This is a genomic window from Anaerolineales bacterium (assembly GCA_015075725.1).
Taxonomy (GTDB): domain Bacteria; phylum Chloroflexota; class Anaerolineae; order Anaerolineales; family Villigracilaceae; genus Villigracilis.
The window spans coordinates 1,785,592-1,900,934 of the sequence record JABTTV010000001.1 but is presented as its reverse complement, the minus strand read 5'-3'; the positions used below and the strand labels follow the sequence as shown (position 1 = coordinate 1,900,934).

General features: G+C 52.9%; 112 protein-coding genes (1 of these 112 running past the window's edge). 57 read left to right on the top strand and 55 right to left on the bottom strand.

All coding sequences use genetic code 11. From position 1 onward, the window contains the following. Nucleotides 1–19: 19 nt before the first annotated feature. Complete coding sequence (locus HS100_09165) at nucleotides 20–1,120, bottom strand: membrane dipeptidase (protein MBE7434077.1); 1,101 nt, start codon at nucleotides 1,118–1,120, stop codon at nucleotides 20–22. A gap of 34 nt (nucleotides 1,121–1,154) precedes the next feature. Beyond that, a complete protein-coding gene (locus tag HS100_09160) occupies nucleotides 1,155–2,435 on the bottom strand; it encodes a S1 RNA-binding domain-containing protein (protein MBE7434076.1) in 1,281 nt (426 codons plus the stop codon). A 70-nt stretch (nucleotides 2,436–2,505) separates the two neighbouring features. Between HS100_09160 and HS100_09155 the strand changes: the two genes are divergently transcribed. Both HS100_09155 and HS100_09150 read left to right on the top strand, forming a co-directional pair. Continuing rightward, entirely contained in the window at nucleotides 2,506–3,606 is a 1,101-nt protein-coding gene (locus HS100_09155) for an ATP-binding protein (GenBank protein MBE7434075.1), read from the top strand. A 53-nt stretch (nucleotides 3,607–3,659) separates the two neighbouring features. Further along, entirely contained in the window at nucleotides 3,660–4,571 is a 912-nt protein-coding gene (locus HS100_09150; protein MBE7434074.1) for a VWA domain-containing protein, read from the top strand. A 46-nt stretch (nucleotides 4,572–4,617) separates the two neighbouring features. On the opposite strand, the gene HS100_09145 is transcribed toward HS100_09150, so the two are convergent. Beyond that, complete coding sequence (locus HS100_09145) at nucleotides 4,618–6,033, bottom strand: FAD-dependent oxidoreductase (GenBank protein MBE7434073.1); 1,416 nt, start codon at nucleotides 6,031–6,033, stop codon at nucleotides 4,618–4,620. A gap of 317 nt (nucleotides 6,034–6,350) precedes the next feature. Here HS100_09145 and HS100_09140 point away from each other — a divergent pair, with 317 nt between their 5' ends. Beyond that, nucleotides 6,351–7,778 (top strand): aspartate kinase, encoded by a 1,428-nt coding sequence (locus HS100_09140; protein ID MBE7434072.1) that lies wholly within the window; start codon nucleotides 6,351–6,353, stop codon nucleotides 7,776–7,778. A gap of 78 nt (nucleotides 7,779–7,856) precedes the next feature. Then, entirely contained in the window at nucleotides 7,857–8,918 is a 1,062-nt protein-coding gene (asd, locus tag HS100_09135; protein ID MBE7434071.1) for an aspartate-semialdehyde dehydrogenase, read from the top strand. A gap of 147 nt (nucleotides 8,919–9,065) precedes the next feature. Here asd and HS100_09130 read toward each other — a convergent pair whose 3' ends face one another. The 10 genes from HS100_09130 to HS100_09085 form a co-directional block, all read right to left on the bottom strand. Further along, nucleotides 9,066–10,061: an EamA family transporter gene (locus tag HS100_09130; protein MBE7434070.1), complete on the bottom strand. Its 996-nt coding sequence runs from the start codon at nucleotides 10,059–10,061 to the stop codon at nucleotides 9,066–9,068. Between the two features lie 11 nt (nucleotides 10,062–10,072). Next, nucleotides 10,073–11,218: an NAD(P)/FAD-dependent oxidoreductase gene (locus tag HS100_09125; GenBank protein ID MBE7434069.1), complete on the bottom strand. Its 1,146-nt coding sequence runs from the start codon at nucleotides 11,216–11,218 to the stop codon at nucleotides 10,073–10,075. A gap of 156 nt (nucleotides 11,219–11,374) precedes the next feature. Continuing rightward, entirely contained in the window at nucleotides 11,375–12,232 is an 858-nt protein-coding gene (locus HS100_09120; GenBank protein MBE7434068.1) for a methyltransferase domain-containing protein, read from the bottom strand. A 16-nt stretch (nucleotides 12,233–12,248) separates the two neighbouring features. Continuing rightward, nucleotides 12,249–13,058: a class I SAM-dependent methyltransferase gene (locus HS100_09115; protein MBE7434067.1), complete on the bottom strand. Its 810-nt coding sequence runs from the start codon at nucleotides 13,056–13,058 to the stop codon at nucleotides 12,249–12,251. Nucleotides 13,059–13,354: 296 nt separating this feature from the next. Next, nucleotides 13,355–13,597 (bottom strand): hypothetical protein, encoded by a 243-nt coding sequence (locus HS100_09110; GenBank protein MBE7434066.1) that lies wholly within the window; start codon nucleotides 13,595–13,597, stop codon nucleotides 13,355–13,357. A gap of 306 nt (nucleotides 13,598–13,903) precedes the next feature. Further along, nucleotides 13,904–14,818, bottom strand: coding sequence for a hypothetical protein (locus tag HS100_09105; GenBank protein ID MBE7434065.1), 915 nt, complete (start codon nucleotides 14,816–14,818; stop codon nucleotides 13,904–13,906). A gap of 229 nt (nucleotides 14,819–15,047) precedes the next feature. Beyond that, the gene (locus tag HS100_09100) at nucleotides 15,048–15,467 is read right to left on the bottom strand and encodes a response regulator (protein MBE7434064.1); all 420 of its coding nucleotides are present in this window, start codon (nucleotides 15,465–15,467) and stop codon (nucleotides 15,048–15,050) included. 16 nt (nucleotides 15,468–15,483) lie between these two features. Further along, a complete protein-coding gene (locus HS100_09095) occupies nucleotides 15,484–15,903 on the bottom strand; it encodes a response regulator (GenBank protein MBE7434063.1) in 420 nt (139 codons plus the stop codon). Continuing rightward, nucleotides 15,900–18,137, bottom strand: a complete 2,238-nt coding sequence (locus HS100_09090) for a GAF domain-containing protein (protein MBE7434062.1) — start codon at nucleotides 18,135–18,137, stop codon at nucleotides 15,900–15,902. Before HS100_09090 ends, HS100_09095 begins: the two co-directional genes overlap by 4 nt. Nucleotides 18,138–18,193: 56 nt before the next feature. Continuing rightward, nucleotides 18,194–21,181, bottom strand: coding sequence for an AAA family ATPase (locus HS100_09085; GenBank protein ID MBE7434061.1), 2,988 nt, complete (start codon nucleotides 21,179–21,181; stop codon nucleotides 18,194–18,196). Nucleotides 21,182–21,511: 330 nt separating this feature from the next. Between HS100_09085 and HS100_09080 the strand changes: the two genes are divergently transcribed. Next, complete coding sequence (locus HS100_09080; GenBank protein ID MBE7434060.1) at nucleotides 21,512–21,952, top strand: GNAT family N-acetyltransferase; 441 nt, start codon at nucleotides 21,512–21,514, stop codon at nucleotides 21,950–21,952. 4 nt (nucleotides 21,953–21,956) lie between these two features. Here HS100_09080 and HS100_09075 read toward each other — a convergent pair whose 3' ends face one another. From HS100_09075 to HS100_09040, 8 genes are all read right to left on the bottom strand, one after another. Beyond that, nucleotides 21,957–22,523 carry a class I SAM-dependent methyltransferase gene (locus tag HS100_09075; GenBank protein ID MBE7434059.1) on the bottom strand — a complete coding sequence of 189 codons (567 nt, stop codon included), beginning with the start codon at nucleotides 22,521–22,523 and terminating at the stop codon, nucleotides 21,957–21,959. Nucleotides 22,524–22,539: 16 nt separating this feature from the next. After that, nucleotides 22,540–23,412 carry a flap endonuclease gene (locus HS100_09070; protein ID MBE7434058.1) on the bottom strand — a complete coding sequence of 291 codons (873 nt, stop codon included), beginning with the start codon at nucleotides 23,410–23,412 and terminating at the stop codon, nucleotides 22,540–22,542. 34 nt (nucleotides 23,413–23,446) lie between these two features. Beyond that, nucleotides 23,447–24,016, bottom strand: coding sequence for a dihydrofolate reductase (locus HS100_09065; GenBank protein ID MBE7434057.1), 570 nt, complete (start codon nucleotides 24,014–24,016; stop codon nucleotides 23,447–23,449). Nucleotides 24,017–24,093: 77 nt separating this feature from the next. Next, the gene (locus HS100_09060) at nucleotides 24,094–24,693 is read right to left on the bottom strand and encodes a GNAT family N-acetyltransferase (protein MBE7434056.1); all 600 of its coding nucleotides are present in this window, start codon (nucleotides 24,691–24,693) and stop codon (nucleotides 24,094–24,096) included. A 331-nt stretch (nucleotides 24,694–25,024) separates the two neighbouring features. Beyond that, nucleotides 25,025–25,555 carry a DUF1801 domain-containing protein gene (locus HS100_09055; GenBank protein MBE7434055.1) on the bottom strand — a complete coding sequence of 177 codons (531 nt, stop codon included), beginning with the start codon at nucleotides 25,553–25,555 and terminating at the stop codon, nucleotides 25,025–25,027. Nucleotides 25,556–25,564: 9 nt separating this feature from the next. Continuing rightward, on the bottom strand, nucleotides 25,565–26,887 hold the full coding sequence (locus HS100_09050) for an MFS transporter (GenBank protein ID MBE7434054.1): 1,323 nt from the start codon (nucleotides 26,885–26,887) through the stop codon (nucleotides 25,565–25,567). Between the two features lie 28 nt (nucleotides 26,888–26,915). Beyond that, on the bottom strand, nucleotides 26,916–28,295 hold the full coding sequence (locus tag HS100_09045; GenBank protein ID MBE7434053.1) for an FAD-binding oxidoreductase: 1,380 nt from the start codon (nucleotides 28,293–28,295) through the stop codon (nucleotides 26,916–26,918). 165 nt (nucleotides 28,296–28,460) lie between these two features. Beyond that, complete coding sequence (locus HS100_09040; protein ID MBE7434052.1) at nucleotides 28,461–28,928, bottom strand: hypothetical protein; 468 nt, start codon at nucleotides 28,926–28,928, stop codon at nucleotides 28,461–28,463. A gap of 107 nt (nucleotides 28,929–29,035) precedes the next feature. Between HS100_09040 and HS100_09035 the strand changes: the two genes are divergently transcribed. Next, nucleotides 29,036–29,503, top strand: a complete 468-nt coding sequence (locus HS100_09035; protein ID MBE7434051.1) for a MarR family transcriptional regulator — start codon at nucleotides 29,036–29,038, stop codon at nucleotides 29,501–29,503. A gap of 159 nt (nucleotides 29,504–29,662) precedes the next feature. Here the strand turns inward: HS100_09035 and HS100_09030 are convergent, their stop codons facing one another. From HS100_09030 to HS100_08995, 8 genes are all read right to left on the bottom strand, one after another. After that, the gene (locus HS100_09030) at nucleotides 29,663–30,172 is read right to left on the bottom strand and encodes a VOC family protein (GenBank protein ID MBE7434050.1); all 510 of its coding nucleotides are present in this window, start codon (nucleotides 30,170–30,172) and stop codon (nucleotides 29,663–29,665) included. Between the two features lies 1 nt (nucleotide 30,173). Then, the gene (locus tag HS100_09025; GenBank protein MBE7434049.1) at nucleotides 30,174–30,545 is read right to left on the bottom strand and encodes a DUF1801 domain-containing protein; all 372 of its coding nucleotides are present in this window, start codon (nucleotides 30,543–30,545) and stop codon (nucleotides 30,174–30,176) included. Further along, complete coding sequence (locus HS100_09020) at nucleotides 30,538–31,095, bottom strand: DUF1697 domain-containing protein (protein ID MBE7434048.1); 558 nt, start codon at nucleotides 31,093–31,095, stop codon at nucleotides 30,538–30,540. Before HS100_09020 ends, HS100_09025 begins: the two co-directional genes overlap by 8 nt. Nucleotides 31,096–31,098: 3 nt before the next feature. Next, entirely contained in the window at nucleotides 31,099–31,797 is a 699-nt protein-coding gene (locus HS100_09015; GenBank protein MBE7434047.1) for a DNA alkylation repair protein, read from the bottom strand. 9 nt (nucleotides 31,798–31,806) lie between these two features. After that, nucleotides 31,807–32,478 carry a DUF998 domain-containing protein gene (locus HS100_09010; protein ID MBE7434046.1) on the bottom strand — a complete coding sequence of 224 codons (672 nt, stop codon included), beginning with the start codon at nucleotides 32,476–32,478 and terminating at the stop codon, nucleotides 31,807–31,809. A 66-nt stretch (nucleotides 32,479–32,544) separates the two neighbouring features. Continuing rightward, a complete protein-coding gene (locus tag HS100_09005; GenBank protein ID MBE7434045.1) occupies nucleotides 32,545–33,033 on the bottom strand; it encodes an SRPBCC family protein in 489 nt (162 codons plus the stop codon). A gap of 1 nt (nucleotide 33,034) precedes the next feature. Continuing rightward, nucleotides 33,035–33,352 carry a winged helix-turn-helix transcriptional regulator gene (locus HS100_09000; protein ID MBE7434044.1) on the bottom strand — a complete coding sequence of 106 codons (318 nt, stop codon included), beginning with the start codon at nucleotides 33,350–33,352 and terminating at the stop codon, nucleotides 33,035–33,037. A gap of 135 nt (nucleotides 33,353–33,487) precedes the next feature. After that, on the bottom strand, nucleotides 33,488–34,732 hold the full coding sequence (locus HS100_08995) for a GAF domain-containing sensor histidine kinase (protein MBE7434043.1): 1,245 nt from the start codon (nucleotides 34,730–34,732) through the stop codon (nucleotides 33,488–33,490). A gap of 96 nt (nucleotides 34,733–34,828) precedes the next feature. Here HS100_08995 and HS100_08990 point away from each other — a divergent pair, with 96 nt between their 5' ends. The 5 genes from HS100_08990 to HS100_08970 all read left to right on the top strand — a co-directional run bounded on the left by HS100_08990 (nucleotide 34,829) and on the right by HS100_08970 (nucleotide 40,243). Then, nucleotides 34,829–35,917, top strand: a complete 1,089-nt coding sequence (locus tag HS100_08990) for an inositol-3-phosphate synthase (protein MBE7434042.1) — start codon at nucleotides 34,829–34,831, stop codon at nucleotides 35,915–35,917. Between the two features lie 77 nt (nucleotides 35,918–35,994). Continuing rightward, on the top strand, nucleotides 35,995–37,131 hold the full coding sequence (locus HS100_08985; GenBank protein ID MBE7434041.1) for a polysaccharide deacetylase family protein: 1,137 nt from the start codon (nucleotides 35,995–35,997) through the stop codon (nucleotides 37,129–37,131). Between the two features lie 102 nt (nucleotides 37,132–37,233). Further along, nucleotides 37,234–38,331, top strand: coding sequence for a hypothetical protein (locus tag HS100_08980; protein MBE7434040.1), 1,098 nt, complete (start codon nucleotides 37,234–37,236; stop codon nucleotides 38,329–38,331). A gap of 18 nt (nucleotides 38,332–38,349) precedes the next feature. After that, nucleotides 38,350–38,691, top strand: coding sequence for a histidine triad nucleotide-binding protein (locus HS100_08975; GenBank protein ID MBE7434039.1), 342 nt, complete (start codon nucleotides 38,350–38,352; stop codon nucleotides 38,689–38,691). Between the two features lie 142 nt (nucleotides 38,692–38,833). Beyond that, the gene (locus HS100_08970) at nucleotides 38,834–40,243 is read left to right on the top strand and encodes an FAD-dependent thymidylate synthase (protein ID MBE7434038.1); all 1,410 of its coding nucleotides are present in this window, start codon (nucleotides 38,834–38,836) and stop codon (nucleotides 40,241–40,243) included. A 38-nt stretch (nucleotides 40,244–40,281) separates the two neighbouring features. Here the strand turns inward: HS100_08970 and HS100_08965 are convergent, their stop codons facing one another. Continuing rightward, nucleotides 40,282–41,265, bottom strand: coding sequence for an aldo/keto reductase (locus tag HS100_08965; GenBank protein MBE7434037.1), 984 nt, complete (start codon nucleotides 41,263–41,265; stop codon nucleotides 40,282–40,284). Nucleotides 41,266–41,340: 75 nt separating this feature from the next. Between HS100_08965 and HS100_08960 the strand changes: the two genes are divergently transcribed. Further along, nucleotides 41,341–42,246, top strand: coding sequence for a LysM peptidoglycan-binding domain-containing protein (locus HS100_08960; GenBank protein ID MBE7434036.1), 906 nt, complete (start codon nucleotides 41,341–41,343; stop codon nucleotides 42,244–42,246). A 57-nt stretch (nucleotides 42,247–42,303) separates the two neighbouring features. Here the strand turns inward: HS100_08960 and HS100_08955 are convergent, their stop codons facing one another. Both HS100_08955 and HS100_08950 read right to left on the bottom strand, forming a co-directional pair. Then, nucleotides 42,304–43,899 (bottom strand): peptide ABC transporter substrate-binding protein, encoded by a 1,596-nt coding sequence (locus HS100_08955; GenBank protein ID MBE7434035.1) that lies wholly within the window; start codon nucleotides 43,897–43,899, stop codon nucleotides 42,304–42,306. Nucleotide 43,900: 1 nt separating this feature from the next. Next, nucleotides 43,901–45,259: a hypothetical protein gene (locus HS100_08950; protein MBE7434034.1), complete on the bottom strand. Its 1,359-nt coding sequence runs from the start codon at nucleotides 45,257–45,259 to the stop codon at nucleotides 43,901–43,903. A 231-nt stretch (nucleotides 45,260–45,490) separates the two neighbouring features. Between HS100_08950 and HS100_08945 the strand changes: the two genes are divergently transcribed. From HS100_08945 to HS100_08865, 17 genes are all read left to right on the top strand, one after another. Beyond that, complete coding sequence (locus HS100_08945; protein MBE7434033.1) at nucleotides 45,491–45,973, top strand: cytochrome c maturation protein CcmE; 483 nt, start codon at nucleotides 45,491–45,493, stop codon at nucleotides 45,971–45,973. Between the two features lie 95 nt (nucleotides 45,974–46,068). Continuing rightward, nucleotides 46,069–48,138, top strand: coding sequence for a heme lyase CcmF/NrfE family subunit (locus tag HS100_08940; protein ID MBE7434032.1), 2,070 nt, complete (start codon nucleotides 46,069–46,071; stop codon nucleotides 48,136–48,138). A 27-nt stretch (nucleotides 48,139–48,165) separates the two neighbouring features. Continuing rightward, complete coding sequence (locus HS100_08935; GenBank protein ID MBE7434031.1) at nucleotides 48,166–48,681, top strand: cytochrome c-type biogenesis protein CcmH; 516 nt, start codon at nucleotides 48,166–48,168, stop codon at nucleotides 48,679–48,681. Between the two features lie 52 nt (nucleotides 48,682–48,733). After that, nucleotides 48,734–49,303, top strand: a complete 570-nt coding sequence (locus HS100_08930; protein MBE7434030.1) for a TlpA family protein disulfide reductase — start codon at nucleotides 48,734–48,736, stop codon at nucleotides 49,301–49,303. A gap of 11 nt (nucleotides 49,304–49,314) precedes the next feature. Next, nucleotides 49,315–49,824, top strand: coding sequence for a zinc-ribbon domain-containing protein (locus tag HS100_08925; GenBank protein ID MBE7434029.1), 510 nt, complete (start codon nucleotides 49,315–49,317; stop codon nucleotides 49,822–49,824). A 56-nt stretch (nucleotides 49,825–49,880) separates the two neighbouring features. Next, a complete protein-coding gene (locus tag HS100_08920) occupies nucleotides 49,881–51,731 on the top strand; it encodes a c-type cytochrome (GenBank protein MBE7434028.1) in 1,851 nt (616 codons plus the stop codon). A gap of 130 nt (nucleotides 51,732–51,861) precedes the next feature. Then, nucleotides 51,862–52,560 carry a heme ABC exporter ATP-binding protein CcmA gene (ccmA, locus tag HS100_08915; protein ID MBE7434027.1) on the top strand — a complete coding sequence of 233 codons (699 nt, stop codon included), beginning with the start codon at nucleotides 51,862–51,864 and terminating at the stop codon, nucleotides 52,558–52,560. A gap of 2 nt (nucleotides 52,561–52,562) precedes the next feature. Further along, on the top strand, nucleotides 52,563–53,252 hold the full coding sequence (locus HS100_08910; GenBank protein MBE7434026.1) for a heme exporter protein CcmB: 690 nt from the start codon (nucleotides 52,563–52,565) through the stop codon (nucleotides 53,250–53,252). A 176-nt stretch (nucleotides 53,253–53,428) separates the two neighbouring features. Continuing rightward, nucleotides 53,429–54,127: a cytochrome c biogenesis protein CcsA gene (ccsA, locus tag HS100_08905; GenBank protein MBE7434025.1), complete on the top strand. Its 699-nt coding sequence runs from the start codon at nucleotides 53,429–53,431 to the stop codon at nucleotides 54,125–54,127. Between the two features lie 12 nt (nucleotides 54,128–54,139). After that, complete coding sequence (locus tag HS100_08900; GenBank protein MBE7434024.1) at nucleotides 54,140–54,295, top strand: hypothetical protein; 156 nt, start codon at nucleotides 54,140–54,142, stop codon at nucleotides 54,293–54,295. A gap of 80 nt (nucleotides 54,296–54,375) precedes the next feature. After that, nucleotides 54,376–56,022: a hypothetical protein gene (locus HS100_08895; GenBank protein MBE7434023.1), complete on the top strand. Its 1,647-nt coding sequence runs from the start codon at nucleotides 54,376–54,378 to the stop codon at nucleotides 56,020–56,022. A gap of 370 nt (nucleotides 56,023–56,392) precedes the next feature. Then, entirely contained in the window at nucleotides 56,393–56,635 is a 243-nt protein-coding gene (locus HS100_08890; protein ID MBE7434022.1) for a hypothetical protein, read from the top strand. Nucleotides 56,636–56,671: 36 nt separating this feature from the next. Beyond that, a complete protein-coding gene (locus HS100_08885) occupies nucleotides 56,672–58,009 on the top strand; it encodes a hypothetical protein (GenBank protein ID MBE7434021.1) in 1,338 nt (445 codons plus the stop codon). Nucleotides 58,010–58,021: 12 nt separating this feature from the next. After that, a complete protein-coding gene (locus HS100_08880) occupies nucleotides 58,022–59,716 on the top strand; it encodes a hypothetical protein (protein ID MBE7434020.1) in 1,695 nt (564 codons plus the stop codon). 70 nt (nucleotides 59,717–59,786) lie between these two features. Further along, entirely contained in the window at nucleotides 59,787–61,505 is a 1,719-nt protein-coding gene (locus HS100_08875) for a hypothetical protein (protein MBE7434019.1), read from the top strand. Between the two features lie 164 nt (nucleotides 61,506–61,669). Next, nucleotides 61,670–62,659: a LysR family transcriptional regulator gene (locus tag HS100_08870; GenBank protein ID MBE7434018.1), complete on the top strand. Its 990-nt coding sequence runs from the start codon at nucleotides 61,670–61,672 to the stop codon at nucleotides 62,657–62,659. Between the two features lie 146 nt (nucleotides 62,660–62,805). Further along, entirely contained in the window at nucleotides 62,806–64,791 is a 1,986-nt protein-coding gene (locus HS100_08865; protein ID MBE7434017.1) for a 4Fe-4S dicluster domain-containing protein, read from the top strand. Nucleotides 64,792–64,846: 55 nt separating this feature from the next. Here the strand turns inward: HS100_08865 and HS100_08860 are convergent, their stop codons facing one another. Next, nucleotides 64,847–65,983: a PLP-dependent aminotransferase family protein gene (locus HS100_08860; GenBank protein ID MBE7434016.1), complete on the bottom strand. Its 1,137-nt coding sequence runs from the start codon at nucleotides 65,981–65,983 to the stop codon at nucleotides 64,847–64,849. A 53-nt stretch (nucleotides 65,984–66,036) separates the two neighbouring features. On the opposite strand from HS100_08860, the gene HS100_08855 reads away from it, so the two are divergent. The 7 genes from HS100_08855 to lpdA all read left to right on the top strand — a co-directional run bounded on the left by HS100_08855 (nucleotide 66,037) and on the right by lpdA (nucleotide 73,299). Further along, complete coding sequence (locus HS100_08855; protein MBE7434015.1) at nucleotides 66,037–68,448, top strand: transketolase; 2,412 nt, start codon at nucleotides 66,037–66,039, stop codon at nucleotides 68,446–68,448. Nucleotides 68,449–68,516: 68 nt separating this feature from the next. Continuing rightward, complete coding sequence (locus HS100_08850; GenBank protein ID MBE7434014.1) at nucleotides 68,517–68,975, top strand: four helix bundle protein; 459 nt, start codon at nucleotides 68,517–68,519, stop codon at nucleotides 68,973–68,975. 49 nt (nucleotides 68,976–69,024) lie between these two features. Continuing rightward, complete coding sequence (locus HS100_08845; protein ID MBE7434013.1) at nucleotides 69,025–70,257, top strand: 2-oxo acid dehydrogenase subunit E2; 1,233 nt, start codon at nucleotides 69,025–69,027, stop codon at nucleotides 70,255–70,257. Nucleotides 70,258–70,282: 25 nt separating this feature from the next. Continuing rightward, nucleotides 70,283–70,609: a hypothetical protein gene (locus tag HS100_08840; protein MBE7434012.1), complete on the top strand. Its 327-nt coding sequence runs from the start codon at nucleotides 70,283–70,285 to the stop codon at nucleotides 70,607–70,609. Then, nucleotides 70,606–71,082: an isoprenylcysteine carboxylmethyltransferase family protein gene (locus tag HS100_08835; protein MBE7434011.1), complete on the top strand. Its 477-nt coding sequence runs from the start codon at nucleotides 70,606–70,608 to the stop codon at nucleotides 71,080–71,082. The genes HS100_08840 and HS100_08835 overlap by 4 nt, the downstream gene beginning before the upstream one ends. 82 nt (nucleotides 71,083–71,164) lie before the next feature. Then, a complete protein-coding gene (locus HS100_08830) occupies nucleotides 71,165–71,821 on the top strand; it encodes a dienelactone hydrolase family protein (protein ID MBE7434010.1) in 657 nt (218 codons plus the stop codon). Between the two features lie 89 nt (nucleotides 71,822–71,910). Beyond that, complete coding sequence (lpdA, locus tag HS100_08825) at nucleotides 71,911–73,299, top strand: dihydrolipoyl dehydrogenase (GenBank protein ID MBE7434009.1); 1,389 nt, start codon at nucleotides 71,911–71,913, stop codon at nucleotides 73,297–73,299. 44 nt (nucleotides 73,300–73,343) lie between these two features. Here lpdA and HS100_08820 read toward each other — a convergent pair whose 3' ends face one another. After that, the gene (locus tag HS100_08820; protein MBE7434008.1) at nucleotides 73,344–74,273 is read right to left on the bottom strand and encodes a hypothetical protein; all 930 of its coding nucleotides are present in this window, start codon (nucleotides 74,271–74,273) and stop codon (nucleotides 73,344–73,346) included. Between the two features lie 188 nt (nucleotides 74,274–74,461). Between HS100_08820 and HS100_08815 the strand changes: the two genes are divergently transcribed. From HS100_08815 to HS100_08805, 3 genes are all read left to right on the top strand, one after another. Next, entirely contained in the window at nucleotides 74,462–75,292 is an 831-nt protein-coding gene (locus HS100_08815; GenBank protein ID MBE7434007.1) for an MBL fold metallo-hydrolase, read from the top strand. A gap of 174 nt (nucleotides 75,293–75,466) precedes the next feature. Then, complete coding sequence (locus HS100_08810; GenBank protein MBE7434006.1) at nucleotides 75,467–76,042, top strand: hypothetical protein; 576 nt, start codon at nucleotides 75,467–75,469, stop codon at nucleotides 76,040–76,042. 65 nt (nucleotides 76,043–76,107) lie between these two features. After that, nucleotides 76,108–77,364 (top strand): amidohydrolase family protein, encoded by a 1,257-nt coding sequence (locus tag HS100_08805; protein MBE7434005.1) that lies wholly within the window; start codon nucleotides 76,108–76,110, stop codon nucleotides 77,362–77,364. Between the two features lie 74 nt (nucleotides 77,365–77,438). On the opposite strand, the gene HS100_08800 is transcribed toward HS100_08805, so the two are convergent. Together HS100_08800 and HS100_08795 are read right to left on the bottom strand one after the other, a co-directional pair. Then, nucleotides 77,439–79,163 carry a diguanylate cyclase gene (locus HS100_08800; GenBank protein ID MBE7434004.1) on the bottom strand — a complete coding sequence of 575 codons (1,725 nt, stop codon included), beginning with the start codon at nucleotides 79,161–79,163 and terminating at the stop codon, nucleotides 77,439–77,441. A 90-nt stretch (nucleotides 79,164–79,253) separates the two neighbouring features. Continuing rightward, nucleotides 79,254–79,799 carry a lysophospholipid acyltransferase family protein gene (locus HS100_08795; GenBank protein MBE7434003.1) on the bottom strand — a complete coding sequence of 182 codons (546 nt, stop codon included), beginning with the start codon at nucleotides 79,797–79,799 and terminating at the stop codon, nucleotides 79,254–79,256. A 121-nt stretch (nucleotides 79,800–79,920) separates the two neighbouring features. Between HS100_08795 and HS100_08790 the strand changes: the two genes are divergently transcribed. The 15 genes from HS100_08790 (at nucleotide 79,921) to HS100_08720 (ending at nucleotide 95,061) form a co-directional block, all read left to right on the top strand. Continuing rightward, the gene (locus HS100_08790) at nucleotides 79,921–80,766 is read left to right on the top strand and encodes a sulfotransferase domain-containing protein (GenBank protein ID MBE7434002.1); all 846 of its coding nucleotides are present in this window, start codon (nucleotides 79,921–79,923) and stop codon (nucleotides 80,764–80,766) included. Nucleotides 80,767–80,813: 47 nt separating this feature from the next. Next, nucleotides 80,814–81,758 carry a glycosyltransferase family 2 protein gene (locus tag HS100_08785; GenBank protein ID MBE7434001.1) on the top strand — a complete coding sequence of 315 codons (945 nt, stop codon included), beginning with the start codon at nucleotides 80,814–80,816 and terminating at the stop codon, nucleotides 81,756–81,758. Between the two features lie 23 nt (nucleotides 81,759–81,781). Beyond that, the gene (locus tag HS100_08780) at nucleotides 81,782–82,258 is read left to right on the top strand and encodes a four helix bundle protein (GenBank protein MBE7434000.1); all 477 of its coding nucleotides are present in this window, start codon (nucleotides 81,782–81,784) and stop codon (nucleotides 82,256–82,258) included. A gap of 31 nt (nucleotides 82,259–82,289) precedes the next feature. After that, a complete protein-coding gene (locus HS100_08775) occupies nucleotides 82,290–83,114 on the top strand; it encodes a GNAT family N-acetyltransferase (GenBank protein MBE7433999.1) in 825 nt (274 codons plus the stop codon). Nucleotides 83,115–83,348: 234 nt separating this feature from the next. Then, a complete protein-coding gene (locus HS100_08770; GenBank protein ID MBE7433998.1) occupies nucleotides 83,349–84,623 on the top strand; it encodes a hypothetical protein in 1,275 nt (424 codons plus the stop codon). A 45-nt stretch (nucleotides 84,624–84,668) separates the two neighbouring features. Continuing rightward, nucleotides 84,669–85,331: an acylneuraminate cytidylyltransferase family protein gene (locus tag HS100_08765; protein ID MBE7433997.1), complete on the top strand. Its 663-nt coding sequence runs from the start codon at nucleotides 84,669–84,671 to the stop codon at nucleotides 85,329–85,331. 110 nt (nucleotides 85,332–85,441) lie between these two features. Continuing rightward, nucleotides 85,442–87,469 (top strand): hypothetical protein, encoded by a 2,028-nt coding sequence (locus tag HS100_08760; GenBank protein ID MBE7433996.1) that lies wholly within the window; start codon nucleotides 85,442–85,444, stop codon nucleotides 87,467–87,469. Between the two features lie 48 nt (nucleotides 87,470–87,517). Beyond that, nucleotides 87,518–88,468 carry a phosphoglycerate dehydrogenase gene (locus tag HS100_08755; protein ID MBE7433995.1) on the top strand — a complete coding sequence of 317 codons (951 nt, stop codon included), beginning with the start codon at nucleotides 87,518–87,520 and terminating at the stop codon, nucleotides 88,466–88,468. Then, a complete protein-coding gene (locus tag HS100_08750; protein ID MBE7433994.1) occupies nucleotides 88,465–90,030 on the top strand; it encodes a glycosyltransferase family 39 protein in 1,566 nt (521 codons plus the stop codon). The genes HS100_08755 and HS100_08750 overlap by 4 nt, the downstream gene beginning before the upstream one ends. Nucleotides 90,031–90,178: 148 nt before the next feature. Continuing rightward, on the top strand, nucleotides 90,179–90,934 hold the full coding sequence (locus HS100_08745) for an SDR family oxidoreductase (GenBank protein MBE7433993.1): 756 nt from the start codon (nucleotides 90,179–90,181) through the stop codon (nucleotides 90,932–90,934). Between the two features lie 4 nt (nucleotides 90,935–90,938). Further along, complete coding sequence (locus tag HS100_08740; protein ID MBE7433992.1) at nucleotides 90,939–91,292, top strand: hypothetical protein; 354 nt, start codon at nucleotides 90,939–90,941, stop codon at nucleotides 91,290–91,292. 22 nt (nucleotides 91,293–91,314) lie between these two features. Next, the gene (locus HS100_08735) at nucleotides 91,315–91,692 is read left to right on the top strand and encodes a hypothetical protein (protein ID MBE7433991.1); all 378 of its coding nucleotides are present in this window, start codon (nucleotides 91,315–91,317) and stop codon (nucleotides 91,690–91,692) included. A 2-nt stretch (nucleotides 91,693–91,694) separates the two neighbouring features. Then, a complete protein-coding gene (locus tag HS100_08730; protein MBE7433990.1) occupies nucleotides 91,695–92,507 on the top strand; it encodes a DUF115 domain-containing protein in 813 nt (270 codons plus the stop codon). 69 nt (nucleotides 92,508–92,576) lie between these two features. Then, complete coding sequence (locus HS100_08725) at nucleotides 92,577–94,091, top strand: glycosyltransferase family 39 protein (protein MBE7433989.1); 1,515 nt, start codon at nucleotides 92,577–92,579, stop codon at nucleotides 94,089–94,091. A gap of 16 nt (nucleotides 94,092–94,107) precedes the next feature. Further along, complete coding sequence (locus tag HS100_08720) at nucleotides 94,108–95,061, top strand: glycosyltransferase (GenBank protein ID MBE7433988.1); 954 nt, start codon at nucleotides 94,108–94,110, stop codon at nucleotides 95,059–95,061. On the opposite strand, the gene HS100_08715 is transcribed toward HS100_08720, so the two are convergent. From HS100_08715 to HS100_08705, 3 genes are all read right to left on the bottom strand, one after another. Further along, nucleotides 95,050–95,343 (bottom strand): hypothetical protein, encoded by a 294-nt coding sequence (locus HS100_08715; protein MBE7433987.1) that lies wholly within the window; start codon nucleotides 95,341–95,343, stop codon nucleotides 95,050–95,052. The two genes, HS100_08720 and HS100_08715, sit on opposite strands and share 12 nt — an antisense overlap. Before the next feature lie 3 nt (nucleotides 95,344–95,346). Beyond that, nucleotides 95,347–96,294 (bottom strand): hypothetical protein, encoded by a 948-nt coding sequence (locus HS100_08710; GenBank protein ID MBE7433986.1) that lies wholly within the window; start codon nucleotides 96,292–96,294, stop codon nucleotides 95,347–95,349. 96 nt (nucleotides 96,295–96,390) lie between these two features. Next, nucleotides 96,391–97,299 carry a restriction endonuclease gene (locus tag HS100_08705; protein MBE7433985.1) on the bottom strand — a complete coding sequence of 303 codons (909 nt, stop codon included), beginning with the start codon at nucleotides 97,297–97,299 and terminating at the stop codon, nucleotides 96,391–96,393. A gap of 114 nt (nucleotides 97,300–97,413) precedes the next feature. Between HS100_08705 and HS100_08700 the strand changes: the two genes are divergently transcribed. Then, the gene (locus HS100_08700) at nucleotides 97,414–97,617 is read left to right on the top strand and encodes a hypothetical protein (protein MBE7433984.1); all 204 of its coding nucleotides are present in this window, start codon (nucleotides 97,414–97,416) and stop codon (nucleotides 97,615–97,617) included. A gap of 3 nt (nucleotides 97,618–97,620) precedes the next feature. On the opposite strand, the gene holA is transcribed toward HS100_08700, so the two are convergent. The 11 genes from holA to HS100_08645 all read right to left on the bottom strand — a co-directional run bounded on the left by holA (nucleotide 97,621) and on the right by HS100_08645 (nucleotide 108,950). After that, the gene (holA, locus tag HS100_08695; protein MBE7433983.1) at nucleotides 97,621–98,592 is read right to left on the bottom strand and encodes a DNA polymerase III subunit delta; all 972 of its coding nucleotides are present in this window, start codon (nucleotides 98,590–98,592) and stop codon (nucleotides 97,621–97,623) included. A 33-nt stretch (nucleotides 98,593–98,625) separates the two neighbouring features. Continuing rightward, on the bottom strand, nucleotides 98,626–99,114 hold the full coding sequence (locus HS100_08690) for a hypothetical protein (GenBank protein ID MBE7433982.1): 489 nt from the start codon (nucleotides 99,112–99,114) through the stop codon (nucleotides 98,626–98,628). Nucleotides 99,115–99,157: 43 nt separating this feature from the next. Beyond that, on the bottom strand, nucleotides 99,158–100,135 hold the full coding sequence (locus HS100_08685) for a tRNA-dihydrouridine synthase family protein (GenBank protein ID MBE7433981.1): 978 nt from the start codon (nucleotides 100,133–100,135) through the stop codon (nucleotides 99,158–99,160). A 48-nt stretch (nucleotides 100,136–100,183) separates the two neighbouring features. Next, nucleotides 100,184–101,017, bottom strand: a complete 834-nt coding sequence (locus HS100_08680; protein MBE7433980.1) for an alpha/beta hydrolase — start codon at nucleotides 101,015–101,017, stop codon at nucleotides 100,184–100,186. A 74-nt stretch (nucleotides 101,018–101,091) separates the two neighbouring features. Next, nucleotides 101,092–101,559 carry a winged helix-turn-helix transcriptional regulator gene (locus HS100_08675; protein ID MBE7433979.1) on the bottom strand — a complete coding sequence of 156 codons (468 nt, stop codon included), beginning with the start codon at nucleotides 101,557–101,559 and terminating at the stop codon, nucleotides 101,092–101,094. A 165-nt stretch (nucleotides 101,560–101,724) separates the two neighbouring features. Then, nucleotides 101,725–102,960 carry an MFS transporter gene (locus HS100_08670; protein MBE7433978.1) on the bottom strand — a complete coding sequence of 412 codons (1,236 nt, stop codon included), beginning with the start codon at nucleotides 102,958–102,960 and terminating at the stop codon, nucleotides 101,725–101,727. An 83-nt stretch (nucleotides 102,961–103,043) separates the two neighbouring features. Then, entirely contained in the window at nucleotides 103,044–103,595 is a 552-nt protein-coding gene (gene msrA / locus HS100_08665; protein ID MBE7433977.1) for a peptide-methionine (S)-S-oxide reductase MsrA, read from the bottom strand. A 119-nt stretch (nucleotides 103,596–103,714) separates the two neighbouring features. Beyond that, on the bottom strand, nucleotides 103,715–104,767 hold the full coding sequence (locus tag HS100_08660) for a hypothetical protein (protein ID MBE7433976.1): 1,053 nt from the start codon (nucleotides 104,765–104,767) through the stop codon (nucleotides 103,715–103,717). Nucleotides 104,768–104,822: 55 nt separating this feature from the next. After that, entirely contained in the window at nucleotides 104,823–107,306 is a 2,484-nt protein-coding gene (locus HS100_08655; GenBank protein MBE7433975.1) for an ATP-dependent Clp protease ATP-binding subunit, read from the bottom strand. Between the two features lie 212 nt (nucleotides 107,307–107,518). Then, on the bottom strand, nucleotides 107,519–108,325 hold the full coding sequence (locus HS100_08650) for an alpha/beta fold hydrolase (GenBank protein MBE7433974.1): 807 nt from the start codon (nucleotides 108,323–108,325) through the stop codon (nucleotides 107,519–107,521). A 52-nt stretch (nucleotides 108,326–108,377) separates the two neighbouring features. Beyond that, entirely contained in the window at nucleotides 108,378–108,950 is a 573-nt protein-coding gene (locus HS100_08645) for a TetR/AcrR family transcriptional regulator (protein MBE7433973.1), read from the bottom strand. Nucleotides 108,951–109,096: 146 nt separating this feature from the next. Between HS100_08645 and HS100_08640 the strand changes: the two genes are divergently transcribed. Further along, nucleotides 109,097–110,290 carry a pyridoxal phosphate-dependent aminotransferase gene (locus HS100_08640; GenBank protein MBE7433972.1) on the top strand — a complete coding sequence of 398 codons (1,194 nt, stop codon included), beginning with the start codon at nucleotides 109,097–109,099 and terminating at the stop codon, nucleotides 110,288–110,290. A 13-nt stretch (nucleotides 110,291–110,303) separates the two neighbouring features. Beyond that, nucleotides 110,304–111,116 (top strand): prephenate dehydratase, encoded by an 813-nt coding sequence (gene pheA, locus HS100_08635; GenBank protein MBE7433971.1) that lies wholly within the window; start codon nucleotides 110,304–110,306, stop codon nucleotides 111,114–111,116. On the opposite strand, the gene aroQ is transcribed toward pheA, so the two are convergent. The 5 genes in view from aroQ to aroA are tightly spaced (at most 41 nt apart) and all read right to left on the bottom strand, a layout consistent with a single transcriptional unit that may run on beyond the window. Next, a complete protein-coding gene (gene aroQ, locus HS100_08630) occupies nucleotides 111,106–111,540 on the bottom strand; it encodes a type II 3-dehydroquinate dehydratase (protein MBE7433970.1) in 435 nt (144 codons plus the stop codon). The two genes, pheA and aroQ, sit on opposite strands and share 11 nt — an antisense overlap. Further along, complete coding sequence (aroB, locus tag HS100_08625) at nucleotides 111,537–113,033, bottom strand: 3-dehydroquinate synthase (protein MBE7433969.1); 1,497 nt, start codon at nucleotides 113,031–113,033, stop codon at nucleotides 111,537–111,539. Before aroB ends, aroQ begins: the two co-directional genes overlap by 4 nt. A gap of 33 nt (nucleotides 113,034–113,066) precedes the next feature. Continuing rightward, nucleotides 113,067–114,239, bottom strand: a complete 1,173-nt coding sequence (gene aroC / locus HS100_08620) for a chorismate synthase (GenBank protein ID MBE7433968.1) — start codon at nucleotides 114,237–114,239, stop codon at nucleotides 113,067–113,069. 41 nt (nucleotides 114,240–114,280) lie between these two features. After that, a complete protein-coding gene (gene aroE, locus HS100_08615) occupies nucleotides 114,281–115,132 on the bottom strand; it encodes a shikimate dehydrogenase (protein ID MBE7433967.1) in 852 nt (283 codons plus the stop codon). Further along, nucleotides 115,129–115,343 carry the 3' portion of a 3-phosphoshikimate 1-carboxyvinyltransferase gene (gene aroA / locus HS100_08610; GenBank protein ID MBE7433966.1) on the bottom strand. The gene runs 1,093 nt beyond the window's last position, so the window shows 215 of its 1,308 coding nt (coding positions 1,094–1,308); the start codon falls outside the window, past its right edge; its stop codon occupies nucleotides 115,129–115,131. Before aroA ends, aroE begins: the two co-directional genes overlap by 4 nt.

The following is a 115,343-nucleotide window of genomic DNA, read 5'->3' as shown; positions in this document are numbered from 1 at the left end:
AATATTATTGATTCAATGATTATGGCAGATCGCGTTTCAAGCGGGAAATCCAGTTTCCGCCGAGGATGTTCGCGACGTCGGCGTCGGAATAGCCGCGCGCCTTCAATAAGGATACCAGTTTTTGCAGGTCTGCAATTGTATCAATTTCCGGCGGGACAGACTGCAAACCGAAGCCGCCGTCGAAGTCGGAGCCGATGCCCGCGTGCAACGAATCGCCGGCAAGTTGGCAGACGTGATCGATGTGATTGACGACGGCATCGAGTGGGACTTCTTCGCGTCTGCTTCCCTTGTCGCGAAGCCAGCCAACCTTTAAGTAAGTATTGAATGGGACGATTCCAACAACTCCGTCCCGCTCGATAACGCCTTCGATGATTCTGTCGGTAAAATGCCGGTTCGTATTCGGGTTCTGCATCAATGCCGCGCAATTGGCATGTGTGCCAACGATGGGTCCTTCATATGTATCGAGCGCTTCTACGGCGGCACGTTCATCCATGTGGCTGAGGTCGAGGGCGAAATTAAAGTCCGCCATTGCTGAGAGAAGTTTGCGTCCGTCATCGGTCAGAGGACCGGACTCCTTCCAGCCGCCGCAATAACGCGTGCCAACCCAGGCGGGACCGATCAAGCGGACTCCGCGTTCATGCCACATTTCCAATTCAGAGAGGTCGCGAATCGCCTCGGCGCCTTCCATAAGGATGACCATGCCCACGGGATGAGTCTCTTCTGGTGTGGACGAGTTCCAATGGTCAAGATGCAGTTCCAGGTCCCGTTTCGAGGCGAGGATCCGGAACTTGTCCGGCATGGAATCCTGCATTCGATGATAGACATCGAGTTGATCAGAGTAAAGCTTGTGCGCTTCGTCGAAATTTTTATACACGATCTTGTCGCCTTCCTGCGTTCGGAAACGGATCGGCGCCGCAAAGAGGGTCGAAAAAATAACGGCAATCCGTCCCCGCTGGTATTCCTGCCAGCTGATCAAGGTATCGCCGTTATCCTTTACAGTAAAGCTGCCCGATTCTAGCGCGCGGGTTTCTGAAACGGAACGGGTGTAATCGCGCCCATATCTGAGCATGTTGTAGGCAATATCCGCATGCGCGTCGACCATCAAAGGCATGAGTTCCATGAAATCAAAAAGCGCACCTTTCGGTGCGCTCTGTTTACTCCTTGTTTTCGTCCTGACCGAAGTCTTTGGTGAGCATCTTGAAGTCTTTGTCGGCGTAGGCGGCTGAGTCGACTTTTCGGAGGCTCAAGCCGATGCGATGCTGGTCGGGGTCGATGCGGATGATGCGCAGGGTCTTGACATCGCCCTCATGCAAAACTTCCTTGGGGTGTTCGACACGGTTCTCGCTCAACTCGGAGATGTGGATGAGACCCTCGATATCGCCTTCGAGTCTGGCGAATGCTCCGAACTTCGTCAGCCGTGTGATCGCGCCCTCCACGAGTTGACCGACGCTGAACTTCGACATGCGGCTCTTCCAGGGATCCTCCTGCAAGGCGCGGATGGAAAGCCCAATGCGCTTCTTGTCGCGGTCGATGTTGATGACCTTGACGTTGACCTCCTGCCCCACTTCTAGCACTTCCTTCGGATGAGTGACATGGTCCCAGGAGATTTCTGAAAGATGGACGAGACCATCTGCGCCGTTGATGTTGACAAAAGCGCCGAAGTCTGCCAGGCTGGTGACCCGGCCTGAATAGGTCTGCCCTTCCTGGAGTTCGTTGATGACGCGTTCCTTTAACTCGGAACGGGATTCCGCGCTGGCGGCGCGTTCGGATAGGATCAATCGACGGCGTTCACGATCCACTTCCACGATTCGTACGGAAATGGGCTGGCCAACCATCTTCTGATAACGTTGTTCGGGTTTGTCGCCGGTGGATTGGGCGCGGCGCGCGGCGCTGATCTGGGATGAAGGAATGAAGCCGCGCAGGTTGCCGACCGCGGCAATGAGCCCGCCCTTGTTGAAACCGATGATCTTGGTATCCAGAACGGTCTCATCGGTGATCATTTTTTCCACGTTTTCCCAAGCGATCTGCTCGAAGGCGCGCTTCAGCGAAAGGACGACATTGCCGTTCGCGTCTTCGGGAACGATGACAAAAACATCCAATTCTTGACCGACCTTGAGGGCATCGCGCTCCTCCTGGGTCAACTGCTCCAGTTCCTTGCCCGCGACAACACCCTCGGACTTCGCCCCGATACTGATCAGGATTTGGTTCGGTGAAATACTTGCTATGGTCCCTTTGCGAATCTCGCCTGCCTTGGGAAGATCAATGCTCAACGATTCAGATGCTAACAGCGCCTCCATCGATTGATTGTTGTTCTGATCTCCCTGCGCATTTGATGTCCCGCTCAGGGTTTCTTTTTGGTCAGTCACTCGTGAACTCCGGCTAATCGAAATATGAGCGGGATTATACAAGTGAAACGACAAGTTGACAACCCTCATGCACGCAAACCGTTGCGAAATTGCGCTGCTTTGATAAACAAGCGTTATAATCACGGGCTGGAGTAAATAGATGCCTGCCATTTTCCCCTTTACTGCTATTGTCGGCCAGGAGCGCATGAGGCGCGCTCTCATTCTCAACGCCGTGGATACCCGCATCGGCGGCGTGTTGATCCGCGGTGAACGCGGCACAGCCAAATCCACCGCCGCGCGTTCGCTTGCTGCACTTCTTCCCCATGTAAAAGTGGTTCAGGATTGCCGCTTCGGCTGCGATCCCGATAAACCCGGAACCTGGTGCACGGAGTGCAAGGAACGCGCCGCTTCGAGCAAAAAACTTCCCTATTCTGAACGGTCCACCCCGTTTATTAACCTGCCCGTCTCCGCCACAGAAGACCGTGTGGTCGGCACTCTGGACATCGAAAAAGCCATTCAAAAAGGCGAGCGTCACTTCGAGCCGGGCGTGCTAGCCAACGCCAACCGCGGATTGCTCTACATTGACGAAGTGAACCTGCTCGACGATCACGTGGTGGACATCCTCTTGGATTCAGCCGCCATGGGAGTAAACACAGTGGAACGGGAAGGCATCTCCTTCGCGCATCCCGCCCGCTTCATCCTCGTCGGGACGATGAATCCTGAAGAAGGGGATCTTCGTCCCCAGTTGCTGGACCGCTTCGCGCTGTCCGTCGACATCGTGGGAATCCGCGATGCGCGCGAACGCATGACGATCATGGAACGCAACATCGCCTACGAACGTGACCCTGAAGCCTTCCGCAAGCAATGGCTCCCAAAGGAAGAGGAACTTTCCAAGCAGATCGCCAACGCACGTGAATTGGTGGACCAGGTTAAATACAGCACGCGCGACCTCCTTTCCATTGCGGCGCTGACCGCTTCTCTAAACGTGGATGGCCACCGCGCAGATATGGTCATCCTCAAAGCCGCGCGAGCCGAAGCCGCCCTGGAGGGCCGCACCAAGATCAACGACCACGACATCGCCCTCGCCGCCGAACTCGCCCTGCCGCACCGCATCAAGCGCACGCCCTTCCAGCAAGCTGAGATGACCACCGAACAATTGCAGGAACGCATCGAGCAGTTGGCGGGTCAATCCATGCCGAGCGATGAGGATGAACAATCCGAAAGCGGCAAGGAAGGCGAAAAAGAGGAAAAAAAAACTTAAAACTCGAGGATGAGCAGACCGAGGAGGGGGCGCAGGAAGGCAATCCCGAACCGATGGAAAATCGGGAGGTCTTTGCGAGCACGAGCGCGAACTGGTGGGAAGGCGGACAAAAAGTCAAAGCCGGAGACACCTTCCAACCGCGCAAATTGAACACTCCGCTCGATAAACTGACTCGCAAGCAGGCGGGACGGCGCTCGCTCACCAAGACCGAGCGCAAACACGGACGTTACATTAAATCCCGCCCCGCCGGGGATAAACTGAACGACATCGCCTTCGATGCCACTTTCCGCGCCGCGGCGCCATTCCAAAAACAACGCACAGAGGAACGCAAGAAACTCGCCTTTTCGATCAAGAAGAGCGACCTGCAGCGTAAGATCCGCGTCAAGCGTGTAGCGAATCTTGTCTTATTCCTCGTAGATGCGTCCTGGTCCATGGCAGTGGCGGAGCGCATGAACGCGACGAAGGGAGCGATCCTTTCGCTTCTCACGGACGCCTATCAACGCCGTGACCGCGTCGGCTTGATCGTCTTCCAAAAGGATCGCGCCACGCTGGTGCTCTCCCCCACCAACTCCGTTCACCTGGCTCAACGCGCCTTGATGGACATTCCCGTTGGCGGGAAAACCCCTCTCTCGGCAGGGTTATTCATGGCGCATGATGTTTTGATGCACGAGAAACACATCCATCCCGATGTGGAACCGCTTCTTATCATCCTGACCGATGGGGCTGGAAATGTTTCCCTGGGCACTTTACCGCCCCAGGAAGAGGGATTCAAATTTGCAGAATTGATCGCGAATGAGAAGATCCGCTCGGTTGTCATCAACATGGAGCACGCCGCATTCGACCAGGGTCTCGCCCAGCAACTGGCAGACCACCTCGAAGCGCCGTGCTACTCGCTCAGCGAATTGAAAGCGGAAGTGTTGTACAACGCTGTTGTGGATGAAATGTCCAAGCCGGCGAAGAAGTAGAAATAAAAAGACCTCCGAGGATTCAGAAACCTCGGAGGTCTTTATTTTAAGAATCAAACCCCAACCCCAGCGCATCCAGCGTTTTCAACCATAAATTTCTTCTCCCCTGATTCCGATCCGCCTGGTCAAGCGACCATCTCGTAAAGTTGATGATCGGTGAGCGGAAGGGTTCGGGCGGGAAGGGGAATGGTTTGGTCGTCACCATTTGTAATTCGGTGAGTTCTGTTTTCCCACCGCTTAGCAAATCCAGCATCACGCGCGCGCCAAAGCGGGATGCGCCGACTCCGAGACCAGTGTAGCCCATGGCGTAGGCAAGTTTTCCGCGATAGGCTTTTCCCCAAAAGACAGCATAACGCGAACAGGTGTCGATTACGCCGCCCCAGGCGTGCGTGAAACGGAGTCCTTCCAACTGGGGGAAGGTTTGGAAGAAATGCTCAGCCAAAAGTCCGAAAGAGGCGAGGCGGTTCTCAAGGTGCGGCGCGACTCCGTTATTCCGATAATAAACGGCGTCGTATCCGCCCCACAGGATGCGCCCATCGGATGTCATTTGCGAATAATGGAATTGATTGGCGTTATCGCTCAAGCCTTGGCGTCCGTACCACCCGATTGCATCGTGCTGCGCTTTCGAAAGCGGCTCGGTCATCAAGGCATAATCGTAGACAGGCACAACGTACAAAGAAAGATGTTTTAACAGCGGGGGGAAGGCATTCGTCGCCATTGCCACATGACGCGCCTTGACCTGACCATGCGGGGTCTTTAGGAGAATCGTTTCGCGCTTCTCTTCCAACTCCGTGACCGGAGTGCCCTCAAAAATGCGGACTCCCAGCCCGAGACATGCCTTCTTCAATCCCCATGCCAGCCGCGCCGGGTTGAGCATGGCATTGGACATGTCTATCGCGCCCGCAAGAAATGACGGTGAATTGATTCGCGCGCGCATTTCATTTTGGTCGAAGAAATGAACCGGGACACCGTATTGCTTCGCCTGCTCGACTTCTTCATGCAAATCGGCGATCTGATACTCCTCCACCGCCACGCCGATCTCACCCGAACGGATGAAATCGCAGTCGATATCGAATCTCTTGATCGTGGCTTCGATGCCATCCAGATTATCCCTGCCAAGTTGAATAAGTTTGGGAAGCTCTTTTTCCCAATGGCTCAAGCCGTTATCGAGAGTGTGCGTTAGCGATGCGGCGCAAAAACCGCCGTTGCGTCCGCTGGCGCCTATGGCGACCTCCACCGCTTCGAGAAGAACAACATCCCGGTTCGGGTCAGCCTGCTTGGCTTGTAAAGCTGTCCACAAACCGGTAAATCCCCCGCCGATAACGGCAAGGTCAGTTTCGATTTGTCTTGTAAGAGGTGGGGTTAATTCAGGTTTGGCGGGATCATCCAGCCAGTAGGGTAACAATTTCACATCCGCGATCGCCCGCAAGCTCTCGGGGCGCGGTGTGGTCGAGAAAAACATAAAATCTCCGTTTTCGCGGTTCACCCGTTTCAAAGGGTGAAGTCAGAGTTTAAAGATAGTTTAATGGGAATGGCTTGAAGGAGTCAAATGCCATTTCCATCTTGACTCATTTCATCTTTCGGGTAGAATACCGCCCAACATGCATCCGGTTTTTTTCTCCACGACCACGACCACTACCTCCGGCACACCCCGCGAGGCATTTGCACATAGTGTTGGTCAGAGATAACCGTAGGAACGGAATCAAAAACACACAACGCCTCGCGGAAACGCGGGGCGTTTTTATTTTACAAAGAATTCTGAAGTCTTAGGAGAGCACCATGCAAAAAACACTTGTAATGAAATTTGGGGGAACATCCGTCGGATCGGTGGATGCGCTGAGGAACGTCACACAGATCATCCGTGACTCTAAAAAGGATTGGGAACGGGTCGTCGTCGTAACATCCGCCGTCTCCGGGGTGACGAATCTGCTTTTGGATTCAGCCGCCTCCGCTTCGCAAGGGAAAATTGATTCGCTTACCCAAGCCGAATCCACGCTGAGAGAAAAACACTTCGCTGCTGCAAGCTTGCTCATCAAGGATGAAGCGATGCTCAAGACGGTCAAAGCCGAAATCAACGAATTGATTCGCTCACTCATAGATTTATGCAAAGCGATTGCCGTCCTCGGTGAAGCCAGCCCGCGGGCGTTGGACGCGGTCGCATCGCTGGGCGAACGGATGAGCGTGCGGTTGCTGGCGGCAATCTTAAGTGATGCGGGAATGGAATCTCGATCAATCGAATCGACCGAATTCATTGTCACGAACGCTCATTTCCAAAACGCGCACCCGGACTTTAGAATCACAACTGAAAGAACAAGGGCTGTTATGAATCCAATCCTGGAAAAGGGCATTATCCCCATCGTTACCGGTTTCATCGGCGCAACTCCGGAAGGCGTCGTTACCACGCTGGGCCGCGGAGGAAGCGATTATTCCGCCGCCATCATTGGCCGAGTCCTCCCTGCCGACGAGGTTTGGATCTGGACCGATGTGGACGGCGTAATGACAACGGACCCGCGCATTGTCAAAGAGGCGCTTACACTACCGGAGATCAGCTACGGCGAAATTGCCGAGTTGGCATTTTTCGGGGCAAAGGTCCTGCATCCCAAAACGATCCGCCCCGTCGTCGATGCCGGGATCGGACTACGCATCTGCAATACATTCAACCCATCCCATTCCGGCACGCGCCTCACCAGCAATGGAGATGGCAGGGTTAAGGCGCACAAACCGGAAAAGGTTGTCAAAGCCGTGACTGCGATTCGCAAACAACGCCTCGTCACCATCGAGGGACGCGGCATGCTGGGCGTTCCGGGCGTGGCGGCGCGCGCTTTTGGAACGGTGGCATCAACGGGCACAAGTGTGCCATTGATCACCCAGGCATCATCCGAGCAGTCGATCTGTTTTGCAGTGCCGTCGGAAGTTGCGCCGACGATCGTTTCAGCGCTTGAAAAATCGTTCGCCTATGAGATCGAGGACGAAGACATCGACCGCGTATGGGCGACCGATGATGTCTCCATTGTCACCGTCGTCGGCTCGGGGATGCGCCATACACCGGGAGTGGCGGGGAGGGTTTTCAGCCAGCTCGGATTGAACAACGTCAACGTGCTCGCCATCGCGCAGGGTTCTTCAGAGGTATCCATTTCCCTCGTCGTCGATTCGGCAGACACAGAAAGCGCGGTCAAGGCGTTGCACGAGCTTATTGTTGCAAGTTGAATGTCGAAGGTTGAAAGTCAAAACTAGAAACTTTCAGCCTTCAACCTGCAGCCCAATTCTAAATAACAGGAGATCCCGATGTCCCAATCTCAAATTCCCGTAGCCGTTCTCGGCGCGACAGGCTCGGTCGGCCAGCGCTTCGTCTCCCTGCTCGATAATCATCCCTGGTTCAAAGTCGTTGCCCTTGCCGCGTCGGATAAATCTGCCGGGCAGAAATATGCCTCAGCCACGCGCTGGGTATTGGATTCTCCCATGCCAGATTACGCCAAAAACATGGTCATCGTGCCTGCATCCACGGATGCAGTGCAGGCAAGGATCGTTTTTTCGGCATTGCATACCGAAGTTGCCAATGAACTCGAACCTGCATTTGCGAAAGCCGGTGCGGCCGTCTGTTCGAATGCATCTTCGTATCGTCGGGGTGAAGATGTGCCGTTGCTCCTGCCAGAGATCAACTCCGAGCATATTCAACTCGTCAAACAGCAGCGCAAGAACAAAGGTTGGAGCGGGTGTATCGTCACCAACCCGAATTGCACCAGCACGGGTCTGACGATTGCGCTCAAAGTCCTGGATAATCAATTCGGCGTGAAGAAGGTTTTTGCCACCTCGTTACAGGCATTATCAGGCGCGGGGTATCCGGGTGTGCCATCACTCGACATCATGGATAACATCATCCCCAATGTGGGCAACGGCGGCGAGGAAGAAAAAGTGGAATGGGAACCGCGCAAGATGCTCGGCAAGTTTAACAATGGCAGGATCGATCTTGCAGGCATGGTCTTCAGTGTTCACACCAATCGCGTGGCGGTCATTGACGGTCATACCGTCTGCGCCAGTGTGCAGTTGGGAAAATCTGCGGAGCCCGCAATGGCTATCCAAGCAATGCGCGACTACGCGGCACCTCCCTCTGCGAGGGATCTGCCTTCGTCGCCGCGGCCTGTTATCGAGGTCAGGGATGAAGCGGATCGACCGCAGCCAAGACTCGACCGCATGACAGGAAAAGGCATGACGACAGTGGTCGGCCGCGTGAGGCGCGATCCCATCTTCGATCTTAAATTCGTTGTCTTATCGCACAACACGATTCGCGGTGCGGCAGGCGCGTCCATTTATAACGCGGAGTTGTTGGTGAAAGAAAATCTGCTTTAATACATGTAATTAACCACGAGATCAAAATAAAACCCTGGCGTACGTGTATAAAGGGATAATGATCCGCATCCATCCGAATCTCATTTGGCATTAAATACGGACTCACCCTCGAAAACTTAAATCCGGGGTGAGTCATATTTCTTACGATCAAGATTTCTTCACGGAATATTTCTCTGGCAATATCGACCGCTGGACATGAACTTCGATCATTTCACTCTTCGTCCCCTGTTGAGCGATCGATTTCTTTTTCTTTTCGCCGGCCTGCCTCGCCCAGTTGATAAAGATCACCGAACCGAGAATGATGGCGCTTGCGAAAATAATCCTGGCATTGAGCGGCTCGTCTGCAAACAGGACGCCAAGGATCAGCGCCACAACAGGATTTACGTACGCATACGTCGAAAAAATCGGCAGTGGCGCATTCTTCAGCAGCCATGTGTATGAACTGAAACCGATGATGGAACCGAACAAGATCAGGTAACCCATTCCGAACAGGGATCGGGTGGATACCAGGGCAGGATTCCAATTCGATAATTCGCCGCTGAGCAGGGAGGTGATCGTCAAGCCAACACTCGCCGTCACCATTTGCGCGCCGGTGTTCATCAGGGATGAGGCGGGCAGGTCCGCGGTCTTGCTATAAATGGAGCCGATGGACCAGAAGATACAGGCCGTCAGCACGACAATGACTCCCAACGGGTCAAGCCTGTCGCTGCCGGTCGAAATTTCGGAGGGACCCACCAGGACGAGAATCCCCGCAAGTCCGATCAGCAATCCGACAACGATCTGGAGATTCGGCTTTGTGCCACCGGGGCGGAGCGCCTCACCCAGCACAAGGAACATTGGGATGGAACCGATGAGCAGGGAGGCAATGCCCGAAGGTATGAATTGCTCAGCCCAGGAGACCAATCCGTTGCCGCCCAGGAGAAGCAGGTTGCCAATGATTGCAGTGGATATCCATTGTTTGCGGGTGGGCAACGCATATCCCGCCATTTTTTGCCAGATCATCAAGATCAATCCCGCTATCAGGAAACGGGCCGCGGCATGGAAGAACGGCGGAATGGTCTCGATCGCAACCTTGATGCTGAAATAGGTCGATCCCCACACAAGATATAAAGTGATCAATACAAGCCATGTTTTTGTTTTCATTTTTTCCTCTATTACTGATAATTTTTGTATACAGATATAACTTCCGGGGCTCCCTGGAACAAGCCTCGTTTCATGAGCGCAGCCTGGGTCATGGGGCGCAGGTCCGCGGCAAATGTGGTCGTACGCTGAAATGCTTTTTTACTGAAAGCCCGAATGCGTTTGTGATACCCGCTCATGGCGGCGTCCCAGGTGGAACCGTTGTTCATCCATGAATCCAATGAGTCCGCCAGCATATCAGCATGGGTCGTGGCATGGTCAATGCCCATTCCGCTCCATGGGTCCATGACCTGTTGCGCGTCGCCGGTCAATACCCAGCCAGGCCCGTAGGGCATTCGCTGGTAACTGGGTATGTTCCCGGATCCATATAGATTGGATACAAGCCTCGCATCCTTCAAGCGCGACACAAGCAGGGGCAGCGATTCCAAATGAGACATGAAATTTCTCAGGGGCGATCTCTTGAATTCAGCAAAACCCTGGATCGGCATGCTCACAGCCACCATTGTCAAATCGTAGTCGGTCGGGAAGATATATGAGATCGTATTTCCGATAAAATGATGCTCCGCCGTAGGCACATCGAATGAATCTAGATCACGGAAGTACCCATAATAGGCAAAACGCCGGACCGGAACATAGCTTTCATATGGCGGCTGGAGTAAATTGGCAAGCGTGGAATAAAATCCATCGGCTCCAACCACGACCCGTGCGGTTGCCTCGTGCTCCCTGCCCTTTTCATTCCACCGGATGCCAGCCACCCGTCCATCCTCCCAGATCAAATCTTTGACCTTTGCATTCTGGCGGACCTCGATATTCTTCTCGCGGGTCATTCGTTTGTAAAGGATCCAATCGAGGGTAATGCGGCGTTCGCTCAGGAAAAACCGCAAATGCTCCTCCGGGGCTTCCACAGGGTCCACAAGGATATGCCCATCGATATAGTTCCAGATCAATTCCATGCGCGGTGCCATGGCAGCCACCTTTCCCATCACACCCATTTTTTCGAACACCCGCAATGCGGGCGCGCGAAAGAACGAAGTGGATAAAGTATCGCTGGGTAATTGCGATTTTTCCACAACCAACACCCGGTGACCAAGCTTTCCCAACCGGGTGGCGAGAACCGCCCCTGCAACGCGTCCGCCTACAATGATTACGTCGTATTTCATAATTACCTCACTCCAATTTCAACCAATAAAATTCCTTCCGCTATTTTGCTTTTCGCAAGATATCTTTTGCGGTCTCGATCTCACCCAAATGACGATGGACATGACCCATACAGGGCCTGATCAACAGACCACAGATCGACAAACCAAATAGATCAATTATCTTTCTGGTTTCTCACCGGAGATCAAAATACCGTTTACGCTGCCGAAGAAACAGCCTTCGCGGTCTGACTCTTCGAGGCTCTTATGCCAGCGGTCCAATTCCTGTTGCGTAACCTCACCCATGGCAAGAGCCCGGCTTTCCACATAATCAAAACCGACAATGGTTCGTAGCAACTCATACCTGTCAAAGAACATTGTGTTGGCTTCAAAAACCACCCCGGTCAGTGACTTTTTCTTAAACATGCGGTACAACTGCCGCCCGGAATAACCATTGTTGACCGTGATCTCGGCCATGATGCGAACCAGTTTCCGTTCGGTCTCGACCTCGTCCGTATCGATGGTAAGAGTTCCCCAATCTGCATCCCAAACAACGATCCTGCCGCCAGGTTTTGTGACCCGCACCATTTCCTCTAACGCCCGTTCCGGGTTCTTTAAATGTTGGAAGACGCGTTCACTTCGACAAGAGTCAAAGTGGTTGGAGGGATACGGAAGTTCATCCGCCGATCCTTGCTGATGATTAACCCAACTGTTGACTCCTGCCTGCATGGCACGATAATCCGCCTCAACAATCATTTCCGGGTCATAATCCACTCCGCAAACCTGTCCGCTTGATCCAACCCACCGGGCAAGCGCCACCGTATCAGAAGCTGGGCCACAGCCGACATCCAAAACAACATGACCCGGCTGAATTTGCATCCATTCGTAACTGCGTTGTTTGAAGTCCTGAAGCAGGGCGGCGGTAGTCTGCAAATATTGTGTGTCTACGTATCCTTTTGGTTGATTCATTGCGATCCTCTTGTTGATTATTCCAAAAACTTGCCAGGAGCATCTACTTTTTTTTCGATGCTCCTTCATTCACATTTTGAATTTTCTATGCTTTTACAGCAACCACTTCAAGATACTCAGCCATTACACTTGTCGTGCCGTTCATGGCTGTGTTGAAGGTGCTCCATAATTCTTCCAACTCACTTCGCAGGGCTGCCTGTTTATCCCCTTCAAGCGCAGCAAAGGCTTTGAATGTCGGACCATAATATTGACGGAAGAATTCGACAACCTTTGCAGGGGAAAAAGGATATTTGAACGGGTACAGGTGGCGGCTGACTTTAAGATGCGAGAATTCATTCCCAAATCGTTCGCGCACGGTTGCTTCATCGCCCCATTTCACGGGTGGGGGCATTAGGGGCGAAGGTGGCACGTGTTTGCCCATGATCTTGAACATCTGCCCCACGAAACCACCGGGGGTCCAATTGCCCATGATGATCTTGCCGCCCGGTCGGGTTACACGTTTCAACTCCGCGGCGACCAGTTCAGGGCGGGGTGCGAACATGGCTCCGATCAGGCTGATCACCATATCGAACGAAGCATCGTCATAAGGAAGCATTTCCGCATCTCCCTCATCGAAGCGGGCGTCCAGCTTTTCTACCTTTGACATGGCGCGGGCTTGCTCCACCAAATTCGCGGCGAGGTCGATCCCGGTTACCTTCGCACCCGCCCGCGCCATCGGAATTGCCGTCTGCCCGGCACCGCAAGCCACATCAAGGACACGACTTCCCGGTTCGACCGTAACCCGAGAAAGGAACTCCAACGCCCCAGGCAACAGATATGTGGCAAAGTGTCCGTAATCGCCCGCTTCCCAGGTGGCTTTGAGTCGTACTTTCAGCGCCTCCATTTCAGGTGTCATTTCATCGCGCTTTTCAGAAGTTATTATGCTCATCTTTTTCTCCTAATCATTTATAAAAATTGCAGAAAGCGTCTGCATCGATGTGCCCATTAAAGCAAAACCATGCTGGATTGCCATCGTGGAAACTACTCAGGTTTCAAGAATGGAGTACCTAGTTTTTCGCTCATTAACCTCCCTGACAACAAGCTCAAGCCATCACCCATCCATTGAGACAGCAATCTCTTCCAAAAAAATCGGAAGAGATTGCTGTCTTTCATGATTCAGTCCGCTGATTGAACAGTTAACCGGTAACTTGATCAAGGGTTATAGTCCGACATGGGCGGTGTGTGGAATGTGTGATCCACAGGCTTGTAGTCCGACATGGGTGGCGTGTGGAAGGTATGATCCACAGGTTTGTAGTCTGACATGGGTGGCGTGTGGAAGGTATGATCCACCGCGGTGGGATCGCTCACCTTGGCAAAAGCATTCTGAAAAAAGATAGCAACAATTGCCAGGACCAGTCCGATAAGCAGTAATTTGAATGTACGATTTTTTAACATTTTTTTCTCCTTGGTTTATATAGCTTTGCAGCAAACTCACTGCAGCGATGCGCCCATTAAAGCAAAACCACGATGGTCTGCCATCGTGGAAACTACTTAGATTTAAGAACTTCGAATACCTAGTTTTGCATCTCAAACGATCTTACTTTTTTGTGCATTTACTTTAATGTTCAGAAGGATAGAAAAAAATAAACACCATAAGGATATATCCCATACTTACCCAAAGCAACCCTGGCAGGTAGCAAATCTCTGCCAAGGTCGCAATATATTGAGGTCATCGATCTATTATGGCAACGGTCCCCTCGGCTAAAAAGTGAAATATACGAACTGACCGGTGCAGGTTCCCTTGCGGTTGTTGTCTGTGCAGGACTCCACATACAAGAATCCCTGGGTTCCGGCTGCAGGCACCGATGAGATGATGATGGGAATGAAGGCGTTAGCGCCCGGAGCCAGAGAACCTTGTCCGTGCCCGACATCCTGGGCACAATTGGGTTCCGGCTCTGTGGCAGTGGACTCAAATGGCGAGTTGTTGATCGTACCGCCGTTTATATAAAGCCCGTTCGCCTCGACGCTGTACATCACCGACTCAATGGTTGCCGTGCCAATGTTATAGATCTTTGCACTGACCCTTGCCTGCCCGCCGCAGTACCAGACCGAATCGAAATCCACTTTGAAAAGCAGTTCGCCAGGGTTGCTGGGCTGGGTTTGAGTGGGGGTCGCCGTCGTGGTGTTATTGTTGTTATTGTGGTTATTGTTGTTGGATGGCTTGGGCGTCTTTGTATGCTTTGGCTGCGAAACCGGAATCGGCGGGGCGGCCACGACCGCCAGAGTGGTCGGGATACAGGTCGCAGTCACGATAGAGCCGGAGATCCAGCCGTATCCGTTCTCGCCGGATGCAAATTGGATATACCACCAAGTGCCATCGCTGCTCTTGCCAGCAACGGGTGCCGAAGCGCCCTGGGGAAGGTAACCAAGCTTGTCATAAACCTGGCTGGGTCCCTTGCGGACGTTTGAATCCTGAGTCGTGGTGACGGTCGGCTGGCACACCGTCGCTGTTGGCGGAATGGGTGTTGGTGATTCCTCAAAAGTGGGAATCGCTGTGAGGGTTGCCGCCAAATCAGGCGTTTCAGTGACGGGTTGCTGCGATGCCGGAAGGGTACATGCCAGCATCGAGGCTACAACGAGCGTGAATGCGATCGATAATTTATTTTTCTTATTCATGATTTTCTCCTATAAAGTAATTCATTTTTACAACCGATAAAATTTCGGTCATGTACACAAACAGTCCAGTTCAAGGTGTAAAGCGGCGTTCAACAGGACCACTTTTTATTACTCCTTTGCCCCGCATTAAAACAAAACCACGATGGGATGCCATCGTGGAAAATACCTAGTTTCAAAGGTTGAGAGTACCTAGTTTTATCAATCCATTATTTTCACGATTTGGGGTCGATCAGAGTTCGTGCCCGATCCATACCTGCTCGCCTTTCAAGACCTTCTCAAGCAAGGCGGGAAGTTCGAGGGCGTTCACCGGCTTGCCAATAAAACCGGAAAAACCCGCCTCACGTGCTTTGGGAATGAGGATCTCAGGGTCCAGGGATGTGGTGGCAATAACCTTGATATTACGCGTACGCGGCTCTTCCTTGATTTTTTCAAAAACATCAAAACCGTTCTGTCCGCGGTTTAGCATGACGTCCACCACGATCAGGTCGACAGGCAGGTTCTCCACAATATTCTTAACCGCACTGTGACCAAGGGTATCATGCAAAACCTCGGCGTTCTGTTTTGCAAGGACCTTTGTGAAGATGTGAATATTCACTAAGTCATCCTCGATCAGAAATATCCTTTTGTTTGCCAAAAAGGGTTTGATCATTCTTTTTCCTCACATTTTATGAAATATTCCATACTGATTCACCTTCCACGATCCGCTTCAACAGACTGGGAAATTTTCGATGATCGATCGGTTTGCTGATCGCGCCGTCAAAACCGGCTGCCCTCAGCTGCCTTACCTCCTCGATCATGACACTGGCGGTCAGGGCAATGATGGTCGCAGAGCGGTGTTCGGGGTCGTTCCGCAGCATCTGCAAAACTTCAAATCCATCGTGAGGCGGAACGTGGATGTCGATCAAAAAAATGGATGGTTTGAAGGTCAGGCTTTTGAGGCGCGTCATAAAATCCACGCTGTTCTCGAAGACGGCAAATGTCTTGATCCCTACCGCTCTTTCAAGAATAATGGACATCACTTTGCGGCTGGCAAAATCATCCTCAAGATAGAGGATGGAAATATCCTTCGGGGCTTCCTTGCTCACGGTGATCTCCCAACCGTTGGCAGGGCAAAGTGGAAGGCAGCCCCAGACCCGGGTTCGCTTTCGACCCACAACCTTCCGCCATGAAGCTGGGCGAGAGTCCGGGAGATGGGCAGACCCAAACCGGTGCCTTCCAATTTTATGCCATCCTCGGTTTGGGTAAACGGTTCGAAGATCAGGGATTGCGCCGCATGAGGGATGCCCGGACCGGAATCGATGACGGAAATGATGACCTCATCCCCAGACCGTTTCGCCTGCAAGGTGATGGTACCTCCATCAGTAAATTTTATGGCATTGCTCAAAAGATTCAAGACGATCTGCCGGATACGACGTTTGTCCCCAAAGATCAAGGGCAGATTCCTTTCGATTTCCATGACGATCCGAAGGGGTTTATCGAGGATCATCGCACTTGCAATGTTCAAACTGGCTTCAAGTTCATTATGAACATTTACATCATCTTCCACATACAGGGCAAGTTTCCCTGCCTGGATCTTGCTGATATCCAATAGATCGTTTATCAGGTGCAACAAGTGACGTGAACTTTTTACCGCGCCATCCAGTAATTCTTTCTGTTCAGCATTTATTTCTCCCATCATCCCATCTGACACCATGGCAACGTAATTGATGATGGCATTTAAGGGCGTCCGCAATTCATGGCTCATACTGGCAAGGAATTGATTTTTCAGGTTATCCAACCGCTTCAATTCATCCGCCACTCGCACCTGATTTTCATATAACTGGGCATTCCGTACCGCCACAGCGATCTGCTCCGCCAATGAGGTCAGGATGCGAACATCTTCCTGCGAAGAAAACTCGTTCAGTGTAGTGGACTGTAAGCCCAAAACACCCACCAATTCATCCTGGATCATCATCGGTATGGTCACAGCCGAACGAGTATCCGGCAGATAGGGGTTGGGATTGAAAGTCGTCCCGGGCTCTCTCACATCGCCAACCACCACGGCTCGACGATCACGGGCAGCCTGCGCCACCATACTTGGACGCGCCTCGATATCATACGCCTTGCCTTCTTTCTTCATCCGGTTTCCTGCCTCTCCACTTCCGGCCGCCAGAAGTAATTGACGGGATTCGAAATCGAACAAGTACACTGACGAAAAGTACAAATTAAAGCCCTGCTTCGTTTCCTCCACCAGTTTCGGAAGCAATTCTTCGAGGTTTAACACCTGGGTGATCTGCTTCGAGACCTGGGATGCCACGTTCAAATCGCGCGTACGTTCCTCCACTTGCTGCTCCAACCCATCAAGTGTCTCTCCCAGGCGGGCAATGATCTGGTTGAAGACCTTTGATAATTCTCCAAACTCATCGATGCTGGTCAAATCTGCACGAAGTTTGAGGTTGTTTTCGTTTATTCGAACGACCGTATCAGTTAATTTAGTCAGCGGGTTTGAGATCACGCGCGTAACGATCAAAAGGACAAGGGTCATACTCCCGATTAGAAAATACAGGATGAACCTGAACTCATCCATGAAATAATCAAGCGCAAAGGATGTAAGATATTTCGCAAGGATATTTTGTAAATAGAGCAAGATCACCTGGTGAAAAAAATGAAACGCTGTCAGAGACGATAATAATATCTTGTTTGGCACCGATAAACGGTAAAACTGAAGGATCAAAATGACATAAAACATGATCGTGCTCAGGATCGCCCCAGGCGTGATGGCTGCCATCAACGGCGGTATGGTTCTTTGTATATCGTCTGCAAGAAGGTATTGGAGCAATATATACAGAGACCAGACCAGGATTACAGCAATGTTCAAGGTCTGCTGTTCTTCCCGCTTCGAAAGGAGGGAAACGAACAAAATGGAGAGAACGAGCAGGGGCACATTGTAGAAATCACTAAACTCCCGAATACCGATACTCCCCAACCCGGTGGGACCGACCAGGAATAAGATCAGCATGATATACACAGCCTGCTGCGCTTTTCCGTGCCGGGCAAGCCACCAACTGACCCCCATTAAGGCGCCCCAATAGACCGAACTGATAAGCAACAGAAGAAATTGCCAGCTTTGATAAGCCGGGTACTCAAGAAATGTTTTTAAAGTTGTCGAGCCGTTGATAAAGGTAAAGACGAGAAAGATCGCGCAAAGGCTCGAAATCACCCGCGCCCGCCATGCCTCCTGCAATGCGTCGTTCAGCAACCAGTCATCGAATAACTTTTCACGTTTCGTCCGCTCTCTTTCACCCCAGTTCTGGAATGTTCGAAATAATAATTCAGTCATTTATGCTCTCCTCGATCAGGCAATATGCATCCCCCTTTCCCTGCACAGCAGGCAGCCTATACCAATCCTTTTTCGACCGCCCACACCGCAGCCTGGGCACGCGAATCAAAACCCAGCTTATTCAGGATGTTGGCGACATGATTCTCGACCGTCCGTTCGCTTAGGAACAGGGCTTCTGCGATCTCGCGATTCGATTTTCCCCGGGATAAATAACGCATCACTTCGCGCTCTCGGGCGGTCAGCCCGCCATATTTTTCAGACTCACTCTGACGTTTTGTCAACACCCTCTCTTTTGGCAGATATTCCAAAGCGCGGTTTAAAAATTGTTCACGCAAGGTTTCGTCCTGAATATTGGCTTCCAACGTGTTCAGCACCTGGCGCGCACTTCCAAATTCCATTTCACTTGCCTGAGTATTCTTCTGAGTACGGTGCAGCCAGCCTAACAGGGCATGGATCTGCCATTGCAATGGCAATGCCTCACGCTGGATCGCACCCCGCTTGGCATCTTCCAGGGATTCAACGGCTTTCTTTTCCTGCTTTAAGCGTGTCAGTGCCTGCCCTTTGAGTTTCAATAAATACGGAATGGGTTGATTAGCCGGATGCCGAGACCGCAAGGATAACAACTCCTCCACGATCTTTAACGACTCCTTCGGTTTTTCCTCTGCCAATAAAAGATGCCCCTTCGCCCATAACATCCGTTGCCTCGCAAGGGTGTAATCGCCTTTCTCGTTTTCCAACCCGGTATCGAGCAGCGCGCGGGCGCGAGGCAGGTCATTGTTCAATAAATAAGCACCTGCCAGATTGGCAGTTATCCCCCCCACCCACCAGGCAGAACCAAGTTTGTTTGCAAACGCCAGCGCCAGTTCAAACCACTGGATCGCGCTGTTGGCTTGTAACATCATCAAGTGGACATAACCCAAAGCGTTCTGGGCGCCAATGATCCACTGGCGATGACCGATCTCGGTCGCAATACGAAGCGACTCTGAAGCATGACCGATTGCCTCGTCGAACAGACCGCGCCCGCCCAGATTTAGCGCAATCGACCACTCAACGAATGCCTCTCCGGCTGTCCATCCCGTCTGGCGGCTTAATTCCAATGCTTCGATGGACATGTGATAATTTTCAAGCGGGGTTATCCCCGGTACAAAATTGGTCTCATTCCAACTGAAGGTATTGCAGGAGCCCGACAATGCGGAGATCAATCCATATTTATCATCAAGCGAGCGGAATATCTTGATGGCCTGTTGATATTCGCCAAATGAAGCGAGAAGATCGCCATGATGCATGACCGCCATGCCCATTAGATCAAAAGATTCAGCCGTTCCTTTGGGGTCTTGATTCTGCTGATAGATCTCCAATGCCTTGCGGTGCAGTCCCAACCCCTGCCCGGTCTTCCCGATATTGACATGCCAATTCCCCAATCGATTCAAACTCAAGGCTTGCAAGCGGGCATCCTGAAGGGTTTGCGAAACCGATTCTGCAACGCGGAAATATTCTCCCGTGCGTTGATAGTCCCGCCCCGTCCAAAGCTGCCCGAGGTTAAGGAGGGTCTGCCATTCGGTCATCCCATCGTGAGACTCGCGTGCAATTTTCAATGCCTGTTCGAAATCATCCAATGCCGATTTGAAATCCCCCATGGTCTCATAGGCACGTCCACGCAGGAGGAGCAGCCCGGGTTCGATCTCCTTTCCCAATTGGCGGGCTGCCACAAAGACTCGCGAGTAAAAAACGATCGCCTCACGCGGAGCGTAGAGATCGCAAGCCTGATCGCCTGCTTTAAGCGAGTAATCGAACGCCTTCCGCCATTCTTCAGCTGTATAAAAATGATAAGACAGGTCGGCAAAATGGGAGGTAAGGACCGCAATAAACATCCGCTCCATGGCTTCGCCCGCCAAACGATGCAACCCCTGTCTTTCGCGCAGCATCATGGTCGAATATGCCGCTTCACGGGTCAGGGCATGCCGAAATGCAAATACATCGGCGTTCTCTTCCACGATCAATTGCACTTTAACCAATTGCTTGAGATTTTCCAACAACTCCGGTTCGTCGACCTGCAAAATATCCCGTAGAAGGTGAAAGTTAAAGCGCCTTCCCAGAACCGAAGCCATCGTCAAGACTCGAACCGTTCGTTCGTCCAATTTTTGGGTGCGGCGTTGAACCGCGTCCTGGATCGTGCGTGGAATCCGAAGCTGGCTGATCTCTTTCCGATCCCACACGCCATTCGCAAAAAACACATCACCCTCTTCCATGAGAGATTTAAGGATCTCTTCGATAAAAAAAGGGTTGCCCTCCGTCAATGGGAATACCGCATCGAGAAATTCCTGGCTGACCGGCGTATCGAGCTCAAGGATGGCGCGCAGCATGAGATCGACATCGAAAGCTGTCAAACGCTTCAAAGAAAAATCTGTCCCGAGACGGCTGCGGTCCAGTTCTGCCAGGAAGTGGGTCAACTCTGGGTTGGTCTCGTCGCTCCGGTATGTAAGAACCAGGAAAATGGGCAATGGCGCAATCCGCCTGGCAAGCAGCAAAAGGAATTCGAGGCTGGTCGAGTCGCTCCAGTGCAAGTCTTCAATGATGACGACCAAGGGCTTGTTCCGTGCAAGCTCCATGAAGATCTGGGTTAATGATTGGAAGATACGCTGTTTTTCGATCTTGGGGTCGGGAGTTGGCGCAGGAACTATGTCTGGAAAATGGACTTCCAATTCCGGCATTAATCGAAGCAAGGAGACTGCGTGCGGACCGATTGCCCGTTTGATCTCGTCTTTGGAACGAGTTGCAAGAAAATATCGAAGCAGGTCAAGCAAAGGTGCATAAGGTTGAGCGCTTTCGGTTTGGAAACAATTTCCCCGTAGCACCAACCCCCTTTGGGCAGACCAGGTTTCGGCTTCATTTGCGAAGCGGGTTTTACCGATCCCGGCTTCGCCCGAGATCAATGCAATCTGTCCATTGCCTTCCAAGGCGTGTGCGAAAAGACCTTGCAATCGCTGCAGGTCGTTATCTCGTCCGATCGTGACTGGGCAAATTACGGATTTATCCGGGAACATCTTCAACCATTAAAATTCCGTGAGAATATAAGACCAAATTGCCTGACTGGCAAGGGGGCATGAAGTCCTATCCGCACGGGCTTGACACATTCGGATTCGCCTATATGACCGCACGAAATTAAATATTCTCTCGAGTCGAAAGAGGCGGAGAAGCCGACCCTGCGAATCCTCGCAACCAAACAGAAAGTTCAGGCTTTAATTTCGGCAAATAAAAATGACGCTGTCGTTCATGCCTGGAAGATGAAAGGATGGCATGCATCTTCCTACACTTTTAAGAAGAGACATTTTGTTTCTTCTGCTCACCCCGTACGATATTGATAAAATTCCGTAATGGCGAAGATAACCCTACGTCCAGTAATCGAAGCGGACCTGTCCATCTTGTTTCAACAGCAGCTTGACCCTGAAGCGGTTGCCTTGTCTGCCTATCCCTCCAAAGATCGCGGCGAGTTCATGCGGCATTGGGAAGGGATATTGAGAGACAAAAATGTGACCGCGCGGACCATCGTCTACAAAGAAAAGGTCGCGGGTCACATCATTTGTTGGAAAGAAAGCAAGTACGAGCAAAGAATTGGATATTGGATCGGCAGGGAATTTTGGAAAAGAGGAATCGCAAGTGCGGCGGTCGCGGAATTTTTAGTGATTGTCAGAAACCGCCCGTTATATGCTGAAGTGGCAAATCGCAATCTGGGCTCGAAGCGAGTGTTGGAGAAAAATGAGTTTAAACTGCTGGATGAAGGCGTAAAATCATCGATGTATAAATTGGGCGCATAAGAAATTAGCCTGCCTTTTTAATGAAGTATGTAGCGGGGCTTCCATCAACAGGCGGCATGACGTAAAGGAAGATCAAATCCAATTCGTCGATGAAAGTGGGTTCCCACTCCGGGAAATCTGCGGAGATTGAAACGAGCCGCGCTCGCAACTTCATTTGCGTTTTTAAATGACCTGCAAGTTTGATTGTCTCTTTTGAAGTGGCGTAGATAAAGACCACATCGGCATCTTTAAGCTCTGCCTTAAAATAATTTCCCCACTTCACACGAATCTTATCGCCATGTCCGCTGGCAAGAGCGCGCAATTTAATTAACAGACATTGGACGGGTCCGACTTCCACACCAACCGCTTTGGCATTGAATTCGTTTGCTGCGATCAACAGCACACGTCCATCCCCGGCGCCGAGATCGTAGACGGTCTCTCCGGGTTGGAGGTTTGCAAGTTGCAACGCTTTGCGGATGCGGTTCATCCGGGTAGGGATGGAGGGTGGACCAAAAAATGCAGGGACGATCATCCATAACGCGCTAAGGATGACAATAAGGAACAAGACCGTAAAAACCATCAAGTAAAGCATAATCTAAAAAGTCTTTTTACTTCCTCCACCTGGTGATACGCTCTGGAATGCTTTGGTTTCCCAGTTCCTCGCAAACCTTCTTAAACCGTGGGTAAACGCCCTGCCATTTTAGATCTGCAAGAGTTTCTTTTATAGGAACATCGGTTCGTAAGGTGGATAATTCTCTAAATAACAAGGCATCTTTATAATTCTTCTGCAAATTTTCGAGCAGGGTTGTTGCCCGCCCCAAACTCAGCGGAATTTTGTTTGGGTCTTTGGGAATGGACTCAATATGCTTGTACTTCGCCAGAACAGCTGATGTAGATTTCTCGCCCCAGCCTTGAATACCTGGGTAACCATCGGCTGAGTCACCTACGAGTGCGAGAAAATCGGGTATTGATTCAGGCGGCACGCCGAACTTTTCGATCACACCTTTTTCATTCAACGTAATTTCACGGCGGCGATCCCAGCATACGACGCGGTCGCCATCCACCATTTGCGTCAGGTCTTTATCGACGGAACAAATGACGATCTGCTCCACCGATTTAACCTTCTTGAACTTCGCCACTGCGGCAGCAATCGCATCGTCCGCCTCAAACTTGGACATGGGCCAGGTCACCATACCCAAGGCTTTTATCGACGCCTCAGCCAGCGGAAACTGATTCAGGATCACCGGGTCCACGCCTTCGCTGGATTTATAGCCTGCATACATCTTATTGCGGAACGACTCGATCACATGGTCGAACGCCACAGCGACGTGAGTCACTTCGGGGCCGGAGAGAAGCAAAAGCATGCTGCGAATCAGCCCAAGGGTTGCGCCAACTTCCTGTCCGTTGGGGGCTTTCTTAGGCGGTGCGCCGAAATGCGCGCGGAATAACTCATAAGTTCCGTCAACCAAATGGATTTTCATGCAGTCTCCTTGTATCCTCTTGCTCTTTGATTTTTTATGCGAGCTGAAAGCGTTGATACACGACACCGGTTGGAAGCGAAGAAGACTCTATCAGGTTGAGATTGACGCGCTTTCCTTCCGGGAATAAGTGTTTGCCGCCGCCAAGCGCCAACGGATAGACATGCAGGGCGATCTCATCCACCAACTCGTTTTCAATCAATGCCTGAACCAGAACGCTGCTCCCATCCATGACGATGTTCTTACCCGGCTGGCTTTTCAACTTGCGGACTTCTTCGATCACATTCCCCCGGATGATGGTTGAGTCCCGCCAGGCATCTGCGGACTTCAAGGTATTGGACACAACATATTTCTTGAAGCCGTTGAACGGGTCTTCCGCTGAGTTCGGCTCGAACGCCTCCCCATGAGTTTCCCAGGTCTTGCGCCCGAGCAGCAGGGTATCGGCGTCCGCAAAGATCTGCCCGAAGTGCGCGCCGATCTCGTCATGCCAGTAGGGAAGCGTCCAACCGCCGTGAGTGAAGCCGCCATCGGTATCTTCGGTGGGGCTGCCCGGTGCCTGAATGACACCATCCAACGTAATGAATTCATGCACAATTATTTTTCTCATGGTTTCTCCTTTTGAACAGTAAGTGTCTCCCTATGATAAAGGGAGAAGGAGGGTTCGTCTTGGAAAAAAACGACAACCTACAATGTTCCGTGACGAGCCAGCCGAAATCGGAGATTCTGTTTTACACCGGGCCACTCGGTGACCAGAATGCTGTACATGACGCTATCACGAACAGACCCGTCGCGACGCATGGCATGATGACGCAAGATGCCGTCCTTTTTAGCCCCCAAACCTTCAATCGCTTTTTGCGAATTGAAGTTGAAATTATCGGTGCGCAAGCCCACCACTTTACAACCAAGCGTATCAAAGGCATGAGCGAGAAGCAATAACTTACAAACCGTGTTGACATGACTCTTCTGCCAGCTTTTGGCATACCAGGTGTAACCGATTTCCACCCGGTCGATATTGGCAATCACATCATGATAGCGGGTGCTCCCGATGATCCTTCCCGTCGTCAACTCGCGGACCGCCCACGGCAACATATGACCGGCTTGATAACCAGCCAAAGCAGTTTCAATATACGCTTTGGTCTCTTCCGGCTGCGGCACAGAGGTAAACCAAAGATTCCACAGTTCGCCATCCGCTGCCGCCGCTGAGAGATCCGCTTCGTGTTCAAAGGTTAGCGGTTCAAGCCGAATGCCGTGACCTTCCAAGGTAATGGGAGCAATTTTGATCATTGTTGATACCATCCAAAAAGAGGAGTCTGTTTCAAAAGAATTCTACACGGCTTTGTAGATCATGGCGCAGGCTTGATGATTTCCTTTGGCATCTGACCATAATAACGCTTCAACGAATTCGTGAGATGTGCCTGATCGAAATATCCAGCCTGACAAATGGCATCGACAAATGGAAGGTCGCGTACCGAGGTCTACCATCATTAAAGGTTTTTCTGCTCACAAATAAGAGGCTTTACAACTGCTTCCAGGCAGGAGTTTACTTCTTTTTATTTTTCGAGTCCATCAACTTAATCAGGTCTTTCAAGGCTTCCTCCAGCAAGGGTCGCTTCGACTATATTTCCTTCATGTCTGTGAAATACGCCATGCGCCGATCTATGTAATCTCCCCCGAGAATTTCGCTTTTGACCTGCGGGATCAGCGGATTATGGAACACCAAATGGATTCGTTTCGTATCACGCAAATTAAACGTCACCAAATATTCACCCTTGAAATTAAAGGATGGAGCATTCCACTTAATTTCTTCGTTGATGTCTTTATTCACACCTTTGATGATGGACCGCACCGCCTCCACCTCCGCCTTGAGCGGGTGACGCAGTTCCCGAAGAAATTCCTCCACCTTATCTGTGCGGCTGATGGGCGAGCCTTTCTTCTTCAGCTTCTCCTCTGCCTGCCCTTGTTTGAAGGATAAACCTTCCGCTTTCAAGGCTTCACGGAGAATCCCCAACGCCTTTGGACCCATCCCATGCAATTGAGCGACTTCCGCTTCAGTGACTTTGGTCAACTGTTTGAGGTTTGTATATCCCGCCGCCTCCAAGGCGCGCGTGGCGGGAGCGCCAATTTTCGGGAGATTTGAATTCGCCATATCAACTCCTTATGCCAACTCGCCGTCTGGCAATGCTTCGGGCACATGGTTCATATATCGCTCGGAAAGCAATCGATAATATTTCGTGTTCATGGCAAAGATCGTAAGAGCCAGTCCGATGATCCCTGTCACCGTAAAGACCAAAGCGATGCCCCGGGCGGGTCCCGTTCCGAACCAGCTGCCAATGAGTCCCACCCCGGCACCGGTCGTCATAAACGGGATGAAAAATGCTTCGGCAATGGGACCAATCATAAACGTCGTCAGAGGCGAAGCAGATTGCTCCACGCTGTGAGCGAAGCCGAACACCCTTCCCTGCCTTTCATGCGGCACCACTTTCTGAAGAATCGTCTGTTCGGCGGCTTCGATGAATGGTACCACGCTGATGTAAATGAACATACCTACTGCGAGCAAGACAATGGAGGGTTGAACGGTAAAGACCGCCGAGATGACCCAGATGATGATGTTGGCGGCAAACATCGCCACCAGCGGATTTTTGCCCAAGCCATACTTCGAAATGAACAACCCGCCCACGATGAACCCGCAGCTGATGACGGCAAAGAGCAAGCCCCATGTTTCGACGGAGACCAGCGAGAGCCCATAGGCATCCATGAGACCCATGAACGTGCCGCCTAAAAAGTTGTTGACGGTAGTGAAAAGGATCAACGCCAGCAGCCCGGGAATCGCCTTAACCACGGCATAGGTGCCGCGCAGATCCACTTTGGGTTGGTGTTCGACATGCACGATCTCTTTTTCAGGGATCTGCAAAAACCACATGTGCAGAATCGAAAGGATCATCATGACGATTCCAAGCAGCAGCACATAGAACATGCCGCCCAGCCCAACCAAAATACCGCTGATGGCAGAGCAGATCAGGAAGGCAATGCCAAAGGCGGTGCCGACAAGTCCGTTGGCTTTGGCGCGATTCTCTTCGGGTATCAAAATGGTGACCAGGGTTGGCACGGCAATGGAGCGGATATTGCCCGCGATGACGCCAATTAAGAGAAGCACATTGAAAATCCAAAGTATGACACTGGTTGGATTTTTCCATGTTTCGGCAGGGTAGATCAGGTAAATCATGAAGCCGACGAGGTAGATGCTCAACGAGCTCAGACCTGACAGGATCATCACCTTCTGCTTCTTGTTGTGATCCACCAGACTGCCGAACCAAATCCCAAGACTAGCCGTCAAAACCAGATAAATGCCCGAAATGATCGAAGTGGCAGTGACGGATTTTGTTTCGAGATACACGAAAAAGATCAAAGCAAACCAAACCGTCATATTCGTGACGTTGGATATAACCGTATTCGCTAAAATTTGATAAAAGGTATTCACAGCATGTCCTTATCTATTTTTAAGAGCTTTACTTGGGAGGAATATTTTGATTCATATGGAACAGGTTGGTCGGGTCATATTTCTTTTTGACCTGTCTCAGTCGCTTCCAGGTCTCACCCGGGTATGCGGCGCGGACTTGTTTTTGATCCACGTCACCGAGGAAGTTGACATATGCGCCTTTGTCGCTTTGACGCAATTTCTTTTCATATTTGGTGATCCATGTTTCATGAGGTTCTTTATCATCTGGATTGTTGTACAAGGCGGCAAGGTTCGCCATGATTCTTGATTCGCGATGGGCATATGAAGTCGCATCGGCGGGGACGCGAGCATAGGCTCCGCCCAACACGCGCAGTTGAGTCACCGCCATCATCGCCGTGGACTTGGCTAAGGTATCAAGGATGAACTGAGCCACGGAACTGTCCACATAGTCAAGGAACATAGTGCGCCCCGCAGCAACGGGGTGATAGTCACCGCCTTCTTCAGGCTGGAACATTTCGGGATATGTCATCGGGCGCAGCATATCCGCATAGGGTGCGGCAATGGCGCGGAACTTGGACATGACCCGCTCCCCTGCTTCTGCGTCGCCTGCGTAGAACATCATTGCCATCAGGATCATCTTGCCATGCACTTCTTCTGAAAGGAAGGGCATGGGGGGCGAGGGCATAATGTTCAGGATGGTGGAAAGTTCATCGGGAGCTGAATCCGCTTCGGCTAAGAAAGAGGCGATAGCGTCCGCTGTGGCTGGCAGGGCTAACATCCCGCCATAGCCTTGATCCAATTTATGAAGCTTGAACTTGAAGCGCGTCGCCACGCCGAAGTTGCCGCCTCCGCCGCGGATCGCCCAGAAAAGATCGGCATGGGATTTTTCATCCACATGCAAAAGCTGCCCATCGGCTGTGACAATTTCTGCGGCGAGCAGGTTGTCGATGGTGAGACCGTATTTGCGGACGAGATAGCCAACGCCGCCGCCGAGTGTGATGCCGCCAAGACCGACCGAACCCGTATCGCCAAAGCCGGTGACAAATCCATGCGCGCCAACAGCGGCTGTATATTCGCCAGCGGTCATGCCCGCTTCGACCCAGGCGGTTTGATGCTCGTGATCGATCTCCAATTTTTTCATTGCGGAAAGGTCAAGCACAATGCCGCCTTCGCTCGTGCTGTGACCTGCATTGCTGTGACCGCCGCTGCGAACCGCAAGTTCAAAACCATGTTCACGTGCCAATGAAACCAGTCGTGACACATCGCCCGCATCTGCCACGCGGACAACGGCTGCGGGATGTTTATCAATGCCGCCGTAAAAAGGCGTACGCGCTTCTTCGTAACGCGCGTCATCGGGGGCAATGACGCGCCCGTTGAACAAGGCTCTCAATTCTGAAATAGAAGGGGGAAGTAAGGTTTGTGTCGTCATAGTATTAAAGTCTCCAAATCCACTAAAGGTCGAAATAAACTTTCAAAGGCTTGCCCGCCTTGCGCCAATCAAAACAAAACGGGTGGGTAAAAGCAAATATGCTTTAGCCCACCCGTGACAAACGAACTGAAATTTTAGAACATTTTTTCTATTTCGTCAAGACTCTTAACTTACCGATTTTTTCACGAGCGCGGTGATCGTCGCCTCTTCAGCGGATGTCAACTTGATGAGGGCGAAAGAAGCCGCCCACATATTGCCATCGTCCAGCTTCGCATCAGGCTGGAAGCCGAAGGTTGCGTACCGCACCCCAAACTTGCTCGCCGCCTGAAAAAAGCAAATGACCTTGCCGTCCTTGTCGGCATAGGCAGGCATTCCGTACCAGGTCTTTGGCATGAGTTCTGGCGCAGCAGCCGTGACAAGTTCATGGATCCGCTTCCCCATCGAACGATCGTTTGCATCCTTCATCTGTGCGATCGCTACCAACAAGGCTTTCTCACCTTCTTCTCTATTCTTACTTGCCTTCGCTTCCAACTTTAATTCCAACGCGCGTGCTTTCATCGCGGCTTTTTCGTCGGCTGTGAATCCACTGCTGGATTTCTGGGTGCTCTTTTTAGGTTCGGTCTTTGTGCTCATAAAAATCTCCTTATCTGACTTGGTCCATTTTGACACTTGCGTCAAAACCAATTTAGTTATATAATAAAGATACTTTATTGTAAAGATAATGTCAAGGGTAAATTTCTATGGCAAACACAACAAAAAACGAATTGAAAAAACGAGCTTTGATCGCAGTGAGAGATTATGGGGTGAATCTAACGCATTTTCGAAATGCTATGAGCGAGTGGGCGGGACTCAACGTCACCGATATGGAATGTCTGCGATTCCTCTTCTTCAAAGGCGTTGCCACACCTTCTGAACTTTCCAAGTCCACGGGGCTCACCTCCGGAGCGACGACTGCCATGCTGGATCGACTCGAAAAAGCCAGCTTGATCGAACGCCGCCCCAACCCCAATGACCGTCGCGGTTCTCTCATCGCTCCCGCGCCAGCAAGCTCAGAAAAAGCCGCATCATGGTTTGAATCAGCAAGGAAAGCACAAGAGGAATTGATCTCAAGCTTCTCAGAAAGCGAACTGGAGATCATAGCCGAAGCTTTTGAACGCTTTGCCAAACTATGGGACGATGAACGCAAGAAGGTACAGAAGAACCAGTAAATTATTCAAGTTATCACGTTATATATTTTGACAATGTTGTTCGAGGTTTTTTAACGCAAAGTCACCAAGTTGCTAAGATTTAAATGCTTTTTCTTTGCGCCCCTGCGCCTTTGCGTTAAATTTTTTGGCGAAATTCTTGCAAATCCAGTTTGGGATAAATCACTCTTCGTCATGCGCCTTTTGCAAATCCGCAACAATGATCTTCTTCATCTTGAGCATGGCATTCACCACCCGCATTGATTTCGCTGGGTCTGAAGTACCCATCAACTCGCCCAACTGCTTCGGCACGATCTGCCACGATAAGCCAAACTTATCCTTGCACCAGCCGCATTGCTCGGCTTCGGAAACAGCAGAAAGCTTGCTCCAGAAATAATCCACTTCCTTCTGGTCTGCACATTCCACAAAGAACGAGATCGCCTCGGTGAAATTAAAGACTGGTCCGCCATCGAGAGCCATATAGCGTTGGCCTGCCAACTCGAAGATCCCAGTAATGACCTTGCCTATCATCTGCTCTGTGCCGGGCGCTTCCATGCCTTTTTCGTAGCGGGTAATACTAACGATCTTCGACTCTTCTTTTTTGTTCGGCGCACCGTTGAACGTATCGATATAATAGTTCATCGCCTCTTCACACTGCGTATCGAACCACAAACTCGGAACAATCTTATTCATCTTAATCTCCTTTGGTTAACTTTTTATTTGCTTCTAAATGCAATTTGACGACTCTTTCAATTAACTTAAGCGGAAGCGGCTCATCGAGCGCAAACTTGACCGTTCCCTTGCCATCCACATATTTTGCAATTTGACGTTCAAACGCCTCACTCCCCGCCGGAACCGGGTACAGCGACACATGCTTTTTCCACCCCGCAAAATGGATCAAGTTCTTGCCGTTCCGCTCGAATGCCGCGATCTGATAACTGATCCTCTCCATCGCATCCGGCACCAACCTGCGGATCAATTTACGAATCTCCTGCAGATACGCCTGCGACTCTGGCGGGCATGCCGCAAAGTACTCGTCAATGGACTGGAAATTTGTCTTAGCCATCTTGTCCCTCCATAAGTGCCAGCAACTTCGTGGTCGTATTCCAATTGCGGATGGTCATATTCTGATAGACCGGCATGCCAATAATTTTTGTCAGATAGCTTTGTGAAGCGCGGCTGATGAGACGTGAAAAATAAAGCGCCTGTTTGCCTGCATGAGCAGTATCCACGCCTTCGCGGACTTTTACACTTTCCATTGCTTCCTTAGGTGTCAACGGTTCCTTCAAGAAAATGACATCGTACCGAAACTTCTTCTCATCCTTGCCAAATCCCTCCGGCGCAGACTTAACAATGCCAGCCAGTTCCTTTTGAGAGATCATCACCACCTTCGCCATAAAATTGAAGTGCTTGGAAAGTCCCTTTTCGATTTTGGTCGTCAACGCAGCCTTATCCTTATCTTCCGACTGAACCAAGACATTTCCGCTTTGAATGTAGGTCAGCACATATGAAAAGCCCATCTCTTCAAAACCGGCTTTCAAGTCAGTCATTTTAATGATGTTCTTGCCGCCAACATTGATTCCGCGCAATAAGACAAGGTATTGATTATATTTCATAGGTTATTTTTGATCCTTCAATTTCAAATAATGCTCACGTTTCTTTTTATCGAATTTTTCTATCGCATACCGCAATGTGACGGGCGGCATGGCAGCGGCGAATTTATCTAAAAACTCTAAAAGCCTATTTCGATCTTTGTCGCCTGCAAAGCGCAATGCCCAACCATTTGCCTTATGGATCAAATCCTCTTTGTCATAGAGCATGATCTCCGCCAGTTTGAAGGCATCGTCCACATCCCCCTTGCCGATGAAGAACAGTGTGCTGACGATCGCCGTCCGCCGTTCAGCTATCTTCTTTGAGTTTGCCAGCTTGTACAAAACCTTGCGCGGCTTGTCGAAGAGATAGCTCCCCACCACCCACGGCGCGGACCGGTCCACGAGATCCCAGGTGTTGATGCGGTCATGACGGCGAATGTATAGGTCAAAGAGTTCTTTTTTGCGCTCGTCAGTCGTCTTTTTACTGCGTGCCTGAAAATCCATGATGCTGACCGCACCAACACGCATTTCATGAATTGGGCTTTCGAGCATCTTCTCGACCTCATCTAACTCCATGCCCATGACTTCCTTTGCCAGCCCAAAGACTTGTCCCATGCGCACGCCTAATATGACATCATCTTTGTCCGATGCAAGATGCCCATGGGACTTGGCAACCACCGGTGAACGCAGAGCTTTCAATCGCTTGAGGAAATCATGCGCATCCATGGCGATCAATTACACTCTCGATTTAAGCGTTTGTCTGGCAGCTGTCATTACCCATGCACAATACACGATAATCAAGAAACGGTTCGCCCAGCCCACCAGCCCAATCACGCCATCGGGCAACGTCGTTACAACTTCAGCATTTGCGGGCATTTCAGCGCCGGATTGAGTGAAGGTAGCGATCATAACGCCGAATGCAATCGCCATCAAAACAATGCTAATCCAGGTCAGGTTCGCCGTCCACAAGAGCAGTTTCCTTCCGCCAGACCAAGCCGGGGTGCGGACAAGACTCGTACTGATCAACATGGCTGCAATGGAAAGGCTTGGGATTCCAATCATGGCAGAGAGTCCGTGCAGGCTGTGGTTGATATCGAACACCGCCGCCATCCCTTCGCCGATCCCTGCAGCGATGAGAAACCACAGACCAATCCTGCCGCCTGTCGTTTGAACCTGGAACCAAAGCACATACGCCAGAGCCCATGAACTGATTCCCCATGAAATGAACAGCAGCGACAGCACCCAGACATATTGTCCGTTTGCGTATTCACTGACCATGCGCCACGCCGGGTCAAACTCCGGGCTGAGTAGGTGCAAACCGGCAAGCAAAGCCAAAACAACGATTGATGCGGCGATTGCCAAACGCGCGCTGGTCAGCGAGACTCCATTTACCTTTAAAGTTTCCATTTCATTCTCCTCGTTATCAATAAAATCAGATGGGCACGATCATGTTCGAACGATTCAAACAGATATTTACCTCATCCCTGCCAGAATGTCATCCAACCTTTCATAGCCTTCGCGGACGCCTTTTTCCATGCCTGCCTTGACCATTCCGTCCCGATCCTCCACAGATTGAAACACAGATTGGATCGTGACGCGCGTGCGATTGCCCGGTAATTCCTCCAACCGCATCGTGTCAAGGATGACATGTCCGCGCTCGGGGAGACCCTCGAATTCAAAAGTCTGGATCATCAGTTCTTCGGATATTTCATGGAAGCAACCGTGGAAACCAGCTTCATTTCCATGTGTGTCTTTCTGAATGTAGCGGTATCTTCCGCCGCTGACTGGTTCGAAGGTTTCAAGAACCATCTTGTATCCATGCGGACCGAGCCATTGCACGTACAACTTCGGGTCAATGTGCGCTTTATAAACCAACTCGCGCGGCGCATCGAATTCGCGAGTGATGAACAACTCCTGTTTGCCGGGTTCGACAGTAACGATCACTTTATTTTTTGATGGCATATTATTTCTCCTTTTTCATCTGTTCCAATAAATCATCGAGGCGGTTAAACCTCGCTTCCCAGATCTGACGATATTGCTCGATCCAATCGCTCACTTCGCCCAACTTATCGAAGCGCGCTTCCACAAAACGCTCGCGCCCCTGCGGGATGACGACCACCAAGCCACATTCCTTCAAGATCCTGATGTGGCGCGAAACAGCGGGGCGGCTGATGCGAAAATTTTCGGCAACACCGTTCAAGGTCAGTCTTTGCTGTGATAGCAGCGCCAGTATGGCGCGCCGGTTGGGGTCTGCGATGGCTTGAAATACGTCTCGTCTCATATTTCACCTATGAGTAACCATTCGGTTACGTGTTGTAATAGCATTCTAGAACATATATTCTTGTTTGTCAAGGGCTGACTTTAAACAACTTTCAGAGTGGAAATTGCCCCGGGATGGGACAGAGGCAGCATGAGGTCACTCAGCGGGAGGCGGATGCGGAATTTGAATCGGCAAAATGAACGAAAAGATGCTTCCTTTCCCCTCCTCGCTATCCGCCCAAATGCGGCCGCCATGCATTTCCACCATGACCTTGGCAACCGATAGTCCAAGTCCCATTCCGCCATGCCGCCGCGTAAGGTGATCCTCAACCTGATAAAAACGGTCGAACACAAACGGCAGGTCCTTTGCCGGGATGCCAATGCCGTCATCCTTGACGGATACCTTGACATAGTCTGGATGCTGCTCCCCGCGCACAACGACCTCGCCGCCGCCGTCGGTAAAGCTGATGGCGTTCTTCAGAATATTGCTCAACACGATTGCGACCTTGCCCGCATCCACATCCACCAAAAGATCGTGACCCGGCTGTAGAACCTTTTTCAGGCTGATGTTTTTCTTCCCCGCCATGGCGTTGAAGGACATGCAAACATCCTCGATGACACGCGCAATGGAAACCTTGCGCGGGCGTACGAGCGCCACACCGGTTTGATAATTGTCCACGCTGGTCAGGCTTTCGATAATCTCTTTTAATCGCGACGCATTGCGGACGATCGAATCCATTTGCTCATCATACTCGCCCGCGAGCAGTTCCTTGAGGAATGTGGCGTGACCCAGGATCAGACCCAATGGCGTTCGCAATTCGTGCGATGTGATCGCAATGAACTCGTTCTTAAGCCGGTCGAGCTCGCGCGCCTCCTCCTGCGCCGACAGGATTCCTTTTTCGAGAAGGTCGTTTTGCATCGCCACAGCCGTCAGATCAGCCAGGGTCTCGACGATGCGCATATCCCCAACCGTGTAACGGTCCTTTTTATTGAAAACCTCGAGTGCCCCGATGGGATTGCCGCGCGAGATGACCGGCGACCCAAGCGCCGAGCGTATGGTGATGCCTGCAATTTCATCGACCTTTTTGGAGTGACGCGTATCGTTTTGGGCATCCTCCACGATGAGCGAAGCCCGATTCTGAAAAACCCAACCTGCAATGCTTCCATTCAAGGGAATCGTCGCGCTCGATTGGTCCGCTTCGCGGTTGAACCAGGGTACATATTTGAAATGAAAACTGAGCGAGGTTTCATCGTATTCCAGCAGCGATGCGGTCTCGCTGCCGGTCAATTCCGCCGCGGCGGATAGGATCGCGCGAAGGCGGGTTTCGAGATCCGCTTCGAGGGTCAGGCTGCGGGTTACATCAAGGAGGCGGGAAAGGAATTTTTCCTGATCGAATGGCATAAAAATCTTGAGTAAGATTATACTTCACGGTCGTATCCATTACGGTGGGCACGACCACCAACAAGGTATTTGCAATTCATCTCGAGGAGATATCAAATGGCAACAAAGAAAAAAGTACGAACAGCGATCATCGGGGTGGGAAATTGCGCCTCCTCCCTCGTACAAGGGGTGCAGTACTATAAAAACGCAAAAAATGAAGATGTCATTCCCGGCATCATGCATCCGCAGTTGGGCGAGTATCACATCCGCGATATCGAATTCACATTGGCAATCGACATCAACGCCACCAAGGTCGGCAGGGATTTGTCCGAGGCCATTTTCGCAGAACCGAACAACACCTACAAATTTTGTGATGTCCCCCATCTCAATGCGCCAGTCGTGCGCGGCATGACCCACGACGGCTTGGGTAAATATCTCAGCCAGGTCATCACCAAGGCGCCCGGCTCCACTGCGGACATTGTACGTTTGCTAAAAGAGACCAAAACCGAAGTTGTCATCAGCTTTCTGCCCGTCGGTTCGGAGATGGCAACCAAGTGGTATGTCGAGCAGATCATCGAAGCGGGCTGTGCTTTCGTCAACGGCATTCCCGTTTTCATCACTTCGTCTGAATATTGGGGCAAGCGTTTTGAAGATGCCGGTCTGCCCATCCTCGGTGATGATATAAAGAGTCAGGTCGGGGCGACGATCGTCCACCGCGTGCTGACCAGCCTTTTCGTCGATCGAGGCGTGAAGATCGACCGTACCTATCAACTCAACTTCGGCGGCAACACAGATTTCCTCAACATGCTGGAGCGCGAACGGCTTGAAAGCAAGAAAATCTCGAAAACGAACGCGGTCACAAGTATGATCCCCTATCAACTCGATCCGGATAATGTGCATGTCGGACCCAGCGACCATGTACCCTGGCTCACCGACCGCAAATGGTGCTACATCCGCATGGAAGGCACGACCTTTGGCGAAGTACCGCTCAACCTCGAACTCAAACTTGAAGTGTGGGACAGTCCCAATAGCGCTGGTGTGATGATCGACGCTATCCGCTGCGCCAAGATCGCGCTCGACCGTGAACTCGCCGGTCCCATTATCGGGCCATCCTCCTACTTCTTCAAAACCCCGCCCAAGCAATTCAAGGACGAGGTCGCCCGACAGAAAGTGGAGGATTTTGTTTCCGGCAAAAGCGACGAGTAAATTAGAAATTAGTGATAGTTAGCGATGGGATGTCTGTTTGCGCAGGCATCCCATTTTTTTCGATTAGAATTCGACGCATGAAATCACGCTTCATTCTGACACTCGGCCTGTTGACTACGCTTCTCGCTTCGTGCGGTCCCTCAGCTCCAACCACCGACCCAAGCATCGCGCTGACGGCCGCTTTCGAAACAGCCTTTGCCCAACTCAGCGCGCCGACTGCGACTCCGCAGATCACAGATACCCCCGTCCCGACCCCGACCGTTCCCCGCACTCCGCCTGCATTGCCGGGCACTTATCAATCCTCATTGCTGAAACCGGAGGATCTTCCGCGTACTTATGTGCAGGACACATGCCAATACTTAAAGAACAAATGGGACTCGACCAAATCCGCGCCTGGAACCATTGTGATGGTCATCATGCATCACGGCATCAACAAAGGCGCAGCGAGCGGAAATGATGTGACCGTCAGTGTGCACAAACAGATCATGAATGACCTGCACGAATCCGGTTTTACCGCGATCAACATGCAACAAATGGCGGATTTCATGTACGACAACGCCAAAATCCCCCAGCGCTCCGTCCTTTTCATCGTGGATGACCGCCACTTCGCTGAATACTTCAATGACCACTGGCGTCCCTACTTTGAACAGTGGGGCTGGTCCGTTGTCAACGGGTATATCGGCATCGATGAGCGAACCGACCTGTGGGCGGAAAACGCCGCCCTTTCCGCCGAGGGATGGGTCGATTATCAATCGCATGGTTACATTCATAACATCCCCATTTCCGAAGGCTCCACCGATGATTTCATCATCAGCGAGATGCAGGGCGCGATCAACTCGATCCAGAAATATATGAACAAGACACCCATCGGCTATATCTGGCCTGGGGGAGGATTTTCGAGGCGGGCTGTCGAGATCGGACCCACGCTTGGGTATAAACTTGCGTTCACGGTCAACCAGCGCGGACCGGTCATGTACAACTGGATTCCACAAGCGGATGCAGTCAATGCTTCGAATCCGCTTGCCATCCCTGAAACCCCCGCCGGGAATCCGCTCATGACCATTCCCCGCTATTGGAGCGCGAACGTGCGAGAGAATATAGGCAATGTGATCGCCATCGGGGATGAAGCCATCGCCTATGCCGAGCAGAACAAGGGTGTCGAACTGGAATACTACGACATCGTCTGCGCACCGGCGTACGGACCAATTCCCTGATCGACCGTGGACGATGGACATTAGGCCATTACGGCTTTGCGCCTTTCGGCGGTCCATCGCCCACGGTCCATTGTCCAAGAACTGGTTTACAATCTTCTGCGTATGCAATCCATCCGAATACCTTATAAACAACTCCTGCTTCGATTTACGATATTATTCTCCATCGTTTCCATTTTGGTATCCTGCCAGCTGAATCAACCTCAGGTGGAGGGTTCGGCTTCCACATCCCTGCCGTTGGAACCGACAGTACCGCCGCTCCCCAGCATATTTCAAACCAATCTATTGAATCCGCTCGACACGCCGCACGACTACGTCGAAGAGACCTGCCGGTATTTGAGGAGCAAGTGGAATCCATTGAACGCCGCGCCGGGAACGGTGGTGATGGTCATTCTCATCAGGAATATCAACCCGGGAACCGGCGATCTGCCGGACAGTATCAACGTAGTCAAATTCTTCGAGTTGATGGACCAGCTCCGGGCGCAGGGATTCGAGGCGATCAATACGGATCAATTAAAAGCCTTCATGGAGCGCAACGTCGAGATACCGCCGCGTTCCTTCCTTTTGATCCAGGATGGGAACCAGGGAGCGGACTATTACGACAAATATTTCCGCGAATATTTCATGATGTGGGGCTGGAGCATTACGAACGGGTGGATCAGCGAACGCGAACCGGACAGCGCTTTGGTCGCTGAAAATTTTTCGATGGAATATGAAGGTTTCGTCGACCATCAGGCGCGCGGCATTACGGAAGACGCATATCTCTCCGACGATATCTCCAAACTTGTCATCGCACGCGAACTGCAAGGCTCGCTGGAGGGATTCGCCAATCAACTTGGAAAAACGCCGACCGCCATCATCTGGCCCAACGGCGGGTTCGGCATGCGCCCCATCGAAGCGGCGCGGCAGCTTCGCTTCAAATTGGGGTTTACATTCAACACGCGGGGACCCATCATGTACAATTGGGTTCCGCTCGCCGATGCCGCCGATCCGCAACGCCCGGATTTGATCCCGGAAGGTCCCATCGACGACCCGTTGATGACTCTCCCGGTTTATTCTCCAAACCAGGCGCTCTATGAGATCGATACAGTGCGCGCCATCGGCAAAGCCGCAGCAGATGTTGCTATGTCCAACAAGGACGCCGAGTATCGATACTATGAGGTCGTTTGCGAAGAAGAATACGGCCCCATGCCCACCCCGTGATTCCCAAGGAGATTTTCCATGGCTGATTGCATCTTTTGCAAGATCGTTAAAGGCGAGATTCCCAGCACAAGTGTCTATCGCGATGAGCACGCTTACGCATTTCGCGATATACAACCCGCCGCGCCGACCCACATCCTGATCGTCCCGCAACGGCATATCGACTCGGTCAACGCCCTGAGCGGAGAAGACGAGGGAACCATCGGTCATCTTTTCATGGTCGCAAAACAGATCGCGGCGCAGGAAGGATTAAGCGAACGAGGTTATCGCCTGGTCATCAACACAAACGCCGAAGCCGGGCAGACCGTCTTTCATATCCACCTTCACCTGCTCGGCGGCAGGCAGCTGACAAAAATGGGATGAACGAAGAGCGATCAGCGCAAACCGGCTGGTCGCTTTTTTATGAAAACTTACTGTCATTGCGAGGGCAAAGCCCGAAGCAACCTCATATCATGATTTGCAAGGAGATTGCTTCGCTATCGCCCGCAATGACAATGGAGAACCCATGCCCAAACGAGATATTTATCTACTATCCCCGCGCGCGCTCAGCCCGGAAACCATTGCCGTGGCATTTGCCAAAACATCGCGTTCGCCCGAATCCTTCCGCGAGATTGCAGCAGAGTTGAGCGATGAATCATCCGCGAAATTCCATGAGAAATGGGTCGTCGGTTACGGCCACGCTTCGGTTGCCGAACACGCCGTCCTGCACATCGCGTTTGAAAATGTCTCACGTGTCGCCATCGAAGCCATAGAAGGTAACCGCCTCGCTTCGTACACCGAAAAATCCACACGCTATCAAAAATGGGGACCGGATGATTTCACGATTCCCCCCGAGCTTGATAGACATTCCTTGCGGGATGAATTTGCGGAAACGGTGCGCCTCCTCTTCTCGACCTATGCTGAATCATTGAACCCGATCAGGAATCTCATCGTCGAGCGGACTCCGCGCCGCGAAAACGAATCCGACGACGCCTACGACCGCCGCATCCGGTCGCAATACGTGGACCGCTGCCGCTTTCTCCTTCCCGCCGCCGCCAACGCCAACGTCGGCATGACCGCCAACGCGCGCGTCGTCGAAAATACGATCCGCAAAATGCTCTCCCACCCGCTCGAAGAGGTGCGTCAGATCGGCGAAACGTTGAAGGAAGTCGCCAAGGGTGAAACGCCTACATTGGTGAAGTATGCGGATGCGAATGAATATGTGATTGAAACGGTGAAGGAACTGGGAAATAGGGAATGGGGAATGGGAAATACTCCAACGGATTGGTGTTCGCTGATTGATTACGACAAGGACGGCGAAAAGAAGATCCTTGCCGCGGCCTTGTACCGTTTCGATGAAATCCCCTATGCCGACGCGCTTGCTTACGTCAAATCGCTCAGGAAAAATGGACGCGAGGCACTGGCCGAATCCCTGCTTGGCAAACTTGGCAAATACGACGTCCCCCTGCGCGAGTTGGAATACTCCGCCTATACCTTTGACCTCGTCATGGACCAGGGCGCGTATGCCGAGTTCAAACGTCACCGCATGATGACACAGACTCCGCAGCGATTGACCACAAGGCTTGGGTTCACGACTCCGCTGCTTATAACGGAAGCAGGATTCGGGTCCAAGTATGAGGCGGCAATGGAGGCGGCGCATCGGATGTACGAAAAGCTCCACGCGTTCAATCCGGATGTGGCTCAATACATCGTCCCGAACGGATTCAACCGCCGCGTGCTGGCGCAGTTCAATTTACGCGAAGCGTTCGCATTTTGTCAACTGCGAAGTGCCGCAAACGCTCATTTTTCAATCCGAAGGGTGGCGCAAAAGATTTATGAGGAGATTTCCAATGTTCACCCGTTGTTGACAAAATATATGAATCTACGGGAAGAGACCTGGCAAAGCGTGGAACAAAATTATTTTTCGAAGATATAGCAAACCTCCGAGGTCTGGGAGACCTCGGAGGTATTCCATTAATCGTCCTCTTCTTCCTTCTTTACCCCGAAGATCACATCGATCTGTTCCATCATCTCCGGCGTGATCTTTGGCGCGACATCGCCTGCTTTCATATTCTCATGTACCTGGTCGACGCGGCTCGCGCCGGTGATCACCGTACTGACGAATGGATTCTTTAAACACCACGCAAGGGATAATTGCGACAGTGTGCAATCCAATTCCTTGGCGAGCGGTTCGAGCGCCTGGACCTTTGCGATCTTATCCTTGTCGGTGGCGCTCTCCGTCATCCAATCCGATTTGAGCACGCCCGCCCGGCTGTCCTCTGGGATGCCCTGATTATATTTGCCGCTCAATACGCCCAATGCCAGCGGACTGAATGTCGTCGTCCCATATCCGTGGTCGCGATAAAACCGCACATACTCCCCGGAGAATCGTTTACGCTCGAACAGATTGTATACAGGCTGCTCGGTGACGGGTTTGTGCAGGTGATGTCTCTCCGCGATTGCGATCGCTTCCATGATCTCCGCCGCCGCCCACTCGGACGTGCCCCAATACAACGCCTTGCCCCATTCGATGATATTGTGCATCGCCCATACCGTCTCTTCGATGGGCGTGGTCTTGTCGGGACGGTGACAATAAAGAATATCCACATAATCAAGCTGCATTCGCCCCAACGATCCGTTGACCCCTTCGATCAGCCGCTTGCGATTCAACGTGTCTTTTTCGTTCACCCCGTCATGCAAACCCCAGAATAACTTGGTGGATACCAGATAACTTCCCCTGCGCCATCCCAATTTCTTCAAAGCCGCCCCCATCACCTCCTCCGATTTACCCCCGGCGTACACCTCGGCATTATCGAAAAAATTCACGCCCAGGTCGTACGCCACTTTCATGATTTCCACCGCCGAGTCCACATCCACCTGCCGATTGAATGTGATCCACGAACCCAGCGATAATTCGCTGACGCGGATCCCTGTCCTTCCAAGATGACGATAATTCATTGTGCCTCCAAATATTATCGAGCGACGTTCACTCGCAAGTGACTGCCGCATTTTTGACTCAATTATAATCACCACATGCGAAAACTCGCATCTTTACTTCTGTTTCTCTCTGCGTGCGCACCGGCAGGCTCTCAAACGGCGGATGTCCCGCTTCAACCCCATCACACATTCACGCCTGTAAAGACAACCACGCCGAACGTTCTGCCGTTCGATACCCCCATCCCCACGAACACATTGCAGGTGTATACCGTCGAAGAAGGCGATACATTGAGCGAGATCGCCGAAAAATTCAAGATTCCCCAAGCGGATCTAATCGCGGCAAACCCGGATGTGAATCCGAACGCGCTCCCCATCGGCACGACTCTTTTCATTCCGGACCCTTCCTCCACGCAAAACGCCGCTTCATTCCTTACGCCCGTGCCTGTTCCCGTTACCCAGGCCGCCTGCCACCCCACCGCGGATTCGGGCTTGTGGTGCTTTGCGCTCGTTCAAAACAATACGCCGGGTCTGATCGAGAACGTCTCCGCCCAAATAAATCTCCTGGATGAAAACAATAATGCCGTTGCAAGCCAGACCGCGTTCCTTCCATTGGATATCATTCAACCGAACGAGTCTCTGCCGGTTTATGCGTTCTTTCCGAACGCGCCACTCGATTCAACTCCGCAAATCCAAATGCTGAGTGCCATGCAAGGAAGCGGCATGGGTTATTTACCCGTCTCTCTTGAAAACACATCCGCTGAGATGGATTGGAGCGGAATGACCGCAAAAGTCAGCGGGCAGGTTTATTTGCCGGCCGAATCAAAAGCCGCAACCGTGGTTTGGGTCGCGGCTGTGGCGTATGACCGATATGGAACCGTCATTGGAGTCCGCCGCTGGGAGGGCGGAGGAATCCAGCCGGGGGGAATGATCCGCTTTGAATTTCAAGTATCGAGCGTCGGCGGGGGGATCGAGGCGGTGGAGTTTGCGGTCCAAGCCCGCTGAGGATCCTTTCCTCTTTCTTCTTTCATTCATGCCAAAGAAAGAGGCAAGAAAAAAAATTCATTTCCCATCCAGCCACATGTACCTTTCATTCGAGATCGATATCGGGGTGTAAACAAAACCCTTTACGTAAGGCTGTACCAGCAGATACGAAAGCGAATGGGTCAGGAAGAGCACGGGAGAATCATCCACGATGATGCGTTCGGCTTCCTGGTACATGCCGATGCGTCTGGTCACATCGGGTTCGATGCGCGCGGCTTCGAGAAGAGCATCCAACTCGGGGTTCGAGTAGCCGCCGTGATTCTGCGGCATATCGCTGTGAAATAAAACATCCGCAAAGTTTTCGGGGTCGGGGTAATCGGCGCACCAACCGCCATCGAAGATCTGACCGTGATTGCCCGAGAATATCTGCTGGTAATAGAAATTGAAATCGAGGTTCTCAACCCGGATCGTCACGCCGAGGTAATGCTCCCACATATCCGCCAGCGCGGCGACGTTCCCGCCGATGTAACTGCCGACGCCCGAGTTGGTGTAGATTATCTCCGGCATCCCTTCGGGACCGCCATACTTGGACTGTGCCAGCAATTCGCGCGCCTGTTCAGGATCGAAGGGCAGGCCTTTCAATCCATAGTCAAAACCGGGCATGCCGGGCGGATACAACCCGACCGCGGGCAGCGCCAGCCCTTGATACAAAACATCGATATATCGCCGGCGGTCGAACGCCATGCTGAAAGCTTTGCGCACGTTCACATCGTCGAAGGGCGGTTTTGTCACATCGAAGACGACGTAATTGGTGCAAAGATCCACGCCGGTGACGAGGTTTCCATTCATGGGTTCGTTCGGGTCGAGCATGCGTTCCACATCGTATAGACCCACGCCCGCAATATCCACATCACCGGTTTCGAAAAGACGCACATCGGAGCCCGCGTAAAGTTTATAAACAACATATGGAATGGACGGCGCGCCGAGATAGAAATCCGGGTTGGCTTCATAGATGATGTATTCGTAGGATTTCCATTCGGTCAACTTATAGGGACCCGTCCCATTCGGTGTTCGTACCCATTCCTCACCAATGGAGACATTATCCTTATCCACGATGAAGGAAGTGGGGAAGGTTAACTTCATGAGGAAGTAAGGCTTCGGCGCATCGATCGTGACCTGGAGCGTCTTCTCGTCGATGACCTTCAATCCGCTGATGGTTTTGGCTTCACCGAAATATTTCTCATGCACACCGACGATATCGCCCATATAGGTCAGGACGGTATCCGATTGAAATTCAGGGCTCGCGGCCCGCTCCCACGAAAAGACCACATCCTGCGCGGTGACATCGCGCCCGTCATGGAATTTGGCGTTCTCACGGATATGAAACGTGTAAACCGTCCCGCCGCCGGTGACTTCCCAGTTTTCGGCAAGATCCGGAACGATGTTCATGAGTGGATCGAGCGCAACCAGCCCGCTAAAGACCAATTTATCGCCAGCGCTGTATGTAGTAGCGGGGTCGTAATCACGCAAATTGGCAGATTCGCCCCCGTTATAAACCAGTGCCTGGTCCAAAGGCACGCCGATCTGCAAGGCAAGCGCGTTCGGCACACTGGCGGTGAGAGTAAATGAACCGATCATTACAAGCGCGAATAAACCGAGAATGATTCTTTTCATCTCACTCACTCCTTCTTCCTTTGGCGTTCCCGGACCGGACGAAAAAACCGAGCGCGATCACGCCGATGACGAGAAGGAAGACCAGGCAGAAACATATCAAAGCAATCGTCAGCGAAAGCGGCGGACCTGTCCGCGCGGGTTGATCTGGATTTGTGAACGATGAAGTGGGAATCGCCCCCGGTGTGGGAGTGACCGCCTGCGGAATACCGGCAATGGGAATGAAGGTCGGCACATGAGTTGGAGTCGGCTGAGCGGTCGCTTGTGCAATGACCAATGCAGGGAGCCCCAGCGATTTGCGCCACTGCGTGTCGAGCCCATCGGTATCGACGCCGTAGATTCGCACCAGGGCATCGTCGACGGGTTCCGCATCGCTCAAGGCCGTCAATAGCTGGTTCATCTTCTCCTGCCCGTACGTTTCGAGCATGTACTTTACCACGCTGTAGGATTGCCCATAGGATAGCAATGCTTTTTCGGGAATTTCGGAAAAGTTCCCGCCCAATGAGCGGATGGGGAATAACGTATTATCGCGGATGGCGATATCGAGCTGGGCCTGCATGCTCGAGTCAGGTCCGCCTTCGCTGTAGACGGCGAGACCTTCATTCAACCAGGTGGGGATGAAGCCGATGCAGGTAAACGCGTTCCGTCCCACCAGGACATGAGTCAACTCGTGGATGATGGTGCCTTTGTCGAAATTCGCGTTGCCGGAAATGCCCATGATGATGATGCTGAAGTCCGGGTAAGCCAGACCGCCAGTCCATTGCGGCTCGTAGAGAATCGCGTCGCGCATATCTTCATAGTTTGGATATACATAAATATCCACCGGAACATCGGGAGTCATGCCTGCCTGTTCCTTGTTGCGACGCAACCCTTCGAGGCCCGCATCTAGCATGGTCTGACCGAACGCCTGGTTATTGCCATAATAATGAATGCGGACGTTGTCTTTCGAGACGGTCTGCCAGTCGTGGGTGTCGTCCAGCCAGGTGGTGGTTTTGGTTTCGCTGACGAACTCGGCTCCGGACGAATCGGTATATCGCCAGCGCCACCAGATCTGCGTGCCCGGCGGGAGTGAACCGCTCTGGCGCATATCCCAGGTCCAGGAGACGTCTGCAGATTTTCCGGGTTGGAAGTCTGGGAAGGCTTTGGCGATGACCTCGCCGCAGGTAAGCTGTTCATTTCCGTATTCAAGCGTGACGGAAACGATATCAGCGTTCGATTTTATGACGGCGGAAAAGGTCACAGTGTTGGGAAAATCCAATTCCGCTGAATCCACTTCAACGCTGGTGTGAGGCGCGGCTTGGGCGTAGGTCGGGGTTATAAGGGTCAAAGTCAGGATCAGTAACAGGATGAGTTTATGGGGCATCCTTTTCCTCCATTCGTTTTGAACAATATACCATCAAAATCATCCGCGTCCGGCTCTCCCAATGGAATCCATGCTGGAGTATTGTTCGAAAATCGTCACTGCGCAAATTGGGATAAAGTCACGCCGAATAGGTGACATCCTTCCGCCGTCATACTCAGGGCGGATTAATCTCATCATGTAAAAATGGACACAGTTTGTTCAAATTAGAGATTACTCCCTTTGGAGGCATTCATGCAGAAAAACAAATTCATCATCGGCGGTGTGCTCATTCTGGCGGCTGTCGTATATCTCATCGCTTCGTCCACCCAGGCCAGCGCGGAATATTTCATGACCGTGGACGAGCTGAAAGCGGAGGGTCCGGCGGCCTTGAACAAGAGTCTGCGTCTCTCCGGGGCGGTGCTGGGCGATACGATCCAGTATGACGCGAGCACTTTGACCCTGACGTTCGAAATTGCGCATGTGCCCGGCGATAACGCCGAGATCGAGGCGCAGGGCGGTCTGGCGGTCGTCCTTCATGAAGCCGTCAGCGACCCAAGCCGCGCGCGCATCAAGGTCGTTTATGAAGGCGTCTTGCCCGACCTGCTCCGCAACGAAGCGCAGGCGATCATGACCGGCAAACTCGGCGAAGACGGTGTTTTCCATGCCGAGGAGTTGCTGCTCAAGTGCCCGACAAAATACGAAGAGGCTGTGCCGGATCAGTCGGCATCGAATTAACCAATTGACCTGATGGGTGTTGTATCCATCAGGTTTTGTTTCATTCCTTCCCTCATTCCATCCCCAGGGGTGAGGGGAAATATTAGGAAAACATTATGCTCCCAGAATTTGGATACGGCGTTTTATTGGTAAGTTTTATCGTCACGGTGTACAGCGGGTTCGCCGCCTGGTACGGAGTCCGCAACGGATCCGCCTCCCTCGTGGAGAGCGCGCGACGCGCCCAATTGCTCACTTTCCCTCTAATTTCGATTTCGGCAGCGGTTTTGATCTACCTGCTGGTGAACAATCACTTCGAGGTTTCATTCGTGTACGAAGTGACCAGCCAAAGCATGCCCACATACCTAAAAGTGACCGCCTGGTGGGGCGGACAGGCGGGTTCGCTTTTGTTCTGGGCATGGCTGCTGGCGATGTTCACTTCCGCAGTCACCATCCGCAAATGGGACCGCGACCTTGAATTCCTGCCGTGGGTGATCGTGGTTTCCTCCATCACACTTGCATTTTTTGTCGGCATGGTGGTCTTCTACGAAAATCCGTTCACGCGTTTCTGGGATGTCGGCGGGCAGGTCGTTCCAAGTTTGTTTGCTCCATCCGCCAGTGCGACCGTGTTCACCCCGCAAGACGGTCAGGGATTGAATCCGCTTCTGCGCCACCCGGGCATGGTCATTCATCCGCCCATGCTTTATCTCGGCTTTGTCTCTTTCGTCATCCCCTACGCCTTTGCGATGGCCGCGCTCATCACGGGCCGCACCGATGACCGCTGGATCCGCATCACGCGCCGCTGGACGTTGTGGGCGTGGCTCTTCCTCTCGATGGGACTCGTCCTTGGCGGGCGCTGGGCATACGATGTGCTGGGCTGGGGCGGTTATTGGGGCTGGGACCCGGTCGAGATCGCAGCATTCATGCCGTGGTTGACGGGGACCGCGTTCCTGCATTCCGTCATGATCCAGGAAAAACGCGGCCTGCTCAAACACTGGAACATGATCCTCGTCATCCTGACCTATTCGCTGGTCGTATTTGGAACATTCCTGACGCGCTCAGGCGTTCTTTCATCGGTGCATGCGTTCGCGAACAGCCCGATCGGTCCGATGTTCATGGCATTCGTTTCATTGACTCTCGTCGCTTCGGTGGCTTTGCTGATCAAACGCTGGCCTGAATTGAAAAGCGAAACGGAAATGAAATCCATGCTTTCGCGTGAGGCGTTGTTCCTTTTCAATAACCTGCTCTTCATGGGCATCCTTGTCGTCTGCTTTTGGGGCGTGATCTCGCCGCTGGCATCGGAACTTTTCACCGGAACGAAAATCACTGTTGGTCCCCCCTACTATGAACGCGCGACGGGTCCATTGTTTGCCGGCCTGCTTTTCTTGATGGCGATCGCGCCTCTTTCGGCGTGGGGACATTCCACCGTGCAGACTCTCGGCCGCGCTTTGTGGAAGTCCGCCCTCCTCGCTTCCATTTTGACCGTTGTGCTGGTTTTCACCTATACAAAAAACGTCTACGCCCTGATCGGATTCTTCCTCATCGCTTTTGTGCTGTCCGCAACGGTGCATGAATTCTGGCGCGGTGCAAACGCAAGGATGAAAGCCCAAAACGAAAACTTTTTCACCTCCCTCGGCCGCCTGATGGGACGCAACCGCCGCCGTTACGGAGGATACATCATCCACATCAGCATGGCGCTGATGGCGATCGGCATTCTGGGAATCGAGATCTTCCAGAAGGAAACGCAAGGAACGATCGCCGCGGGCGAATCCCTGGAACTGGGCGAATACCGCGTGGAATACCGCGAACTCGCCTCATGGGATGACTTTGGTGCAGGCGTGAACTACACCCGCTCCGTCGTGGATATTTACGAGAACGGAGTCTTCATCGGCCAGCTCTTCCCGCGCATCGACTATTACTACGACTCGCAACAGAATATGACCATCCCGGGTCAACACGCCACGCTGCGAGATGACCTGTATATCCTCCTTGTGGACTGGCAGCCTGTTTCCAGTCAGGGCGCGACGTTCAAGATTTACGTCAACCCGCTGGTGAACTGGCTGTGGATCGGCAGTCTCACCTTCCTGCTCGGTCTCATCTTCGCCGCCTGGCCCGATAAAGATCCAGCCGACGAACCCATCCGGCGCAAGGTGGGTGTTGTCAATCGACAGACAAGCGCGGCGGATTAAGACAATTGGTAATCGGAGATCGATGAAATGAACAATTACAAATTGCGAATTACCAATTATGGGTTTCTCGCGCTTGCGTTTGTTCTCGTGGCAACTGGTTTGTTTTACCAGACCGCCCTTGCCCAGGAACCCACCCCCACCGACGATGAGGTCAACGCGATCGCCAAGCAGTTGTATTGCCCGGTGTGCGAGAACACGCCGCTGGATGTCTGCCCGACCGAAGCATGTCGCCAGTGGCGCGAATTGATCCGCCAGCAGCTGGCGGAGGGCAGGACCGAGGAAGAGATCAAACAATATTTCGTGAACAACTACGGTGCGCGCGTGCTTTCCGAACCGCCGCGCACGGGATTCAACTGGCTTGTTTACGTCGTCCCGCCGGTTTTGTTATTAATCGGAGCAGCCGTACTCTTCAACGCGTTTCGAGCGTGGACAAAACCCAAAGTTGCAGCATCCGCTTCAGGCTCGGGCAGAGAGGCGGAGACATCCTCTGTTGATGATGAATACATAAAGCGGATGGAAGAAGAATTGAAAAAAAGAAAATAATCCAGACGTAACAGGTTTTCAGAAACCCGTCACGTCTCTTACGGAGAATGCAATGACAGAGTCATCGACCCCGACAAAACGAAGCGTGCCGATGTGGGCGCAGATCACCATTTGGGTGTTCCTTGCGGGCCTGCTTGCGCTGGTGGGATTCGGGTTGAACCGCGCCAGTAATCCCATGGCGGAGATCGGCAAGCCTGTGCCGGATTTCGACCTCGTTTATTTCGAAGGCTATGAATACAACGGCACGCCTGAAATGAAACTTTCCGACCTGCGCGGAAAAGTCGTCCTCATCAATATTTGGGCATCCTGGTGCAAACCCTGCGAACAGGAAGCGCCCGAACTCGAAGAAGCCTGGCAATTGTATAAAGACCGCGGCGATGTGGTCTTCATCGGCGTGGATTATGTGGATACGCCCGAAGGCGCTTTCGGTTATCTGAAAAAATTCGCCATCACCTTCCCCAACGCGCCGGACCTGCAATCGAACATTTCGAGCATTCTGAACCGCCAGATGGGTGTGCCGGAAACCTATTTGATCGACCGTGAAGGCGTCCTGCGGCAGATCAAGATCGGTCCCTTCGCCTCGCTGGCGGAGATCCAGGCTTTCATCGCAAACGCGGAATAGGGGAGCATCGAATGGAACTGGGTTCAATATTCCTTGTCCTGGCGGTCCTTGTGATCGCTGGCATGTACCTGTATGCGCCTTTCATGATCCGCGCGCGCAAGCTCTCGACGAACGAAATGCACGAGATCTCGGCATTGAAAGCCGAGCGCGACCGCGTCATCAACGCGCTGCAGGAACTTGACTTCGATTTCAAACTGGGAAAGATTCCCGAAGAGGATTACCCCGAGCAGCGCGCCGAATTGTTGAAGAAAGGTTCCGAGATCCTGCGCAAGCTCGACGAACTCGAGCCGATCCTTTCGTCTGCGAAGGATGCCGAAGACCGCATCGAAAAAGCCGCCGCGGCGCAGCGCGCCGACTCGTCATCCGGCGTCGCTAACATTAACGATGAAGATATCGAAGCCATGATCGCCGCGCGGCGCAAACAGCATAAGAGCAAATCCGCCGGGTTCTGTCCTTCGTGCGGCAAGCCCGTGCTTACCACCGATAACTTTTGCCCGTCGTGCGGAAAGTCTTTGAAGTAACAAGTGATGAGTGAAACGCGATTCACGGATCACTCTTCACATCCACCGAGGAATTCATGAATTTACGCCACATCATCATTTTAGCAGTGGGAACATTCCTGCTCGCCGCATGCAACGTCACGCTCGCGGCGGATGTCACGCCTCCGCCCAATTACGTCCCGCCGACGCCGGTGCCCACGCTCGGTCCGCTTTATCCCGGGCAGGCGCCAGACATTGAAAACGGAAAAGCCATCTTTGCCGAAAAATGCGCGGCTTGTCACGGCGAAAAAGGCTTGGGCGACGGACCGCAAAGCGCAGACCTGCCCGTTTCAGTCATTCCAATCGGTCTGCCCGAATTCGCGCGCGACGCGACACCCGCAAAATGGTATGCCACGGTCACGCAAGGCAACCTTGAGCGATTCATGCCGCCGTTCATGAGCCTCAGCGATCAGGAGCGTTGGGATGTGGTGGCGTATGCCCTCACTCTTCATAGCACGAACGAACAGATCGAACTCGGCAAAACTCTTTTCGAACAAAACTGCGCCGATTGTAGTGCAGCTTTCACCAATCTTCAAATGATGTCGGCTCTTTCTGAAGACGATCTCGTAAAAATGATTCGCGAAGGAAGCCATAATTTCCCCGCCTTTGGCAGTGGATTCAATGAAGATGAAGCGTATGCCGTCGCGGCTTATATCCGCACATTGACGTTCGCGCTTCCTCCCGCGCCAGTGGCTGTTTCAGCGACTGAGACCCAGGTCAACGCCGAAGCCGCGACCCCGTCAGCGGAAGGGACCGTCACGGAAGGCACGCCTCAGGCTCAAGTCACGGAAGAGGCGGGCGCAAAAATCATCCGCGGTCAGATCGATAACCGCACCGGCGAAGACCTTCCATCCGGTTTGAAGGTCACACTGCATGGATATGATCACGGCACCGATCCCAGCGCTGGACCGACTGAAATTTTGAATCAACAAGGCGATGTCAACCCCGACGGCAGTTATGCCTTTGAAGTCGAGATCGTCGAAAGCCAGATCTATCTCACCGAAGTGGATGTGAACGGCATGAAGTATCAGTCGGAGTTTGCCGTTGTTCCCGCCGGGGCCGCCGAACTCGTGATCGAGCCCATTGTCATTTTCCCAACCACAGACGATACATCTGCTTTGCAGGTGAAGGAGTTGCAGATCTTCTTCGACCTAGCCGGGCAGGACGCGCAGATCTTTGCGGTGTATTTCATTACGAACGAAGGCGAAGAAACCGTCCTCATAAAAATGGCGGACGCGCAGAATATCCCGTTCATCTCCTTCCCTGAAGGCGCAACCGGGCTCGGCTTCGAAACCACAGATAACAGCGCGCCCTTCGTCCCCACCGAAGACGGTTTTGCCATGCCGCCCAGCGAAGAGCCATATGGGTTGATCGCCTTCGCCACAATTCCAAAATCGAAGGAAACCAAGATCATTCAAACTGCGCTGCTTCCGATCGGCTCGATCACGCTCTTCCTGCCGGAAGGAGTGGAGGCAAAAGGCGCCTCCTTCATCGATGGCGGAATTCAGTCCATGCAGGGCGCGAACTTCCACGTATATACCTCGCCCGGCATCGATAAGGATTCCTCCTTTGAATTCACGCTCACAGGCGCACCGCAAAATGTTGCCGAGTCGCCGGATATCACCCAAAACCAGACTGTTCTGATCGGCGTCGGCGCCCTGGGTGTGACGCTCATCCTCGCCGGCCTTTTTATGTTTCTGCGCGACCGCAATAAAATAAACGACGATGTAGAAGGGGATGACGAGAAAGATGAACCTTATGAAGATACCGAGTCCATCATGGACGCAGTCATCGCCCTCGACGACCTGCACCGCGCCGGGAAGATATCGGACGAAGCCTACAAAAAACGCCGCGCAGAATTGACGGCTGCGATGAAGAGAAAAGGTTAATGTCGTTGCGAGAAGGAGCGAAGCGACGACGAAACAACCTCCCCGCAACAACTGGTTGCTTCGCCGCTTGGTCTCGATACGGACTTTGTCCTACTCGGCCAAAAGCGGCTCGCAATGACATAAAACAACAATGATCGAAGTCAAAAGACTCGTCAAACGTTTTGGGTTGAAGACCATCCTCAAAGGGGTGGATTTTAACGTCCAGCCGGGGGAATTCGTGGCATTGCTCGGGCCAAACGGCGCGGGCAAGACCACCTTCCTGAGGATTCTCGCCTCACTTTCCCGCCCATCATTGGGAAGCGTCAAAGTGGCGGGATACTCCCTCCCGAACGAATCTGCCAATGTTCGCGCGAGGCTGGGAGTGGTTTCGCATCTTCCTCTTTTGTATCCCGACCTGACCGCCGAAGAAAATCTGCAATTCTATGCCCGCATGTATGGGATCTCCGATCATCAATTTCGGATTTCCGAGGTTCTTCAAATGGTCGGACTCGAACCGCGCCGCAAGGATTTGGTCCGCACTTTTTCGCGCGGCATGCAGCAGCGACTCGCCATCGGCAGGGCGGTTCTCCACGACCCGGAAGTTGTCCTTTTCGACGAGCCTTATACCGGTTTGGATCAGGACGCATCGGAAATGCTTGATGAAGTCCTGCGCTCCGTCGCCGCGAAGGGGCGCACCGTCGTCATGACCTCTCACGACCTCGCCCGCGCCGAAGACCTCGCCACACGGTTCGACGTCCTTTCCCGCGGAGTTATCGCCGCCTCCGGCACGCGCGATGATTTCAAGAATTCCAACCTGCTCGATTTTTACAGGAAAGCGTTGGAAGCCTGATCATGACCCAACCCTCTCCATCCTTCTTCAAAGCCGTTTTCGCCATCGCCCGCAAAGACCTCGCTGCCGAATTCCGTTCCCGCGAGTTGCTTTCCGCCATGCTGGTCTTTTCAATGTTGGTTATTCTCATCTTCAACTTTGCGCTGGAACTGGATGTGAAAGTGCGGCAATCCGTAACAGCTGGGGTCTTGTGGACGACATTCGCCTTTGCCGGGACTCTCGGCTTGAACCGTTCCATGGCTGTGGAAAAGGACCGCGGCTGTATGGACGGACTCCTGCTCGCGCCGGTGGATAGGTCCGCGATCTTTTTCGGCAAAGCCATCAGCAACCTGGCGTTCATGCTTTTGGTCGAGGCGATCGTCGTGCCTTTGTATGCAATGCTTTACAACGAAACGCGGATCTTCCAGTGGGAATTCATCGGCGTGTTGCTGCTCGGCTCCATCGGTTACATCGCGGTCGGGACTCTGCTCTCCGCCATGTCGGTGCAGACGCGCACACGCGATGTGTTGCTTCCCATTTTGTTATTCCCTGTGGCGGTGCCAGTGCTGCTGGCGTCCGTCAAAGCCAGCGGCGGAATCGTTGCCGGGCTTCCGCTCGAAGAGATCCTTACGCCGCTCAACCTCCTGATCGTGTACGACGTGGTCTTCCTTGCCGTGTCTTATATGGTCTTCGATTTTGTGGTCGAAGAATAGTTGGCGTTCTCTATCGCCGAAAGATGCGAAAGACAATATCAGGCTGAAAGCCCGGCCTGCGAAACCAACTTTCAGGTAGGATGAGATTGATGGGCTATATCCAGCTCAACATCCAGAAAGAGCCGGAATTCTTCAATCCAAATCTGAAATCGCAATTCCTCAAAAGGAGTTTATCCATGCAACAAAAACCAATCCTTCTAACCATCCTCGATGTTTTATCGATCATCGGGCTTGGCGTCGCGACCTACTTCGCCCTGGTCTACGCCCCCACCGAAGCCGTGATGGGTAACGTCCAGCGCGTTTTCTATTTCCACGTCGGGACAGCCTGGGTCGGGCTGGTTGGCTTCGTCCTCGCGGCGGTCTCGGGAATCGTTTACCTGATTACCAAGGACATGAAATGGGATCGCTTTGAAGTCGCCGCTGTGGAAGTGAGCACGATGTTCTTTTTCATCACTATCGTGCTCGGCTCGATCTGGGCGCGCCCAGCGTGGAATACCTGGTGGACGTGGGACCCGCGCTTGACCACCGCCGCAGTGACGGAGCTGATCTACATCGCCTACTTCATGCTCCGCGCCGGAATAGAAGACCCCGAGAAACGCGCGCGGTTCGGAGCGGTGTATACATTGCTGGGCGGCATCAGCGCGCCGATCACCTTCATGGTCATCCGCCTCTTCCGCACCATTCACCCGGTTGTCATCGGCAATGCCAGTGCGGCGGCGCAAGGCGGTTTCGACATGACTCCGAACATGCTGACAGCCATGTTCATCGCCCTCGGCGCCTTTACCATCATCTTCATCGACCTGATGTGGCACCGCATCCGCATCGGCGCGTTGGAGGAGAAGGTCGAACACCTCAAACTGAAAGTTTCGATGTAACAGGAGCATCCAATGGATTCCATTCCCAATACCGACAATTACATGATCGCGGGCTTTATTGTCTCGTTCGTGGTCATGGGCGTTTACCTGCTGAGCATGTACGTCCGCAGCCGCAACCTCAAACGCGACCTCGAGACCTACGAGGCGCTGGACACGGAAAAAAAATAACGAATTTGCCATTCAACAACTCTGGCAAATTTCCCCAACCCACGGAGTTCGTTATATAATAAAGACGAGCTCCGTTTTTTATGAAGAAGAGCCAGAGGGTTAGCCGGATCCTTTTGATTTTGATCGCTGTTCTGAACATGGCGGTCAGTTCTGGATCGCTGCCCGCCTCCGGCTCCAACCCCGCGCTTGATTCTGGTTCCAATCCCCCGCCCGGTCCCGACCGGTTCTCAATCATCGCCGTCGAATACACCTCCTACCAGTGGGAACTGCTCAAATGGAAGGACAGGACCTCCGTCTGCAAGATCGTCATAGAACACGACGGGATGCCGACGCCGGACGAGGTCTATCGCGATTGCGGCACGATCATCTACCGCGAGTGGACGTCCCAGCCGATGTGCAATCTCAATAATGTAAGCAGGTGCGACGGTTACTACGCCTTATTGATCGACACGGAACCAAGGGAAAAAGAGATCGCCATGCAATTGCCTGCCGCCAGCGCATGGATCTCGCTTGAAGATTGCGAACCTGTCTTCAGCACGGGGACAAATATTTGTGAGACCCAACCCACCCTCGTCATTACCGGGCAGGAGCCCCTTCCCAACGAATCGATCAACCGAATAGAAGGCACGTACAACGGCCAATCCTTCTTCTGCGAGGATACCGGCGTATGCAAATTTCGCATCCCCGAAACGGACGACGAAGGCGCAGAAGTGACCTTTTGGGCGTATTCGACCTACGGCGACTCCAGTCTCGTGTATGGGGCGCAAATCCGCGTCAAGCAGGTGGACGAAGGCGACCCCGATCAACTCTATTGGTATGTGGACGTTCTCTCATCGCAATGGCAGGGAGGCGTCAGCGCGACCTGCTCCGAGACCTGGGGCGTCTTCCCTCCCGTTGGCGGTGCGCCTGAATGGCTGAGCACCCCCACTGAAAGCGAAGATCTGAGCAGTGGCATCCCATACACCTATCTCGCAGCGAATCTCATCCTGCAAGGCGTGGTAGATGCCCGCTCCTGCCCGGATGGCGGGCTGGCACCCGGCAACGTCGTCAACCAATGCGGGTTGGAGAAATCGCGCGACGCCGTACGCCAATGGCAGAATCAATTCGACGGCTTGATCCTCGACACATCAAAGGAAACAAGCGTACCCGCTTATTTGCTCAAGAATCTATTCGCCCGTGAGAGCCAGTTCTGGCCCGGCATATTTCAAGGCGCCGCCGATATCGGCTTCGGTCAACTCACCGAGAACGGCGCGGATACGACCCTTTTCTGGAATGGTTCCTTCTACAATCAATTCTGTCCGCTGGTGATGGACTCTGAAACCTGCGGCTTGGGCTATGCCAATTTGGATGAAGAACTTCAGGCGGAGTTGAGGCGCGCGCTGGTGGGAAGCGTCAATGCAAGTTGTGAAGAATGTCCATTGGGGCTCGACCTTTCACAGGCAGATTTTTCCATCGGCGTTTTCGCCCACACTCTCATCGCCAATTGCGAACAAGCCGGGCAGGTTGTTTACAACTACACACTCACAAGACCTGAAAGCGCCGCTTCGTACGAAGACTTGTGGAAGTTCACCCTCGTCAACTACAACGCGGGCGGAGGCTGTCTTGCCGAAGGGATCAGCGGCGGCTTTGCCGCGAACGGCCTGCCGCTCACATGGGAGACCGTCTCGCCGCATCTTGTCGGCGTCTGCTCGAGTGCGGTCGATTACGTGAACGATATCAGCCAGTAGCAATTAAAACAGGCGCAGAAGAATCATCCCGTGGGCACCTCTCGCGGGATTTTTTTACATAGGACTTCTTGCAATAGTCAAAATTTTACCTTGCTCAAGGCGGCGTCCCCGCCGCCGGGGACTTCGGCGGGAGCACTTATGCAAGAGCTCTATACATCAGTTTTTCCATGATCAACTTACAAAATAATGCTCTCGGCGGCTTGAGCGAGAAATATTTGTCGGGCAATTTTGGTCTATCCGAATCGGCTAAATGAGGTGAGTTATCAAAATCCATAAGCAAATCTGATAAGCGGAGGTTATATAAATCACTTGCAGCCATAAGGGGATGAAATAAAATTATTTGTGAAAATATACACAAATAGAGGCTGATTTGAAAAATCGAATCCCGATCCTCCTGTTGATTTTGGTCATCCTAGTGACCTCATGCAAAAGTACAGACGTACCTCAAGTCACAGAAACTCCCGGCGCGGAGGATCCATCCTCTGATTCCACCCCCATTGTCGAAGGTGTCTTCCTCAATGAATGCAGGAATTGTCATACTGACAAACAGAGATTGATCGATACCGCCAAACCGGAAGAGGTTGTCGAAAAGGAATCATCGGGAGCTGGCTGAGGGGGCGAGGTGGCTCCGTTGGAGCCATGGGAGAAAGTGCTCGTCGATACGGAAAAATTCCTCGCCGATCCGCACGGTGAACTAGCCTGCACGCGTTGCCATGCCGGTGATAACACGTCGAGCGATAAAGAAACAGCACATATCGGGTTGATAGAAGACCCGAGTTCAGCCCCGACCAAAATTTGTGATGACTGCCATTATGAGACGGCGATGACGGGCTCGGGCCTGCATGCAACTTTGGACGGATACTGGACAATCCTTGAAGCGCGGGGCGCATCCAAACCGGATTACGATGCGGCGCGGGTCGCAACCCTGATGGCGACATTCAATACGCACTGTGGTTCCTGTCACACCGACTGCCAGGATTGTCATTACTTCCCGCCCAACACGGAAGAAGGAACAGTGATCGTGAAAGAGGACGTGGTCAAGGAAAAACTTTCACGGGTCAACCACCTGGCAGAGATCGAATCAATGTACGCATCGCCAGATCAGGAAGCCATGCACAGGATGTTCGGCAATCATTGTGCGAGCTGCCATGCAAGCTGCGGTGACTGCCATATCAGTCAGCCCGATCAGGTGGGAGGCGGCTTCGTCGAGGGACATGTCGTCATGAAGACCCCGTCCATGTCGCAAAATTGCACCGCCTGTCACGGTAGCCGCGTGGGCAACGAATACCTTGGTAAACATGAAGGAATACCGGGGGATGCGCATTTCCGCCTCGAACGCATGAATTGCATGAACTGCCACAGCAGCGCGGATATGCACAACCCCGGAGCGACCTGCACACAATGCCATACGGAGGCGGAAGGCATCGAAAAAATACAGAAAAACCACCGTTATGCCGGCGAGCAAACACCTTCCTGCGAATCCTGTCACGCCCAGATGGGCGCATGGAACGATACGAACCAGAATCATCTCATCCACAAGGATAAGTTGGCGTGCCAGGTCTGTCATTCGGTTTCTTATACAAGCTGCGACGGTTGTCATGTGGCGGTGAGTGAGAAAACAGGGAATCCGTTCTATCAGACAGAGCGCGATTATCTATCCTTCTTCATCGGTAAAAATCCGGACCCCAACTATCACCGGCCGTATGAATATGTCGTATTGCGGCATGTCCCTGCCGCAGAGCACGCCTACAATTTTTACGGCGAGAATCTCCTTCCGGCTTTCGATATGAAGAATACATGGGTCTATTCCACACCTCATAATATTCAATTGGAAACGCCGCAGAATTCCTCCTGCAATGCCTGCCACGGGAACGCTGCGATTTTTCTTACCGCAGACAAAGTTTATCCCGACGAATTGCAGGCGAACCAAAGCGTGATCGTGGACCAGGTGCCGCCTCAGGTCGTTGAGCCGACGGCTGTCCCATAAATGGCTTGGGAAATGAAAAGTTCGCTTCACATCACCTTTTCCCTCCCACTGATCCTCAGCATTCTGCTGGGAGCGTGTGGTTCGTCATCAGTTGACGAGGGATTTATCCCAACCGAGACCCCTGGCATAGAAATTTCCAACCCAGCCGAAATTTCAACTGTCACCACGGATTTTCCACCCCTGCTAGTCAATTTCTGGAAATCCATCCCGGCTAATTCAAACTTTGGATTGGTCAGCGCAGCAAACTTGAGCAGGGAACTTGCAGTAGATAATTCTATCTTTCTGCTCGACGTGCGCGAACCTGCCGAGCTCAAGAACGACGGATACCTCGAAGGCGCGGTAAACATCCCACTCCGAACCTTGCTGAAAAACCTGGATAAACTGCCCGATCCCGAGGATCGAATCGTGATCTATTGCGGCTCCGAACATCGTGGCGGGTTTGCGTTGATGGCTCTCAAGATGTTGGGCTATGTCAACGTCCGTAACATGGGAGAGTGCCGTGCTGTGCAGGAAGAGGCGAAACTTCCGATCATCACGGGCGGCATGCCCGAAGCGCCTAAAGTCATCAGCGCACCAACCATTGTAGATGAAGGGCTCTTCAACGCACTCGATGATTTCCTATCTAACCTGCCGGAAGATTATCTTGCCATTGAACCAAAGGCGCTTGCTTCTGAATTAATAAACGGTTCAATTTTCCTCCTGGATGTCCGGATGGCGGCGGAACGGGAGGCAAATGGATTTATTGATGGATCTGTCTCCATTCCCTTTCCCGAATTCCTTCGGAAGCTCGATCAGCTACCCGCTGAAAAAGACGTACGAATTGTCGTCTATGGCGCTTCCGGCCATCGCAGCTCGATCGTCACAATGACCCTGCGCCTTTTGGGTTACTCCAATGCATTCAATTTGTCGGGAGGGTTGAATAAATGGAGAGCGGAAGGCAATGAAGTGACCGGGTTGGAAGATTGGGAGGCAGTACTGAGTCAGTTCATCACAGACCTTCCCTCCGAACAGGGGTATTACAGCATCACCGCCGTAAACCTCGAAGCCGCCCGCGCAGAAGCGCCGGTTTATCTCCTCGATGTCCGCAAGCCGGATGAAGTTGCATCCACCGGCCATATCAAAGGTGCGGTGAACATTCCGATCCCAGACCTCCTCGATAATCTTGACAAACTACCCGCCAGGGATCAAAGGATCGTGGTCTATTGCGAGCCATGCTACAGCGGGGCGATGGGAGCGATTGCCTTGCGGTCGCTGGGGTACACAAATGTGCTTAACCTGGATGGCGGGATCGGGAGTTGGATAAAGGCCGGATATTCGCTTGAACCGGGACTTCCCGCCCCAGCACGAATCCTGACTCCCGAGCCGGAGGTGGATCAAACCCGCCTCACCCTCCTCGACAACTATCTGACCGCCATGTCGGAAGATGTGTCCACCCTTACAACAGATGAATTACAGGCAATGATAGAAAGCGGCGAAGCACCCTTGATTTTGGATGTCCGGGACGAATCGAAAATCCCCGTGGGCGGCGCATTCGAAGGCGCGATTTCCATGCCGGTTCATGAAATCCCTGAAAACCTGAAAATACTTCCCGCTGACCCATCCTCCCCCATTGTGATCATCTGCGGGAGCGGTCACTGCGGCGCCATCGCCAAGATGTACCTGAACTTCCTTGGTTACATCGATGTGAAGATCCTGCCGGATGATTAACCACTGTCATTGAAACCACAAGCTGCTGATAAGAGCTTGTTAAAAAGAACATTCAAAAGGAGAAAATTAAATGTCAAAGAAATTCCAACTGTTTTTTGCCCTGTTTCTCGTGCTGAGCATGATCCTCGGCGCGTGCGGTACCCCGGCTGCTGAACCGGTCGTGGCACCCACGGAAGAAGTGGTGGAAGTCATCCCGGAAGCGCCTGTTGTTGAAACGACGCCGGATGTATTGGCGCTGTTCACCGACCTTGCCGCCAACCTCCCCTCCGATAAAGGATATGGATCTGTATCCGCTTCAGCGCTCAACACCGAGCTTGCAGAAAAGGAGATCTTCATCCTCGACGTGCGCGAACCTTCCGAGGTTGAGACCGACGGCTACATCGAAGGATCCGTCAACATCCCGGTACGCGAAGTGCTGAACAACCTGGATAAGCTCCCCGAACTGGATCAGCCCATTGTCGTGACTTGCGCCTCCGGCCATCGTGGCGGCATGGTCATGGCGGCTCTTCGCCTGTTGGGCTACACCGACGTCCGGAATCTCGGCGGCGGCCTCAACGCCTGGAAGAAAGCCGAACTGCCTCTCGTCTCTGGCTCCATGCCCGAAGCGCCTGCAGCCATCAGCACAGCCATCATCGAAGACCAGGCACTGTTTACGATGCTCAATGGTTACTTTGTCAACATGCCTGAAGGTTTCTATTCCGTCAAATCAGACAAGCTGGCGGAAGAACTGACCGGGTCCGACCTGCCCTTCATCATTGACGTCCGCAGCAAAGCCGAATGGGACAAGGACGGTTATATCGAAGGCTCCATCAATTTGCCGTTCAGCGAGTTCTTTGCGAATCTCGATCAAATTCCCGCGGATAAAGACAGCCGGATCATCGTCCTGTGCGCCTCCGGGCATCGCGGTGGAATCGTCACAATGGCTTTGAACTTGATGGGCTACACCGATGTCGTCAATCTTGGCGGCGGTCTCAACGGATGGAAAGCTGCAGGCCTGCCCGTGGCGGGGCTTGTCAGTGAGATGGCTTCCTTCCTCACCAACCTGCCTACCGACGCTGGTTACTACAGCATCAAGTCCGACAAACTCAACGAACTTCTTGCTGGAACCCCGCCCTTCATCGTGGATGTGCGCGAACCCTCTGAACTTGAAGCCAATGGATTCATCGCCGGTTCCATCAACATCCCGATCCGCGACCTGCTCAAGAATCTGGACAAACTTCCCGGCAAGGATGAGAAGATCGTCATCACCTGCGCATCCGGTCATCGCGGCTCCCTCGGCGTAATGGCTCTTCGCCTGCTTGGATATACCGATGTGGTCAACCTCAACGGCGGACTCAATGGATGGATCAAGGCGGAACTGCCCGTGGAAAAGGGCGCTCCCGCCGCGCCGGTGGCTGGTACCGCTCCCGAAGTGGACGAAGCCACCTTTGCCGCTCTCGACAACTACCTGAGCAACCTGCCCGAAGGATTTGGCGCGATCAAGTCCCCCGACTTTAATACTGAACTGGTCGCCGGGAATGTCCCCTTTATGCTCGACGTCCGCACTGTGGATGAATGGACCGCCAATGGATACATCGAAGGCGCCGTCAACATCCCCGTCAACGATGTACCCGCCAACCTTGCCCAACTCCCCGCCGACAAGGCTGCCCCCATCATGGTGATCTGCGCCTCCGGTCATCGCGGCGCCATGACCCAGATGTACCTGCAATTCCTGGGTTATACCAACGTCCGCAACCTGAACGGCGGTATGAATGGCTGGATCGCGGCGGAACTGCCTGTGACAAAATAGCCTACTAATGGTGTCGGTTCCGGCTTAATCAACCGCAGCTGACGATAACGAAAATACTGCCCGCGAGGAGAAACCGCCGCGGGCAGTATTTTTGGGGCAAACCACCCATTCAGGCGCCCGGAGTCATTGACAATAGGCACTAGCCGGGAAGTTGAGAGGAACTTATGATTAACAAGCAAACTCATCACCGCTACTTATCGGAAGAGACGGAGAAAAAAATGATCGAACTCTCATCCCTGCGTGTGTTCCTTGCAGCAGCGGAGGAAAAGAACTTCTCAAAAGCCGCGAGGCGCCTGCACATGTCGCAATCCGCGGTCAGCCAGCATATTCAAGCGATGGAACATGCCTACAACGTGGAACTGTTCCTGCGGCGCGGACGTTCCATCGCGTTAAGCGAGGCGGGCGAAGCCCTCCTGCCGATGGCGCGCGAGATGCTGCGTTCAGCGCGAATCATGGAAGACAGCCTGCACAACATCAACCATGAAGTAGGCGGCGAGTTGCTCATCGGCTGTTCGACCTCGGCGGGAAAGTACCTGCTGCCGGTGCTGCTTTCCATGTTCCAGGAGGAATATCCAGCCATTCATCCACGCGTCAAAGTGATGTCGCGCGATAATGTGTTCGAGCGCATCCGCGATCAGAACATACCCATGGGAGTGTCAAGCAAAATGCTCGAACACCGGGATATCGAATGCCAGCCTTTGTTCGACGACCGAATCTTTCTGATCGTTCCTGCGAACCATCCCTGGGCTTCCTACGGCCAAGCCACCCCAGACGACCTTGTGGGCCAGAAGATCATCATGCGCGAGGAATTTTCCGGTACATGTGAGACGGTCATGGGCGAGATGAAAAAATTCGGCATCACACCCGACATGCTCAATGTTGTCATGGAGTTGGGCAACCCCGAAGCCATCGAAATGGCGGTCGAACGCGGTGTAGGGATTGCCTTCGTTTCTGAAATGGTCGCGGCGCGCGGACTCGCCTTTGGTCGGGTTAAAAAAGTGGAAGTGCGTGAACTCGACCTCAAGCGGACGGTCTACATCGCGCGTCACATCCATCACCCCTTCACGCGTGCCCACTCCCTGTTTTGGGAATTTACACAGACTCATCATGATCATTTGAATACGGAGATCTGGAACAGCCTGACAAGGTTTTAACCTGCGGCGTAAATCCAACTTGTGTTAAACTTAACAAATAAATGTCATTGCGAGGAGGGTGATCATCCCGATGAAGCAATCTCCACATTCTCAGAAGATTGCTTCGCGCTTCGCGCTCGCAATGACATCGTTTTCCTGGAGGTTCCATGCTCACGCTTGCAGAAAAAATCCTCTTTGTAATCGCAACGCTCGTCTCGCTATATTTCACCTACAAAGGCGTGATGCGCATCGCCGGTCACATCGCCAGCGGTAAGGGAAAGGCGGACTGGTCGTTGATCTGGAAGCGGGTTGGAGAACTCATCCTCAAAGTGGGATTTTTCCAACCCGTTTTTCGTTTCCGCTTGTGGACCTCCATCCTTCACGCGCTCATCGGCTGGGGATTCCTCTCCTTCCTTCTCATCAACCTCGCGGATTTGATCTATGCCTACACCGGCTGGCGCCTGCTCGATAACACCGGTGCATTCGGGGATGTGTACCGCCTCATTGCGGATATTGCCAATGTCGCCATCGTCCTCGGCATCGTGGCGATGGTCATCCGCCGCTTCGTCCTTCGACCTGAGACTCTGTCCACCCGCGAGACGACTTTGCTTCACCCGAAGGCTCGATTCGGGATCATGCGCGATTCCGCGATCGTCGCCACATTCATATTCCTTCATAACTCGATGCGTTTTCTGGGAGAGTCGTTCAACCTGGCGTTGGCAGGCCACACGGACAGCTGGCAGCCAAGCATCTCGGCGGTATCCCAGCTTTGGGCGGGGGTCGAGCCGGGGGTTTTGGTCGCGGGAGAACATATCGCATTTTGGTTATCCATCGGTGCGGTGGTCGCGTTTCTTCCCTACTTCCCATATTCAAAACACATTCACTTGTTCTTTGCGCCGATCAATTTTGCGATCAAGCCCGAACGAAAATCCATTGGCGAATTAAGTTACATCAATCTCGACGACCAAAGCATCGAACAGTTCGGCGCCGCGAAGATGAAAGACCTTGGCTGGGAACAGATCATGGACAGCTATGCCTGCATCATGTGCTTCCGCTGTCAGGAAGTTTGCCCGGCATATAACACTGGGAAATTATTGTCGCCTGCCGCGTTGGAGATCAACAAACGGTATCACTTCAATGGCGGCGGGACGACCGATGTGGCGATGACCGAACTCATCTCGGAAGAGGCGGTTTGGGCGTGTACAAGTTGCGGCGCGTGCGTGGACATCTGCCCCGTCGGCAACGAACCGATGCGCGATATTCTCGACATCCGCAGAAATCTTTCCATGATGGAAAGCGCATTCCCGAAACAGCTGGAGACGGCACTCAAAGGCATGGAGCGGAATCAAAATCCATGGAACGTTTCACAAGCCGACCGAATGAAATGGGCGGAAGGTTTGAATGTGCCAACCATCGAACAAAACGCCGAGCCTGAGATTTTATGGTGGGTTGGCTGTGCGCCTGCGACAGATTCGCGCGCGCAAAAGACCGCGCAAGCTTTCGCAAAAATTCTGAACACCGCTGGAGTGAACTACGCCGTGCTTGGCAAGAACGAAGCCTGCACCGGCGACTCGGCTCGCCGTGCCGGACGCGAGGATATTTTCTTTGGGCTGGCTTCACAAAACGTGGAAATTTTGAACGAGGTCGCCCCAAAAAGAATCGTGACGACCTGCCCGCATTGTTTGCATACGATCAGGAATGAATACCCGGCTTTTGGCGGGAATTATCAGGTCATTCACCACACTCAATTAATTAATGAGTTGGTAGGAGCAGGGAAGATCAGTTTGGAAGTGAGCAGTCAACAGTATTCAGTGACCTTCCATGACCCGTGTTATTTGGGACGGCATAACAAGGAAGTGGACTCTCCGCGCGATGCGCTGAATTCGGCAGGCGCTCTGACCATTGAAATGCCGCGCAACGGAGCCAAGTCCTTCTGCTGCGGCGCGGGCGGCGCGCAAATGTGGAAGGAAGAGGAAGCAGGTTCCGCGCGCGTGAACGAGGCGAGATTTGCAGAGGCAAAGGCAACAGGAGCAAACACCGTTGCAGTGGGATGTCCCTTCTGTCTGACGATGATGACCGATGCGGCAAAGGGGGAATCAAGCGAAATTCAGGTGAAGGATGTGGCGGAGATCGTGGCGGAAAGGATGAAGTAGTTTAGTGATAGTAAATAGTGAATAGTGATTTATGGCGGACAGAGATGTCCGCCTTTTATTTTTCGTCAATACACTTCTTCAATCTTATTATCCCTTGCTCGATTTCGTTCACATCGTAAAAGGAAATGCTCAAGCGGAAAAAATCGCTCAATCCATTCTGGCTGGAGAAAAGCAACCCCTGCCGCAAGCCGATCCGATACTCCCGGGCTTTCTCCCTTAATTCACCGGCATTTACTCCAGGCAGGCGCACCCAGAAAAAATATCCGCCATTCGGGGTGGAGAATTCAGCTGCGCGGAGATGGGTCCTCAATGATCTTTCTGCCGACTGCATCCGCTTGCTGTACGTATCAACCAGATGCGCGATGTTTTTATCCAAATCCCCTTTTTCGATGAGACTGCGAACGACGGCAGATGTGAAGGGATTCATCCCTCCTCCGCTGTCGAGAAGTCCGCAGGAAGCGAGTCTACTGATGATGGAGGGATGGGTTTGCAGCCATCCCAGCCGCAAGCCGGGGGCGAGAATCTTAGAGAATGAGCCGAGCGAAACAACATTTCCCGAGCCGATGTATGTGCCGAAGGATGTCGGCGGGATTTGGGTATAGCTCAAGAATTGATAGACTTCATCAGCAAGAATAATAAAATCGTATTTCTTCGAAAGTTCAACCAGTTCCTCGCGCCGTTCCTGTGAGAGAGTATGTCCACTTGGGTTTTGGAAGGTTGGGATGATGTACAAAAACTTTGGATGTGATTCGTTCAAAGCGCGGATCAAATCGTCCATAACGAGACCGGACTCATCGGTCCGGATCGAAGCGACGCGCAAGCCGTGATCCGCGAAGATCTTCAATGCCAGGAAATACGAAGGCTCCTCCACCAGAATCGTATCGCCTGGTTTGGTGAAGAGCGTGCAAAGCAGATCCAACCCCGCTGAAATGCCCGAGGTGACAAAAAGGTCATCGCGCGAAACGGAAAATCCATAACGGATGGATAAAAACTTCGCCAGCGCCTCGCGGAAATACCCATCGCCCTGCTCCGCGCCGTATTGCAGGAACTCGTTGTCGCTTTGATTCAGCCGATGCGCGGCAGCGTCTCTTAACAGGTCGAGCGGCAATAAGTTCAACCCCGGATCGCCCCGTCCGAGATCGATGAAATCTTTCGGGAGGTTAATTTGTGCGGTCTGCAGGGTGGATGACATGGTCATAGTATATCCGTTATAATCCCTTTCATTACCTGCCCAGGAGAGAGTGCATGCCAAGGAAAAAGGCATCTGTAGTGCTTCCCCTCGAAAAAGAAGAGATCATCAAGGATTACCGCCTGGCTTATCAAAGCAGGCAGGCTTCGCTTATCGGTAGAAGAGAAGTATTGAGCGGCAAGGCAAAGTTCGGCATATTTGGCGATGGAAAAGAGATCGCCCAACTCGCCATCGCCCGCGCCTTTCAAAAAGGCGACTGGCGCTCGGGATATTATCGTGACCAGACCTGGATGTTCATGCTTGGCGTGATGAGCATCCAGGAATTTTTTGCGCAGTTGTATGCGCATGCCGATATCACCTATGATCCGCACAGCGGCGGACGGCAAATGAACGCGCACTTTGCCACGCGGCTTTTATATCCAAATGGCTCGTGGCGTCCGCAAACGCAGATGTACAACACCACGTCCGATGTTTCGCCGACGGGAGCGCAAATGCCAAGGGCGGTGGGTCTTGCCTACGCATCGGTGGTGTACCGCAAACTCAAAGAGCTGCAAGGCGAAAAGGAATTTTCAAACAACGGCAGCGAAGTGACCTTCGCCACCATCGGCAACGCGTCCACAGCGGAAGGATTATTCTGGGAATCGGTCAACGCCATTGGCGTGCTCAAAGCGCCCGCTGTCATCACCATTTACGACGACGGCTACGGCATCTCGGTGCCCAATCAATTCCAGATGGTCAAGGAAAACATCGGCGCCATCATGAGCGGGTTTCAACGCGACCCCTGCCCCGATGAAGATTGTATGCACGGCTTCGACCTTTACACCGTCCGCGCATGGGATTATCCAGCCCTGCTGGAAACTTATCAAACCGCCGCCGAGATCGCGCGCGAGCATCACATCCCCGCGCTTGTCCATGTCATTGACGTGACCCAGCCGCAGGGTCACAGCACGAGCGGTTCACATGAACGATATAAATCACCGGAGCGATTGAAGTGGGAAGAGGAATTCGACGGACTCAAAAAGATGCGCGAGTGGATGATAACCCAGCGCCTCATTTCCGCGCCCGAGCTTGATTCAGCGGAAAAGGCAGACTACGAGGCTGTAGAAGGATTCCGCAAAGCCGCATGGGATGCTTATCTCTCACCCATCAGCGATGAGCGCAACCAGGTGATGGATATGCTCGAGGAGATCGCCGGGTCGTCGGATCATGCGTCAGAGTTGAGAATGCTCAGGGATCGGCTGGCAAACCTCCCTTCGTATACGAGGCGCGACATCCACACGATCGCGCATGAAGCGTTGCGAATCCTCCGGGATGAATCGAATCCCACCAAGCAGGTCCTCATCCAGTGGAGGCACGAGAACGACGCGTTGAACCTTGAACGATATGGTTCGAATTTGTATTCGGGCACGGCAATGCGCGTGGATGAAGTGAAGCCCGTGTATTCGGATTCGTCGCCGACAATGTTTGGCTTTGAGGTGGTCAATGCCGCCTTCGATGCCGCACTGGCGCGTGAGCCGCGCTTGATCGCGTTCGGTGAAGATGTTGGAAAACTCGGCGATGTTAACCAGGGCTTCAAAGGGATGCAGGAAAAATATGGCGAGTTTCGCGTGACGGATACAGGCATCCGCGAGGCGACGATCATGGGGCAGGCAATTGGCATGGCCATGCGCGGTCTGCGGCCGATCGCGGAGATTCAATATCTCGATTATGTCTTGTATGCCTTGCAAGTCATGAGCGACGATCTGGCGACATTGCGTTGGCGTTCAGCGGGCGGACAGAAAGCGCCTGTGATCGTCCGCACGCGCGGGCACAGACTGGAAGGCGTGTGGCACGCGGGTTCGTTGATCTCTGGAATTTTGAATCTCGTGCGTGGTATGTATGTTCTGGTTCCACGCGATATGACCCGCGCCGCTGGTTTTTACAACACGCTCTTGAAATCTGATGAGCCTGCGATTGTCATTGAAGTGTTGAATGGCTATCGTGTGAAGGAACGCCTGCCCGATAATATCGGCGAAATCACCCTGCTGCTCGGTGTGCCTGAGATCATCCGCGATGGCAGGGACGTGACCATCGTCACCTACGGCGCGTGTTGCCGCGTGGTAATGGATGCCGCGGATAAACTGAGCAAGGTCGGCATTGATGTGGAAGTGATCGACGTTCAATCGCTGATGCCATTTGATATTCACGGAAAGATTGTCGAGTCGCTTAATAAGACGAACCGCATTTTGTTCGTGGATGAGGATGTCCCAGGCGGCACATCAGCGTTCATGATGCAGGAAGTCATCGAGAAGCAGGGCGGGTATTTCCATTTGGATTCGCCTGCCCGTACTTTATCTGCTAAAGCCCATCGCCCTGCGTATGGGAGTGATGGCGATTATTGGTCAAAGCCGAATGCGGAGACGGTGTTCGATGCTGTTTATGAAATGATGCATGAGGTTGATCCAGAGAAGTATCCTTCGTTTCAGTGAATAGTGGACAGTCATGAGTGATCAGTGGACAGTCATCAGTGATCAGTGATCAGTAAAGGAGAGCAAACATGAGCGGATTGCAACACGCGCAGAGTTTTAGGGATTTGATCGTTTATAAGAAGAGCCGCCAACTACAGCAGGAAATCTTTAATCTTTCGAAGAAATTTCCGAGGGACGAGACATTTTCCCTGACAGATCAAATCCGACGTTCTTCCCGCTCGATTGGCGCGAACCTCGCTGAAGCCTGGGCAAAGCGCAGATATGAAAAACACTTTATCAGCAAACTCACTGATTCGGATGGCGAGCAAATGGAAACTCAACACTGGATCGAAACTGCACTAGATTGTGAGCACATTGACAAAAAAACCAGCGTTCAACTTCTGGACAAATGTCTCGAAATCGGACGTATGTTAGGCGGCATGATTGATAAAGCCGATATGTTCTGCGGCGAACCACCTCGTGCACTCCGGGAAGAAGTGGCAGAATACATCGTCTTATCCGATGAAGACCGACTTAATGTTTACTGATCACTGTTTACTGATCACTGTCAACTGATCACTGATAACTGGAGATATTATGGCAACCAAAGTATTTGTCCCAAGACTCGGCGAAGGCGTGGATGAAGTGACCGTCACAAAATGGCTCAAGCAGGAAGGTGACTCGATCAAGGAGTTGGAGCCGCTGCTCGAAGTGAATACTGACAAGGTGGATACGGAAATTCCCGCCCCTGCAACAGGAACAATTTTGAAAATCATCACACAAGAAGGGATTGCCGCGAAGGTGGGGGAATTGCTTGCGATCATCGGTCAGCCCGGGGAATCGGTTGACAGTGGACAGTTGGCGGTTGGTAGCAATGCATCAGCGCAAAAGGCTACTGCAACACCTGTTGTTCAAGCACAATCTCAAGCCATCAACTACCAACCAACAGCCACCAACCGAGATCTCGGTTTCATCTCCCCCGTCGTTGCAAAGATCGCCGCCGAGCATGGCGTGGACTTGTCCCAGCTCAGCGGCACGGGGCTGAACGGGCGGATCACGAAGAATGATGTGCTGGCTTATGTTGAAGGTCACAAGTCGAAGGTTGAAGGTCGAGTTCCACAAGCGGCGAACCTCCAACCTGCCAACATGCAACCTGGGACTCTCATCAAACACTCCACCATCCGCAGGCAGATCGCGGCGCACATGGTCGAGTCCAAGCACACCTCTCCGCATGTGTTGACCGTGATGGAAGCGGATATGAGCAGGATTGCCAAGCATCGCGCCGCAAACAAGGCGGCTTTTGAACGTGATGGAGTTAATCTCACCTTCACGGCGTATTTCATGATGGCGATCGTGGCGGGACTGAAAGCGTACCCGCAAACCAACTCATCATGGACGGATGAAGGTTTGCTTCTTCATAAAAATATCAATTTGGGTATGGCGGTATCCCTTGGCGAGGAAGGCTTGATCGTGCCTGTCATCAAGAATGCCGACAATTTATCTTTGCTGGCGATGGCTCGGTCAGTAAATGATCTGGCTACACGCTCACGAAACAAGAAACTCCAACCGGATGAGGTCAAAGGCGGCAAGTTCACGTTGACCAATCACGGCGTGAGCGGATCGCTCTTCGCCTTCCCTGTCATCAACCAGCCTCAGGCGGGGATCCTCGGAGTCGGCGCGATGCAGAAACGTGTTATTGTTATAGACGAAGCAATCGCGATTCGCCCGATGGTCTATCTGTCTTTCGTCTTCGATCACCGCATTCTCGACGGCGCATCTGCAGATTGGTTTTTGGCGAAGGTCAAAGCGACATTGGAGAATTGGGCATAATAAAGCTGCAAGAACAAGGTTTCAAGTGAAAAGTTACAACGGCGAATTGATGGCATATTGGGAACAGGGTTGGGAGGGGCGGATCGAGTTTTTCTTCCAGCCGGACGGCTCAGATAAGTTCTTCCCTCTCCGCGATGGCTGGCAGCTTACCATTTTCAACCCCGGCGGTACGATCCTGTGGTCTGGAAAACTGCAATTCATTCGAAGAAGCGAGTGGTGGGACCGTCACCGCCTCAAAGCCGACATTTGGGCATATACCAAACAAAAGGATGTCCCCTACGCGGATTGGATGGAATGGTTCTGGCACATGCCTCCGCTGAAAGCCCGGCTCGAAACCGAGGAAAGTGAATGAGCGAAAAACAAAAAGATCGTCCCGCCATAAATAAATACATTCATCCACCCATCGTGGCGATCTTCTACATTATCGTCGCCTTGCTGCTGGGACAGTTCATCCCCGCTTTGGCAAGCATGTCGCAGACCATGAAGAACGGCGGATTGGGACTCACCTTTATCGGCTTTCTTTTTGGGGTGGGCGCGTTTATCGAATTCCGCAAAGCGCATACAACCCTCGACCCGCATGGTTCGGTCAAGGCGCTGGTGACCGACGGCATTTACCGCTTCACGCGCAATCCGATCTATCTTGGTTTTGTGCTGATGGTCATCGGATTTCCGCTTGCATATGGGACCCTGTGGGGTTTGGTCGCCGCGCCGTTTTTTGCCGCGACCATGAGTCGGCTCGTCATAGAGAAGGAAGAAGCCTACCTGGAGAAAAAATTCAAGGGGGAATATGCCGGCTACAAGTCCAGGGTGAGGCGGTGGTTTTAGATCTCCAAGGCGGCGAAAGCCGTCTTTTCTTTTGCTTGCAAATTAGAACAAATGTACTTATAATGACGAAAAGGAGATTGCCATGTCCACCATTCAATTAAGAGTTAACGACAGGTCGGTTAATGCGTATCTCGCCTCCCCCTCCAATGGTGGGCAGGGCGTATTGGTGTTGCCTTCGTGGTGGGGATTAAAACCCTTTTTCAAAGAGATTTGTGATCAACTTGCGGAACATGGGTATACGGCGCTCGCGCCTGATTACTACGACGGTCGCGTTGCAAAGACAATTGATGAAGCCAAGGAGTTACAAGGTTCAACAGAGGGAACGAATCCCGAATTGATAGGTGACATCGTCAGAGCCGCGAAGGAGCATCTTGTCTCGCTTACAAAAAACAAGATTGGCGTAATCGGTTTCTCAATGGGCACCTGGTGGTCTTTGGTGATGGCAGAAAGCGACCCCAATATCTCTGCCATTGTTTTATTTTACGGCACCGGAGACGTGGAATTCAGTACAGTGAAAGCAAAGGTTTTGGGGCATTACGCAGAAACGGATGAATGGGAATCGCTGGACAACGTCCGCGGGATGGAACAGGCAATGAAGAATGCCGGTATTGACGTGACGCTTCATATCTACCCGAAAACTGCCCATTGGTTCATGGAATCGGACCGCCCCGAATATGATCCCGCTGCCGCCAAGTTGGCATGGGAGCGGACGTTTGAGTTCCTGAAAGCCTCACTTTAGTCCAGGCTTATGGACTTGTTCTACGAATAACCAAAAAGGTTAAGGGTATAATCGCCCTTAATCTTTTTAAATTCAGGAGATTCCCCTCAATGGCTGAAAATTTCGATGTGGTTGTCATCGGCGCAGGACCCGGCGGTTATGTTGCTGCGATCCGCGCCGCGCAGTTGAAGCAAAAGGTCGCCATCGTGGACAAACAATGGCTGGGCGGCGTTTGTTTGAACATCGGCTGCATCCCCTCGAAATCCCTGCTCAAGAATGCGGAGGTGGCGCATACCCTGCGTCACCGGGCAAAGGATTTCGGATTCTCGTTCGATAACCTGAAACTGGATTATGGCGTCGCCTTCAAACGCTCACGCTCGAATTCGGACCGGCTCGTCAAAGGCGTTGGTTTTTTGATGAAGAAAAACAACATCGCCGTGTTCATGGGCGCGGCGACTTTCAGATCGAAAGACACGGTCTCCGTGGCGGGAAACGACGGCAAGACCACCGAACTCAAAGCGAAGAATATCATCGTCGCCACAGGCGCGAGCGCGGCTCAGCTCCCCGGTGTGACCATGGACGGCAAAAAGATCGTCACTTACGTGGAAGCCATCATGCAGGAATCGCTCCCCAAGTCGGCGGTGATCGTGGGCGGCGGTTCGATCGGAACGGAGTTCGCGACGATCTGGAATTCCTACGGTGTGGATGTGACCATCATCGAACTGCTTCCGCGCATCCTGCCGAGAGAAGATGAAGAAGTCAGCAAGGAATTGACGAAGGAACTGACCAAGGCGGGGATCAAGATCAAGACGAACGTTAAGTTCGAAAGCATCGCTATCGCTGGCAAAGGTGTGAAAGTCAAATTGCCGGATGAGACCCTCGAAGTGGATCAGGTGTTGGTCGCAACCTCCTTCACGCCGAACAGCAAGGGGCTGGGGCTCGAGGCGGCGGGCGTCAAAGTGGATCCGCGCGGGTTCATCGAGATCGATGAAAAGATGCAGACCAACGTCCCCGGCATTTGGGCGATCGGCGATGTGACCGGTAAACTCATGCTGGCGCACGTCGGCTCGGCGATGGGAATCATTTGCGCCGAAAACATCGCAGGCGTGGAAACGATCACGCTCGATTACGACATGATGCCGCGCGCCACGTATTGTCACCCGCAGGTGGCTTCGTTCGGGTACACCGAAACGCAGGCAAGGGAGAAAGGTCACAGCGTCAAGATCGGGCGTTTCCCCTTCCAGCCAAACGGCAAGGCGCTGGGAATGGGCGATTACGCCGGTTTCGTCAAACTGGTCGTGGATGAAAAATACGGCGAGATTTTGGGCGCGCACATGATCGGTCCTGAAGTGACCGAGTTATTGCCCGAACTCACCCTCGCACGCATGATGGAGTTGACTCCGCACGAGATCGCGCGCAACGTGCATGCGCACCCGACCTTGAGCGAAGTTTTGATGGAAGCCGCTCACGGCGCTGAGGGAACGCCGATCCATATTTAGATACTCAGACCTCCGGGGTTTTGAATACCTCGGAGGTCCTTTTGTTACGGGGCAGAAAACGGGAACTCACCCACACATGTGAATCCGACCGGCGCTAACGGCGGCGTGTAATTATATTCATCAAGATACAAAACAACATCGATGCCGGGACCCGTGACATGATATTTATCCAGGATCGTGTCGCCGCTGGAGAATGAACCTTCGCGTTCGTACTTAAGCGTTTCGCCATTTGGACCAAGCAGGTTATCGAGATAGGCTTCTTCGCGGGCGGGACCTTCGAGCCAGTCGCCTCCAACACGGATCGGGTTTTGTTCGGTAAAACCGTATGTTTTGTCATCGCTGACGGTGCATGTCCCCATGCTGGTTTGGACATCGATAAACTCAACCGAGTCGATCAGGGATTGAAAGAAAGTCGAGCCGGTGGTCTTCCATAAATCCTTATCTTCTGCAAGGTTGGAAACTCCAAGCCCAAAGAAGACGGAATTTAAGTGCGGATTGACGGCAACCGCCGCACCTTCGATGGGCGCATCGAAAAGGATTCCGGTCAACGCCACCGAGATGCCTTCCGCTCCGCCAATGTTGATCGGAGAAGACTCGCCCTGCTCGAATTCGCCCCCGCTTCCAGAAAGTTCATCCAGAAACATATCGATCACATCCTGGAGCGAATTGGATGACCCGTCGTAGTCGGTCCTTATAAAGGAAATGATGAGTTTTCCCTCCTGGTCGAAGACACCCACCATTTTGCCTTGCAGGTCGAAATCCAATTCTGGGGGGACGGACAAACTGAAGCCGTCGGCTTCGACAGGCAATGCTTTCGGCGCAGGAGTCGCAGTAGATGTGGGAACAGGCGTCGGCGTGGGTTGAGGCGTTGGGGAAAAGGTTCGGGTTGAGGTCGCTGCCGGTTCGGGAGTCGCCAGAGGACCACATCCCAAGAGAAGAGCGGATATCAAAACGAGAGCAAACTTTCGAACCATCTTTCCTCCTTTTGTTTGGGTTGGACCTCTTGAAGTCATTATACCGGTCAAAAAGGGGGGCGGGAAACCGGTTTTGTCTATACATCTTGAATTTTTTTTGAATATGTGCTATTAACAAGCGACAAAATTATCCGCCTTCACCGAATCATTTGGGAAATTGGGAGGAAGGTCGGCTGGAAGGCTGAATTATGCACCGAGAAAGAGTTTCAGAAAACGTATATTGGTTTCAAAGCGAGGTCTACGCCCAGGTGACGGCAGGCGTCATCGTCGGTCCGCAATGGGCGGTGGTCATCGATACGCTTGCCCTGCCCGAAGAGACGCTGACCATGCGCGAGTTCATCGAACATGAACTTGGCGTACAGGCGCGTTACATCATCAACACGCACTATCACGCCGACCACTGCTGGGGCAATTGTTTCTTCCCGGGCGCCGTGGTGATCGGGCATGCGAGTTGCCGCAAGTACCTGATCGAAGAGGGCACCGCCTCGCTCGAAAGCGCACAGAAACAGAATCAAAGCCTGAGGCAGGTCAAGATCGTGCCGCCTCATCTCACCTTCGACACGGGCGAGATGACCCTGCGGGTCGGCAAGAAGAATCTCATCATTACCACCTCGCCGGGTCACAGCAACGACGGCATTTCGGTGCTCGTCGAAGAAGACCGCGTCCTTTTTGCGGGGGATGCCTTCATGCCCCTGCCCTACGTCGTCGACGGCGACGTGGACGACATGCTTGCCTCGGTCAAGAAGATCGGCAAAATGGGTCTGGAAAACATCATCCAGGGCCACGGCGATATCATCCTGCGCGGCGAGATCGATGCCGCCGTGCGCGAGAACATCAGTTACCTCAACAACATCAAGAAAGCCGTCAAAGCGGGCGGCAAACGCAAGAACGCCGAGGAATATCTCGAAGAGGTCTCCATCGAGGATTGCGGCAAGAGCCGTGTCTACCTCGGCGGGCTGGCGGAGACCCTGCACCGGCGCAACCTGCGCGCTTTGCACCGTCAGATGCACGGCGAATAAAACAAGGATGTTGCAGATGCGAGACAGGACTGCAACATCCTGCATTTCCGGGGTAAATTTCACCGGATCGCACGCCCGCCTCTAGCCAAGCCCTTCCCTGCATCGAGTTTCCGAGACTTTGCTTCCACTACAGCCATTTCTACCCATATTTCCTCCTTAGGATTTGCTTTACCCATGCGCAGATCGAACCGCCTGATGTCCGGCCTGCCGCCCTTTCAACAGGGCGGTCTGGATTCGCTCTGCGGCTTGTACAGCATTATCAACGCCGAACGGATCGTCAACCGTTCCTCCGATGAGGATGCGCAGAAATTGTTCAACCATTTGATCCATTATCTTTCGAGGCGCGGGTTGTTGAGCAAAATCCTGATCGACGGCATCATCCACAAGGAGATGCTTGTCATCCTCAACAAGATCGCCGGCAGGAAACGCATCGCCAATGTGGAAATCCCCTTCCGCGGTGTGCCCAACCCCGACCTGACCACGTTCTGGAAGTCGATGCAAGCCTTCCTGGACGGCACTCCCGGGCGCTCGATCGTCCTCGGCTTGCAGGGGTATCACGACCATTGGACAGTGATCGAAAAGATCACAAACCGTTCCATACTTCTGTACGATTCTTCGTTGATCAAACGCCTGCCGCGCACATCCTGCACCACCGTCTACGCCACCTACCAGCGGAAGCACGTCCTGCTCCCCGCGCAGACGTATTACCTGTCGAACGATCTTCAGGATATCGGGCAGTATGATGTCTAGCTTTTCTTGGATCCCCTTGCTATACTTTTATTGTCAGATCATTTCGCTCCTCATGAGGTGACCCCATGTCTTCCATTTTGATTCGCAACGGTACGTTGATCGACGGCACGGGCAAGGCTCCGCTGGCGGATGCCGCCGTGCTGGTGAAGGACAATCTCATTCTGGATGTGGGTCAGGGAAGGAACATCCGCCAGCCGGATACTGAAGTCACTGAGATCGACGCGGGCGGCGGGTACATCCTGCCCGGCATGATCGATACGCATGTCCACGTGATGCTCGAAGGCGTGAATATCGCGCGCGACATGGTCACGCCTTTCTCGATGCGCTTTTACAACTCGGTCAATTACTTGAAGAACACCATCGATGCGGGAATCACCAGCGTCCGCGATGCGGGCGGCGCAGACGCGGGAGTCAAGCAGGCGGTGGAAAGCGGCGTGATCGTCGGTCCGCGTTTGCAGATCAGCATCAGCGTGCTGACCATCACCGGCGGTCACGGCGACGGCTGGATGCGTTCCGGCATGGAATATGATCTGTTCATGCCGTATCCGGGTTTCCCGTCCTGCCGGGTGGACGGGGTCGAGGATTGCCGCAGAAAAGTGCGCGAGGTGCTGCGAGCCGGGGCGGATGTGATCAAAATCTGTTCGACCGGCGGGGTGCTGAGTCCCACCGACCACCCGGAGTTCGTTCAATTCTCGCCGGAGGAATTGGAAGTGATCGTGCGCGAGGCATCCTATCGAAGAGGCGTGAAAGTCATGTCGCATGCGCAGGGAGCGGAAGGGGTCAAGAACGCCATCCGCGCGGGAATCCATTCCATCGAGCATGGCATCTATCTCGACGATGAAGCCATCGAACTTATGCTGAAACACAGGACGTTTCTCGTGCCAACCTTACTCGCGCCAATCGCCGTGCTTGAAGCGGGAGAGAAAGGCGGAATGCCCGAGTACGGGGTCCGCAAAGCGCGCGAGGTGGTGGAGATCCACAGCGAGAGCATCAGCCGCGCTCACAAGGCGGGAGTGCGAATTGCAATGGGCACCGATGCTGGCGTGATGCCGCATGGGACGAACCTGCGCGAATTGGGTTTGATGGTCAACGTGGGGATGTCGCCGATGGAGACGATCGTCGCCACGACGAAGAAAGCGGCGGAATGTTTGGGCTGGGAAGATAAGGTCGGGACGATTGAAACCGGCAAACTGGCGGACATCATCCTCGTGAAAACGAATCCCATTCAGGACATCCGCTCGCTGGAGAAGGTCGATAACATCTCCCTTGTAATGAAAGACGGCAGGATCGTAAAAGATATTCGGGGAAAAGGGAATAAATAGACGAAGAGGCGGGTTTTATCAACGCGCCTTTTTTGCCGGCATCAAGGGAGACTCGTCCGTCGGTCAGCCGGGCTTCACACAGATGCCTGATAAATCTTCACGCAATTTCTCCCGGCTCCTTTTGCGGCATAGAGCGCATGATCCGCGCGACGGACGAGATCGTCCAACGTCTGCACCCTTGCGTCCTTTTCAGCCACCCCCACACTGACAGTTACGCCCGCCTGCGTATGTTCCGGGTCGATGCGATAGGCCATTACCTTCCTTCGTATGCGTTCCGCCACATTTGCAGCCTCCTCTGCCCTGCTGTTCGGAAGCAGGATGATGAACTCCTCTCCCCCGTATCGCGCGAGGATATCCGCTGCGCGCACCTGTTTCTGCGCGATGCGGGAAACATGTCGCAACACGTCGTCTCCCACGTGATGCCCCCACCGGTCGTTGACGTTCTTGAAATGATCCACATCGAAAATGATGGCGGAGACCGGCTGTTCATAACGCATCGCGACCGAAAACTCATGATCGGCGAGCAGGAAAAAGTGACGGCGGTTGAATAAATTGGTCAGGCTGTCGGTGCGCGCCAGCAGTTGTTCGCGTGCCAGCGCATGTTCAAGTTCCGCGTACGCTACTTCGACAGCATCTTTAGCCTGCTGTAATTTTTCCTCCGCCAGTTTGCGCAGGGTAATATCGCGGTTGGCAGATACAAAGCCCGCCGCCCTTCCCGCGCTGTCCCGGATCATCATGATGTTCGCGTCGATATTGACGGGCTGATCATCCTTGGTGAACTGGATCACCTCCCCTTTCCATGTGCCTGTTTCGCTGATCAAGCGAATGGACTCTTCGCGTCCGCCATCGAAGAAAGTTGTTCTTAAAACCTTTGAAACATCCTTACCCAGGACCTCTTCCTCCCTCCAGCCAAATATACGTTCCGCGGCGTTGTTCCAGTATCTGATGTTGAAGTTTTCATCCGTGCCGACGACGATGTCGTTGATATTTTCCAAAATCCGGGCGTGATACGCGACCTGCTCTTCCGCCCGTTTCCGGTCGGTGATCACCCTCAGGATGACCATGATCTCGCGGGGTGACCCATCCGGGTTGCGGGTGAGGACGGTTTTCCGGCTGTCCACCCATTCCCATTCGCCCTCCTTGCTGCGCACCCGATATTCCAGGCTTTCGGTTTGTTCACCCTGGTGTATCTTTTGATGGTAGGCGGCAACAGCGGCGGCATCCTCCGGATGAACGGATGCTTGTATCGAGCCGGGCTGGCTCAATTCCTCATAACTGTATCCCAGGAAGGAACTGCGGTTGAAATTCCTCGTCCTTCGCTCTTTCAGGTCGAGCGTATACAGGACGTCAGGCAGGCGTTCGAGCAGCCTCTCAAGCCACGCATTATTTTCCTTCAAGCGGGCTTCCAGGTCCCTGCGTTCTGAAATTTCCCGGATGATCGTACTGGTCAGCAAATCGCCGCGTTGATCCCTGAAGACCACCGAGGTTAATTCCAATGGGAACCTCGTTCCATCTTTTCGTACACCGGTCAATTCCACGCGGACCATCCCCGTTTCTTCTCGCATTTCCAAACCCGCTGCAAAGCGCGGATCGGAAGTATCGAGCAGTCCCTGACGACCGGCGCGGATTATCTCCTCCTCAGTCATGCCGAACATTTCGCAGGCGGCCGGGTTGGCGGAATTGATCCTGCCGTCGGGCGCTGTCAGAAAAATCGCATCCAGGTTGTTTTCGTAAATCTGGCGAAAAAAATCAAATCCCTCCCCACGTACGATCGGCTTCGTCGAAGGCGGCCTCTTCATACACCATTGGTCCATTACGGACCTTTGATGTCCAAAGTATAACATCAACCAAAATCGAATTCAACAACCGTTCTTGTCGCATTCGATGCTTTAACCTTCCAATGTAATGTATTTTTTCCTCGGGTTGACTCCCACCATCCCTTTGAACGCATCCTGGATCGCCTGCATGTCCGCTTCCATATCGTCCGTCAAATGAAAAACCCTGCCTACGCGCATCGTCTTGTGTTTGCCGTCCACTTTTGCGAATACCAGCGGTATCCCCGCGCCCTTGGCGATGTGATAGAAGCCGCGCTTCCATTCCTTCACGCCGTGGCGGGTTCCCTCAGGCGCAATGGTCAGGATGAATTTATCGGAGCGGTTGCACGCCTCCACCATTTGCTCGACCAAACCGGAGGATTTGGAACGGTCGACGGGGATGCCGCCGCTCCAATAGAAGAACCAACCGATCGGGCTGCGGAACAGTTCTGCTTTGCCCATGTATTTCACGTCCGCTTTCAGGCGAAAGATAACCCCGAGAAACAGTAGAAAGTCCCAGTTCGAGGTGTGAGGCGCGCCAATGATCAGATATTTGCCGAGGTCCGGCAGAGATCCCTCCACGCGCCATCCGGCGAGGCGCATCAACGAGTTGCTGACCATGCGTAAAATCGGACTCAAGATGGGGGTATTGAATATGGTTCGTTTCAAGGGGTTTCCTCAACCAATAGAACCCGGAATCCCTTCGCGGGTCTCGCGGATGAATTTGTGGTTAAATACCTGCATGCTGAAATCGTTCCTGCGCTCCACAGTCTATCACATCGAAAAAAGCTTGCAGCGCCTGCGCTTCGCTTCTGCACACGCGGAGTTGCCCGCGCTTCTCGGCATATCCTTCCCAAAGAGCGGAACCCACTTACTCGATCAAATCCTTCTCGGCTTCTCGAACGTCGCGCCGTTTGCCAGACGCCTGCGCTCCTTCTACGCCGAGTACGAAGGCGAAAGCGGGAAGAAGCGCGACCCGGAGCAGGCTTTGAAGTGGCTCGACTCGCTTCACACGCGCGACATCGCCTCCGCGCATCTCTTTGCCCGGCCCGAAGTTGTCGCTCGCGTTAGTTCGCCGAAATTTGTTCCTTTTTTTATTTACCGCGACCCGCGCGATGTGGTCGTCTCGCATGTCTTTTACGTCACCGACATGGAAGCGCGGCATGTTCATCACGAATATTATCGATCCCTGCCCGATTTCAATGCGCGACTTAGAGTCAGCATATTGGGTCGTCCCGACGCCGATGTCGAATTCCCAAACATCGCCGAACGATTTGCGCCTTATCTCGGCTGGCTTGACCGTAAAGAAGTTTTGAAAATTCACTTCGAAGATTTGATGCACGCCCGTGCTGAGACTCTCACCTCGATCATGGATCACCTCCTCAGCCGTGTTCCGCTTCCCGCTCCCCGGCAGTTGATCCTTGATTCCCTCGAAGCCTCCATCAACCCGACCAAGTCCCCGACCTTCCGCTCCGGCAAGACGGGTGAATGGAAAAAATATTTTACAGACGAGCATAAGGCATTGTTTAAGGAAGTAGCGGGAAATTTATTGATCAAACTTGGCTATGAAAAGGATAGTGAATGGTGAATAGGTCATAGGAAACCCCATTCACTATTCCCTATTCACTTATAACTATGAACTGCTCTCTAATCATCCGCGCCTATAACGAAGAGAAACACATCGGGCGTTTGCTGGAGGGAATCAAACAGCAGACCATCAAGGATGTGGAGGTCATCCTCGTCGACTCCGGCTCGACCGATTCGACCGTTTCCATCGCCGAATCGTTTGGCGCGAGAGTCGTCCACATCCCCCCGGCGGAGTTTACTTTTGGGCGTTCGCTCAACCTCGGGATCAAGTCCGCGAGCCGGGAGTTCATCGTCATTGCCAGCGCGCATGTTTATCCTGTCTACCCCGATTGGCTGGAGAGCTTTCTCAAACCTTTTCAAGACGAGAAAGTCGCCCTCACTTATGGCAAACAGCGTGGATACGAGGGCTCGAAATATTCCGAACATCAAATATTTCATCAGTGGTATCCCGATGTCAGCAATCTAAATCAGGTCACCACGTTTTGCAATAACGCCAATGCCGCCATCCGTAAAAGCCTGTGGGAACAACACCCCTATGACGAAACACTGACCGGGCTGGAAGACCTCGAGTGGGGTCAATGGGCGAAGGGACAGGGATATAAGATTGCCTACGTCGCCGAAGCGGAGATCGTCCACGTCCACAACGAAACCCCGCGCGGAGTCTACAACCGCTACCGCCGCGAAGCGATGGCATTGCGGAGAATCTACCCCGAAGCGCATTTCAATTTCTATGATTTTTTACGATTGACCTTTACAAATATTTTGAGCGATCTCTGGCATGCCGCGCGCGATGGAGTCCTGCTGAAAAGCCTTACATCGATTTTCTGGTTCCGCTTTGCGCAATTTCACGGCACACGCATCGGTCACCGTGAGACAAGCCTGGTCACGCCGCAGTTAAGAGAAACTTTCTACTATGCGCGGGAAAGAAAGAGGAAAGAGGAAAGAAAGAGGGATGTGGAGCCGATTCGGTATAATCATGATAATAGTGAATAGGTAATAGCGGTTAGGAGTTTGAAGTGAGCAATGATAATATTCAAGGCTTGGAGACTTTAGAGGCTTGGAAAAAAGCCAGTACCCTCGTTCTGGTTGTTTACAAGGAAATCCTGCCGTTATTGCCTGCTGATGAGAAATGGCATTTGAATCAGCAAATTCGACGTTCTGCTCAAAGTGTCTCTGCCAATCTTGCCGAAGGGCATGGGCGTTATTATTTTCAGGATAATGTCCGTTTTTGTTATATTGCCCGCGGTTCGCTCACAGAAACATACACCCACCTTTTGCTTGCCCGTGATTTGAAATATATTCCTGATAATCTTTTTGTTCAAGTGAAAAGCCAGATCGAGGAATTGATTCGAATCACAAATGGTTACATCGCATACCTGAAGTGTTCCAAACGTGGTGAAAAAGAACCTGGATCCAATTACGCAATACGAGAAACTGAGCCTGAATACCTCATCGAAGAGATTTCCGACAAAATTCTCCCCGAAGACTCTTGAATAATCTTCTGTTCACCATCCACTATTCACTATGACCTATTCACTAAAACCTACTTCCTCCCACCCCATCCCCTTCCTCGCGGACTTGATGACTCGCAGTTTTGAGGGATATTTCGTCCCCATCAATATCACAGAATCGGTCATGCACACCATGATCCGCCGCGATGGCATCGATCTGACCGCCAGCTGCGTCCTGATGAAAGACGACGAGCCGGTCGGTGTTGCTTTCATCGCCCGCCGCGGCTGGACAAGTCGACTCGCGGCAATGGGCATCACGATGAACGCACGCAACGGCGGCGTTGGCACCTGGGCAATGGAACAACTCATCGATGAAGCAAAATCGCGCGGCGAAAAGGAAATGTTCCTTGAGGTCATCGAGCAGAACACGGCGGGCGTGAAATTGTATGAAAAGGTCGGCTTCAAAAAGATGCGCAGGCTGGTGGGTTACAAGATTGAAAATCCGCAAGTGGAATCCGATATAGAAATCGAAGAGATCGACATCCGCGAACTGGCGCGCACGGTCACCTATCATGGCATGAAAGACCTGCCCTGGCAGCTTTCCGGTACGACCATCATGCAGCACACGCCGCCGTCGCGCGCTTTCCGACTCAATGACGCTTACTGTCTCATCAGCAATCCCGAATCGACAGATATCTCCATCCAATCGGTGCTGGTCAAAGCCCGGTCGCGCGGGGCAGGCTTGAGCGCGGTCCTGATGCGCGCGCTTTTCGCCAAATTCCCAAACAAAGTCTGGCATGTCTCCCCGATCTACCCCGAAGAAATGGGATTCATCTTCGAACACGTCGGCATGACGCGCGAGTCGCTATCGCAGTGGCAGATGTCGCGGATTTTATAGCCGGGATTTCACATTTTGTTATCGGCGCTGCGAAAAAATACAGAACGCTTTCTGTGTTCGCCCTCGCATCCTTTTTTGCTTGGTTTATATTTCATATTCCGGTTATATGCGCACAACATTCATGGCGTGCCGCCGGAAGAATTCATCCGTCCCTTGTTACTCTCGCTTTTTTCGGGAGCGGCTCTTCAGGGATTCTGCGTCTGGCGAACGCATGACCGGCAGAAATCCGCCTTTTTGACTTCACTCTCTCTGACATGGTTTTTCCTCTACGGTGTTGCCAGGAGCGGACTGGCATCACTAATAATCGTAATCCCTGCCTTTTGGTTTGCATTGATCTGGCTGGCGTTACTACTCCTCCTGATCTGGCGGATTTCCTCTGCCAGGCGAAATTCCACCCAACAAGACATCACAACCAGCATTAACCTGGCAGCCATCATTCTTCTGTTGTTCCCGGCCATGCAGTCCATTCGATATTATTCGGCAAAAACCATACCGTTTTCCACAAAGATCGACCATGCGGTTAAGTTGAGGTCTGACCAGCCATTGCCGGACATTTATTACATCATACTGGACGGTTACGGACGTTCCGATGCAGTGTTGCCTTATGGGTATGACAACAGCAACTTCCTCGCATCCCTTGAAGAGATGGGTTTTTATGTAGCGGAATGCAGTCAGAGCAATTATGCAGGTACAGGGCTGTCCCTATCATCCTCTCTCAACATGGACTATGTCCGAAACCTAAGCGATGCCTTTCCGCCCGGGGAAACCGACCTGATAAATTTGTATAAAATGCTTGAGAATAATGCTGTGCGCAGGAGTTTATCCGACGCAGGTTACAAGACCGTTGCTTTCGCAAGCGGATTCTTCTGGGCGGAATGGAGAGACGCGGACTTGTACGTTTCACCGCCGCCGGGTCCGATCACCGAATTCGAAGTAGTCATCCTGTTATCCACATTTGCGAGAGTATTGGATGATCTCGACATCATTAACCTTGATGACATTCACGGTGATAACTTCCGAAGGCGCACCCTGCTGGCACTGGATGAACTCGAATCCATTGTCAAAATCCAGGGACCCAAATTTGTCTTCATCCATATAATCGCGCCTCATGAGCCGAGCGTCTTCGACGGGAACGGCGCTCCCATTCCGCCGGATAAGGTGGATTCCCGCAGCGGGTACGCGAACATGGCGGAATTTATCAGCACGGCGATACTGCCGCGTTTGGAAATGTTGATTCGAGAGTCACAAACGGATCCCACCATCATCCTTCAAGGCGATCACGGTCCTTCTCCGCGGGATCCCGTCGATCGCATGAAAATCTTGAATGCATACTATCTGCCAGAAGGCGGGGATGTTCTCTATCCATCCATATCGCCCGTCAACAGTTTTCGTGTCGTTTTCAATTCTATTTTCGATGCCGGTTATCCGCTGCTTGAAGATGTAAGCTATTTTTCCAATCCACCCGCCCGATATGACTTTACCATTCAACCAGGGACATGTCCGCCTTAACGAAATCAAACCACCGGGGTGAGCCAATTCGGTATAATCTCCATAATGAAACTCGCCGCCCTCGTCCCCATGCGCCATCACAGCCAGCGCGTGCCCGGGAAAAATTACCGCCCCCTCGCGGGCAAGCCTCTCTATCAACACATATTGGAAACGTTGAAAGCCGTGCCCGAGATCGAAACCGTGATCGTGGATACAGACTCCGAGCCGGTGATGGATGGAATTCGCCGCCTCTTTCCTGACGTAAAGTTGATTCCGCGCCCCGAGCATCTCCGCGCCGACTCCGTTCCCATGAACGACATCCTGCTGTACGATACTGCACAGGTGCGGGCGGATTATTACCTTCAAACCCATTCGACCAATCCGCTTTTGAAAGCCGAAACCATCTCGCGCGGAATCCAATCCTTAATTACAAATTACCCCAGATACGATTCGCTTTTCTCCGTTACCCGTCTCCAGACCCGTTTGTACTTTCAAGATGGACGCGCCATCAATCACAACCCGCTCGAGTTGATTCAAACGCAGGACCTCCCACCCGTATATGAGGAAAATTCCTGCATCTATATCTTCACGCGCGAAAACCTGGAGCGCAAGAAACACCGCATCGGCGATAAACCATTGATGTTCGAGGTCGACGCCGCCGAAGCCTGGGACATCGACGAAGAACTCGATTTCGAGATCTGCGATTTTTTGATGAGGAAAAGTTACTAATGTCATTGCGAGGGCGGTGTTCTCTCCGCCCGAGGCAATCTCCTGGTCAATAAGGTGATTGCTTTGTTGTGGCGCCGAGGCGTCACTCCCGGCAAGGACAAAAATCCACCATGCAAACCCTCAAAGACAAACTCGGTTCATTCTGGTTCGGCACCCTGTTCCTGACCCTTCTCGGCGCTGTGACCTACCTCCCCTTCGCGGCACGGATGGGCTACATCAACGACGATTGGTATTTGATGTTCGACGGATACGTGGGAGGAGCGTCATTCTTCCACAATGTCTTCAGTGTGGACCGTCCGCTACGGGGCTATGTGATGCAGGCAGCGTTCACTTTGTTTGGGATGAATCCCCTTTACTATCACTTGAGCGCGTTTTTATTCCGCATTGTCAGCGCAGCGGCACTGTTCTGGATCGGGAATCAACTTTGGCGGCGCCGAACTGTGTTTAACTGGATCGCGGCGTTGTTATTCCTGGTCTACCCGGGATTTCTCTCGCAAGTCAATCCCATCGATTATCAATCGCAACTCTTCAGCCTCGCCTGCGGATTGATCTCTGTGACTTTGACTTTGAAAGCGATTCAAGCGCAGACGCCCCTTCCACGTTGGACGTTTGCCATTGCATCAATATTATTGGCATGGACCTACCTTGGCTTGGTGGAATATTTTCTTGGGTTTGAAGCGTTGCGGTTTGGAATGATCGGCATTCTGCACCTCCGCAAAACGGAACAGACTGTCTCATCTCGATTGAAATCGGCTGCGGTGACTGCCCTTCCATTTTTGCTCGGCGCGGGCGGATTCCTCGTCTGGCGGTTGGTCTTCTTCGAAGCGGAACGCAAGGCGACGGATGTCAATCTGCAATTGTCCTCGCTTTTCGAGTCGCCATTGACCGCGTTGTGGTGGCTGAACTATCTGATCCAGGATGTGTTCAAGGTCGTCATGGTGGCGTGGACAACCCCGTTGAATCTCCTCGGGTTTTCCCTGCGTTTGCGCGATGCATTCACCGGTTTTGGGCTGGCGGCGTTGGCGATTGCCATGCTGCTTTTCTATTTGCGTCGGGGTGGAGAAAAGACCGGGGACGACGAGTCAGGCAATGGCTCTAGTGAGATGCGGGAACAAATCTGGCTGGCATTCATCACGATCGTCGCATGTTTAATTCCCGTGATCCTTGTCAACCGGCACGTCACAATACCCGATTATTCCCGTTACGCGCTCGCCCCATCGGTTGGAGTGGGCATCCTGTTTTCCGTCATCATCGAGCGGACGAATCCGAGCTCCTTACGCGCGGGGCTGGCTGCTTTCCTGGTCGGCGTTTCGGTGTTGACCCACCACGGCAACGCGGTCCGCGTGGCGGATGAGACCGGGGCGACGCGCAATTTTTGGTGGCAGGTTGCCTGGCGCGCGCCGAACATCAAGGAAGGCGTGACGTTGATCGTTCTGTACCCGGGTAGTTCTTTGAGCGAGGATTATTTCATTTGGGGACCTGCGAATTTTATTTATTACCCTGAAGAACAGCGCGGCAATCCGTTGCTTATCAAGCTGCCTGCGGCAGTGTTGGATGGCAATACGGTGACGCAGATCACGACGAACGGCGGTGTGGAGACTCCGCTGCGGCGCGGCAATTATCTTGAGCGTGATTTTGGCAATGTCCTGGTTATTGCGCAGTCCAGCCCGAACAGCTGCGTGCGATTCATCAACGGGGCTTCGCCGGAATTGAATTCATTCGACGATGGGCGCATTGTGATGGTCGCGCCGTTCTCTAGATTGGAATCTGTCCTGACCGACGGCGACGTCCCCGATGTTCCCCAGGATATTTTTGGAAGTGAGCCCGAACGCGGCTGGTGTTACCATTATCAACAAGCGGACCTTGCCCGTCAGCGCGGCGATTGGGCAACCGTCACAAACCTGCTCGATGAGGCTTTGAACAAGGGTTATTATCCAAACGATCCGCTCGAGTGGATTCCCTTCATGCAGGCATACGCAGTTCAGGGAAACATCGATGAGATCAACAAGATGACCAAACTGGTCATCCTCGATAAATACCTGCGTTTGCAGGTCTGCAACAATATGAAGCACCTTGCCGGGAACGAGACACTTTCAGATGAGGTCAATGAACTCATTACAAAGAAATTTTGCGAATAACATTTCGCTCGTTTTGGGGCTTGGCCCCGAAACGAGCGGTGAGGTTCCATGCCAACCGTATTGATGACCGCCCCCTACATGATTCCGTTTCTGGAGCGCTTCCGCCCGGTTCTTGCGGACTATGGCATCGATCTGATCGTGCCGGATGTACAGGAACGCATGGAAGAGGAGGATATCCTCAGATACGCCGGTCAGTTCGACGGGACGATCTGCGGGGATGACCGTTACACTGCGCGCGTCATCGAAGCCTGCTCGCCGCGATTGAAGGTCATCTCGAAGTGGGGAACCGGTGTCGACTCCATCGACGCCGATGCCTGCGCGAAGTTCGGGGTGAAGCTTGGGCGAACGCCGAATGCGTTCACCACCCCTGTCGCAGATACGGTGTTGGGCTATATGCTCGAATTCGCCCGGCGTGGTCCGTGGATGGACAGGCAAATGAAGAACGGCAAATGGGAAAAGATTCCCGGTCGGGCGTTGAGCGAATGTGTGCTCGGGGTGATCGGCGTGGGCAATATCGGCAGGGCGGTCACGCGAAGAGCCAAAGCATTCGGGATGAAAGTCCTCGGCACAGACATCGTTGACATTGACCATGTCTTTGTCAGCGAGACCGGCATCGAAATGACCACTCTCGACCTACTACTTTACAATTCCGATTTCGTCTCTGTGAATTGCGATCTCAACCCGACATCGCATCATCTTATCAACGCCAAAACCCTCGCACTGATGAAACCTGGCGCAGTTCTTATCAACACCGCGCGCGGTCCCATCGTGGATGAAAAAGCCCTGGTTGCGGCGCTGGTTTCAGGTCAGGTGGGAGGCGCGGCGCTGGATGTCTTCGAATTCGAGCCTTTGCTGGCAGATAGTCCTTTGTTGAAAATGGATAACGTCCTGCTTGCGCCGCATAATTCCAATTCCAGCCCGGCGGCGTGGGAGCGTGTGCATTGGAACACGATCAAGAACCTGGTGGAGGGGCTGGGGATGCAAGTGAGGAAGGGATGAAAAAACTTCGCCTCATATTACCCTTTGTATTCTTATTTTTATTGACAGCGTTCGTGTTGGACCTTGCCAATCCATTTCTCGGCGCGCCTGCGCGTGATGGCGGATTTTTCCTTTACGCGGGCAGTCAGATCCTGGATGGCAGGATTCCATATCAGGATTTTTGGGACTCGAAAGGACCCGGTATTTTTTACATCAATGCGCTGGGTTTGCTGCTGGGAGGCGGCTCGCGCTGGGGCGTCTGGCTTGTCGAGTTCCTTTGCATTTTTGGAACGTTGTTGCTTTTATACGACACACTTTCGAAGCGCTGGGGAATCGGCGCCGCGTTGTTCGGCGCCACTCTGGCGGGACTTGGCTTGCGCGTGGCCCTTGGCTATGGAAATTACACCGAAGAGTATGCCCTGCTTTTCAATGCCGCCGGGCTTGTGCTTTTCTTTTCGATGGTGGATGTGGAGCGGAACTATTGGAAGTACATCTGGGTCGGCGCGTTCTTCGGCTTGAGTTTCACCTTCCGTGCGAACAATATCGGCGGGCTGATCGCGATCCTCGGCGCGATCGCCCTCTTTTACGGCTTCAAACGTCATTACGGTGAGGTGTTGCGCATCCTTCTTGCGATCCTGGTAGGATTCGTCCTGCCGTTGATCTTGTGGACGATCTACTTTGCCATCGTCAGCGACGCGAAAGAGATGGTCTATGCTTCCATCGTTTTCAACTTCTCCTATTCCGCCGCGAAGGAACGCGAATGGCTGGATATTTTCGGCGGCTTTGGCCGCTACGGCATGGAGTGGTACGGTTGGTTCACGCTGGCGGCCTGGTTGTTGCTTGGCTTGCGCGTTTTGATGAGCTTTGTTCAGCGAAAGGTCACTGTTTTCGAGACATTCCTGCTGATCTGGTTCCCGGTCGAGATCGTGCTAAGCAATCTCTCCGGCAGGAATTTCACCCACTATTACATCAGCTGGACTCTGGCGGTCGCGGTCTATTCCGCCTTTGTCTTCGCCGAGATCTGGCAGGCGGCGTTCAAAGTTCCTTCGCTGGAAGGCTGGAATGACGGCTTCAGCGTGATCGCTTCCGCGGTTCTTATCATCATGTTATTCGCCATTTCGCCGTCTTCGTGGGCAAGATACGGCGAAACCATCCGTGCGGGCGGCGGCGAATACATCACTCCGGTCTCTGCCTACATCCGCGACAATAGCAAACCTGGAGACCGTCTGTTGACCTGGTATCCCGAAATGAGCGTCAATTTCATGTCCAATCGTGCTTCGCCGGTTAAGTACCTGTATTATCCGCTTTTTCTGGATGGTTCTCTGACCAGGGAGATCGAAGATAGTTACTATAATGATCTGACAAGCAATCCGCCCGAGCTCATCCTCGACTGTTCCCGCTCCGTGGACGCCATCCCTTCGCTGGACCCTGCCACTCGCGAAGTACAATACGACATCCCTGGAGTGAAGAAGAAGATGTACATCCAGCCGAAGATGGACGAGGTGTTTGAGTTTGTGGAGCAAAATTATCGCCTCGAAAATAAGATCGACGAATGTTTGATCTTCCGCTTGAAGAAGGATTGAATTAATAAATGGGATATGATGGCTTCAACGCAAAGGCGTTGGGTCCCTGGGCAGAACCGCGGTTTTTTGCGCCATAGCGTCTATGCGTTAAAAAGAGGATGAGGGAAGACCCCGGGCACAAAGCTGAATTTCGACGTAAAATTGTCCAATGACCAGAACAATCCTCATTACCGGCGCGGCAGGCGGCATCGGGCGCGCGGCAGTCGCTCTCTTCACTCAAAAAGGCTGGCGCGTCATCGGAGTGGATCGCTCCGACTTCGGGGCGGATTTCCCCGGGAACGGTCTTTTCATCCGGTCTGACATTGCCCGCGCCGAGGAAATGGAAGGCATATTCGAGAAGGTCAAAGCCGTCACCGACTCGCTCGACGCGCTCGTCAACAATGCCGCAGTGCAGGTGGCAAAACCGCTCGTGGAAACTAGTGTCGAGGAGTGGGATGCGGTCATGGCGGCGAATCTGCGTTCGGTATTTTTGGGAGTCAAACTCGCGCATCCGCTTCTTAAAGCCGGGAAGGGCGGTTCCATCGTGAATGTTTCCTCGGTCCATGCCGTGCAGACCTCTGCCAATATCGCCGCCTATGCCGCTTCCAAAGGCGGATTGCTCGCCCTCACCCGCGCCATGGCAATCGAATTCGCACCGGATAATATCCGCGTCAACGCCATTCTGCCCGGCGCCGTGGATACACCCATGCTGCGCGCCGGTCTCGGCCGCGGACACGCCGGTCACGGCGACATGCAGGAACGCCTGGACAATCTTGCGCGTAAAACCGTCAACGGTCGTGTTGGCACGCCCGCCGAAATTGCCAATGCAATTTATTTTCTCGCCGACGCCGAACAATCCTCCTTCATGACCGGTCAATCCATGATCGTGGATGGCGGCGCAACAGCGAGACTAAGTACGGAGTAAACCCATGCAATCCTCATTATCGCTGTACGCTCGATATCTCGTCCTTATCACTTCAGGAGTCCTGGCTTTCTTCAGCATCGGTTCCCTTACGCGCCTTGGCGTGAACCCGGACGCAGCAGGCTGGATCGCGATCTACGCTTTTGTCATGCTGATCGAGGCTGTTGTGCTCTTGTTCTGTTACTTCCGCCTGAAGCGGCGGAGCAAAGGCATCTTTTGGTTGACCTTTGTCATCCTCGCCTTGAACATCGTTCTTCCCGTCTTCGACCAGGTCGGGCTGGCGGATATACTTTTCATCCTCTTGAATGTGGTCGCTTTGGCGCTGCTTTACATCTCGCGGAAGGATTTCCTGCCCGCCTGAGGATGACCCGCGAACAAACCGCATGAGAAGCGTAAGAAAACGAACGCGCGAAACGAATCTTTCGCGTATCTTTATCGCACGGATTCTTTTCCATGTCAATTTCGTCCTATGGCTGGCGCTGGGAGTCTTCTACGTCTATAAAATGGTCGAAGACAGCAACAGCTGGACAGCCGCCATGGTCGGCTTTTTCTTTTTGACAGCGGCGTTATCCCTTCTCTTCGGCGCACGGGTTTTGAATCAGCACGGAAACCGGATCTACTTCACGGTCATCTTCATCGCAGCTTTTAACATCTTCCTGGCGGTTTTCGGCTTCCCGGATTTTTTCTTCATCATCGTCGCACTGCTGGATGTTGTCATCCTCGCCAATCTTATTCCCCTCAAGGATCACTATACCGCTTGAGCATGAAACAAACCCTCAAACGCATCGTTCCGCCTTCAGCCTGGAATGCGGCACGCTCCCTGAACGATTCCATCCGCCGATTGCCCGAACTTCCCGCCGCCTACCTTCATCCGTGGCGGCGCGAAAGTATCGGACGACTCGCCGCGTTCAAGGATATTCACCAAGGCAGGCGAGCCTTCATCATCGGCAACGGTCCCTCCCTCAAGCAGACCGATCTTTCCAAACTCAGAGATGAGATCACGTTCGGGATGAATCGTTTCTATGTCGCATTCCCCGAGCTCGGGTTTCAAACCACTTACTTCGCTTCCATCAACGACCTGGTCATCGAACAGTTCGTCGAGGATATTTCCGCGTTGACCATGCCGAAATTCCTTTCATGGCGTTCGCGCCGATTCTTCAACGATAAAACATACAACGACACGACCAATTTCATTTACACGTCTTATACCGGACCGAAATTTTCCCCCGATGTGCGCGGGCGCGTGTGGGAAGGCGCGACCGTCACCACTGTGGCTTTGCAGATCGCCTTTCACATGGGCTTCGATCAGGTCGTGCTCATCGGCGTGGACCACAACTTTGCCTCGAAAGGCGACGCGAACAAAACCGTCACGTCGGACGGCGATGACCCGAATCATTTCATGCCGAATTATTTCGGCAAGGGAGTCAGGTGGCAACTCCCCGATCTCGACACATCCGAAATCGGCTACATCATGGCGCGCGAAGCCTACAAAAAAGCCGGGCGTCAAGTCGTCGACGCAACCGTCGGCGGCAAATTAACCGTCTTCCCCAAAGTCGAATACAATTCCCTCTTCTGATCGACATTGATGGTCGAGCAGCGCGGATGTTCCGTCCGCGTTTATCGAAACCACATATCACGATTACTCATGACCCCCGCGCCTCAAACCCGACCTCAAAGCTGGTCCTTCCTCTTCATCCTTCTCCTCGCCCTGGGCGGACTCCTGCGACTCCTCGACCTGACCGATCCGCCATTGGACTTTCAGCCTTCGCGCCAATTGCGCAATTCGCTGGTTGCCAGGGAAATCTATTACAACGCATTGCCCTCGTCGACGGAGGAACAGCGTAGCCTTGCTGCATCCTTTGCGAATTCCGTCGGGAAATACGAACCGCCCGTCATCGAAACCATCGTGGCTTATAGTTACTTCCTAAGCGGTGGAGAGAACATCGCCGTCGCCCGCGTTTGGTTGACTTTCTTCTGGCTGGCGGCGGGATTGGCTCTCTTCGACCTCATGCGCCGCGTCGTTTCTCCGTGGGCGGCGTTGATCGCAATGGCATATTATTTCGTGCTTCCATTCTCAGTACAGTCCAGCCGCTCCTTCCAACCCGATCCTCTGATGACCTCTGCCTTTGTCATCGGCATTTACTTCCTTTATCGTTGGAGCGAAGATCACTCCCCTCTCCTTTCGGGAGAAAGGCTGGGAGCGAGGTCCACTTGGAAATGGGCGATCCTAGCCGCCGGTTTTCTCGGTCTTGCCGCTTTCGTAAAGGTAGTCATTGCCTTCATGGTCGGAGCCGCCGCCATCGCATTGGTACTGTTCACACTTGGAAAAGATTTCTGGAAGTCAAAACAAGTCTGGGCGATGGCGGGAATCATGGTCGTGCCTTCGTTGTTGTATTACGTCTTTCTCAACCAGGGCCGCTCCACCGAATACTTCTTCGCATGGACGGTGGCGCTCGTCGATCTCATCACCAGCACAGACTTTTACACAAAATGGCTGGCATTTCTCGGCACGCTTTTCGGCTTGACGATTCTTTTTCTCGGCATTGCGGGCGCTCTCATCGCCCCGTCCCGGATGCGCTGGCTGCTTGTCAGTTTGTGGATCGGCTACCTGCTTTACGGCTTGACATTGCCCTTCCAGATGTATACGCACAGTTACTATCACGTTCAACTGATTCCCGTCATTGCGCTGGGATTGGCTGTGGCATTGAATCCACTCACAGAATATGTTACAGGCATCAGCGGGGTCGGACGCGCGGGGTTCATCGCGCTGGTCATTGCCGTGATCGGGTATCAGGCTTATGCGGCGCGATCCGTCCTCGCGGCGGAGGATTTTCATCATGAGCCTGCGTTTTGGAATCAAGTCGGCGAAGCCTTCCCAGCGGACGCAAAGGTCATCGCGCTGACTCAAGATTACGGTTATCGTTTGATGATGTACGGTTGGCGCAAAGTGGATTTATGGCCCCTCGCCACCGAGTTGAGCGCGGAACGCAACCCTGACAAAGATACCGCCGCGCAATTCGATGAATTGACCGCGGGGAAGGATTATTTTCTCGTCACCGCCTTTGGTCAATTGGACAAACAACCCGGCTTGAAAAATATTCTCGACACTTACCTCATTGCCGTTCAAGGGGATGGGTATATTTTGTACGACCTCAGGTAACCTGTAGGGACGACGCATGCGTCGTCCCTACCAATCTGTTATGACCCTCGTTTCCATCATCACCCCCTCATATAACCAAGCCAAATATCTCGAACAGACGATCCTATCTGTGCTGGACCAGGATTATCCGCGCATCGAGTACATCGTCATGGATGGCGCATCCACCGATGGAAGTGTCGAGATCATCAGGAAGCATGCGGGCAGATTGTCATATTGGGAATCGATAAAAGATGAAGGGCAAGCCGATGCCATCAACAAAGGCTTTGCCCGCGCGAGAGGCGAGATCGTCGCCTGGCTCAACTCAGATGATTATTATCTGCCTGGAACGATCAGCAAAGCGGTGAAGGTTTTTGAAGAAAACCCTGATGTGGTGCTGGTTTATGGCAACATGCTCGCCGTGGACGAGAACAGCCAGACCTTCAATACGCTCACCTACAGACAACTCACGCTTGAAGATTTGTTGTGTTTTCAGATCATCGGTCAACCGGCCGTCTTCATGCGCCGCTCGGCACTGCAACAAACCAGCGGACTTGACCTCACGTTCCACTTTTTACTCGACCATTTGCTTTGGATAAAAATCGCCAAGCAGGGACGCATCCTGCACGTAAACCAGACCTGGTCAGCTGCGCGTTACCATGCCGAAGCGAAAAATATTTCCAAAGCCGCCGAATTCGGGCGTGAAGCCTTTCGCATTTTGGAAACCATCGCGCAGGACAAAGACCTGGCAGCCACCCTGCATAAGATCGACCGGCGCGCCCACGCCTCGGCCTTTCGTGTGGACGCGCGTTATCTGCTCGACGGCGCTTTGCCCGCACAAGCCTTACGGGCATGGTTCCGGGCGCTTTTCATTTATCCGCCGGTCGCCCTGAGGCGCATGAATATTTTCGTTTCAGCGGTCTTGAATTTGCTGGGTTTGGGGAGGCTGCGCGAGGTAATGCTGGCGCGGCGAAAAAAGAAGTTAGCGGGTTAGGTCTTCTTTGGGCGGGTCAAAGACCTGCAAGACCCAACGGGGTTCCATGAAGTTGACGAGCTTTTGAACGACGGCGGATTGCCGTCGTTTTGCTTTCACTTCCAGCTGCATGGATGTGAACGAATCGATCTCCACCTTGTCGTCGTCGATTTGGACCCAGATCCAGTCGTCGCCCTGCCTGCCGGATTGTATACCGGGATAATGCTGCATCAGGCGGGCAAGAATCTCTTCGAATTTATCGCGTTCCAACTCGGCAAAGATTACGAACTCATTTTCTTCCATGAATCACTCTTTGGGGAGGCTCAAGCCCGATCTAGTCGGCATTTGACCGCTGGCATAAAAACTGCGGTTGGCGTTGACGTAATGCGGGAAATCCTCCATCCACGCGCGGCGCGTGTCATAGCCGAACAACTCAACGTATGCCATGAAAAGTTCCGCGTTTTGCAGTGCGAAGTAATGCGGGTTGCGGAAGAACATCTCAAGATAGCCCGCTGCGAATTCGCCGTCATTCTGAAAGACGTAGGGATGCCCGATCGGTATCGGCTGGGATAAATCTCCCTCGAGGCGGGACAGGTAACGGGTCAGTTCGAGGCGTTTGCCTTTGATGAAAAAATCCCGCGCTTTTGGTGTGAAGATGTCGCCGTCGCTGGCTCTTAATCCGGGATAGAGTCCCTCGCCTCGTTTCATGGACCCGGACCCTGCGTCGAACGCATCGAGCATGTGACCCAGCTCATGCAGGAATGGACACACGCCCGGCGTCGCGCCGTTGAAACCTTCAAAGAGACGGGATAGCACGAGTTGAATCGATTCGCGCGCGGGGTTGTAACATCCGCCTGCCACGCCGCCATCCTGTTGAAAGGCTTCGGGCGTGGTGTAGAGTTGAAAATGGCGCGGGCTGGAAAGAAAACGCGCGAGGATGTCCTGCCGAAAGAAAAATACCTCGGCAAGATGCCCCGCCACCAGATGCTTCACAGATGCGGGCATTTGGGTAGTGAGATCTGTCTTGTTCGCGCCGATCAGTTGCAGGTCAAAGTTGGAATGCTCTGCGATGTGCCGGAGAAGTTGGTAAAAAGAATCGGTCCCCGCTTCGCCCAGCATGCGCACGATGGGAAAGTAATGATCAAGCGCGCGCAGGTCGCCTGTCGAGTCAAACGTCAACGCGGCGGACTGCGGACGGCATTGCCCGTTCGTGAGCGAGTCGAATTTAGAGGAGGCGGTTTGAAATTTGGTCATTTTGTTTTCTGTCATGCTGAGTGGCGACTCGCGCAACGAAGCATCTCAATGATTTTCTCCGAGAACCTTTGCTGGCGCCCAGGGTGACATGCTTTTCTATTCTTCAATAAAATAGTCGTTGTCTATTTTCTTTAATTCGTATGTGGCAATGGAGTTAACTCCCACATTGTAGTCAATCATCAACTGGCTCAGAGTTTCTCCATCAATAAGAGTAATTTTGCTGTCTATCTGAGATACATACTCTTTTGCTTCATTTGTGAAGGTCGAGGTGGAAATAAAAATACCCTTTTTTGCTCGCTTCCCTTGTAATGCGCCAGCAAATTTCTGGAGTTCAGGGCGTCCCACAGATCCTTCCCATTTCTTTGCTTGAATATATATCACGTCAAGCCCAAGCCGGTCTTCATTAATAATGCCGTCAATACCACCATCGCCGCTTCTTCCAATGGCTTTCCCGGCATCCTTCCGCGTGCCTCCATACCCCATCTTTACCAAGACATCAATAACGAGCCTCTCAAAAAATGTAGGTGAACAGTTTTTAATGGTTTGAATAAGCTCGTCAGCTAGTGTTTGGCGAAGGTTTTGATGAGCAGCTTCGATGGCTTCTTCCGGGGTTTGGGTTTCCAGTTGTCCTGCTGTTGTTACTTCTTCATCCTCTCTATCGCGTCGTGTTCGAAATTTAACGAATTCTTCGTATTGTTCTAGGAATTCGACATTGATACGTTTCGGTGGATTCTTTAGAACATCCAACCCTCTTTGAGTGATTTGAAATTTTCCCCTCCCCTGGGAATTCAATAACCCTGCTTTGCGAAGGTATGTTACAGCCCAACCAATTCGATCATAAAATCGTGTTTTTCTTCCGCTTGGTAATAATTCTGCCAAGTCAATTTCGGAAAGATTGAATTCTTTGGCTATCGTTTTGGTTGCTTCTTGTAGCGAATGCTCCTCTCTATCGGAAGCAAGTTTAACGAGTGGCAACATCAAGGATTGGTAATCAGGTATTGGCATTTGAGCCTCCCAGAGACACTTGTAAATCGGCTTTTCAAAAAGCTTTTTGAAATTATACCCTCCCCTTTCGATGAAACCGCGGGCTACACACTCGTTTTTGGCGGAGGTGCCGTAATGGCGATACTCACCATCCTGCTCGCCAGCGCAGGGGTCGTTCTCGGCATCCTTGCATTGAGGAAGAAAGACCCGAAACGCGGATTGGCGATCGCCGGGCTGGCGTTGAATTTTCTCTGCCTTGCGCCCTATTGTCTTTTATCGATCCTGGCGCTCATTGGGGGAATCTCTACCGCCGATTTTGTCCCACCGTTCGCGCCGTGAAAACTAACGCGCCAGTTCCACGACCAGCGTATCGAGAGCCAGATCCAATGTGACCTGGCTTGTTTTTACCTGCTCGTCGATCCGCAGCAGGCGATGGTAAATTCCCTCCAGCGCTTCCATCGAAAAACGTTGCGCCTGCCCGGTGGTCTTCTCCGCCACGAATGGATGAACCTGGAGCGCCCGCGCCACATCGTCTTTGTTTCCGCGACCGTCCAATATCTCTCTGGCTTGAATCAACAAACGGAACTGTCGCACCACCATCCCCCATAGCGAGAACGCGTCTTCGCTTTCCAACAAACGATGCAGCAACTTTTGCGCGACCCTGGCATTGCCTTGCGATAACGCATCGACGAAATCGAACACGCTTTGTTGCGACGTGACGATGCAAACCGCCTCCACATCGGACCCGCGCACGGGTCGCTCCCAGTTTACATATGCCAGCAGCTTGGAAATTTCCATCCCCGCCTGACGGGTATCCACGCCAGTCATTTCGGCGAGTTTTGCCGCGGCACCCGGTTCGATCTTCCCGCCCTGATTCTTTGTCTCATTGACGATCCAGCCGGGCATATCCCGTAATTGAGGGAGGAAAAAAGGCTGGGATTTGACAAGCGCTTTATTCTTCTCCGCCCATTTGACGAGCCAGTGTTTATCCGAATCTTTCGGTTTCTCCACTGTATCGAACAGAATCACTTTGGTAGTGTCGGGGGCTTTCTCCAGGAATTCCAAGAACTTCTTGCGCCCATCCGGCTTGTTGTATCTTGCCGAAGGATACGCAATGAACACCAATCGCTTTGGCGCGAGGAATGGCATGGCATTGACCGCGTTATTGAGGTCGTTCTCGGTCATCGTGCGCGCTTCGAGGCGGGTCGTGTTCATTTCCGCCGCGGTCGGGTCAGTGAAGTCGGATTCGAATTCCTTGACCTTGCGCGCGATGGCAAATTCGTCGTTGCCGTAGAGGAGGTAGATGGTGGGCATAATGAAACCGTAGGGACACGATATATCGTGTCCCTACCGGGTTATTACCCGATGGACGCCTTTGCGAATGGGCACAATATCCGCGATCTGCAAACTTCCCAGATCCGCTTCGGTGGTGACATTTTTTTGCAGCCACGGTCCGAGCGGCTTGCTGAGCTGGTATCCTGCAATCGCAAAGACCAAAGCAAACGGGATCAAAAACAACCGCCACAGCGTGGACCTTGTCCCTCGCAGCGGGAACCAGGCAAAGGTCGCGGAGAGAAGCGCGGTGGTCGCGAGGTTCGTCCCACAGCCGGGATGAATCGCAAGTCCGCTTTCACCGGAATTGAGTCGAGTATACGCCTCCATCGCCGCCGACCGGATATCCTGTGTCTCCAGATCGCCGAGCAGAAAAAAACCGGTGGGATTGGAGTGTCCTGCCATGCGCCTGCCGGGATGTTTCCGCGAAAGCAGGTGAATGGTGGCGTGTTCGAGCGCGTGATTGCGCCGCGTTTCGAGAATGTAGGGGAGGTCGAGGATCATTTTATTATTATAAAGTAACACCTGACAGGTTTTCGAAAACCTGTCAGGTTTGGAGTTGAAGAACCGGTGAATCGTAAATCTTTTCCAGCAGTTCCATGAACTCAGCAGACGGACGCGAGCGGAGAATTTCGCGTCGTTCGTCTCGGGTGAGATGCTGCATCATCACATACTGCACGGCATTCTTGCGGAAGAGTCGTGTGCCGTCCTCTTCGCCGTAGAATTCAACGCTGCGCGCGAGATGTTTGCGGATGGTTTCCTTCACCATCTCGGGCGGGACCTGATCGCGGTCCATTCGTGAAAAGATCCAGGGATTGGGAATCGCGCCGCGCCCGATCATCACCGCATCCACGTTTGTATAAGCCTTCATGCGGTCGATATCCGCGACAGTTTTCACATCGCCGCTACCGATGACGGGAATCTTGACAGTGGATTTCACTTCGGCGATGGCGTCCCAATCGGCGTTGCCTGCATAGCGTTGTTCCTTTGTGCGTCCGTGAATGGCGATCAGCGAGCCGCCTTCTTCTTCCACGATGCGGGCAATGAGTTTGTAGTTCTTGTTCCTCTCCCAGCCGAGGCGGATTTTTCCCGTAACCGGCACGCGCAAATGTTTTACCAACTTGCGAAATGTCCGCGCGATACGAAGCGGCGAAAGCATCATGCCCACGCCCGCGCCGCGGTCCGCGATGGTTTTGGCGGGACAGCCCATGTTGAGGTCGATCACATCGGGTTTGTTCTCCTGGATTTTCAACGCCGCTTGCAGGATGAGGTCCGGGTCTTCGCCGTAGATTTGGAAGGTGATCGGGCGCTCCGGCTCGGTGAAATACATCCGCTTGGCAGGTTGCTTCGATTTGCTAAGAATCTTCTCCACTTTGATGAACTCGGTGTAACTCATGGCGGAACCGAGTTCGCGGCAGATCGAGCGGAAGGGCCAGTCCGAATACCCGTCCATGGGCGCGAGGATGGCATCGCCGAAGATGGGCAGGTCGCGGATATAAAAATTGAGCGTCTTGCTTTCTTTCATAGGCTTGGACAGTATAACAAACTTTATCCAGACCCTTCAGAAAGTAATCTAGGATGAAAAGAAGCCTGTTATATCCTTGACAAAATGATCTGCCCTTTCCTCTGGGACGAAATGTCCCGTCTGTTCATAAATTATCAGAACAGAATTCCGGATAAGCGCATTGGAGCGTTTGGCCACAGATACAGGAAAGAACGGGTCGCGATCCCCCCACACGATCAAGGCCGGAATACGGAGGCGCCCGGCGAAGTCCTGAATTGGCAGATAATTGCCCGGCAGATCGGCAAGAGCATGTTGAAAAATGCGGGCAGTCGAAGACAATCCGTGCGGGGTGATGTGTCTTTTGAAATCAGACCAGGGTAAATCTTGTTTGTTTCGAGCCGCAAATAGATACATCATCTGAAAGCCGAAGGCGCTGCCTGCCATGGATTTATAGACAATATCACCCAATACAGGCACACCAGCACTACGAAGCGGAAAGGGAATGGGGGTATCAGTAAACAAGTTAGTGGCAGACAACACCAGTTTGTGAACTCTTAACTCAGGATGTTTGCGAAGAAGCGTCAGCCCGACCGGTCCGCCGAAATCGTGTAAAACCAAAAAGAACTCCGAAATGCCGAGCTGGTTCAGGAAGCCCGCAAGCGCCTCCGCCTGAGCAGAGGCGAACAGGTCGCTAGCGGCTGTGTCAGACTCTCCAAACCCCAACAGATCGGGGATGATGGCGCGATATGTTCCAGGATGCTGATCGAGCAATAGACGGGCGGTAGATTCCCATGAATAGGCGGAGCCGGGAAATCCGTGTAAGAAGAGTATGGGTCTGCCTTTGCCCCCTTCAAGGTAACTGATGCGCCCTAGTTTTTTTCTCGTTAATTCGTTGCGTTTCATATTTTCTCCATTGTGTGTATATACACCTAATTAATTCAAATCATAACCCAGTGACCCGGGCATAGATTTGTTACTCAAAATCCATTTTCAGCAGCAATGGAAACCCTGTGAAGTCCATCTAACAGCACATTCCAATTCGACGCGCCTATTTGCGCCACAATCGAAGATTGTGCCTCCTGCCAATACGGAAAAGCCTTGCTCATTTTTTCCCTCCCTTTTGCAGTAAGCGAGATCAAACGGATGCGTTTATCCTCTGCTTGTACGATTTTCACCCATCCTTGTGAGGAAAGCGGGCGCAGATTACGCGTCAGTGTAGTACGATCCATTGCAAGCACAAGAGAAAGATCCTGTATGCTGATTTCATCCACAAATTCCAGGACATTCATGAGGGAATATTGAGTGGAACGTAGCCCGGTCGGCATAAGGATCTTGTCATAATACTGGGTCACCAAACGCGTGGCACGCCGAACGTTGAAACCCACACACGGAACTTGTTGTCGTGCAAACTGGTAGAGCGCCTCACGCGGCATATCTTTGAACATAATACGTGTATATACACCCTTAATGATAAATTGTCAATGCTTTGCGACAGAGTTTTTCGGCTTCAGCAAGATCGGGAAATCATGATCATAAGCACTTAATCAAAGCAAGCTACCCGATTGGCAATGGGTGTTGGAATTGACACAAACGGGAATCTCACCTTTTGTTTATGTCGCTCTTTCCGTTGGACGCGGTTTCAAGCGCAATGCGTAACCCCACACCGCCAATGGAGCGAAACTTCCAACGGCCAAAATCAACACGATACTGCGCGGGGCAAGTTGGAACTCATCCGTGATGAAGCCGGTCAGCCAAAGGGATATGGAAACCGCCAGGGTAAAAACTGCAAAGTCAAAAGCGAATACACGTCCCAACAATTGATCCGGCACGGACATTTGCAGCAACACGTCGCTGTACGTCCAATTGATCGAGCCGCCCATGCCGCGCAGGATGCATCCCAGCAGCACGATCGGCAGCGAAGGCGCAAGACCGACAATGAACCACGCAACGGGCATGCAAAGGAATCCGCCCAGGATGGCGCGCCTCAACCAGACTGTGCTTGAATCGCCCAAGCGGTTCGCGATCAGCGGACCGATGACCGCGCCTACGCCAAAGGCTGTAAACATCAAGCCCAGCGTGGTCGCTCCCTCCTGCCCGTAACGAAAGAGGCGCGAGGCATACAGCGCGGCGATGATATCGAAACTGCCCACCTGCCCCAAGGCTTTGACCAATGTCAGCATTCCGATATCAAGGTTCTTGCGGACGTAACTCAGACCATCCACAAAATTTTTCCATCCGCTTTCCAGCGCGTGAGCCTCCTGCGATCGGAACTGACCCGGGATGTTCCAAACAAGGATCGCCGATAGAAGAAAACTCGCCGAGTCCACAACCAGTGAAACGGGCACGCCAAACAACGAAGCGGTAATTCCTCCGATTGCGCCGCCCAACGTCAGCATCGCAGACCAGGTGACGCTCGCAAGCGTGTTGGCGGTAAGCAGTTCATTCGATTCCACCAGAGCCGGTGTGAGCGCGGCGCGCGCCGGTTCAAAAAATGACGATACGCTGAACTGCAAGACGGTCAATACATAAAGAAGCCACAATCTTTCCGGGCGGTCCACCAATAAAAAACAAAGCACAATCGCGGCGCGCAAAACATCGCTTAGGATGATGACCCTTCGGCGGTCAAAGCGATCGGCGACCACACCCGCAACAGGACCCAGCAAAAATGGCGGCAATGCACGGGCGATGAACAAACCTCCCACCGCCAGACCCGAGTCAGCGTAACGATTGACAATGATGACCGAAGCAATGGTATTGAACCAATCGCCCGTCAGGCTGATCACCTGCGACAGCCAGAGAGAACGATATTTTGGACGAAGTTGCAGAAGGGAAAGGTAAGTGTTCACCCGCGCAATTATATCTGCACGCCGTGTGATCCTTTAAAATCAAAAAGCCATCAGTCTTTGCTGATGGCTTTCCTTTTACGGCACTAGGCAGCCTGCTTCCGCCACAACTCCTGGTAATGCTTGCGGAACTTGCTTACCTTCGGCGCGACGACCGCCATGCAATACGGTTGATACGGATTCTTCGCGAAGTATTCCTGGTGATAATCCTCGGCGATATAGAAATCCTTGACCGGCTCCACTTCGGTGACGATCGGGTTATCCCAGATCTTCTGCGCGTTCAATTCATCGATGAGCGACTCGGCAATCTCCTTTTGCTCAGGCGTGTGATAGTAAATGCCCGAGCGGTATTGCGGTCCCACGTCCGCGCCCTGGCGGTTCAACGTCGTCGGGTCGTGAATTCTGAAGAAGACGTTCAAAATATCGCGGACGCCGATCACAGCCGGGTCGAACTTGATCTGCACCACCTCGGCATGACCCGAATCCCCGCTGCAGACCTGCCGATAGGTCGGGTTCTTCAGATGCCCGTTGGAATACCCCGAATCAACCGACAACACTCCCTTCACTTCGTCGTAAACAGCCTCCAAACACCAGAAGCATCCCCCAGCCAGCGTGATGGTTTCATAATTCGCGTTCATGATAAATTCTCCTTTTCATGGGATTAGACGAGATTGGGAGCGAAAAATTCCTTAACAAAGGATTACAAAAAGCCCGCCTTTCAGCGGACCTTTCGCGCTTCTTTCTTCACCGAAAGTTGTTACCTCGTTCCCGAAACCGTGACCAACCCGCTGGTGACCTTGACACTCACCAGTTCCAAGCCAGGCACCGCTTCATCGATCTGCCGGCTAAGAGATTGGTTCAACCACGACTCCATCTGTGAGAGAAGAACCGCAGGGACGACCTGCTGCCCGACTTGCATGGATTCGATGGTGAAACGAGGATGTTTATTTTCACCGATGGTCAACTCCCCCACGACCAGGGCGGAAGTGGAGTTCCCGCTTCCGCTGATCATGCCCCAGACTTGCACCTTGCCGTCCCGCAGGTAAACCTGAATTTCCTGCAGCGGAAGGTCGGGGGTGTTCTTCATCTCCATCGCCAGCCAGGACGTGATCTGCTGTTCGGTAATGGTCACAGAAGTCATGCTCCCCGGCTGCGGCATGCTGTTTTCAAGCATTTCCTTCGTTTCCATCCCGGTCGCGTCAGAAGTGATGATCCGGTCGCCGGGACGTTCCGGCGCGCCCTCCATGCCGTTCTCTGCATTCGCCACGGCGAAACCCAGCAGAGCATCCAACAGCGGGGCATACTCGGGATACGACGCGCTGACCTCGGCCCGCGTCTCGGGAGCGACGTTATCGGGAAGCGCCGCACTGGCCGGCGCGGTCGGGGTTGCAAGCGCAAGGACCTGGGCGATCTTCGAATTTGGATTGCTGCGGGCGATCACATAGGTGGTCGTGCCAAATAATAAAAACCCGATCAGCGTGAGCAGCGCGCCGCGCGTCATTTTTCGATATGGACCGGTTTTGGGTTTTTGATTTTTTATCTGTCTCTGCAGGGGCAGGGTCGGGCTGATGGCAGCGCGCACACGGATGAGGCCGAGTTTGGCTTCTTCGTTCTTCGGGTTTATCTTAAGCACGCGCTCGAAACACTCGATCTTGCGTTCCTTTTCCTCCATCACGCGCGCAAGGAGCATCCAGGCGACCTCATTGTCCGGCTGTATGGCGAGAAGGTCTGAAAGGTACTTCCCCGCCAGTTCGCGGTTTCCGCGCTGAAAATTGTAGTCGGCTTGTTTTAAAAGTTCGTGTTTGTTCATCGATATAGAATTTCAGACCCTAAAGGTTTTGGAAACCCTTAGGGTCTTGAGTTATTTATAAACTCGGCTCGGCAACCGATTCGCCGGATTTCACCAGCGCGATCTCGCCGTCATCGTCCACGACGATGGTGACGCTGTCGCCGTCGACGAATTCGCCGGAGAGCAGTTTATCCGAAAGCGGGTCTTCCACTTTCATTTGGATCACGCGGCGTAATGGGCGCGCGCCGAACTCAGAGTCATAGCCCTGCTCTGCCAGCAAAGACAAAGCCTCGGGCTGAGCGACCAGGTTCAGGTCGTGGTCTTTGAGGCGTTCGGCGACCTTGTCCAGTTCGAGGCTGACGATCTGCTTGATGTCATCCTTGTTGAGAGCGCGGAAGATCACCACTGCGTCCACGCGGTTGATGAACTCGGGGCGGAAGGCGCGCTTGAGCGATTCGTTCAACTTCTTGCGCATGTCTTCGTAGGAGAGTCTTTCCTCGGTGACTTCATCGCGTTTGAGGGCAAAGCCGAGGTTGGACTGGCGCTTGATGACATCCGCACCGATGTTGGAGGTCATCACGATGATGGCGTTGCGGAAATCCACCTTGTGCCCCTTCGCATCGCTGAGGTGACCCTCTTCCATGATCTGCAGAAGCATGTTGTGGACTTCGGGGTGCGCTTTTTCGATCTCGTCGAAGACGACGATGGAATACGGGCGGCGGCGCAGCGCTTCCGTAAGCTGGCCGGCATCTTCATAGCCGATGTATCCAGGAGGCGCGCCCACAAGACGGGATGCTGTATGTCTTTCCATGAACTCGGACATATCGAGCTGCACAGCGGCATCTTCACTGCCGAACATGAATTTGGCAAGCGCTTTCGTCAATTCTGTTTTGCCGACACCGGTCGGTCCGAGGAACATGAACGAACCGATGGGACGTTTGGGATTCTTCAAACCAGCCCGGGCGCGGCGCACAGCACGCGAAATCGCGATGATGGCATCTTCCTGACCGATGATGGCTTTGCGAAGTTCTTCCTCCATCTTGAGCAGGCGCTGCGATTCTTCTTCCGTCAACTGCATGAGCGGAACACCCGTCCACATCGACACGACTTCGGCGATATCATCCGCGGATACAACGGGGCTGTTCGCGCGGTCCCAACCGGTGCGCAGGCGTTCGATCTGCGCCGAGAGGTCCATCTCGCGTTCCTCCCACTCGCGCACATCTTCTGTATTGCCTTCTTCACTCGCAAGCGAGCGGTTCTGACGCGCCTGGCGCAACTGGCTGAAAAGATCCTTGGCTTGTTTCGCGGCGGGACTTTTATACATGCGCACACGCGAAGACGATTCGTCGATCAGGTCGATGGCTTTGTCCGGTAAAAATCTTTCGGTGACGTAGCGTGTCGAAAGATGAGCGGCAGCCTTGAGAGCTTCATCTGAAATAACCAAATGATGGTGTTCTTCATAGGCATTGCGAATGCCCTTGAGAATTTCGATCGTCTCTTCTTCAGAGGGCTCATCCACCTGCACAGGCTGGAAGCGCCGTTCGAGCGCGGCATCCGATTCGATGTGTTTGCGGTATTCATCCAGCGTGGTCGCGCCGATGACCTGCAATTCTCCGCGGGATAACGCGGGCTTGAGGATGTTCGCCGCATCGACGGAGGAGCCCGCGGCTCCCGCCCCGACGAGCATGTGAACCTCGTCTATGAACAGGATCGCGCCCGATTGTTTCAACTCATCTATGATTCGTTTGAGTCTTTCCTCGAATTGACCACGGTACATCGTCCCCGCGACAAGCGACCCTACATCAAGTTGAAGAAGGCGCTTGTTCATCAACGGCGCAGGCACATCGCCATCAACGATGCGCTGGGCGAGTCCTTCCACAATGGCGGTCTTACCCACGCCGGGTTCACCGATGAGGGCGGGGTTGTTCTTGGTGCGGCGCGCCAGGATTTGTATGACGCGTTCGATCTCCATTTGGCGACCGATGACCGGGTCGAGTTTCTTCTCTTCGGCTTTGGAGGTCAGGTCGGTGGCGAGCTGGTCAACGAGCGGAGTCTTTGGATTCGCTCCCGGGGCGGCTCTGCCCTGTTGGGGTCCCGCAGGCGTCGGCGCGGAGGTCGAAGCGGATTCGTTCAGGACGCGCCGGGTCTGGCGGCGAATCTGGTCGGGAGTCACACCAAGTCGACGAAGAGCTTCAAGCGCGGTCGAATCCACGCGGACAAGCCCAAGCAGGATATGTTCCGTGCCGATGTAATGATGACCAAGCCGGCGGGCTTCATCGACAGCATACTCGAGAACCTGCTGGGTTTCCGGCGCAAGTTCGATGCGATTGGGGTCAAAGTTGGGAACACTGCCGGAGATGCGATGAATTACATCCCGAACGCGGTCGGATGACATGCCGAGTTCACGCAGGACGCGCCCCGCCACGCCGCCTTCTTCATCCATTAATCCGAGGAGAAGGTGCTCGGTTCCAATGCTGTTCTGGCGGGCGCGTTCCGCCTCTTGATGTGCGAGGGAAAGCACGCGCCGTGCCCGCTGTGTAAATCGTTCCATGCCAGCCATAATTTTCTCCTAAATAACTGCTGGAGATTCTACCAAAAAGCCGGGGGGCGGGTGTAGGAAAAAGGTTAGAGTTTCCTTACGAGGTTGTGACAAAGTTCAAAACACCCGCCCTTTTGGCATTGTACCTGGACAAATGGGCAGGTGGAAAAAAGATAGATCCACCAAATAATGAAGGCGGATCTATCTCGACGTTCTCGATAAGTTTGAAGGATTTATTCAGTTAAAAATCGAACGACCTGTTCATGCACTTCCACGGACTGCAACGCGCCGCGATGACCCAAGCCATTGGTTTCAACATACTGTGCTTCACTCCATGCATTTGCGATCGCGCGGCTGTCTTCGACAGGTGTGACATTATCCGAGCGGTCATGGAACATCAAGGCGGGAATGCGGATCTTTTTCACCAGGTCCTCGTTGACGATCTCATCCAATACATCCCTGCCGAAGTTTTCGGAGATCATATCTCGCAGCCCATGAATGATTTCATCCGGCAGGTTCGCCATGGCTTGAAAGCGCGGAAGCGAATCCAAAAGCCGGTTGAACGATCCAAGATAAACCAGTTTGGATGGAGGCGGAAAGTTTCGCCTGGCAATCGCATACGAAGTGACGATCGTCCCGAAGGAATGGGCGATGATCGCATCGAATTTGCCTTCGCGCTGCATCACCAGGTCCATGGTGGGAGCAATCTCAAGGATATTGGTCATCCTGCCGTCGGATTCTCCATGCGCGGGCTGGTCATAAGCGATAACTCTATACCCTGATGCAAGCAAAGGCTTGACGAAACCCGTCATTTGCGCGCGCGCTCCACCCCAGCCATGCATCAACAGGACGGATGGTCCGTCCTCGCCCCAGGATGTGACGGCGAGTTCACCGCCTTCAAAGGGGAGTCGATTATTTTTTCCTAGGGCAAGGATAGCTTCATCGTTCGACTTCACCTCATACTTGCCCGGCGTGAAAAAAGCGCGATAGACCTTTCTCACAATGACTTGCGATTCTACTTTTGGTTCTAAAACGTTCATGGTTTCTCCTTTTGTTAACTTACTACCTGGTAAGTTTTATCGGTAAAAAAATTTACTTGATCAGATCCAGTTTGATTTGTTCGATCACGTTGTGAAACTTCTTCGTGCCCAATGCGCGCGCCATTTGCAAAGCGCCTTGCAATGTGGAAAGAATTAACGCGGCTTTATCCGCAGGCTCGCCTTTGAAGGCAAACACCCCGTCATCCCTGCCCTCTTCCAGGGTAGATTGAAGCCAAACAAGCAATTCCTTGTGCATGCCTTGAACTTCGTCCCGCAAACCATCCGGGATCGCATTGAATTCCGCTTCCATCGCGCCGACAAGGCAGACCTTGCCCTGGTCTGCACGCATGTTTGTATAGATTCCAAGGAACCAATCAAGTTTGGCTTCCGGCGCAAGGTCTTTAACGCGGGAGTTATTGATCCACAATTTGAAACGCTCGCGATACCGGCGAATGACGGCGATGCCCAAGTCTTCTTTGCTTGGAAAGTGATAATGGATGGCGGCATTCTTCACGCCCAGTTCGGATGAGATGTGAGCATAGCTGAAACCGTTGAAACCCTTATCCTGAAGAAGGGACTCGGCCAGGTTCAGTATCGTCCGCTTGGAATTTTCGATCCTCGTCATGAGCAAAGATTATACTTACTAAATAGTAAGTTTGTCAAGGTCCCATACCCCAAATCCATCACCCTCCGAATGGCAGACCGGCAATCCCATGAAAGTTTGCGCAGCCCAAAGGGTATAATGCGGAAATTTTCTTCAGCGGTCGTTCTATGTTTCTCAACACTCAATTCGATCTCATCCGGCAATCTGCCACCGTAGCCTTGGCGGATCGGATCCTGGCGCTCAAGGCAGGCGGAAAGAACATCATCGCCTTGCAGGTCGGCGACCCGGATTTCGGCACCCACCCGGCCATCGCAGAAGCCGCGCTTAAAGCCATCCAAAGCGGGTTGACCCATTACGGTCCCTCGCGCGGATTTCCTGAACTGCGAGAGGCGATCGCGGCAAAATTACTTCGTGATGAAAATGTGGCGTACGATCCCGCCTCTGAGATTCTCGTCACACACGGCGGCATCCATGCCTATTACACCGGCATGCAATCCATCCTCAACCCCGGCGACGATGTTTTGATTCCAGATCCTTCGTGGGCGACCCATTCCAATATAGCGATCATGTTGAGGGGAAGTGTGATCCGCGTGCCCGCTCCAGCTGAAAATAATTTCATCCCACAGTTCGAATCCTGGGAAAAGGCGCTCACTGCGAAAACCCGGGTCATCGTTTTGAACTATCCCTCCAACCCGACCGGGGCGTATCCCTCGCGGAAGTACCTTCAAAAATTACAGGATTTCGCCAAAGCCCACAACCTGTGGATCGTCAGCGATGAGGTGTATGCGAGCATTTTTTACGGGGAAAAGCCGACATCCGCTGCTGCATTCGATGGCGCAAAAGAGCGGACGCTCCTCGTCAACAGCCTGTCCAAGTCCTATGCAATGACAGGCTGGCGCGTCGGTTTTCTTGCCGCGCCCGCTTCCGTGATCGATAACGCCTTGAAAGCCGGCCAAAACTCGATCACGTGTGTCGCTCCTTTCATTCAAAAAGCGGCAACATTCGCATTGACCGATCCGGAGATACAACAAGTCACCGCCAAGATGCGAGCCGGGTATGCCCGACGCCGCGAATCCATTCTGCGAATCGCGCGTGAACTCGAAAGCGACAGGGTCCGCGTCACGCCGCCGCAAGGCGCATTCTATTTCTTTCTCGATCTTCGTCCCTTGAAAATGACCTCTCTCGAGATCTGCGAAAGGATTCTCGAAGAAGCCGGTGTGGGACTTGTCCCCGGCTCGGCGTTTGGAAATCAGGGAGAAGGTTTCGCGCGGATGTGCATCGCCGCCTCGGATGAAGATGTGGAAAATGGGTTTAGAAAGATCGTCGAGTGGGCGGAGAAACAAGCAGTGATCAGCGAGTAGTAGTGGAGATGATATGAGAGTTGCATTTCAGGGCGAGCCGGGAGCCTACTCCGAACAGGCAGTGTTCGAATACTTCGATGAGGTTGAATCCGTCCCATGCGAATCTTTCGATGCGATGTTCGATTCGGTCGCCTCAGGCACAAATGACGCTGCGTTCGCTCCCATTGAGAATTCCCTCGCCGGGAGCATCCATCAGAATTACGACCTGCTCCTGCGCCATTCGCTGCACATCACCGGCGAATATTTTTTACGCATCCGGCATTGTTTGATCGCAAACGATGGAGTCAGGAAAGAGGAAATCAAGAAAGCCATCAGCCATCCACAGGCATTGGGTCAATGCGCCGGATATTTACGCAGCCACGGCATCAAAGCGGAACAAGTCTACGATACTGCCGGAAGTGTCAAGATGTTAAAAGAATCCGGCGCGCGCGATACAGCCGCCATCGCATCGATGCGCGCAGCAAAGTTATATGGAATGCCGATATTGGAGGAAGGCATCGAAGACAACCCCGAGAATTACACACGTTTCCTTGCCGTGCAGCGCGAGCCCGTCAGGCCGAAGGGTGATGCGAAAACCTCCATTGTCTTCACGCTGAAGAACGTCCCCGGCTCCCTTTTCAAAGCCATGAGCGTGTTCGCCCTGCGCGATATCGACCTGACCAAGATCGAATCGCGCCCGCTGATTGGCAAACCATGGGAATATTTGTTTTATGTCGATTTCATCGGCTCGGTGGACGAGGAAAAATCCAAACGGGCACTCGATCACCTGGGAGAATACGCCCTCATGCTGCGCGTACTCGGATCGTATCCGCGTTTTATCCCTTAACCTGCCCGACCAATCCCCTCAGCCCCAATTCATAAGACCGCCAGCCAAAGCCGGTCACTTTGCCTTTGCACACCGCCGAAATGAACGAAGTATGCCGAAACTCTTCGCGCGCATACACGTTCGAGAGATGAACTTCGATCACCGGAATCACAATGGCAGAGATCGCATCGCGCAAAGCGATTGACGTATGAGTGAAACCGCCGGGGTTGAAGACAACGCCGCTCGCCCACGTGCGCGCATCGTGCAAGGCGTCTATCAACGCGCCTTCATGGTTCGATTGCAGGCAGATTACCTCCGCGCCCAATTCTTTGCCTAAATCGATCATCTTCTGGTTGATGTCATTCAACGTCATCGAACCATAGACCTCCGGTTCGCGCGTTCCCAATAAATTCAAATTTGGTCCGTGCAGGATCAAAATTTTCATTGTATTACCTCCTCCAGATCGGTTACTTCCACTAATTCAACATTCCCAATTTCAACCGGCAGCGCAAAGCGGATCGCCTGCCCATTCTTCTTTTTGTCCAATCGCATGACGCGGAGGATTTCATCGCGCGGCATTTCAGCAGGGATGTGGATGGGCAGCCCCAACCCCGAAAACGCGGACTCAATCGCCTCGACCATGCTTTGGCTTGCCAGCCCAACCCGGGCCGCGTACCTCGCCTCGATTGCAGTGCCGATGGCAATCGCCTCGCCATGCCGCAGTTCAAACCTGCTGACGAGTTCTATTGCGTGTCCGACCGTGTGACCAAGATTCAACTTTGCACGAATTCCTTTTTCGTACGGGTCTTCTTCGATCACCCGAATCTTCACCGCCATCGCATGTTTGACCACGTCTTCGAGATTGTCTTTCACCCAGTCCATGCCGCACTGGCACATGGCAAAAAGGTCCGGGTCTGAGATGATGCCATGCTTGACCACTTCCGCCATGCCCGAACGGAGTTCACGCTCTGGCAGCGTAAGCAAAAAGCCCGGGTCTGCAATGACCAACTTCGGGGAATGAAACGAGCCGATGAGATTTTTTCCTTCCGGCAGATCGAATCCGGTTTTTCCACCCAACGAAGCATCCACCATCGAAAGCAGGGTCGTTGGAATGCCGATCCAATCAATGCCGCGCATGTAGGTGGATGCGGCAAAGCCGGTCAGGTCTCCGATCACGCCGCCGCCAAGCGCAATAACAGTGCTTTTGCGGTCGAGCCCGTTTTCAAGGAAGGCTTTCCACAGGCGCGAGACCGTTTCGAGATTTTTATATTCTTCGCCCGGTGAGATGATGATCGATTTTGCGTTGAATAGTCCTTGAATCTTTTCGAGATGAAATTTCGCCACGTTCTCGTCAGTGACGACGATGGGGTTTTGCAGATTTGTCACGCGGAATGCGCGACCTACGATGACATCATACTCACCCATCGCGGAAAGATGATGCCGTCCGGCCAGCGCTTGCGCGTGTTTGGAAATTTGTTCGATGCCTCCATTATCCACAACCACTTGCAAAGGAAAGGATGCATAATGCCCGGCGCGACCTTCAAGGTAAGCCTTGAGTTTTGATTCCAGATCGCCAGCCAGCAGGGGACGTTTATGCGGGTCTTTTTCGAGTCTATCCAACAAAGTGGATGGTTCCGCCTTCAAAAGGATCACCTTGCCGTTTTGCTCAACCAGATTACGATTTTCATCTCCCAGCAAAGCACCGCCGCCAAGCGCGACCACACTTTCTTTGCCATTGATGATCTGCTTCAGGGTTTCGGTTTCCAGATCGCGGACTTTGGGCATGCCTTCCGCTTCGACGATCTCCGGGATGGGCATGCCTGCAATTAGCTCGATAATTTGATCGGAATCAATAAATGGAAGTTTCAAGTCATGGGCAAGTTGTTTGCCAATGGTGGATTTGCCCGAGCCGGAGGGTCCGTAGAGAAACAAGTGCATTTCAATATCCAGTGATCAGTGTCCAGGAAACAGTTATTCCCAAAACACATGCGGAATGTTATCCATTGGCAGGTCTTCAAGTGCCGCTTTGCGCAGGGTTTCAAAGCGCGGCTTCATTTCATTGAGTGAGTCACCGCCGATTTTTTCGAGCAGGGCATCGGCAAGAACGAAAGCAACCATTGCTTCAAGAATGGGAACAGCGCGCGGGACGGGACAGAAGTCAGAGCGTTCGTATTTGGTGGGGGCATTCTCGCCTTTGGCAAGGTCAACGGTTTGTTGTGGAACGAGGGTCGTGGCTATCGGTTTCATGGCAGCGCGGATGACGATGGGCTGCCCGTTGCTCACTCCGCCTTCGGTGCCGCCTGCTCTGTTCGAGTTACGAGTTACCGAATTATGAGAACCGAGTTGCATGGCATCATGCGCTTCGGTTCCAATTCGTTTTGCGTTCTCGAAGGCGTCGCCGACTTCCACGCCTTTGATTGCCTGGACAGACATGATGGCATAAGCAAGTTTGGCTTCGAGGCGGCGGTCCCATTGCATGAAGCTTCCCAAGCCAATGGGCAAATTCAGCGCAACGACTTCAAGAACGCCGCCGAGAGTATTTTTGCCTTGGATGGTCTTTTCGATCTCGGCGCGCATTTTTTCGGCGGCGGATTCGATCGGGCAGCGCACATCCGACTCTTCGGCGCGGGTGAAGCGTTCCTCGTAAGGCATATCGCCAAAGTCCGCGGACACTTTGCCGATGGAGGAAACATATCCGCCGACGATAATCCCAAACTGCGCGAGAAAATGTTTGCAGACGGCTCCCACCGCCACACGCATGGTGGTCTCGCGGGCGGAGGCGCGCTCCAATGCGGGTCGCAGATCTTTGTAACCGTATTTGACCGCGCCGGTTAAATCCGCGTGACCAGGGCGCGGAGCAGTCATCGGCTCGATGGCTTTGCCCTTCCATTTGACATGGTCATCGTTTTGGACGAGCATGGCAATCGGCGCGCCGGTCGTTTCACCCGCCATGACTCCGCCGAGGATTTGCACGGCATCAATTTCAATTTTCATGCGTCCGCCTGAGCCGTATCCCTGCCGGCGGCGGGCGAGTTCTTTGTTGATGATTTCAGGTGTGAGGGAAAGTCCCGCGGGGATACCATCCAAGATTGTCGTTAAAGATGGTCCGTGGGATTCACCTGCGGTGAGAAAGCGTAGGGGCATTAAGTCTCCAAGTAGAAAGTGGTGAATAAAGAATGAAAGAATTATGATCCGACAGCTTGACAAAGAACTTCGCGCGGCGGCTTGTGACCTGTCCATAGGTCAAAGGATAGCGCGGCTTGTTCGATTAACATGCCAAGTCCAGTTGTGGCAGTCAGGCTCTGTGCGCGGGCATCGCGGACAAGTTTGGTCTCACGTGGATTGTAGACCAAATCGTAAACAAAAGCATTGGCAGGCAATGGCAATTTTTCGGGCAGGGGAGATTGGTCGATGTTTGGGGTCATGCCGAGAGGTGTGGTGTTGACGATAAGGCTGAAGGTTGAAAGTTGAAGGTCGAAGGTCGTGATGCGTAATTCGTAATTCGCAAAAGAATCTGCAAGTTGTTTTGCTTGCTCTAACCTACGAGCAGCGATGGTGACACTCCAGTCATCATTCAGTAAAGCATAAACAACCGCTCTTGCTGAGCCACCTGCGCCAAGAACGATTGCCGCTTTTCCAATGCCAGATTCCCGATTCCCAATCGCTCGTTTTAGATCGGACAGAAAACCGGGCGCGTCAGTATTGTCACCGATGAGTTTGCCACCTCGCATGTAAACCGTGTTGACCGCGCCAATGGCTTGGGCAGTGGGCGTTAGTTCATCCATGAATTCGATGACGTTCTGCTTGTGCGGGATGGTAACGTTGAGTCCGTGGATGCCACCAGCGCGAACGCGGGCGAGCAAATCTTGCAAGGCTTGCTTATCTTCGGGGGGAATGGGGAAAAGTGAATAGGTTCCTTCAAGTCCACAGGCTTGGAGGGCGGCGGTATGGATTTTGGGCGAGAGGGAATGACCGAGGGGGTAGCCGATCAGTCCAAGTTTGAAAGTTGGAAGTTTTGAAGGTTGCAGGTTGTTCATCGCAAATTTTCCAATACTTCAAAGAAATCTGGGAAGGTTTTGGAGACACAGGATGGATTTTCGATTGTCACGCCGTCGAAGCGGAGACCGATCAGCGAAAAGGACATTGCCATGCGGTGGTCGTTGTAGGTTTGGATGTTGGCAGCTTGGAAGTCCTCGCACGGATAAATGGTCATGCCGTCTTCGTGTTCTTCCACTTGAACGCCCAACC

Bases quoted from the DNA above. Each gene is read 5' to 3' on its own strand.
- HS100_09165 (MBE7434077.1), bottom strand. From the start codon at position 1,120: ATGGAACTCATGCCTTTGATGGTCGACGCGCATGCGGATATTGCCTAC.
- HS100_09160 (MBE7434076.1), bottom strand. From the start codon at position 2,435: ATGAGGGTTGTCAACTTGTCGTTTCACTTGTATAATCCCGCTCATATT.
- HS100_09155 (MBE7434075.1), top strand. From the start codon at position 2,506: ATGCCTGCCATTTTCCCCTTTACTGCTATTGTCGGCCAGGAGCGCATG.
- HS100_09150 (MBE7434074.1), top strand. From the start codon at position 3,660: ATGGAAAATCGGGAGGTCTTTGCGAGCACGAGCGCGAACTGGTGGGAA.
- HS100_09145 (MBE7434073.1), bottom strand. From the start codon at position 6,033: ATGTTTTTCTCGACCACACCGCGCCCCGAGAGCTTGCGGGCGATCGCG.
- HS100_09140 (MBE7434072.1), top strand. From the start codon at position 6,351: ATGCAAAAAACACTTGTAATGAAATTTGGGGGAACATCCGTCGGATCG.
- asd (MBE7434071.1), top strand. From the start codon at position 7,857: ATGTCCCAATCTCAAATTCCCGTAGCCGTTCTCGGCGCGACAGGCTCG.
- HS100_09130 (MBE7434070.1), bottom strand. From the start codon at position 10,061: ATGAAAACAAAAACATGGCTTGTATTGATCACTTTATATCTTGTGTGG.
- HS100_09125 (MBE7434069.1), bottom strand. From the start codon at position 11,218: ATGAAATACGACGTAATCATTGTAGGCGGACGCGTTGCAGGGGCGGTT.
- HS100_09120 (MBE7434068.1), bottom strand. From the start codon at position 12,232: ATGAAGGAGCATCGAAAAAAAAGTAGATGCTCCTGGCAAGTTTTTGGA.
- HS100_09115 (MBE7434067.1), bottom strand. From the start codon at position 13,058: ATGACACCTGAAATGGAGGCGCTGAAAGTACGACTCAAAGCCACCTGG.
- HS100_09110 (MBE7434066.1), bottom strand. From the start codon at position 13,597: ATGTTAAAAAATCGTACATTCAAATTACTGCTTATCGGACTGGTCCTG.
- HS100_09105 (MBE7434065.1), bottom strand. From the start codon at position 14,818: ATGAATAAGAAAAATAAATTATCGATCGCATTCACGCTCGTTGTAGCC.
- HS100_09100 (MBE7434064.1), bottom strand. From the start codon at position 15,467: ATGATCAAACCCTTTTTGGCAAACAAAAGGATATTTCTGATCGAGGAT.
- HS100_09090 (MBE7434062.1), bottom strand. From the start codon at position 18,137: ATGACTGAATTATTATTTCGAACATTCCAGAACTGGGGTGAAAGAGAG.
- HS100_09085 (MBE7434061.1), bottom strand. From the start codon at position 21,181: ATGTTCCCGGATAAATCCGTAATTTGCCCAGTCACGATCGGACGAGAT.
- HS100_09080 (MBE7434060.1), top strand. From the start codon at position 21,512: ATGGCGAAGATAACCCTACGTCCAGTAATCGAAGCGGACCTGTCCATC.
- HS100_09075 (MBE7434059.1), bottom strand. From the start codon at position 22,523: ATGCTTTACTTGATGGTTTTTACGGTCTTGTTCCTTATTGTCATCCTT.
- HS100_09070 (MBE7434058.1), bottom strand. From the start codon at position 23,412: ATGAAAATCCATTTGGTTGACGGAACTTATGAGTTATTCCGCGCGCAT.
- HS100_09065 (MBE7434057.1), bottom strand. From the start codon at position 24,016: ATGAGAAAAATAATTGTGCATGAATTCATTACGTTGGATGGTGTCATT.
- HS100_09060 (MBE7434056.1), bottom strand. From the start codon at position 24,693: ATGATCAAAATTGCTCCCATTACCTTGGAAGGTCACGGCATTCGGCTT.
- HS100_09055 (MBE7434055.1), bottom strand. From the start codon at position 25,555: ATGGCGAATTCAAATCTCCCGAAAATTGGCGCTCCCGCCACGCGCGCC.
- HS100_09045 (MBE7434053.1), bottom strand. From the start codon at position 28,295: ATGACGACACAAACCTTACTTCCCCCTTCTATTTCAGAATTGAGAGCC.
- HS100_09040 (MBE7434052.1), bottom strand. From the start codon at position 28,928: ATGAGCACAAAGACCGAACCTAAAAAGAGCACCCAGAAATCCAGCAGT.
- HS100_09035 (MBE7434051.1), top strand. From the start codon at position 29,036: ATGGCAAACACAACAAAAAACGAATTGAAAAAACGAGCTTTGATCGCA.
- HS100_09030 (MBE7434050.1), bottom strand. From the start codon at position 30,172: ATGAATAAGATTGTTCCGAGTTTGTGGTTCGATACGCAGTGTGAAGAG.
- HS100_09025 (MBE7434049.1), bottom strand. From the start codon at position 30,545: ATGGCTAAGACAAATTTCCAGTCCATTGACGAGTACTTTGCGGCATGC.
- HS100_09020 (MBE7434048.1), bottom strand. From the start codon at position 31,095: ATGAAATATAATCAATACCTTGTCTTATTGCGCGGAATCAATGTTGGC.
- HS100_09015 (MBE7434047.1), bottom strand. From the start codon at position 31,797: ATGGATGCGCATGATTTCCTCAAGCGATTGAAAGCTCTGCGTTCACCG.
- HS100_09010 (MBE7434046.1), bottom strand. From the start codon at position 32,478: ATGGAAACTTTAAAGGTAAATGGAGTCTCGCTGACCAGCGCGCGTTTG.
- HS100_09005 (MBE7434045.1), bottom strand. From the start codon at position 33,033: ATGCCATCAAAAAATAAAGTGATCGTTACTGTCGAACCCGGCAAACAG.
- HS100_09000 (MBE7434044.1), bottom strand. From the start codon at position 33,352: ATGAGACGAGACGTATTTCAAGCCATCGCAGACCCCAACCGGCGCGCC.
- HS100_08995 (MBE7434043.1), bottom strand. From the start codon at position 34,732: ATGCCATTCGATCAGGAAAAATTCCTTTCCCGCCTCCTTGATGTAACC.
- HS100_08990 (MBE7434042.1), top strand. From the start codon at position 34,829: ATGGCAACAAAGAAAAAAGTACGAACAGCGATCATCGGGGTGGGAAAT.
- HS100_08985 (MBE7434041.1), top strand. From the start codon at position 35,995: ATGAAATCACGCTTCATTCTGACACTCGGCCTGTTGACTACGCTTCTC.
- HS100_08980 (MBE7434040.1), top strand. From the start codon at position 37,234: ATGCAATCCATCCGAATACCTTATAAACAACTCCTGCTTCGATTTACG.
- HS100_08975 (MBE7434039.1), top strand. From the start codon at position 38,350: ATGGCTGATTGCATCTTTTGCAAGATCGTTAAAGGCGAGATTCCCAGC.
- HS100_08970 (MBE7434038.1), top strand. From the start codon at position 38,834: ATGCCCAAACGAGATATTTATCTACTATCCCCGCGCGCGCTCAGCCCG.
- HS100_08965 (MBE7434037.1), bottom strand. From the start codon at position 41,265: ATGAATTATCGTCATCTTGGAAGGACAGGGATCCGCGTCAGCGAATTA.
- HS100_08960 (MBE7434036.1), top strand. From the start codon at position 41,341: ATGCGAAAACTCGCATCTTTACTTCTGTTTCTCTCTGCGTGCGCACCG.
- HS100_08955 (MBE7434035.1), bottom strand. From the start codon at position 43,899: ATGAAAAGAATCATTCTCGGTTTATTCGCGCTTGTAATGATCGGTTCA.
- HS100_08950 (MBE7434034.1), bottom strand. From the start codon at position 45,259: ATGCCCCATAAACTCATCCTGTTACTGATCCTGACTTTGACCCTTATA.
- HS100_08945 (MBE7434033.1), top strand. From the start codon at position 45,491: ATGCAGAAAAACAAATTCATCATCGGCGGTGTGCTCATTCTGGCGGCT.
- HS100_08940 (MBE7434032.1), top strand. From the start codon at position 46,069: ATGCTCCCAGAATTTGGATACGGCGTTTTATTGGTAAGTTTTATCGTC.
- HS100_08935 (MBE7434031.1), top strand. From the start codon at position 48,166: ATGAACAATTACAAATTGCGAATTACCAATTATGGGTTTCTCGCGCTT.
- HS100_08930 (MBE7434030.1), top strand. From the start codon at position 48,734: ATGACAGAGTCATCGACCCCGACAAAACGAAGCGTGCCGATGTGGGCG.
- HS100_08925 (MBE7434029.1), top strand. From the start codon at position 49,315: ATGGAACTGGGTTCAATATTCCTTGTCCTGGCGGTCCTTGTGATCGCT.
- HS100_08920 (MBE7434028.1), top strand. From the start codon at position 49,881: ATGAATTTACGCCACATCATCATTTTAGCAGTGGGAACATTCCTGCTC.
- ccmA (MBE7434027.1), top strand. From the start codon at position 51,862: ATGATCGAAGTCAAAAGACTCGTCAAACGTTTTGGGTTGAAGACCATC.
- HS100_08910 (MBE7434026.1), top strand. From the start codon at position 52,563: ATGACCCAACCCTCTCCATCCTTCTTCAAAGCCGTTTTCGCCATCGCC.
- ccsA (MBE7434025.1), top strand. From the start codon at position 53,429: ATGCAACAAAAACCAATCCTTCTAACCATCCTCGATGTTTTATCGATC.
- HS100_08900 (MBE7434024.1), top strand. From the start codon at position 54,140: ATGGATTCCATTCCCAATACCGACAATTACATGATCGCGGGCTTTATT.
- HS100_08895 (MBE7434023.1), top strand. From the start codon at position 54,376: ATGAAGAAGAGCCAGAGGGTTAGCCGGATCCTTTTGATTTTGATCGCT.
- HS100_08880 (MBE7434020.1), top strand. From the start codon at position 58,022: ATGAAAAGTTCGCTTCACATCACCTTTTCCCTCCCACTGATCCTCAGC.
- HS100_08875 (MBE7434019.1), top strand. From the start codon at position 59,787: ATGTCAAAGAAATTCCAACTGTTTTTTGCCCTGTTTCTCGTGCTGAGC.
- HS100_08870 (MBE7434018.1), top strand. From the start codon at position 61,670: ATGATTAACAAGCAAACTCATCACCGCTACTTATCGGAAGAGACGGAG.
- HS100_08865 (MBE7434017.1), top strand. From the start codon at position 62,806: ATGCTCACGCTTGCAGAAAAAATCCTCTTTGTAATCGCAACGCTCGTC.
- HS100_08860 (MBE7434016.1), bottom strand. From the start codon at position 65,983: ATGTCATCCACCCTGCAGACCGCACAAATTAACCTCCCGAAAGATTTC.
- HS100_08855 (MBE7434015.1), top strand. From the start codon at position 66,037: ATGCCAAGGAAAAAGGCATCTGTAGTGCTTCCCCTCGAAAAAGAAGAG.
- HS100_08850 (MBE7434014.1), top strand. From the start codon at position 68,517: ATGAGCGGATTGCAACACGCGCAGAGTTTTAGGGATTTGATCGTTTAT.
- HS100_08845 (MBE7434013.1), top strand. From the start codon at position 69,025: ATGGCAACCAAAGTATTTGTCCCAAGACTCGGCGAAGGCGTGGATGAA.
- HS100_08835 (MBE7434011.1), top strand. From the start codon at position 70,606: ATGAGCGAAAAACAAAAAGATCGTCCCGCCATAAATAAATACATTCAT.
- HS100_08830 (MBE7434010.1), top strand. From the start codon at position 71,165: ATGTCCACCATTCAATTAAGAGTTAACGACAGGTCGGTTAATGCGTAT.
- lpdA (MBE7434009.1), top strand. From the start codon at position 71,911: ATGGCTGAAAATTTCGATGTGGTTGTCATCGGCGCAGGACCCGGCGGT.
- HS100_08820 (MBE7434008.1), bottom strand. From the start codon at position 74,273: ATGGTTCGAAAGTTTGCTCTCGTTTTGATATCCGCTCTTCTCTTGGGA.
- HS100_08815 (MBE7434007.1), top strand. From the start codon at position 74,462: ATGCACCGAGAAAGAGTTTCAGAAAACGTATATTGGTTTCAAAGCGAG.
- HS100_08810 (MBE7434006.1), top strand. From the start codon at position 75,467: ATGCGCAGATCGAACCGCCTGATGTCCGGCCTGCCGCCCTTTCAACAG.
- HS100_08805 (MBE7434005.1), top strand. From the start codon at position 76,108: ATGTCTTCCATTTTGATTCGCAACGGTACGTTGATCGACGGCACGGGC.
- HS100_08800 (MBE7434004.1), bottom strand. From the start codon at position 79,163: ATGAAGAGGCCGCCTTCGACGAAGCCGATCGTACGTGGGGAGGGATTT.
- HS100_08795 (MBE7434003.1), bottom strand. From the start codon at position 79,799: ATGGTCAGCAACTCGTTGATGCGCCTCGCCGGATGGCGCGTGGAGGGA.
- HS100_08790 (MBE7434002.1), top strand. From the start codon at position 79,921: ATGCTGAAATCGTTCCTGCGCTCCACAGTCTATCACATCGAAAAAAGC.
- HS100_08785 (MBE7434001.1), top strand. From the start codon at position 80,814: ATGAACTGCTCTCTAATCATCCGCGCCTATAACGAAGAGAAACACATC.
- HS100_08775 (MBE7433999.1), top strand. From the start codon at position 82,290: ATGACCTATTCACTAAAACCTACTTCCTCCCACCCCATCCCCTTCCTC.
- HS100_08765 (MBE7433997.1), top strand. From the start codon at position 84,669: ATGAAACTCGCCGCCCTCGTCCCCATGCGCCATCACAGCCAGCGCGTG.
- HS100_08760 (MBE7433996.1), top strand. From the start codon at position 85,442: ATGCAAACCCTCAAAGACAAACTCGGTTCATTCTGGTTCGGCACCCTG.
- HS100_08755 (MBE7433995.1), top strand. From the start codon at position 87,518: ATGCCAACCGTATTGATGACCGCCCCCTACATGATTCCGTTTCTGGAG.
- HS100_08750 (MBE7433994.1), top strand. From the start codon at position 88,465: ATGAAAAAACTTCGCCTCATATTACCCTTTGTATTCTTATTTTTATTG.
- HS100_08745 (MBE7433993.1), top strand. From the start codon at position 90,179: ATGACCAGAACAATCCTCATTACCGGCGCGGCAGGCGGCATCGGGCGC.
- HS100_08740 (MBE7433992.1), top strand. From the start codon at position 90,939: ATGCAATCCTCATTATCGCTGTACGCTCGATATCTCGTCCTTATCACT.
- HS100_08735 (MBE7433991.1), top strand. From the start codon at position 91,315: ATGAGAAGCGTAAGAAAACGAACGCGCGAAACGAATCTTTCGCGTATC.
- HS100_08730 (MBE7433990.1), top strand. From the start codon at position 91,695: ATGAAACAAACCCTCAAACGCATCGTTCCGCCTTCAGCCTGGAATGCG.
- HS100_08725 (MBE7433989.1), top strand. From the start codon at position 92,577: ATGACCCCCGCGCCTCAAACCCGACCTCAAAGCTGGTCCTTCCTCTTC.
- HS100_08720 (MBE7433988.1), top strand. From the start codon at position 94,108: ATGCGTCGTCCCTACCAATCTGTTATGACCCTCGTTTCCATCATCACC.
- HS100_08715 (MBE7433987.1), bottom strand. From the start codon at position 95,343: ATGGAAGAAAATGAGTTCGTAATCTTTGCCGAGTTGGAACGCGATAAA.
- HS100_08710 (MBE7433986.1), bottom strand. From the start codon at position 96,294: ATGACCAAATTTCAAACCGCCTCCTCTAAATTCGACTCGCTCACGAAC.
- HS100_08705 (MBE7433985.1), bottom strand. From the start codon at position 97,299: ATGCCAATACCTGATTACCAATCCTTGATGTTGCCACTCGTTAAACTT.
- HS100_08700 (MBE7433984.1), top strand. From the start codon at position 97,414: ATGGCGATACTCACCATCCTGCTCGCCAGCGCAGGGGTCGTTCTCGGC.
- holA (MBE7433983.1), bottom strand. From the start codon at position 98,592: ATGCCCACCATCTACCTCCTCTACGGCAACGACGAATTTGCCATCGCG.
- HS100_08690 (MBE7433982.1), bottom strand. From the start codon at position 99,114: ATGATCCTCGACCTCCCCTACATTCTCGAAACGCGGCGCAATCACGCG.
- HS100_08685 (MBE7433981.1), bottom strand. From the start codon at position 100,135: ATGAAAGAAAGCAAGACGCTCAATTTTTATATCCGCGACCTGCCCATC.
- HS100_08680 (MBE7433980.1), bottom strand. From the start codon at position 101,017: ATGAAACGCAACGAATTAACGAGAAAAAAACTAGGGCGCATCAGTTAC.
- HS100_08675 (MBE7433979.1), bottom strand. From the start codon at position 101,559: ATGTTCAAAGATATGCCGCGTGAGGCGCTCTACCAGTTTGCACGACAA.
- msrA (MBE7433977.1), bottom strand. From the start codon at position 103,595: ATGAACGCGAATTATGAAACCATCACGCTGGCTGGGGGATGCTTCTGG.
- HS100_08660 (MBE7433976.1), bottom strand. From the start codon at position 104,767: ATGAACAAACACGAACTTTTAAAACAAGCCGACTACAATTTTCAGCGC.
- HS100_08655 (MBE7433975.1), bottom strand. From the start codon at position 107,306: ATGGCTGGCATGGAACGATTTACACAGCGGGCACGGCGCGTGCTTTCC.
- HS100_08650 (MBE7433974.1), bottom strand. From the start codon at position 108,325: ATGAACGTTTTAGAACCAAAAGTAGAATCGCAAGTCATTGTGAGAAAG.
- HS100_08645 (MBE7433973.1), bottom strand. From the start codon at position 108,950: ATGACGAGGATCGAAAATTCCAAGCGGACGATACTGAACCTGGCCGAG.
- HS100_08640 (MBE7433972.1), top strand. From the start codon at position 109,097: ATGTTTCTCAACACTCAATTCGATCTCATCCGGCAATCTGCCACCGTA.
- pheA (MBE7433971.1), top strand. From the start codon at position 110,304: ATGAGAGTTGCATTTCAGGGCGAGCCGGGAGCCTACTCCGAACAGGCA.
- aroQ (MBE7433970.1), bottom strand. From the start codon at position 111,540: ATGAAAATTTTGATCCTGCACGGACCAAATTTGAATTTATTGGGAACG.
- aroB (MBE7433969.1), bottom strand. From the start codon at position 113,033: ATGCACTTGTTTCTCTACGGACCCTCCGGCTCGGGCAAATCCACCATT.
- aroC (MBE7433968.1), bottom strand. From the start codon at position 114,239: ATGCCCCTACGCTTTCTCACCGCAGGTGAATCCCACGGACCATCTTTA.
- aroE (MBE7433967.1), bottom strand. From the start codon at position 115,132: ATGAACAACCTGCAACCTTCAAAACTTCCAACTTTCAAACTTGGACTG.